77 protein-coding genes and 4 pseudogenes are annotated in these 84,408 nt (G+C 37.5%); 54 read left to right on the top strand and 27 right to left on the bottom strand.

Annotated features, from left to right (window positions below; all coding sequences use genetic code 11):
• Positions 1–370 precede the first annotated feature (370 nt).
• The 6 genes from MKL32_RS08020 to MKL32_RS07995 all read left to right on the top strand — a co-directional run bounded on the left by MKL32_RS08020 (position 371) and on the right by MKL32_RS07995 (position 4,435).
• Entirely contained in the window at positions 371–1,099 is a 729-nt protein-coding gene (locus tag MKL32_RS08020; RefSeq protein ID WP_270900381.1) for a HesA/MoeB/ThiF family protein, read from the top strand.
• Positions 1,100–1,156: 57 nt separating this feature from the next.
• Entirely contained in the window at positions 1,157–2,455 is a 1,299-nt protein-coding gene (locus tag MKL32_RS08015; protein WP_042892714.1) for an ABC1 kinase family protein, read from the top strand.
• Between the two features lie 26 nt (positions 2,456–2,481).
• The gene (gene folB / locus MKL32_RS08010) at positions 2,482–2,862 is read left to right on the top strand and encodes a dihydroneopterin aldolase (protein ID WP_004911755.1); all 381 of its coding nucleotides are present in this window, start codon (positions 2,482–2,484) and stop codon (positions 2,860–2,862) included.
• Entirely contained in the window at positions 2,819–3,253 is a 435-nt protein-coding gene (locus MKL32_RS08005; RefSeq protein WP_004911752.1) for a 2-amino-4-hydroxy-6-hydroxymethyldihydropteridine diphosphokinase, read from the top strand. The genes folB and MKL32_RS08005 overlap by 44 nt, the downstream gene beginning before the upstream one ends.
• A gap of 33 nt (positions 3,254–3,286) precedes the next feature.
• Positions 3,287–3,838, top strand: coding sequence for a DUF2799 domain-containing protein (locus MKL32_RS08000; RefSeq protein WP_130576251.1), 552 nt, complete (start codon positions 3,287–3,289; stop codon positions 3,836–3,838).
• A gap of 138 nt (positions 3,839–3,976) precedes the next feature.
• On the top strand, positions 3,977–4,435 hold the full coding sequence (locus tag MKL32_RS07995) for a hypothetical protein (RefSeq protein ID WP_270900379.1): 459 nt from the start codon (positions 3,977–3,979) through the stop codon (positions 4,433–4,435).
• Between the two features lie 63 nt (positions 4,436–4,498).
• On the opposite strand, the gene coq7 is transcribed toward MKL32_RS07995, so the two are convergent.
• Entirely contained in the window at positions 4,499–5,134 is a 636-nt protein-coding gene (coq7, locus tag MKL32_RS07990; RefSeq protein ID WP_270900378.1) for a 2-polyprenyl-3-methyl-6-methoxy-1,4-benzoquinone monooxygenase, read from the bottom strand.
• 3 nt (positions 5,135–5,137) lie between these two features.
• On the bottom strand, positions 5,138–6,460 hold the full coding sequence (locus MKL32_RS07985; protein ID WP_004953941.1) for an MFS transporter: 1,323 nt from the start codon (positions 6,458–6,460) through the stop codon (positions 5,138–5,140).
• A gap of 162 nt (positions 6,461–6,622) precedes the next feature.
• On the opposite strand from MKL32_RS07985, the gene MKL32_RS07980 reads away from it, so the two are divergent.
• The 9 genes from MKL32_RS07980 (at position 6,623) to MKL32_RS07940 (ending at position 19,472) form a co-directional block, all read left to right on the top strand.
• On the top strand, positions 6,623–9,337 hold the full coding sequence (locus MKL32_RS07980; RefSeq protein WP_004911742.1) for an autotransporter assembly complex protein TamA: 2,715 nt from the start codon (positions 6,623–6,625) through the stop codon (positions 9,335–9,337).
• Positions 9,338–9,383: 46 nt separating this feature from the next.
• The gene (locus MKL32_RS07975) at positions 9,384–13,889 is read left to right on the top strand and encodes a translocation/assembly module TamB domain-containing protein (protein ID WP_270900377.1); all 4,506 of its coding nucleotides are present in this window, start codon (positions 9,384–9,386) and stop codon (positions 13,887–13,889) included.
• A gap of 131 nt (positions 13,890–14,020) precedes the next feature.
• Entirely contained in the window at positions 14,021–14,482 is a 462-nt protein-coding gene (locus MKL32_RS07970; protein ID WP_129262963.1) for a DUF4124 domain-containing protein, read from the top strand.
• 102 nt (positions 14,483–14,584) lie between these two features.
• On the top strand, positions 14,585–14,944 hold the full coding sequence (locus MKL32_RS07965; RefSeq protein ID WP_004911726.1) for a hypothetical protein: 360 nt from the start codon (positions 14,585–14,587) through the stop codon (positions 14,942–14,944).
• Positions 14,945–15,203: 259 nt separating this feature from the next.
• Positions 15,204–17,843: a bifunctional aconitate hydratase 2/2-methylisocitrate dehydratase gene (locus MKL32_RS07960; RefSeq protein ID WP_270900376.1), complete on the top strand. Its 2,640-nt coding sequence runs from the start codon at positions 15,204–15,206 to the stop codon at positions 17,841–17,843.
• 93 nt (positions 17,844–17,936) lie between these two features.
• A complete protein-coding gene (locus MKL32_RS07955; RefSeq protein ID WP_125272727.1) occupies positions 17,937–18,125 on the top strand; it encodes a hypothetical protein in 189 nt (62 codons plus the stop codon).
• Positions 18,122–18,946 carry a hypothetical protein gene (locus MKL32_RS07950; RefSeq protein ID WP_126132495.1) on the top strand — a complete coding sequence of 275 codons (825 nt, stop codon included), beginning with the start codon at positions 18,122–18,124 and terminating at the stop codon, positions 18,944–18,946. Before MKL32_RS07955 ends, MKL32_RS07950 begins: the two co-directional genes overlap by 4 nt.
• 33 nt (positions 18,947–18,979) lie before the next feature.
• Positions 18,980–19,234, top strand: a complete 255-nt coding sequence (locus tag MKL32_RS07945; RefSeq protein WP_125272642.1) for a hypothetical protein — start codon at positions 18,980–18,982, stop codon at positions 19,232–19,234.
• A 10-nt stretch (positions 19,235–19,244) separates the two neighbouring features.
• The gene (locus MKL32_RS07940; RefSeq protein WP_125272643.1) at positions 19,245–19,472 is read left to right on the top strand and encodes a hypothetical protein; all 228 of its coding nucleotides are present in this window, start codon (positions 19,245–19,247) and stop codon (positions 19,470–19,472) included.
• Between the two features lie 83 nt (positions 19,473–19,555).
• Here the strand turns inward: MKL32_RS07940 and MKL32_RS07935 are convergent, their stop codons facing one another.
• Positions 19,556–21,013 (bottom strand): DASS family sodium-coupled anion symporter, encoded by a 1,458-nt coding sequence (locus tag MKL32_RS07935; RefSeq protein ID WP_125272644.1) that lies wholly within the window; start codon positions 21,011–21,013, stop codon positions 19,556–19,558.
• A gap of 253 nt (positions 21,014–21,266) precedes the next feature.
• On the opposite strand from MKL32_RS07935, the gene MKL32_RS07930 reads away from it, so the two are divergent.
• From MKL32_RS07930 to MKL32_RS07920, 3 genes are all read left to right on the top strand, one after another.
• Positions 21,267–22,250, top strand: coding sequence for an ion transporter (locus MKL32_RS07930; protein WP_004911693.1), 984 nt, complete (start codon positions 21,267–21,269; stop codon positions 22,248–22,250).
• Positions 22,251–22,331: 81 nt separating this feature from the next.
• A complete protein-coding gene (locus MKL32_RS07925; RefSeq protein ID WP_042892694.1) occupies positions 22,332–22,952 on the top strand; it encodes a LysE family translocator in 621 nt (206 codons plus the stop codon).
• A 61-nt stretch (positions 22,953–23,013) separates the two neighbouring features.
• Positions 23,014–23,625, top strand: a complete 612-nt coding sequence (locus MKL32_RS07920; RefSeq protein ID WP_125272645.1) for a DUF2238 domain-containing protein — start codon at positions 23,014–23,016, stop codon at positions 23,623–23,625.
• 20 nt (positions 23,626–23,645) lie between these two features.
• On the opposite strand, the pseudogene MKL32_RS07915 reads toward MKL32_RS07920, so the two are convergent.
• Positions 23,646–24,860: pseudogene (locus tag MKL32_RS07915) on the bottom strand (MFS transporter).
• A gap of 246 nt (positions 24,861–25,106) precedes the next feature.
• On the opposite strand from MKL32_RS07915, the gene MKL32_RS07910 reads away from it, so the two are divergent.
• Positions 25,107–26,027, top strand: coding sequence for a LysR family transcriptional regulator (locus tag MKL32_RS07910; protein ID WP_005402501.1), 921 nt, complete (start codon positions 25,107–25,109; stop codon positions 26,025–26,027).
• A 73-nt stretch (positions 26,028–26,100) separates the two neighbouring features.
• On the opposite strand, the gene MKL32_RS07905 is transcribed toward MKL32_RS07910, so the two are convergent.
• Together MKL32_RS07905 and MKL32_RS07900 are read right to left on the bottom strand one after the other, a co-directional pair.
• The gene (locus MKL32_RS07905; RefSeq protein WP_004911679.1) at positions 26,101–26,556 is read right to left on the bottom strand and encodes a DUF441 domain-containing protein; all 456 of its coding nucleotides are present in this window, start codon (positions 26,554–26,556) and stop codon (positions 26,101–26,103) included.
• A 245-nt stretch (positions 26,557–26,801) separates the two neighbouring features.
• On the bottom strand, positions 26,802–27,662 hold the full coding sequence (locus MKL32_RS07900) for a hypothetical protein (RefSeq protein ID WP_004911677.1): 861 nt from the start codon (positions 27,660–27,662) through the stop codon (positions 26,802–26,804).
• Between the two features lie 447 nt (positions 27,663–28,109).
• Here MKL32_RS07900 and MKL32_RS07895 point away from each other — a divergent pair, with 447 nt between their 5' ends.
• Positions 28,110–28,670: a TetR/AcrR family transcriptional regulator gene (locus tag MKL32_RS07895; protein WP_212388804.1), complete on the top strand. Its 561-nt coding sequence runs from the start codon at positions 28,110–28,112 to the stop codon at positions 28,668–28,670.
• 118 nt (positions 28,671–28,788) lie between these two features.
• Here the strand turns inward: MKL32_RS07895 and MKL32_RS07890 are convergent, their stop codons facing one another.
• Positions 28,789–29,568 carry a ferredoxin--NADP reductase gene (locus MKL32_RS07890; RefSeq protein WP_004911671.1) on the bottom strand — a complete coding sequence of 260 codons (780 nt, stop codon included), beginning with the start codon at positions 29,566–29,568 and terminating at the stop codon, positions 28,789–28,791.
• 100 nt (positions 29,569–29,668) lie between these two features.
• On the opposite strand from MKL32_RS07890, the gene tsaA reads away from it, so the two are divergent.
• Positions 29,669–30,391, top strand: a complete 723-nt coding sequence (gene tsaA, locus MKL32_RS07885) for a tRNA (N6-threonylcarbamoyladenosine(37)-N6)-methyltransferase TrmO (protein ID WP_129262951.1) — start codon at positions 29,669–29,671, stop codon at positions 30,389–30,391.
• Positions 30,392–30,415: 24 nt separating this feature from the next.
• Here the strand turns inward: tsaA and MKL32_RS07880 are convergent.
• Positions 30,416–31,681 (bottom strand): annotated as a pseudogene (locus tag MKL32_RS07880) (MgtC/SapB family protein).
• A gap of 233 nt (positions 31,682–31,914) precedes the next feature.
• Between MKL32_RS07880 and MKL32_RS07875 the strand changes: the two are divergent.
• The 4 genes from MKL32_RS07875 (at position 31,915) to MKL32_RS07860 (ending at position 36,231) form a co-directional block, all read left to right on the top strand.
• On the top strand, positions 31,915–33,672 hold the full coding sequence (locus MKL32_RS07875) for a GspE/PulE family protein (protein WP_004962328.1): 1,758 nt from the start codon (positions 31,915–31,917) through the stop codon (positions 33,670–33,672).
• A gap of 85 nt (positions 33,673–33,757) precedes the next feature.
• Positions 33,758–34,123 carry a NirD/YgiW/YdeI family stress tolerance protein gene (locus MKL32_RS07870; RefSeq protein ID WP_125318658.1) on the top strand — a complete coding sequence of 122 codons (366 nt, stop codon included), beginning with the start codon at positions 33,758–33,760 and terminating at the stop codon, positions 34,121–34,123.
• Positions 34,124–34,226: 103 nt separating this feature from the next.
• Positions 34,227–34,886, top strand: coding sequence for a response regulator transcription factor (locus tag MKL32_RS07865; RefSeq protein WP_004953989.1), 660 nt, complete (start codon positions 34,227–34,229; stop codon positions 34,884–34,886).
• A gap of 4 nt (positions 34,887–34,890) precedes the next feature.
• Entirely contained in the window at positions 34,891–36,231 is a 1,341-nt protein-coding gene (locus tag MKL32_RS07860; RefSeq protein WP_125318733.1) for a sensor histidine kinase, read from the top strand.
• A 79-nt stretch (positions 36,232–36,310) separates the two neighbouring features.
• Here the strand turns inward: MKL32_RS07860 and hemP are convergent, their stop codons facing one another.
• Entirely contained in the window at positions 36,311–36,481 is a 171-nt protein-coding gene (gene hemP / locus MKL32_RS07855) for a hemin uptake protein HemP (protein ID WP_004638676.1), read from the bottom strand.
• A 176-nt stretch (positions 36,482–36,657) separates the two neighbouring features.
• Between hemP and MKL32_RS07850 the strand changes: the two genes are divergently transcribed.
• Complete coding sequence (locus MKL32_RS07850) at positions 36,658–37,566, top strand: thiamine phosphate synthase (protein ID WP_171430696.1); 909 nt, start codon at positions 36,658–36,660, stop codon at positions 37,564–37,566.
• 4 nt (positions 37,567–37,570) lie between these two features.
• On the opposite strand, the gene MKL32_RS07845 is transcribed toward MKL32_RS07850, so the two are convergent.
• Together MKL32_RS07845 and mrcB are read right to left on the bottom strand one after the other, a co-directional pair.
• Positions 37,571–38,131, bottom strand: coding sequence for a tetratricopeptide repeat protein (locus MKL32_RS07845; RefSeq protein ID WP_004953994.1), 561 nt, complete (start codon positions 38,129–38,131; stop codon positions 37,571–37,573).
• Positions 38,132–38,151: 20 nt separating this feature from the next.
• Complete coding sequence (gene mrcB, locus MKL32_RS07840) at positions 38,152–40,557, bottom strand: penicillin-binding protein 1B (RefSeq protein ID WP_039047851.1); 2,406 nt, start codon at positions 40,555–40,557, stop codon at positions 38,152–38,154.
• 234 nt (positions 40,558–40,791) lie between these two features.
• Between mrcB and MKL32_RS07835 the strand changes: the two genes are divergently transcribed.
• Positions 40,792–41,700, top strand: a complete 909-nt coding sequence (locus MKL32_RS07835) for an NAD(+) kinase (RefSeq protein ID WP_005402512.1) — start codon at positions 40,792–40,794, stop codon at positions 41,698–41,700.
• Entirely contained in the window at positions 41,697–41,969 is a 273-nt protein-coding gene (locus MKL32_RS07830) for a YeaC family protein (protein WP_004911635.1), read from the top strand. The genes MKL32_RS07835 and MKL32_RS07830 overlap by 4 nt, the downstream gene beginning before the upstream one ends.
• Before the next feature lie 41 nt (positions 41,970–42,010).
• Here MKL32_RS07830 and MKL32_RS07825 read toward each other — a convergent pair whose 3' ends face one another.
• A complete protein-coding gene (locus MKL32_RS07825) occupies positions 42,011–43,009 on the bottom strand; it encodes a glycosyl transferase family protein (protein WP_212388814.1) in 999 nt (332 codons plus the stop codon).
• 243 nt (positions 43,010–43,252) lie between these two features.
• Here MKL32_RS07825 and MKL32_RS07820 point away from each other — a divergent pair, with 243 nt between their 5' ends.
• The gene (locus MKL32_RS07820) at positions 43,253–44,398 is read left to right on the top strand and encodes an acyl-CoA dehydrogenase family protein (RefSeq protein ID WP_212388816.1); all 1,146 of its coding nucleotides are present in this window, start codon (positions 43,253–43,255) and stop codon (positions 44,396–44,398) included.
• 40 nt (positions 44,399–44,438) lie between these two features.
• On the opposite strand, the gene MKL32_RS07815 is transcribed toward MKL32_RS07820, so the two are convergent.
• Positions 44,439–45,065 carry a hypothetical protein gene (locus MKL32_RS07815; protein WP_270900380.1) on the bottom strand — a complete coding sequence of 209 codons (627 nt, stop codon included), beginning with the start codon at positions 45,063–45,065 and terminating at the stop codon, positions 44,439–44,441.
• 301 nt (positions 45,066–45,366) lie between these two features.
• On the opposite strand from MKL32_RS07815, the gene pheA reads away from it, so the two are divergent.
• The 5 genes and pseudogenes from pheA to MKL32_RS07790 all read left to right on the top strand — a co-directional run bounded on the left by pheA (position 45,367) and on the right by MKL32_RS07790 (position 52,781).
• Complete coding sequence (gene pheA, locus MKL32_RS07810; RefSeq protein ID WP_004911627.1) at positions 45,367–46,476, top strand: prephenate dehydratase; 1,110 nt, start codon at positions 45,367–45,369, stop codon at positions 46,474–46,476.
• 107 nt (positions 46,477–46,583) lie between these two features.
• Positions 46,584–48,833: a bifunctional prephenate dehydrogenase/3-phosphoshikimate 1-carboxyvinyltransferase gene (locus MKL32_RS07805; protein ID WP_212388819.1), complete on the top strand. Its 2,250-nt coding sequence runs from the start codon at positions 46,584–46,586 to the stop codon at positions 48,831–48,833.
• 268 nt (positions 48,834–49,101) lie between these two features.
• On the top strand, positions 49,102–49,485 hold the full coding sequence (locus MKL32_RS07800) for a hypothetical protein (protein WP_042890975.1): 384 nt from the start codon (positions 49,102–49,104) through the stop codon (positions 49,483–49,485).
• Positions 49,486–49,725: 240 nt separating this feature from the next.
• Positions 49,726–51,156, top strand: a pseudogene (locus MKL32_RS07795) (formylglycine-generating enzyme family protein).
• A gap of 164 nt (positions 51,157–51,320) precedes the next feature.
• A complete protein-coding gene (locus MKL32_RS07790) occupies positions 51,321–52,781 on the top strand; it encodes an aminoacyl-histidine dipeptidase (protein WP_270900375.1) in 1,461 nt (486 codons plus the stop codon).
• 33 nt (positions 52,782–52,814) lie between these two features.
• On the opposite strand, the gene rtcA is transcribed toward MKL32_RS07790, so the two are convergent.
• The 5 genes and pseudogenes from rtcA to MKL32_RS07765 all read right to left on the bottom strand — a co-directional run bounded on the left by rtcA (position 52,815) and on the right by MKL32_RS07765 (position 57,880).
• Positions 52,815–53,861: an RNA 3'-terminal phosphate cyclase gene (gene rtcA / locus MKL32_RS07785; RefSeq protein ID WP_270900374.1), complete on the bottom strand. Its 1,047-nt coding sequence runs from the start codon at positions 53,859–53,861 to the stop codon at positions 52,815–52,817.
• A 258-nt stretch (positions 53,862–54,119) separates the two neighbouring features.
• Complete coding sequence (locus tag MKL32_RS07780; protein ID WP_004806564.1) at positions 54,120–54,578, bottom strand: DIP1984 family protein; 459 nt, start codon at positions 54,576–54,578, stop codon at positions 54,120–54,122.
• On the bottom strand, positions 54,578–55,282 hold the full coding sequence (locus tag MKL32_RS07775; RefSeq protein ID WP_125272485.1) for a DUF4145 domain-containing protein: 705 nt from the start codon (positions 55,280–55,282) through the stop codon (positions 54,578–54,580). The genes MKL32_RS07780 and MKL32_RS07775 overlap by 1 nt, the downstream gene beginning before the upstream one ends.
• A 69-nt stretch (positions 55,283–55,351) precedes the next feature.
• Positions 55,352–56,620, bottom strand: a complete 1,269-nt coding sequence (locus MKL32_RS07770) for an RtcB family protein (RefSeq protein ID WP_004962276.1) — start codon at positions 56,618–56,620, stop codon at positions 55,352–55,354.
• Between the two features lie 296 nt (positions 56,621–56,916).
• Positions 56,917–57,880 (bottom strand): annotated as a pseudogene (locus tag MKL32_RS07765) (ribonuclease Z).
• A gap of 67 nt (positions 57,881–57,947) precedes the next feature.
• Between MKL32_RS07765 and rtcR the strand changes: the two are divergent.
• The gene (gene rtcR / locus MKL32_RS07760) at positions 57,948–59,549 is read left to right on the top strand and encodes an RNA repair transcriptional activator RtcR (RefSeq protein ID WP_212388825.1); all 1,602 of its coding nucleotides are present in this window, start codon (positions 57,948–57,950) and stop codon (positions 59,547–59,549) included.
• Here the strand turns inward: rtcR and MKL32_RS07755 are convergent, their stop codons facing one another.
• Together MKL32_RS07755 and MKL32_RS07750 are read right to left on the bottom strand one after the other, a co-directional pair.
• The gene (locus MKL32_RS07755) at positions 59,550–60,620 is read right to left on the bottom strand and encodes a DUF2157 domain-containing protein (protein ID WP_151790514.1); all 1,071 of its coding nucleotides are present in this window, start codon (positions 60,618–60,620) and stop codon (positions 59,550–59,552) included.
• A 92-nt stretch (positions 60,621–60,712) separates the two neighbouring features.
• Positions 60,713–61,342: an alpha/beta hydrolase gene (locus MKL32_RS07750; RefSeq protein ID WP_151790513.1), complete on the bottom strand. Its 630-nt coding sequence runs from the start codon at positions 61,340–61,342 to the stop codon at positions 60,713–60,715.
• Between the two features lie 124 nt (positions 61,343–61,466).
• On the opposite strand from MKL32_RS07750, the gene yaaA reads away from it, so the two are divergent.
• From yaaA to MKL32_RS07730, 4 genes are read left to right on the top strand one after another with little or no spacing between them, the layout of a single operon-like run.
• Entirely contained in the window at positions 61,467–62,249 is a 783-nt protein-coding gene (gene yaaA, locus MKL32_RS07745; protein WP_212388827.1) for a peroxide stress protein YaaA, read from the top strand.
• A gap of 21 nt (positions 62,250–62,270) precedes the next feature.
• Positions 62,271–62,534: a hypothetical protein gene (locus tag MKL32_RS07740; protein WP_136700162.1), complete on the top strand. Its 264-nt coding sequence runs from the start codon at positions 62,271–62,273 to the stop codon at positions 62,532–62,534.
• 9 nt (positions 62,535–62,543) lie between these two features.
• Complete coding sequence (locus tag MKL32_RS07735) at positions 62,544–63,164, top strand: HD domain-containing protein (RefSeq protein WP_212388829.1); 621 nt, start codon at positions 62,544–62,546, stop codon at positions 63,162–63,164.
• Between the two features lie 13 nt (positions 63,165–63,177).
• Entirely contained in the window at positions 63,178–63,870 is a 693-nt protein-coding gene (locus MKL32_RS07730) for a hypothetical protein (protein ID WP_212388831.1), read from the top strand.
• Between the two features lie 63 nt (positions 63,871–63,933).
• Here the strand turns inward: MKL32_RS07730 and MKL32_RS07725 are convergent, their stop codons facing one another.
• From MKL32_RS07725 to MKL32_RS07705, 5 genes are all read right to left on the bottom strand, one after another.
• On the bottom strand, positions 63,934–64,719 hold the full coding sequence (locus tag MKL32_RS07725) for a thiazole synthase (protein WP_004639328.1): 786 nt from the start codon (positions 64,717–64,719) through the stop codon (positions 63,934–63,936).
• A gap of 23 nt (positions 64,720–64,742) precedes the next feature.
• Complete coding sequence (gene thiS, locus MKL32_RS07720; protein ID WP_004911577.1) at positions 64,743–64,940, bottom strand: sulfur carrier protein ThiS; 198 nt, start codon at positions 64,938–64,940, stop codon at positions 64,743–64,745.
• A gap of 9 nt (positions 64,941–64,949) precedes the next feature.
• Positions 64,950–65,315, bottom strand: coding sequence for a DUF423 domain-containing protein (locus tag MKL32_RS07715; RefSeq protein ID WP_005402527.1), 366 nt, complete (start codon positions 65,313–65,315; stop codon positions 64,950–64,952).
• Positions 65,316–65,422: 107 nt separating this feature from the next.
• Positions 65,423–66,292, bottom strand: coding sequence for an RNA polymerase sigma factor RpoH (gene rpoH, locus MKL32_RS07710; RefSeq protein WP_004911572.1), 870 nt, complete (start codon positions 66,290–66,292; stop codon positions 65,423–65,425).
• Between the two features lie 131 nt (positions 66,293–66,423).
• Positions 66,424–66,663 (bottom strand): sulfurtransferase TusA family protein, encoded by a 240-nt coding sequence (locus MKL32_RS07705; protein WP_004954060.1) that lies wholly within the window; start codon positions 66,661–66,663, stop codon positions 66,424–66,426.
• Positions 66,664–67,017: 354 nt separating this feature from the next.
• Between MKL32_RS07705 and MKL32_RS07700 the strand changes: the two genes are divergently transcribed.
• From MKL32_RS07700 to fba, 3 genes are all read left to right on the top strand, one after another.
• Positions 67,018–67,230, top strand: coding sequence for a cold-shock protein (locus MKL32_RS07700; RefSeq protein WP_004911569.1), 213 nt, complete (start codon positions 67,018–67,020; stop codon positions 67,228–67,230).
• 99 nt (positions 67,231–67,329) lie between these two features.
• On the top strand, positions 67,330–68,481 hold the full coding sequence (gene rhlB, locus MKL32_RS07695; RefSeq protein WP_004911568.1) for an ATP-dependent RNA helicase RhlB: 1,152 nt from the start codon (positions 67,330–67,332) through the stop codon (positions 68,479–68,481).
• A 207-nt stretch (positions 68,482–68,688) separates the two neighbouring features.
• Positions 68,689–69,726 carry a class II fructose-bisphosphate aldolase gene (gene fba, locus MKL32_RS07690; RefSeq protein WP_004954063.1) on the top strand — a complete coding sequence of 346 codons (1,038 nt, stop codon included), beginning with the start codon at positions 68,689–68,691 and terminating at the stop codon, positions 69,724–69,726.
• A 96-nt stretch (positions 69,727–69,822) separates the two neighbouring features.
• Here fba and MKL32_RS07685 read toward each other — a convergent pair whose 3' ends face one another.
• Together MKL32_RS07685 and MKL32_RS07680 are read right to left on the bottom strand one after the other, a co-directional pair.
• The gene (locus MKL32_RS07685; RefSeq protein WP_151790375.1) at positions 69,823–71,136 is read right to left on the bottom strand and encodes a peptidylprolyl isomerase; all 1,314 of its coding nucleotides are present in this window, start codon (positions 71,134–71,136) and stop codon (positions 69,823–69,825) included.
• Complete coding sequence (locus MKL32_RS07680) at positions 71,136–73,598, bottom strand: LPS-assembly protein LptD (protein ID WP_005402529.1); 2,463 nt, start codon at positions 73,596–73,598, stop codon at positions 71,136–71,138. Before MKL32_RS07680 ends, MKL32_RS07685 begins: the two co-directional genes overlap by 1 nt.
• Positions 73,599–73,716: 118 nt before the next feature.
• Here MKL32_RS07680 and MKL32_RS07675 point away from each other — a divergent pair, with 118 nt between their 5' ends.
• The 12 genes from MKL32_RS07675 to MKL32_RS07620 all read left to right on the top strand — a co-directional run bounded on the left by MKL32_RS07675 (position 73,717) and on the right by MKL32_RS07620 (position 84,373).
• The gene (locus tag MKL32_RS07675; protein WP_004962229.1) at positions 73,717–74,730 is read left to right on the top strand and encodes an aminoglycoside phosphotransferase family protein; all 1,014 of its coding nucleotides are present in this window, start codon (positions 73,717–73,719) and stop codon (positions 74,728–74,730) included.
• The gene (gene murU / locus MKL32_RS07670; RefSeq protein ID WP_005402531.1) at positions 74,730–75,419 is read left to right on the top strand and encodes an N-acetylmuramate alpha-1-phosphate uridylyltransferase MurU; all 690 of its coding nucleotides are present in this window, start codon (positions 74,730–74,732) and stop codon (positions 75,417–75,419) included. The genes MKL32_RS07675 and murU overlap by 1 nt, the downstream gene beginning before the upstream one ends.
• Positions 75,420–75,591: 172 nt before the next feature.
• A complete protein-coding gene (gene rsmG / locus MKL32_RS07665) occupies positions 75,592–76,224 on the top strand; it encodes a 16S rRNA (guanine(527)-N(7))-methyltransferase RsmG (protein ID WP_005402532.1) in 633 nt (210 codons plus the stop codon).
• Between the two features lie 20 nt (positions 76,225–76,244).
• On the top strand, positions 76,245–77,027 hold the full coding sequence (locus tag MKL32_RS07660; protein WP_004911554.1) for a ParA family protein: 783 nt from the start codon (positions 76,245–76,247) through the stop codon (positions 77,025–77,027).
• A complete protein-coding gene (locus MKL32_RS07655; RefSeq protein WP_270900373.1) occupies positions 77,024–77,911 on the top strand; it encodes a ParB/RepB/Spo0J family partition protein in 888 nt (295 codons plus the stop codon). The genes MKL32_RS07660 and MKL32_RS07655 overlap by 4 nt, the downstream gene beginning before the upstream one ends.
• Before the next feature lie 46 nt (positions 77,912–77,957).
• Entirely contained in the window at positions 77,958–78,587 is a 630-nt protein-coding gene (locus MKL32_RS07650) for a MotA/TolQ/ExbB proton channel family protein (protein ID WP_042891015.1), read from the top strand.
• Positions 78,588–78,601: 14 nt separating this feature from the next.
• Positions 78,602–79,030 (top strand): ExbD/TolR family protein, encoded by a 429-nt coding sequence (locus tag MKL32_RS07645; protein ID WP_270900372.1) that lies wholly within the window; start codon positions 78,602–78,604, stop codon positions 79,028–79,030.
• Complete coding sequence (gene msbA / locus MKL32_RS07640) at positions 79,027–80,754, top strand: lipid A export permease/ATP-binding protein MsbA (protein ID WP_042891017.1); 1,728 nt, start codon at positions 79,027–79,029, stop codon at positions 80,752–80,754. The genes MKL32_RS07645 and msbA overlap by 4 nt, the downstream gene beginning before the upstream one ends.
• Before the next feature lie 2 nt (positions 80,755–80,756).
• On the top strand, positions 80,757–81,764 hold the full coding sequence (lpxK, locus tag MKL32_RS07635) for a tetraacyldisaccharide 4'-kinase (protein WP_005402537.1): 1,008 nt from the start codon (positions 80,757–80,759) through the stop codon (positions 81,762–81,764).
• A 9-nt stretch (positions 81,765–81,773) separates the two neighbouring features.
• Positions 81,774–82,535, top strand: a complete 762-nt coding sequence (kdsB, locus tag MKL32_RS07630) for a 3-deoxy-manno-octulosonate cytidylyltransferase (RefSeq protein WP_004962209.1) — start codon at positions 81,774–81,776, stop codon at positions 82,533–82,535.
• 1 nt (position 82,536) lies between these two features.
• A complete protein-coding gene (locus MKL32_RS07625) occupies positions 82,537–83,523 on the top strand; it encodes a DNA polymerase III subunit delta' (protein ID WP_005402538.1) in 987 nt (328 codons plus the stop codon).
• 103 nt (positions 83,524–83,626) lie between these two features.
• Complete coding sequence (locus MKL32_RS07620) at positions 83,627–84,373, top strand: IS5 family transposase (RefSeq protein WP_004912080.1); 747 nt, start codon at positions 83,627–83,629, stop codon at positions 84,371–84,373.
• Positions 84,374–84,408: the final 35 nt, after the last annotated feature.

Genomic DNA, 84,408 nt, shown 5'->3' with positions numbered 1-84,408 from the left:
GGCGTCATTCGCATCTCGATGGGATGAGCCCAGAAGCATTTGAGACAGCTTCAAAATGAGGCGGTCTCATGTCTAGGATACTGGGAGCAGTCCAGTTAAAATTTCAAAATAAAACATAGAGTTATTTCTAAAAAATAAAATAACTAAAGTTTTAATCTTAATTCATAAGTAATTGATTTTATTATGCTGTTAAAGAGTGCCTACAATATTGGTTTAAAACCTAGATATAGTCAAAGTTAAAATGTATGTATGGAAAAAATTATCTTCCATTAGCACATTCATATACTTAAAATCTAAAGTCTTTAGAGCTAGCAAGAGAATCAGTGTGTCAATTCATCCAGAAAACGAATTTGAATTAACTAATGATGAAATGCATCTTTATAGTCGTCAAATCTTACTTGATGGTTGGGATATTGAAGCTCAAGAAAAATTAAAATTAGCAAATGTCCTGATTATTGGAGCTGGTGGAATAGGGTGTACTAGTGCGGAGCTACTCGCACGAGCAGGCGTTGGAAAAATCACGATTGTAGATGCTGATACAATTGAAATGAGTAATTTACAACGTCAAATTGCGTTTACTCCAAATCATATCGGTCGCTACAAAGCCGAAATATTAGCAAAACACTTACAAGTGATTAATCCGCACATACATGTTAGCTATAAAAACATACGATTTGATGAAACGAATGCTGATGATTTAATACAGCATCAAGATGTAGTGTTGGATGGGTGTGATAACTTTACGACACGTTATTTAGCCAATGCGATCTGTAAGAAATATCAAGTCCCTCTAATTAGCGCTTCTGCAATCGGATTTGAAGGACAAATGTTCATGGTGGAGTCAGATTCTGCTTGTTATGAATGTCTATTTCCTAAAGAAGATCACGCAAATGAGGGTATGCGTTGTGCAGAGTCAGGCGTGTTAGGAACAACTCCTGTAATGATAGCGTCATTACAAGCACATCACACATTGCTATTTCTAGGCTTGGGATTAACACCACTGAAGCAAAAGCTATTACTCTGGAATGGTTTAAATTTATCGCAACGTATTCTTAAATTTGAAAAAGATGCAAATTGTCCAGTTTGTCGGGCAACTTAAACAGTAAAGTTTCTGAAATTTGCTAAACTAATGCCATCTATGAGGCAATGAAAGATTATGAAAAGAAATATCTTATTTGATGGATTGCGTTCTGTTGCACGGATAGGTGAAACAGTGATTGTTGCTGCACAGGCAGGTGTGAAATATGCAACTGAGAAGCCAAGCAATGCAAAACTAATGCGTGAGACATTTGAGTCGCTAGGTTCTACATATATTAAATTGGGTCAGTTTATTGCAAGTACACCATCACTATTTCCTCGTGAATATGTCGAGGAATTCCAAGGGTGCTTAGACCAAACACCAACTTTACCGTTTAGCTATATCCAAGAAGTACTTGCACAAGAGTTTGAAGGTAAAAACTTGAATGAAATTTTTAGTTTCATTGATGAAAAACCATTAGCTTCAGCTTCTATTGCTCAGGTGCATGCTGCAAAACTTGTGACAGGTGAAGATGTTGTACTAAAAGTACAAAAACCAGGTGTTGAAACCATTCTTTATACTGACTTAAACGTCGTACATTGGGCGACTAAGCTATTAGAGCGTGCAGTTCCAAAAATTAAATTTGCGTCATTATCTGAAATAGTAGATGAAATCAAAACACGCATGGTACGTGAAGTGGATTTTATTGAAGAAGCACAAAACTTGGATGACTTTGTACAGTATCTCAATGTTTCGGGCAATCAAGCTGCAACAGCGCCAAAAGTTTATCATCAGTTTTCAACGCGCCGTGTTTTAACGATGCAACGTTTATATGGCGTATCTTTGACTGATTTTGATGTGGTAAAAAAATACGCTAAAGATCCAACTCAAGTATTAATTACAGCGATGAATACGTGGTTTGGTAGTTTAATGCTATGTAAGAGTTTCCATGCTGATTTACATGCTGGAAATTTAATGTTGCTTGAAGATGGTCGTGTTGGTTTCATCGATTTTGGGATTGTAGGTCAACTAAAGCCTGAAGTATGGACGGCTTGCATGGCATTTATGGATGCTTTACAGCATACCAATTACGCTGCGATGGCTGAAAATATGCTTAAGATGGGGATGACGCATCATAAGATCGATACTCAAGTCTTAGCTGATGATTTAGAACGTCTATTTAGTGGTGTGCTACTAGCAGACCCTCAAGAAATTTTAAGTTCTAACCCTGCTGATTTGAATGACATCATGATGGATATGATTGGGGTTGGTGAGCGTCATGGCATCAAATTCCCGCGTGACTTCGCTTTGTTATTCAAACAAATGTTATATTTTGATCGTTTTATGCGAGTTTTAGCGCCTTATACTGATATTTATGCTGACCAACGTTTGAAAATGGTTCACAATATTGAACCTGCTTCATTTCTAAAGCATTAATTAAATTATCAGTTTATTGGGTCATTATGGATGCCATTATTATAGAAGGATTAAAAGTTGATACGGTAATAGGGTGTTTCAATTGGGAGCGCCAAATCATTCAACCTTTAATGTTAGATCTAACCATTCATAATGATCTTAATCAGGCTGCACAATCTGATGAGCTAGACGATACATTAAACTATGCACAAATATGTGAACTAGCTGCTCAAGTGATTCAACAAGCAAAACCTAAGTTAATAGAGCATGCAGCACAGTTAGTTCTTGAAAAATTATTTTTAGTATTTCCCTCGATTGAGTCAATTATTATAACAATTCGTAAACCCGCAATTATTGCACAAGCCAATGCAGTAGGAATTCGCCTTGAACGCAACAGAAACGATTTTTGCGCTCGCACTGGCGAGTAATGTTCAACAGCAGCAGAATTTCACTTTTGCATATGCTCAGCTTGCGCAATTAGGAAAAGTGGAATTTTCAGCGATTTATCAAATTCCTTGTAGAGATGCCGTAGGTGCAGACTATTGGAATTCAGCATGCTTATTAAAAAGTGAGCTGACTGTGGATGAAGTCTTGGATATTCTAAAGAATCTTGAAACTCAATCAGGTCGTGTTCGTCCATCTCATTATATTAGCTTGGACATAGACGTTATTGCTTGGGGGAAAGATTTAGAGCATATGCAATTCAATCCTAAAAAATTACCATTAGCAAATGATGTTAAAATTCCATTGCTTGAATTGTGGCAGCATGAAGCATTAAATTATGATGACAAGCTACAATATCCAGTCATCAAAATATAATTTTAAAGATTACGATAATAAAAGGACTCATTTATGAAAGTCATTTTCCTGCTTACAACATTGTCATTTTTGCTTTCTGGCTGCGCAGCAATGAGTGTTGAGCAATGTAAAACTGCAAATTGGTTTAATGTTGGTGAGAAAGACGGTTCGGCAGGTCGTGAATCTAGACTTGATCAATATTATTCTTCGTGCCAAAAAGCAAACATTACTCCTAATCAGAACTTATATGAAAAGGGTTATCAGAAAGGATTAAATTTTTATTGCCGTCCAGAGACAATCTTTGATGAAGCTTTGGAAGGACGTGGTGATTATCGTGTTTGTCCGATTGAAAAACGTGATTCATTACGTACATATTATCAAGTCGCACATGAATACTACCAAGCTAATTCTGAGTTTGAACGTTCACAGACAGATATGAGTTATTATTTAAAAGAATTAGAGCGTAAAGATTTATCAGTAAAAGATCGGGATGATTACAAAAAGCGTTTATATGATTTGCGTTTAAATAGCAGTAGAGTTCAGTATCGTTATCAAGATGCAGTAAGAAATCTCGAGCGATTCAAAGCTGAGCGCGGATTACAGTAATTCATTCAAGAAAACTTGGTATATAAATAGAACCCATTGAATAAATGGGTTTTATTTTTTGATTCAAGAATTGTGATACATACATGTTGAGTTTATCAGTGTTTGAATAACTCTTATAAGCTTTTAAACGGTAATAATATGAGAAATATACTTCTTGTTTTGTCAATTCTTCCGAGTATCTTGATCACCAATCAAGCTTTTGCAATTGATGAAAAATATAGACACCAATTAGAACAATCAGGTTGTACTCAGCTGAGTGAATTGCAAGGTTGTGATATAAGAAAATCTAAGCAAGAGAATATAAAAGCAGGATTTGTAGAAAATAATACACAGGATGCACTGGAAGGTAAAAGAAGTATTGAACCACAGTGGATCGCTGAAAGAACGGATGGGAAGATACTTGCTCGTATCAAAATTGATGATAAAGAGCGAGTATGGGTGAATGATTATCGAGTCATTGCAATTAAGAAAAAAGGTCAATTAACTTTTAGGCAGGGAAAAATTAATTACACGATTTTCACGGATCAGGAAAAAGGATCTGAAAGTTTCTGGTATGATCGTTACTCAAAAGATAAAGGAAAAATTGTTTTGCAATAATTAGTACTATTTTAATGAAGTGTAGGGAGTTACATCATCGCAACTCCCAGTATTACACAAATTTTAAAGGTAATAACTTGTTTTAGTCATCAATTTTGAGATGGCTGTCATCGTGATTTTAACAGGCACAGGAAGTTCTACGCCGCCAGCATTTAATGCTGTTTCGCGATGATGCAATTCATCTTCATTCATTTGTTCTAAAATTTTACGTGAACGTTCATCATGAGCTGGAAGCTGCTGTATATGCTCTTGTAAGTGCTGGCTGACTTGACGTTCTGTTTCAGCAACAAACCCTAAGCTATATTTATCACCTGCAATGCCTGCAATTGCACCCATACCATAAGATAAACCATACCAAATCGGATTTAAAATGCTGGTATGACTGTCTAATTCTTTTAAACGATCTTCACACCATGCTAAGTGGTCTTGTTCTTCTAGTGCTGCTAGTTGCATTTCTTGTTTAACATGTGGAAGCTTTGCTGTCAGTGCTTGTCCATGATAAAGCGCTTGAGCGCAGACTTCTCCGCTATGATTAACACGCATTAATCCCGCAACATGACGAGCATCGCTAACACATAACTGTGAAGGGGTTTCTTCTGCAGGATTGTTGCGTTGTGATGTCGTAGCACCAGGAACTAAGCTGCGTAATGCTTGGTCAAATGAATTGATCATCTTATCGAGACCTGTGTAATGACGCATATATTAATCCTCTAGAGTATGGGGAGCATTCGCTAACAGAGGTTGTAAGCGCTTCAATAACCAAATTGAGAAAAAAGCACTTAAAACGGCTGTGATGATAAATAAGATTTTAATATCAATTTTTAAAATGCTTAAGATTAAAATTGAAAAAATTGCTGAACTGACCATGAAAACAGCATTTAGAATATTGTTTGCAGCAACGACACGAGCACGATGTGAACGTGGTGAATACGCCTGCATCATGGCATATAGAGGAACGATATAAAATCCACCACTAATTCCAAGTAGCGTTACAGCGATCATGACGTGGTAGTAAACCAAACCTTGAGTAAACATATCTTTTAAATTAAGAAGTTCACCAGTGCGTTCAGGTACAAATGCAAGACTTGCAGCTAAGTAAAGTGCAAATACAGTCAAACCAATTGCGCCATAAGGAACCATCTTGATATTGATGTCACTGCCACCGATCTTACGGCACAGTAATGAGCCGACACCGATTCCAACCGAAAAGAAAGTGAGTAATAAGCTTACGACATTTTCAGATGCATGAAGATTTTGTTGAGTGAGTTGGGGGATTTGAGTGAGGTACGTCGCACCATAAAACCAATACCAAGAGTTTCCAAGTAGAATCATGAATACAACAGGAATTTTTTTTACATAACTCAATGTCTGAAAACTGGTTCTAATAAAATTCCAATCAATTTTTAAATCAGGAGATGCAATCTTTTGCGGAAGAATAAAGCGACTGCTTAAATAGCCTAAGCAGGCAATCGTAACAACTGTGACACTAATCCACAATAAATTACCTTCTGAAGATGCAATAACAGCACCACCTAAGATCATGCCAAGTAAAATTGCGATAGAGGTTCCAGATTGAAACAGTGCGTTTCCTGACATTAACTCATTTGGTTTTAATATTTCAGGCAAAATCGCATATTTGATGGGACCGAAACAGGTCGAATGTGTGCCCATTAAAAATAAAGCAAAAAGCAAAAGCCATAAGTTTCCGAGTAAGAAACCTGCTGTACCAATCAACATGATCACGATTTCAAGGATTTTAATAAAACGAATTAGTTGTGAACGTTCGTATTTATCCGCGATTTGTCCTGCTGTAGCAGAGAAGAAGAAATAGGGTAAGATGAATAGCAAGGCAGCTAAATTATTTAAAGTGCTAATCGGTGCGCTTTGTTGTTGGATCCACCCATAAGTTATGACCAAAAGAAGTGCTTGTTTATATACATTATCATTCAGTGCCCCAAAAAATTGAGTGAAAAACATCGGGACAAACCGACGTGATGTCATTAAGTGGTCATCTTGTTTCATCATGTGTTCACTTCATTGTGTTTTATAAAAAAATGTGACTTACTGTAAAAATACTAGAAAATGCATGTATGATACTTTCAATGTTTGATTGGATGAAAATCAAAGATTTGAAGAAATTTTCACCCATCAAAAAAAGATAAATTAAAAATAAGTTTAGAGTTTCACATGCCATCTAAAGATAAGTTTAAACAGTCAACACTGGTTCATTCTATGCATTTAATATTTAAAATGCAGGGATTTCCTAAACTTATTTGTAGTAGTTTTATAATTAGTTCTTTTATATCAGTTGCTTGTGCTCAAGAGCAAATTGCTGATATGTCTAAAATTAATTCAATAGAGACACCATCATCTTCTGATCAAACATTACAAACTCTAGCATCGGCTGATGTGAATGTGTCGGCAAAAGTAGAGCCATCGACTGTAACTGTTTCAGAATTAGATAGTCTCGCTGCATTAAAACAACAAGAACAAACAATCAATCAAATTGAAGAATTAAAACCTATACAGTTCGATGAAAATCTAGAGGATTTGCCAGTAGTCTCAGTTGATCAGAACATGGCAAACGAAATCTATCGTGTTGCAGAAGAAGCTAAAAATGAAGCTAAAAACTATCGAGCAAATGCCACACAAACCACAGTCAATGATGTTTCTCAAGCAGAACTGACAGAAATAACAAAAGCACCTGTAAACATCAATCAATTAATGCAGGAAATTCAGGCTGATAGTAAGATTGTTGTAGAAGCAAATGAAACTGGGAGAACATTAGCTGACTTCCAAGCTAAATCTGAACCAGCACCTGAAAAAGTTGGATTTTTTAAGAAAATTATTAATCGATTCAAACCAGAAAATATTTTAAATACGGACAAAGTTCCTCGTATTAGTGCAGATGTATCCGGTGCGCCACCTGAATTGGCAGCAAATATCAAAGCGAAACTTTCGAGTTTTACGCAAGAATCATTTGATGATTTTGCAGCAGCTTTACCTCAATTACGTGCATTATCAAATCAAGCAGCTCAAGCTGTAGGATATTACAATGCAGAGTTTAAGTTTGAAAAAGTCAGTGAAAGTAAAGTTAAAGTCAATGTTACACCAAATGAACCTGTAATTATCAACAAGCAAAATATAGACTTTACTGGAGCAGGTGAAAATTTACCTCAGTTTCAAGTTATTCGCTTAGTTCCGATCCAAGATGAAAAAGATATTTTTAATCATGGAAAATATGAAGAGACAAAAAGCAAAATTGTTAATACTGCTACAGATAATGGCTTCTTCGATGCATACTGGCGACTCCATGATGTGAAGATTAGTCAACCAAAAAAAATTGCAGATATTAATTTAAAATATGAAACAGGCGAGCGATATAAACTGAAGAAAGTTGAATATCGCATGAGTGATCCAAGTAAGCCTTTACCACTCACTCAAAAAGTTTTAGACAGTTTGGCACCTTGGAAAGAGGGTGATGATTATGCTTTTTGGCGTGTGAATCTATTAGCAAATAACTTAACGAATACACGATATTTTAACTATACCTTGGTTGACACAATTAAGCCTGATCCAATTCAACCACCTTTAGAGCTTCCTCCTGATTTGCAAGCTTTAGTCGATCAGCAACGTATTCAAGAATCTCAGTTATTAAATAGTCAACAAAAAGCAGATTTAGCTAGGCAGAAAGTCACATCCTCTCAAGAGGTTACACAAGATGTAGTTGATGAATCCCAGTTCTCTGGGGGGCAAGCTGCTCAGCCATATGCTTTGGCTAGAGCTATGCCACTTGCTCATGACCATGATGATGAAGAGGAAGAACGTCAAAAATTAGAACAACAAACTCGTATTGAGAAAAAAATTCCTGTAGTCGTGACTTTAAATGCAGATCGATTGAATAGCTTAGAGACAGGTATTGGTTACGGAACTGATACGGGTGCCCGTATTCGTAGTCAATACAGACGTGCAATCGTAAATAAATATGGCCATGCATTTGATGCCAATATTGAACTTTCACAAATTCGTCAATCAATCGATGGTCGTTATAGTATTCCATATAAACATCCACTCAACGATTACATTAACTTAGTTGGTGGTTATGAGCGTGAAGAACGTGATGATATTGGTCCTGATATAAATCTATTGGTTGAATCAGCAGTTATAGGTGGAGAGCGAATCATTAAGAATCCTCTTGGTGATTGGCAACATACGATGGGTTTTCGTTATCGTCTAGATCGATTAACAAAAAAAGGTGATGTCAATGTTGACGAATTACCTGATGCATTTAAAGTTTCAGGTATTGATTCAGAACAAGAGTCATTGTTATTCGGTTATGAGGCATCGAAAACGAATGCAAACTCTCGGTTAAATCCGACAAAAGGATTTAAGCAAACTTATAAAGTCGAATTGGGATCAGAATCCTTATTATCTGATGCTAACATGGCTATTTTAACTGCTGGATGGCGATTTATTTATTCATTAGGTGAAAATGAAGACCATCAGTTTGTAGGTCGTGGCGATGCTAGTTATATTTTTACCGATGATTTCAATAAAGTTCCTTATAATTTAAGATTCTTTACAGGTGGTGATCAATCATTACGTGGTTTTGACTATAAAAGCTTATCACCTGAAGAAGATGGCTATAAAATTGGTGGTCAAGCCCTAGCTGTTGGCTCATTTGAATATAATTATCAATTTAAAGATGGTTGGCGAGCAGCCATATTTTCCGATTTTGGTAATGCTTATGATAAACAATTTAGCAACCCTACAGAATATAGTATAGGTGTTGGTATACGTTGGCGCTCACCAATTGGTCCAATTCGACTGGATGTCGCTTCTGGTATATCCAACGACAATAATCCAATTCGTTTACACTTTTTTATTGGTCCACAACTTTAATAATCTTAAACAAAACCTATTCAAAGGTTAAAAAATCAGGTTGATTATGTCGGAAGTAGAACAGCAATTAACGCCTTCAAATGGACCGAAAAAACAGCGTCATACGATAAGAACTATTGTTTTAGTCCTGTTAATGACGCTTGTAGTACTTATCAGTTCATTACTTGTCATGATGTCTACGGATAAAGGCAGCCGTTTTCTACTTGATCGTGTTTTGCAAAGTCAAAAGATGATTCGTTATGAATATGAAAGTGGTAATTTACTTTCAGGAATCATTTTAAAAAATGTTCTTGTCCAACTGAAAGCTGTAGATGTTTCGCTTGATCGTGCTGATGTATCTTTGGGTTGGCGTGCAGTATTCAAAAAAGAAATACATTTAAGCCATGCTGATGTTCAAAATTTCAAAGTTATTAATAAAAAACCACCATCAGGAAAACCATTTGCATTTGATGCAATCAAGCTTCCTTTTGTATTAAGAGTTGATGAGGCGAATTTAGATCATTTGGTCATTAAGACAACAACATCTGAAGTGAAGTTTAATGATATTTATTTGAAAGATGCCCTATGGTCAGGTACCAAATTAGAGTTTGAAGACTCACATATGGACATGGGATATTTGGCTGTAAAGAATGCGACAGGTCAGATGGATTTTAGTGGTAAATATCCGATTGATGCAAAAGCTGATCTTATTATTCCATCTCTTAAAAGTTTAGATATCAATGTCATAAAGGTAGTTGCTTCAGGTACATTAGATACGCTAAAAGCAGGTGTAGCAACGCAAACACCAGATTTGCTCACAGGCTGGACTGTTTTACATCCAGTACGTGATGGTGTGCCAATGCAGGGCGAGCTTTTATTCAAAAACTATCATTTGCCTTTATTAAAAGAACAAAAATTATTTGCTAAAGATGGTGTTGCACGTTTTAACGGTAACATCAAAAAACTTATTTTAAGTTTAGATACCGATCTTAAAGGTGAGCAAATTCCTGAAGGAAAATATAATGCTTTGATGGAAACGGACCTTAGAAACCAGTTAAATATTCAGGATTTTAACGGTCAGGTGATGAATGGTAGCGTTTCACTAAAAGGGATTGTAAGTTGGAAAGATCATGTTGCATGGGACATTAAAGGTCGACTTGATCGACTTAATCCTAAAAATAAAATCATCCCTCAGGTAGCTCAAGACTTTTTGCCACCAACGTTGGACGCAAATCTGAGTTCAATTGGTTCTATGGAAAAAGGGTTGGCATTGAATGCACAGCTGGCTTTTGATCAATACGAGACTTGGAATGTAAAACTTAATCAAGCAAAAGCGATATCCAATAAACCTCAACCGATGCTACTTGATATTGCTTGGCAAGGAATTGATCGAGCAGTGCCATATATCGGATGGTTAAGTAGTGATAATGGTCAAACCAACATTACACTTAAAGAAGGTCAGCAAGATATCTTTGTTTCGACTACTGTAAAGCCACATGAAAAAACAGTATTGCCAACGGGTAAATATGATGCTCGCTTAGATGTTAAAGGTAGTTTGTTAGATATCGAAAATTTTCGTTATCAGGCAGAAAATGGAAGCTTATCGGGTCTAGCAAAAATTAAACTTCCAACTGAAAAACAGCAACTCTCATGGAGTGCAACGCTTAAAGCAGATAATTTCAATCCGCAAACTGTAGCTACAGCGGCACCAGTAAATTTATTAAATGGACAAATTGTTGCTAAAGGTTTTGCTAAACCAAATCAGCAGATTATTCAATTTGATAATATTGATTTAAATGGTCAGTTAGCCCAATCAAATACATCTGAAAAAATTGCACTTAAAGGGAAAAGTACAGTAGCTTTAATTTTCCATGATCAAAAAAATGGTGGTGGATTTAAGAGTTATGCGGTTCAGTATGATGGTTCATTAAATGCTTTAAATCAGGCAAATGGATTATTAAAAATTGATGTTGCTGGCACACCAGATTACGTCAAAATTAATGAGTTAAAGCATGATGGTGTGGCTGGTAAATTATTTGCAACAGGTTCAGTCAATTTAAAAGATAAATTAGGTTGGAATATCGAAACTTCATTAGTTCGTTTCAAGCCCCAATATTTTGTTTCTAGTGTCAAAGGTGAAATTTCAGGACATGTCAAATCACAGGGAGTGTGGTCTGATGATCTAAAACGAGTTGATATACGTCAACTCAATGCCGCAGGTTTTATTAACAATAAACCTGTTCGAGGACGAGGTAATTTAACACTTTTGCTTGATTCAAATCAAAAAGGGTTCTTACCACAACAGTTTGAAGCAAATGATTTATTTTTTGCATATGCACAAAACCAATTACAAGCAACAGGTAATGCACAAAGCTTAAAAGTTAAATTAAACGCACCAGCTTTGTATGAAATCTATCCGGGATTGCAAGGTCGAGCGTATGGTAATTTAAATATACAATCTCAACCGAAACTGAAAGCAACAGCAAACATCGCTGTAGATAATTTTGCATTTAACAACCTAGTTAGTATTAAGTCATTACGTGTGCAAGGCGAACTACCAACTTCAGAGACGACACCAACGATTTTGACTGCGAAGGTAAATCAAGTACGCAATGGAAATCGTGAAATTGAAAATGCAGTTGTGAATCTCGCTGGTACTCGCAAAGCGCATTTGTTAAAAGTCGAAAGTAAAAATAAGCAGTCTAATTTTTATGTTCAACTCGCAGGTGGCTTTAATCAAAACAACGATTGGTTAGGTCAGTTGCAAAAAGGTAATTTCACTTCGCGTAGAATTAGTCTAGTACAGAATCAAAGTGCGCCGATTATATATACCTCATCTGCTACTGAATTGTTTGTAGGACAGCATTGTTGGTCAAGCTCTCATAGCCAGTTATGTCTTGATCAGGCTGCACGTATAAGTAAAACCAAAGGAAATGTTTCTTTTCTCACTAAAAATCTTGATTTAAATGATTTTGCTGCATTTATGCCAGAAGGTTTAGCTGTTACAGGACAGTTAAATGGTTATGCACGTGCATCATGGGCAAATGGTACGCGACCAAAATTAGATGCGACATTAGTAACCCGTAAAGGTGAAATTGGTCTTGCTGCTGCTGATCCCCAAGATCCTGCAACAACGGTTACTTATGATGAACTTAGTTTGATCGCAAAAAGCGTTGGTGAAGGATTGTTATTCAGAGTGGATATGAAAACACCTGATATTGGAACAGGTTATGCCAATGTGATTATTAATCCATTCCAAACAAATATGCCAATGCGCGGTGAAATTGCTTTTGATGAAGTTCAGCTCAAAGTATTTAAGCCATTTATTAAAGATGTACGTTCTATGGCTGGCACCTTATCACTTGCTGGGAAAGTGGACGGAACTTTAACACAACCACAATTTACAGGTGAAATGCGATTGAAAAATGGTGCTATTAGTATGATTTCATTACCTGTGAATTTAAATAATATTCAGCTTTATTCTTCGATTCGACAAGATTCAGCAAGCATAGATGGTGCATTTAATAGTGGACAAGGTGTAGGTCGTTTAAAAGGTAGCTTTGACTGGAAAAATGATCCTCATTTAGCATTAACACTTAAAGGCGATAATCTATTAGTTCGCCAAGCACCAATGATTACAGCGATTGTTAAACCCGATTTAAGCTTGGATGTTTATCCATTTGCTCAACGTTTAAGTTTGAAAGGTACGATTGATGTTCCTCGTGCTCGTATTTCCATGCCAGAAAGTTCAGCAACGGTGGTGAATGTTTCACCTGATGTACGTGTGGTGCATCAAGGACAAGATCTACTCGCTACTTTAAAAGCAGCGAAACCATGGGATATACGAGCTGATATGACGGTAAATCTAGGTAATCAAGTTATTTTCCAAGGCTTTGAAAGTAATATCCCATTGGTCGGACGTCTACATCTGTCACAACGTGGTTTAGAAACAGCCATGCGAGCAAATGGTGCAATAGGTGTAAGCCAGAAAGTGAAGATCGAAGCTTATGGTCAGAGTCTCGACTTGAATCGTGCAATTGCTCGTTTTAATGGACCTCTAGCAAACCCAACCTTAGATATTGATGCAAATAAACCTGTACAAGGAAGCATGGTCGGCGTGCGTGTTACGGGTACTGCGACCGTCCCTAATGTTCAAGTGTACAATGATGCAGGTCTGTCTGAGCAAGAAGCACTCAATGCATTATTAACAGGACGTATTAATGAAGGTGGTAGCGGTTTAAGTAACACTGAAGGATTCAAATCTGATGTTAATAATACAATCGCTGCCGCTGGAATCAGCATGGGCTTAGGTGGAACTAGAGCTTTAACCAATCAAATTGGGCGAACTTTTGGCTTAAGTGGATTGGCATTAGATGCTCAGGGAACTGGCGATGATACCCAAGTGAGTTTAACGGGTTATATTACGCCAGACTTATTTATTCGCTATGGTATTGGTGTATTTACACCTGTCAATAAATTGACTTTGCGATATCAAATGAATCGTCGACTTTATTTGGAAGCAAGTCAGTCCCTAGAACGAGCTATCGACTTATTCTACAACTGGCGCTTCTAGATAAACATTATAAAACCTGCCTTGTTTAGATAAGGCAGGTTTTTTTATAGTACTTTTACAATATAAATGTGATATTATTATATATAAGTAATTGAAAAATATAGATAAATGACATTTTTTGGAGAAAGGGGATGAAATGTGTCACTTTTAGTCAGCTTTTGGCAATCGTTAGTATTGGTTTGATGAGTAGTTCATTTCAACTTAATGCGAAAGAATACTACAAATGGGTAGATGCGAAGGGTGTAACTACATATTCAGCGACACCGCCACCCACCAAGAAACAAGAGCCTCAACTTGATACATCCAAACAAAATATGATGGTTGGAAACACAGCCAATCATGCTGTACCAACCCAAGTTCAGGCTCAATTGGTTAAAGAAACAAAAACAGCAGCAGTTGCAACAACACCTCAAACTAAAAATGTAGCACTTGCAGCAAAAACAGATGTTTTAATTCCGATCAAGAATTGTAATGGGGTTCGTTGTTGGGACACTAAAGGTAAAGCTTACAATCTAGTACAAGGCAATACATATCTCTCTTCGACTGGTGGCAAATGTCTCAAAACAGCAAACAACATGTCGTGTACAAAATGATATGTAATTTTTTAGCGATAGCTGATGTTTTTAAATGCATCTTTTTTGCAAAATGCTTGAGTTTGAGTATGATGTCTACATCTAATTAGCTGCAGTATGAAGATGAAAAAGGTTGTATTGATTGCACTCGGTTTGATTTTGATGGGTTGTGGTAAGAAAGAGCCTTTAACACCAGAACAACAGTGGCATGGCTATTGCGTAAGTATTGGCAATGCAGCTCGTTCTATTGCACTAGATCGTCAGAATGGAATTGAAGAAAAGCAAGCAAAAGAACATGCGAGCAAGATTGAAGATGAGATGACGAGTAAATTTATTTTCGAAATTATTGAAACGGTTTATAGACTTCCAGTAGATCAGTTAAAGTCTGATCCTGATGCGATCCGTGAGGATTTAAAGAAGAAATTTACGGATCAATGTTTGGTAACACCACATGATAAGTTACCGAACTATAAATCATTTTAATTTGACCATTGAAAAGACAACAAGAGTTGTCTTTTTTTATGTACCTAATTCGTTGTTTTATTAGGCTTTGATCTAAGACCAAAGCGGTATTCAAAAGTGACAAACATTTCGCTATAAAATAATGGGCATCACGTAGAAATACGGTAGTTCCATTAACTTTTAAGTCGAAGTCTAGTAAAATTTTGCTGTCCATATTACTTGTAGAGCTTGAAAAAAGCTGGAACTTACAAGTAATTTTTTAAAAAAGAGGAATAACACTGTGCTAGAAGCTTACCGCCAACACGTTGAAGAACGTGCCGCACTCGGAGTCCCACCGAAGCCGCTTGATGATGCTCAAACTGCTGAACTTGTAACTTTATTAAAAAATCCACCAGCAGGCGAAGAAGCATATTTAATAGATTTGCTTGAAAATCGTGTTCCAGCGGGTGTTGACCAAGCTGCATACGTTAAAGCTGCTTTCTTATCTGCGGTTGCGAAAGGTGAAGCGACTTCTCCACTTGTAACTAAAGAACGCGCAGTTTACTTACTAGGCACGATGCTTGGTGGTTACAACGTAGCTCCTCTTGTTGATCTTTTAGATAATGCTGAGCTTGCTGAATTAGCAGCTGAAGCATTGAAAAAAACACTTCTTGTATTTGATGCATTCCATGATGTAGCAGACAAAGCTAAAGCAGGTAACGTTGCTGCTAAAGCTGTATTGCAATCTTGGGCTGAAGCAGAATGGTTCACAAGCCGTCCTGACGTTCCAGAAGAAATCAAAATCACTGTGTTCAAAGTAACTGGTGAGACGAATACTGATGACTTGTCTCCAGCTCAAGATGCTTGGAGCCGTCCAGATATTCCGTTACACGCTAACGCAATGTTGAAAAACGAACGTGATGGTATCAACCCTGAAAAACCAGGTGAAGTTGGTCCATTAAGCCAAATCAAAGAATTGATCGCGAAAGGCAACCAAGTTGCTTACGTGGGTGACGTTGTTGGTACAGGTTCTTCTCGTAAATCTGCAACGAACTCTGTACTTTGGTTCTTCGGTAACGAACTTCCACACATTCCAAACAAAAAAGATGGTGGTGTGTGCTTAGGTTCTAAGATCGCTCCAATTTTCTTCAATACAATGGAAGATGCAGGTGCATTACCTGTTGAAATCGACGTTGCGAACATGAACATGGGCGACGAAGTTGTATTGAAAATTGATCATGCTGCTGCAAAAGTTACTGCATTCAAAGACGGTGTACAAATTGCAGAAGCTGAGCTTAAAACGCCTGTACTATTAGACGAAGTACGCGCTGGTGGTCGTATTAACCTGATTATTGGTCGTGGTTTAACAGCTAAAGCGCGTGAAGAATTAGGTCTTGAGCCTTCTACTTTATTCCGTACGCCAGTACAACCTGCTGATACTGGTAAAGGTTTTACACAAGCTCAGAAGATGGTAGGTCGCGCATGTGGTCTTCCTGAAGGTCAAGGTATCCGTCCTGGAACTTACTGTGAACCTAAGATGACCACTGTTGGTTCTCAAGATACAACTGGTCCTATGACGCGTGACGAGTTAAAAGACTTGGCGTGCTTGGGCTTCTCAGCTGACTTAGTGATGCAGTCTTTCTGTCACACTGCTGCGTATCCAAAACCAGTTGACGTAACAACTCACCATACATTACCAGACTTCATCATGAACCGTGGCGGTGTATCTTTACGTCCAGGTGATGGTATTATCCACTCTTGGTTAAACCGTATGTTACTTCCAGATACAGTTGGTACTGGTGGTGATTCACATACTCGTTTCCCAATCGGTATTTCATTCCCAGCGGGTTCTGGTCTGGTTGCGTTCGCAGCTGCAACTGGTGTTATGCCACTTGACATGCCTGAGTCTGTACTTGTTAAGTTCAAAGGTAAAATGCAGCCTGGTATTACTTTACGTGACCTTGTACATGCGATTCCTTACTATGCGATCAAAGCTGGTGACTTAACTGTAGAGAAGAAAGGTAAGAAAAACATCTTCTCTGGTCGTATCCTTGAGATCGACTTAACAGAAATGGAAAATGACTTGACTGTTGAGCAAGCATTCGAACTTTCTGATGCATCTGCTGAACGTTCTGCTGCGGGCTGTTCAATCACTCTTTCTGAAGAGAAAGTTGCTGAATACCTACGTTCTAACATCACCATGTTGAAGTGGATGATCGCAGAAGGTTATGGCGATGCTCGTACAATAGCGCGCCGTGCTGAAAACATGCAGAAGTGGTTAGATAACCCAAGCCTGTTAAAAGCTGATGCTGATGCAGAATACTTAAAAGTTTACGAAATCGATCTTGCTGACATCAAAGAACCAATTCTTTGCTGCCCGAACGATCCAGATGACGCTAAACTTCTTTCTGAAGTTCAAGGCGACAAAATTGATGAAGTATTCATCGGTTCTTGTATGACAAACATCGGTCACTTCCGTGCTGCAGGTAAATTGCTTGAGCAAGTACCAGGTGGTTCTTTATCAACTCGTCTTTGGATTGCGCCACCAACGCGTATGGATGAGCATCAGTTGATGGAAGAAGGCTTCTATAACATCTATGGTAAATCAGGCGCACGTACTGAAATGCCAGGTTGTTCACTCTGTATGGGTAACCAAGCACGCGTAGCACCGAACACAACATGTGTATCAACTTCTACTCGTAACTTCCCGAACCGTTTAGGTCAAGGTGCAAACGTTTACTTGGCTTCTGCTGAGCTTGCGTCTGTAGCTGCGGTACTTGGTAAATTACCAAGCCCTGAAGAATATCAACAGTACGCGTCGCAAATCGACAGCGCTTCTGCTGACATCTACAAATACTTAAACTTCGACAAGATGAGCGAATATACAAAAGAAGCTGATCAAGTTGATACTAAGAAAATCCAAGCTGCTCAATTGACCTAATCGATTGTATTTGCTAAAAATAAGGGCTGATTAATCAGCCCTTATTTTTATGTTATACTTAGTGTAGTAATATATTTGATAAAAGGTGATTTTATGTTTTTTGCAAAAGAAAGAAGCATTAGAAAGCAACTTTTAGATAATGCAGAGAAAGATGTTCGCTATGTGGATGATACTGTAAATCCTGAACAGTTAGCTGTGCTTACTATGATAAGAATTCAAAATGAGTTGGCATCTAGGCGTCATCGTAGATCAAGAGAGAATAGGGAATCGACTCCTAAATGAATGGATTATTTTTAATACTAAGTTTAATTGTATTAGGTTATATTTATTACAGTTTTGATTATATTGAAAAACATTCAAAAAGCGATTTAACAGCTCATCAATCTTATTATAAAAGTGCAGTTGTTGGTTTTACTATTTTTATATTATCTTTCGCTATTACCTTGCCTGTATTTTTAAGCTTAAAGTGGATTAAATATAATAAAAAATTAAATTTAATAGAAAATTTAAAAGAATTTCCTGATTTTAATATCGTATGGTTTTGTAATTTTTTTATTTCACTTTTTTTAATTCTTGCTTATATGTTAATAAGATACATATATATATTTTGGGGTGTTGATAAGAAAAGCCAAAGTGAAATGTATTCAATAGCATTAACAAATCCAATTGATAGACTTATAAGTAATTCTGCTTTTTTAAATGATGATAAATTTTATGAAAAGCTTATAATGCTAAGTATGTCCGATAAAAAAGTTTATATCGGTTTTGTTTTTAATGATAAAAATATTTTTGAACGTTTTTTGAATGGACAGAGTGAGTTTGTTTTTTGTCCTATTTATAGTGGCTATCGTCATAAAGATACCCAAGAAGTAATAATTACAACAGATTATAGGGATGAGGATTTAGAAAAAGATCAAGAAGAAAATCTTAAATTTCAAATCATTTTAAGTAGAAAAAATATTTTAAGTGCAACGAGAGTTGATATAGATACGTTGTTAGATTTTACAGATAAAGAAGATTATTCACTTAGCTCTTTAATAGAAGTTCGTAATAAAAAATACCCACTTTTAATTACTATGAAAAATAGAAATTTATATGTGTGATATTTAGTCAATAACCTAGAAGTATTTTCAAAAATGTCAGAAATAGATTTCTTGTTGATTGAATTGAAATTTCAGATGATATGCGAAAAGGATAAAATAAATTTAAGCCAATATCATGATTATAATATGAATTCAGATACATTTTTTATTAATATAAACTTCAAAGAAGTAGAAAGTATTACTTATAATAATAATCCGAATCCTTCATGGCTAAAAGGTGGTAAAGTTGATGCCGAAATGCTAAAAAATATGTTTGAATATAAATTGAAAATTGTTTCTAAAGATTGATATTTAAGCTATGAAAAAGATAAATCAATCCCGCTTCTTATGTATTGGTGGGTTTCTTAATGGTTCTGCTGTTAAAGACCAAGGTGACCGTTTTATCTGTGTTGAAAATGGCAAACAAGTAAGCTACCACAAAAAAGAAATTTTCAACCAAGACTCGTGGCATCAAGATTACTACGTTTGCGAAACGACGACGGATCAACAAGCACGAAATTGGGTTTATGATATCAAGCTCGATTAATTAAGCAGATGTAATTTAGTACTTTTTAAAATAAATATATGAAAAAGCCCCATCCTTAGGGGCTTTTTTAAACTAAAACAATTCTACCAATATCCCAACACTTTCCACCAAATTCCGCCAATCACCACAAAGATAATGATATTGACCACACTCATGACAAAGCCAGCTTTCCACCATTCACCCAATGTGGTGTAACCCGAACCAAATACGACAGGCGATGTACCTGTTGCATAATGGGTTAAGGTCATCATGATGCTAGAAGCCGCTGCCATCATTAAGGCAAACAACATCGGTGGCGCACCTAGTGCAAGTCCTGCCGTATAGAAGGCTGCAAACATGGCAGTGATGTGTGCCGTGGTACTGGCAAACATATAATGGGCATACAAATAGGCGAGCATTAACAATAAACAGGCAGGTATCCAACTTAGTCCCAATGAGCCGATACTACTTTCAAGTAAACCCGAAAACCAAGTGATCAAACCAAGCTTATTTAAATAAGTCGCCATCATCACCAAAGCGGCGAACCACGTAATCGTATCCCATGCGCTTTTTTGCGTCAGAATATCATCCCAAGTCAAAACACCTGTAAGCAGTAATAAAGCTAAACCGATGAAAGCAGTTGCTGTTGGATCAACAGCCCATGAAGCACCAAAAATCATCGCAGGAATACCTGCCCATAACAGCAACAAGATTCCAAAAACACCAAGCATAATAATTTCATCTTTACTCACTGAACCCATTTCTTTGAGTTTAGTTTTCGCAAATTGAGCAGCATTGGGTGTTTCTTTGACCTCAGGTGGATACATCCAATACATAATCAAAGGCATGATAATTAAAGCAATCAGACCCGGAACTAACATTGCGATTGCCCAAGTGCTCCAGCTCAATGAAATTTCACTATTTGTCGCTTTAGCAACAAGATCAACCACCAATGGGTTTGGGGCGGTTGCTGTTATAAACATTGCTGAGGTAATCGGATTGGCTTGATAATTGACGAGAGATAAAAATTTCCCCATACGACCCTCAGTGCCTTTAGCTGGATCAGAGTCATAACTGGTAGAAATTGCACGTACAATCGGATGGATAATTCCTCCACCGCGTGCTGTATTACTTGGCGTTACAGGAGCAAGGATCAATTCAGACAGTACCATACTGTATCCGATACCGATGGTTTTTTTACCCCAAACAGCGATAAATAAATAGCCTAAACGAGCACCTAATCCAGTTTTCTGCAATCCTTTGGAGATCATGATAGAAATACCGATCAGCCAAATGAGCGGATTAGCAAAACTACTTAAAGCGTCTTTTATAGCATTACTGGGATTGTCGCTAGTGACACCTGTAACGGCAACCAAAGTGATAGCAAGTATTGCGATTGCCCCGATCGGCATAGCTTTACCGATAATAGCGGCAATTACACCGATAAACATAGCGAGCAGATGCCATGCCTGAGGGCTAACACCTGACGGCACAGGAATAATGAACCATATGATTAAAGCGATACCAATTGAAATCAAAGTGGGAATAGGTTTAAAGCCCATATAAATTTCTCGTTCTGTTCATGTGTAAGATGGAATTTGTTTTTATAAAAGTGATAGGTTCAAATCATTTTTGAGATATGAACTTGATTAAATGATAATTTATAAGCAAGCAAACTACTGTTGCTGCAAAGTTATTTTTCTATTCTTAGCAAATTGATTTACTGAAATAATTCAGGAAATGCTCAAATATCGTATCCAGTGCTTGATCAACATGATACATTTTTGTCTTGGTTGAGATAACTATAAGTATGGTATGGCAAAGCTTTCAATAAAACGGTTAAGACTTTTTGTTTATAACAATTTACAGAATGATGATCATCAAAGCACCTTTAGTTTGTGCGTAAACTATTTCTTGATTTTTTTAATCGTTGGAAACGTTGCAGCAGTTATTTTAGAGTCAATCACTGAACTGTATTTGGCGTACCAAGTCTATTTTGATGTGTTTGAAAATATATCAATCGCACTATTTTCCATCGAGTATGTACTTAGACTTTGGAGTATTGTTGAAAAGGAACCTAGTCTTCCAGCAAGCCAACAGCGTTTGAAATGGATGCGTAGCGGGGGAGCTATTATTGACTTGGTTGCAATCTTACCTGCTTATCTTAATTTCTTCGTGCCAATTGATTTACGCGTGCTGCGAATCTTACGCTTGTTGAGACTACTTAAATTAACCCGCTATTTTGTGTCATTACAGATTTTACTCAGGGTCATCAAGCGTGAAAAAGGATCATTCCAAGCCGTCATTTTTATCTTAGTGATTCTTATCGTGATGGCTGCCTCTGGTATTTATGTAGTCGAAAACAAAGCACAGCCTGAAGCATTTAGTTCAATTCCTCACGCGATGTGGTGGGCAGTCGTTACGCTTACAACAGTAGGGTATGGTGATGTTACGCCTATCACAAATATGGGTAAGTTTTTAGGTGCAATTATTACGATTTTAGGTGTGGGGATTGCAGCTTTACCTGCGGGTATTTTGGCTTCTGGTTTGGCTAATGAACTCAATCAACGAAATCAGCGTCTGGAACAAGAGTTCCGTGAGCTTGTTCAAGCGCATGGTTTTGAGGTAGTTCACAATACGATCGAATTAGAAAAGTTAAGACAGCGAGTAGGATTACCCAAAGAGCAAATGCATGAAATTATTATCCAACTTTTGCGAGAGCATGTTTTAGAAGAACAAGAGCAACAAAACTCAAAGAAACACTATTGTCCTTATTGCGGCGAAAAGCTACCAGAATAAAAAGTTTTATTGTTTGAAATAAACTGACTTAATTGGCTGTTATAGTAAGTGTAAATTTGAACAATTGTTTTGATTTTGTATATGAGTTTACTGACCTTTTTTTCTTTTGTTGTTTATTCGATTGTCACGTCTATAACACCTGGACCCAATAATATTATGTTGGCAGCATCAGGTTTGAATTTTGGATTTAAGCGAAGTATTCCGCATATTTTAGGCATCGGATTTGGCTTTGGTGTGATGGTTATGCTTGTTGGGTTCGGCATAGGAGCCACACTTGGACAATCTCCTTTGATATATGAAATATTGAAAATAGTTGGGATCGTATATTTACTTTATCTAGCTTATAAAATTTATGGTGCAGGACGAGTAGATGGAGAAGAAAAGCCTGAAAAGCCATTAAGTTTTATGGGGGCTGCCTTATTTCAGTGGGTTAATCCTAAGGCTTGGATTATGGCATTGGGTGCGATTGCAACCTATAGCTCTGTAAATAGCCATTTAGCTGAGTTTGTTTTTATTGGTGCGATTTTCGGATTGGTTAGCATTCCTTGTGTTGGAATCTGGGCCTATATGGGACAACGCTTGCAAAGCATTGTGAATGATCAGAAGAAGGTTCAGTATTTTAATACAGCTATGGCATTATTATTGGTTATCTCTGTGGTATCGCCGATTGTTGAATCATTTAAATTTTTCTTTTCGATCTAAATACAGGTTAATATGGACATGAAGAATGTCCTTATAAAAATTAAAGAATTGAGAGGCGACGATGAATCAAAAATTAGTGTTGTTGTTTGCGATGCTCTTTTTAGTTTTGAGTTTAATTATTTCGGGAATTGATCCTTTTGACCGTGGTACATGGTTCATGGAAGTATTACCTGTATTAATTGTCGTTCCACTATTGATTCACACTTATAAAAGATTTCCTCTGACTAATCTTCTCTATGTATTAATTTTTATTCATTGCATGGTATTGATTGTTGGTGGAACGTATACCTATGCACGTGTGCCATTGGGATTTGAAATGGCAGAATGGTTTGGTTTAGGTCGAAATCCTTACGATAAAATTGGGCATTTTATGCAAGGTTTTGTTCCAGCAATTGCAGCACGTGAAATTTTGCTGAGAAATGACATCTTAAAGCATGGAAAAATGCTGATTTTTATTGTCATTTCTATTGTGCTTGCGATAAGTGCTAGTTATGAGTTAATAGAATGGGCTGCAGCACTTGCGCTTGGTGAAGGTGCAGAAGAGTTTTTAGGAACACAAGGTTATGAGTGGGATACCCAGTCAGATATGTTTTTCGCCTTGATAGGATCGGTCAGTGCTTTGTTCTTATTGTCTAAATGGCATGACCGACAGTTTTATAAGTTAGTACACTAACGAAAAAATTCGTCAGTCTGTCATTGAAGAATAACAGACTGTTTATTTGCTGAATATTTAGCGTAGGCAAGGGCAATTAATAAAATAATCAAACCGCCTAAACTCAGAACAAAGCCAACCCATATTGGTGCTAGCCAGCCCATATTGTGACTCAATACCCATCCACCTAGAAATGCACCTAAGGCATTTGCCAAATTGAATGCTGAATGATTCAAAGATGCTGCTAAAGTTTGTGCATCACCCGCAATATCCATCAAATGTGTTTGTAAGGCACCGCCTAAACCAATTACGGTGAATCCAATTAAAAATAAAGCAAGGATGGCAGTATAAAGATTTGTCATCATAAAGCTTGCAAATACAAAGGCCAATGCTGAACTTATAAGAATACCAATCATGGTTTTGAATAGGCTTTTGTCAGCCAACCAACCAGCTACTAAGCCTCCGATGACCATGCCTGTTCACCATATTGCTAAAGCGATTGGCACAATGCTGATATCTGCATGTGTATATTCAGTCAGTATAGGAGACACATAGCTATATACAGAGAACATGCCACCAAAACCAATTGCTCCAACTGCCAAAGTCAGCCACATATTAATATTTTTTAGCCCAGCTAATTCAGCTTTAATGCTAGCTGTTTTTTGCAAAGGAATATTGGGTACAAATAAACTTACGCCTATCAGTGTAATGAAAGCGATTGTCGCAGAAAATTCAAATCCTGCCTTCCAACCAAACTGTTGTCCTAACCAAGTGGCGCTAGGAACACCGATCACATTCGCAATGGTTAAGCCCATCATAACTTGTGCAATCGCTGTTGCACGACGATGTTTACCTGCTAACTCAGCCGCGACTAATGCTGCTACACCAAAGTATGCGCCGTGAGGAAATCCTGCAATAAATCGAGAAATAAGCATTGCATCTGAAGACGTGGCAAATGCAGTGGCAGCATTTGCGAGACCATAAAACAGCATTAGTGATAATAATAAAGTTTTTCTAGGCACTTTAGCACCTAAGATCGCAATGATAGGAGCACCAACCATAACACCTAATGCATAAGCACTGATGAAATAACCTGCATGTGGGACACTGACATGAAGATCAGTTGCAATTTCTTGAATAAGACCCATTGCGACAAATTCAGTAGTACCAATACAGAAACTACCAATAGCCAAGGAGAAAATTACAAGAAATAAGGAATATTGTTTTGTTTGATTCAATTCTGAGGGAGATAACATAACATGTTAAGGAAAAAGTGACGCTACTATTATATTCAAGATAGTTGCAAAAATGTGAAAAGGAACGTAAATGAACTCAAGGCATTTGTTGATTCAAAGAAATAGTGTCGTGTGTTCACATGAATTTGACACATGATGTATATGATGTAAGTCGTTTTTTAGACATTTGGAATAGCAGAAATATATAGTGAGGTTAACTCATTAATTTTGTGCTAAGATGAAATAAATTCAATAATGGTTGGTGCTGTGTTAGAGCTTAGACATTTAAAAACACTACTCGCTTTAAGAGAGCATGGCTCTTTAGTTGCCGCAGCGGCAGATTTATGTCTCACTCCATCTGCTATTTCTCATCAGTTAAAAGAATTAGACCATTGGTATGGTGTAGAAGTTGTCAATCGACGTAGCCGTCCTGTGAGTTTTTCTAATGTGGGTGAGCGTCTCCTCAAATTGGCTGATGATGTGTTACCACAAGTTCAAATTGCACAGACGGATATCACTCGAATCGTACATGGGCAAACAGGTCGCATAATTTTTTCTTCTGAATGTCATAGCTGTTTCGATTGGCTCATGCCTTTATTAAATCAATATCGTCAACAATATCCTGACGTAGATTTAGACTTTGCTGCAGGTTTTGAGTCAAACCCGCATGAACTTCTTCAAAACGCTGAATTTGACTTACTGATCACGGCAGATCCAATTGCGCTAAAGGGTATAGAATACTTTCCAATCTTTGAGTATGAATCACGTCTAGTTTTATCAAATACACATCATTTGGTGAGAGCAGAACATATTACCGTTCAAGATCTGGCAGAAGAGACTTTGATTACCTATCCAGTCGATAAGCATCGTTTGGATATTATGGCTCATCTGTTTTTACCCGCGAATATTTTGCCAAAACACATTCGGACTACTGATTTGACTCAGATGTTAATTCAACTGGTAGCGAGTGGGCGCGGTATTGCAGCTTTGCCTGATTGGGTTGTGAATGAATATGAGCAAAAAGGATGGGTGGTGAGTCGTCGCTTAGATTGTGTTTCACCAAAAGGTTTGAGAAGAACGCTCTATGCGGGTTATCGTACTGACGAAAAAGAGAAAAGCTATTTTGAAGGCTTTTTAAAGCAATTAGAAAAATTCTCACAAAAGCGTGTGATGTATTACGAACGTTAATTTGATCGTTTTAAAGTCTGTGTTATAGATTTGGTACATTTATAACGGCAGGTTATCTGATTGGTTTGAGATATTAGCTCTTACCAATCAATATCGATAATATGCCTGCTGCAATTAGGGGACCAACAGGTACTCCACGTAATAATGCAACACCCGCGACTGTTCCAATCAATAATCCTGCTACAACGTCTGGTTGGTGACTCATCAATTTCACACCTCGCCCACCTAACCACGCCACGAATATGCCAACAGCAATAGCCAAAAGAGATTTGTAACTTAGGAATGATTTTAAAATACTTTCACCACTGAGTTTTCCACTTGCGATTGGGGAAAGAACACCAATGGTTAATACGATAATTCCGATGTTTAAACCATGTTGCTGAATGTAAGGAAAAAGCTGATTGAGCGGAGTGATTTTCACTATGATTAGTACAGCTGTTGCAATCATAACAGCCGTATTTTGACTGAAAACACCAAATCCTAATAAGATCAGCAAAACTAGAAGATTGAAATCGAAGTGTGCAAACATTGGATTGAAAGGTAATAAAACTTGAATTGTAACGCAATTGGCTACAAGTTTGACAGCTTATGTAAACTTCGCTGTTAAAAGGCAGAATCATTCAGAAACACTAAAAAGATTCGCTTCAAGCTCACTATGATTGGCGAAAGTTTTTAGCAGTTGATCTTATTTACATCAGTATTGATTAATCGAACGAAAATTTTAAGGTCATCTTAATCCTTGATTTGGAGATGACCTTATTATTAAGAAGAAAATTATGCAAGTTTTCTAAACGATTCAAATTGATAAGTTGCAATTTGTTCATCCCAGAATTGTTGCCATAAATCACAATATTCTAAACAAATTTGTCGGATATAAGGATAGTCAGATTCTACACAGGCTTGAGCTAGAACAAACCAGAGATCATCTTCATGGTCATCGTCAGCAGCTTCAGCAGTTTCATCTTGTGAAACACCATGTACATAGTAGTAACCACTATCTACATTAAAGCCTACAGCTTTAGTTGCTTGACGCAAGGCAGGACTAAAAAGAATAACTTCTTCTTCTGCAACAGCCAATAACGCTGTTACGGCTTCATAACGATCGAAAGCATATTCAAGATAGTTCTTCACTTGTTGAGCAATAATCGAGGGCTGATAATTGTTGCGCTCTGCTTGTGTTAATTCGAAATCATCGAGTACATCTTCAAATAAAGGATAATGTGCATAATCAGGATTACCAGCATAGTATCCATTGATATCTAAGGCCGGACGATAGCCATACTCATCTAAGACATTGAGGTTGAGTAAGAAGCGGGCATACATCTTTGAACCTGATTTCAGGCGAGGTTCGAGTTGTTTGGTTTGGAATTGAGCCATCAATAAAGCATCTGTAAATACTTGCACTATGGCATGTCGGTATTCTAGATGAATATGCTTTAAGGTTTCTTTATCAATTGAGCCATCATTTAATAGCTGAATTGCAGGGTGTTTAGACACAGGATGTTGTGAAATCTCTTCGCGCAAAGTTTTGAGAAACTGTACGTTTTTACTCCATAAATCCTCAGAAATACTATTTTTCATTCCGTCTATAGCTTTCTGTCTTGGGTTATCAAAATCTTCAAATTTTTTTGGCATAGTCTTCTACTCAATGAATTAATATTATTGCTTTTTCCAATTATATATTGCCGATTTCTTTTGGTCGCTTATAAATATATCTTTTAGTTCAACCAAAAATCTTTTTATTGGATTAATAAAATATAAGACGATTTTTTTTTGAAAGCAATTGATTCTCGTTTTTGAAAATTAAGAGATGTACTTAAATAGCTAATTTATTATTGTAAAAAAGTGATTTAATGCACACAATAATGACTGTTTTATTTATAAGAAAAATTTTTTTACAAATTATCTTGTGTATTCCTACTTTTTTGCTTAACTTAATCATGAGTTGTTTAAGAAAAGTTTCCATATTTTCGATACTGCTCTTAAAATAATATGAATAAGCATAGTAGCCAGAATTATCCAGCATTTATTATGTCTAAATAATACATTAAGTTTTTTGATAAAATTCTAAAGGATAATAAAATGTCAAAAAAAGAAGATATTATTACAACGGCACTGAATTTATTTAACCGTCATAACTATAGTTCTATAGGAATTGATCGAATTATCAGTGAGTCAGGCGTCGCTAAGATGACTTTCTACAAGTATTTCCCATCTAAAGAGAGTCTAATCGAAGAGTGTTTATCTAGAAGAAATAAAAGCATTCAGCAAGCGATTGAGCAACAATTAAATCAGATTGATGAGGGTGATTATTTAGGAAAAATTAAAGCAGTATATTTTTGGCATGTGTCATGGTTTAACTCGGATGATTTCCATGGTTGTATGTTTCAAAAGGCTTCATTGGAAATTTTACAACAATACCCATCTATTATTGGTCCAATTGTCGACTATAGAAATTGGTTAATGAGTTTAGTTGAAGATCTATTTGAAAAGGCAAAAGTATTTCAACCTCATGTGTTAACTACGATGTATATCAATATTCTTGATGGGATGACGACACTTGCAAAGGTAAATCAAGATCATGTTCAAATTGAAGAGTGTTGGTATTATATTGAGCGATTAATTTCTTTAGAAGCTGCTTAATAAATAGTTTTATTGCTCTAAATAATATTATTAAAGATCACTAAATAAGCTATTAATAAGATTTAATAATAAAAAAGCCGGGGATATCTTCCTCGGCTTTTTTATTAATGCATAGGTATTATTTTTCTACGAAAGCACGTTCGATTACATAATCACCCATTACACCCATACGTGGTGATTCAACGAGACCATGTTCATCTAAAAGTGCAGCTACATCTTTCAAGAAAGCAGGGCTACCACATAACATTGCACGGTCAGTTTCACGATTGAAACGTGGCAAACCAATTTTTTCAAATAATTGACCTGTTTCAATAGCAGTAGTCACACGACCTTGTGTATGGAATGGTTCACGTGTAACTGTAGGGTAATATACGAGTTTATCTTTGATTCCTAGCTCTTCGAAAAATTCATGATTTGGAAGCTCATTAAGAATCAAATCTTGATATGCAAGTTCAGAAATATAACGTGTACCGTGTACAACGATCACTTTTTCAAACTTTTCATAAGTTTCAGGATCACGAATAAGTGAAAGGAAAGGCGCTAAACCAGTACCAGAAGATAAAAGGTATAAATTTTTACCAGGCAATAGATCATCATGTACTAAAGTACCTGTTGGTTTTTTTGAAATAAGGATTTCGTCACCAACCTGAACTTTTTGTAAAATAGAAGTTAAAGGACCATCAGGTACTTTAATCGAGAAGAATTCTAATTCTTCTTCATAATTCGCACTCGCAATCGAATAAGCACGCATTAAAGGCTTACCATTCACTTCAAGTCCGATCATTACAAACTGACCATTTTTAAAACGTAAGCTTGTGTCGCGTGTAGTTTTAAAACTGAAAAGCGTGTCATTCCAGTGGTGAACATGAGTAATGCGTTCAACGTTAAAAGCAGCCATTAAAGGTCTCGATCACAGTTAAAAGAAACAGATTGCTATTCTAATCTAAAATCATTCTCTATAAACTGAATATATTTAATTGTCTTTATAAGAAAAAGTGATGAATCCCGTTGTTACAATTCCGATCATTGGTTATATGCATTCACCTTATTGTGAAAAATTTGGCATTCCACGACAACCAAATTTGGTTCAGGTGGAGTCATATATCGAAATGATCGAGCCTTATAACGATATATTGGCTTTTGAAGGGATAGATGAATTTAGTCATTTATGGCTACTTTGGCAGTTCCATGACAATAAGCATCAAGCAAACAACACTGATGCTGGACATAAATTTCGAGCACAAGTTCGACCACCTAGATTAGGTGGTAATCAAAAAATTGGTGTTTTTGCCACAAGAAGTATGTACAGACCATCTCCGATTGGACTATCTGTAGTGCAATTCTTGCGTATTGAAAAGTTATCAGATCGTGTTCGAATTTATGTTACAGGTGCTGATTTGCTAGATGGTACGCCGATTGTAGACATTAAACCTTATATTCAATATTCGGATTCTATTGCAAATGCATTAAGTGGATATGCTCAAGAAGAGCCTCAGCGTAAGCAAGTTATTTGGAGTGAGATGGCATTGCATCAACGACAACAATTTATCCAAAAAGACCAAATACCTATTCGCATATTTAATGAAATGGAGCAAGTATTGGCTTTAGACCCAAGACCTGCATATCATGAGGATGCTGAACGGATTTATAAAATGAAGTTTTCCCAATTCGATGTAAATTTCAAAGTTATAGCGAATACCATCGAAATTGTGAAACTTTAATGTCAGCTTTTACTATTATATTTATCAGCGGGATACCCAAACTAAAATAACTAAAATAGCCATATGAAGAATCTGTGCTGGAACGAATGCAAGTGCGTATTTATAACCGCCTGTAAGCCCAGCATTAATACTTTTTGACATCGCGTGGGCACATAGACCAACCATCAAAGCAATTAGCAATGGTGTTGCCTGAGCCGTATTTGGATCGCCTTGGACGACTATTGCGGCAATTGCTGCATGAATTTCAAATAAAGAGGCGATGAATGTTCCAATAATAAGTCCGCTATTACCTAACCATAAATTTAAACCATAAACGGCTGCTTGTATTGTGGATAATGCTACTGTAATGACAATCGCATTTTTAAAACTAAACATACGACTTTCATCAGTTTTTTGATTTAGCTCATTTTTAGTAGATTTACGCAACAGATAAATAGACCATGCAAATAGTAATAAGGTTGAAATTAAACTGGGTATTAAAAGCAGCTCTAACCATGCCATGCTGATACTAGCGACGATAATCAGCATTTGAACTAAAGTTGCAACGCAAGACATCAGCGCAGCACCTGCATTGATTTTAGGGTCGGCATGATTATTACGAACTTCCATACCTAAGTTTGCGACAGTTGCAGTACTTGATACAAAGCCTGAAGCTAAGGATGAAAAAACGATCGCATTTCTAGAAGATAACAAGCGTTTAGCAAAATGAGCTAACGCTTGAACCAATAAAATCAAGCTGAGTAACTTGAGAATCGTATAAGGATTTAAAACGGGTCCCCAATACGCTTTATCAGGTGCTAAAGGTAATCCAATAAGAATAAGTGCCAATAATAAAACACCATCCCTTAATTCTGTCTCGCTAATCTATTGATTAGCCAATCCATGTAATGTTTCTTTGGCAAAGAGCAGTATGGTCAAAGTGACAGCAAGGCCTGCCGCTAAATTGATATTCCAAATACATACTGCACCTATAAAATAAGTCATGATAAAGGCAAGTTCTGTTGTAACCCCTGGATCATCTTGTTGATTACGTAGCGATGCGATACTAATGGCACCGACTAGAATTGCCCCCGTGATTCCAATTTCTAAGTTAAATAAAAAACACAACGTACCTAAAAGTGAGGTGATTGCAAAAGTTCGAAAACCTGCAAATGTTTTAGTTTTATGTCTACTTTTACTGCGTTCACGTTCTAAACCAATCAATAATCCACAGCCCAAAGACACTGCAAAAATCATCATAAGTTGGCTGAATGATGTATTTTGTATCGAATAATTCATGAGTTCAGCCATAGTTTATCTCTGTTGTTATATGTTCATCATGCAGCATTGATATGGAAGGATGAAACATTTCAAATATTTAATAGTTTCTAAAACTTATATCACAATTTTACAAAGTTTATAGTCAAATTATTGAACTTATGTCTATGTTTTCAAGGCGTATTTACTGAGTTGGAATCTACAAAATGATCTGACAGATTCTGCTGGTTCTCTGTTATATTATAGAAATTAGTTGGGGTATAACAATGACGTTTAACTTTGAAATCGATATTTTTTGGTGTTTAGAACAATTACAAAAAGACGGAAGAATTAATGAGCGTGATAAATTATTGGTACAAACTACACATCGCCAAAAAGAACAATTGAAATGGCATCCTCTTCAATGGATAGCAAACTTTAATTTAAAAGACCAGCTAAATGCTGGGCAAACCTTAACACTGAATCGCTTATGTCTATGGTTGGCTGAAAAGTCTCAAGTTCCTTTGTTTGTTATTGATCCATTAAAAGCTGATGTAGCAGTTTTAACTGGGGTTATGTCGCAGGAGTTTGCTGTACGGAACCATATTCTTGCCGTTGAAGTACACGCAGATCGTATTCTGATTGGTACGGATCAACCATTTTCTTTGGAGTGGAAAAATAATTTAGAGAGGAGCCTCAGTCCTAAAAAAGTTGAACCCGTTCTCCTCAATCCTGAACAGCTTCGTCGCTATTTGGTTGAGTATTATCAAGTCAGTCGAGCTGTAAATTCCTCTCAAAACTCTAGTCCTTTCGATCGAGATAATAAGGGTGTTGAAGCTCTATTACAGCTTGGTGATACCCAAAATCCTGATGCTAATGATCAGCACATTGTTAAATTGGTGGATTGGGTGTTGCAATTTGCTTTCGAGCAAGGTGCTAGCGATATCCATCTAGAACCTCGCAAGGAAAAGGGAAAGGTACGTTTTCGTATCGATGGTGTATTACATACAATTTATAATATGCCTGCAAATACTCTCACAGCAGTGATTTCACGGATTAAAATTCTTGGTCGAATGAATGTCGCTGAAAAACGTAAACCACAAGATGGTCGTTTGAAAACACGAACACCTAAAGGACAAGAAACAGAGTTACGTTTATCAACTTTGCCTACAGCATTTGGTGAAAAGTTGGTAATGCGTATTTTTGATCCGGAAGTGTTGGTTAGAAGTTTTCAACAACTGGGATTCGAAGGACATTTATTACATAGTTGGCAGCAATTAACGCAACATAGTCATGGGATTATTTTAGTAACAGGTCCAACAGGCTCTGGTAAAACCACAACTCTATATTCCTCATTGAAGCAGTTAGCTACTGAACAAGTGAATGTATGTACGATTGAAGATCCAATCGAAATGTTGGAGCCAAGTTTTAACCAAATGCAGGTTAATCCAACGATTGAATTGGGATTTGCAGATGGTGTACGAGCTTTGATGCGTCAAGACCCCGATATCATCATGGTGGGTGAGATTCGTGATCACGATACTGCAAATATGGCAATTCAAGCCGCACTCACAGGACATTTGGTATTATCAACTTTACATACCAATGATGCACCTTCAAGTTTAACTCGTCTGCATGATTTGGGTGTTCAACCATTTTTAACAGCTGCAACCATTCTTGGTGTGTTGGCGCAACGCTTGGTCCGTCGTTTATGTCCGCAATGTAAACAAGAAACCTCAATGAATGAACAAGAGTGGGAACACCTGACTTTTGATTACATTATGGAAATGCCTGAAACGATGTATAAGGCGGTTGGATGTGAAACCTGTCGTCATACAGGTTACAAAGGTCGTGTAGGAATTTATGAGTTTATGCCAGTGAGTCTCGAACTCAAATCTTTGATTAGTGCACATGGAACTTTGAATGATTTAAAAGTACAGGCAAAAAAAGAGGGTGTTGAACCTTTGAGAATTGCAGGTGCACGTAAAGTGATTGAAGGCGTAACAACTTTGGAAGAAGTTCTCCGTGTCGTACCATTGAGTTAAGCAAAATAGAAATCTTAAGATTCACCTCATCTAGCTTTGTTTAAATAGCTTTATCAAAAGTGAATACATAAACAAGGGTAAATAGATGAATATGTTCTCTAAAATTGCTGTAATTTCAGGCTTAGTTGCTACAACAACATTTGCTTTAGCGGACACGGGCGCAGTTAATCAACAGGCTTTAGCACCAACACAAACGACATCAGTTAAACAAGCTTTGACACTTAAAGATGATTCACTTGTTATGCTTAAAGGTTATATTGTGAAGGCAACCGGTGATGAAAAATACCAGTTTAGTGACCAAACAGGTTCTATGACTGTCGATATTGATGATGATTTATGGAAAGGTAAACCAGTATCTGCTAAAACTCCTGTGACTTTGATCGGTGAGATTGATATCGATTATAAGCCTATGAAGCGTGTTGAAGTTGATGTCGATCAAGTGCAGTTTTAACTGATTAAATTAAACAAGCCATATGAGAAATCATGTGGCTTTTTGCTAGTTTGATCTTTTCAAGGCATCATAGATTGTAGTCATTCATTATGAGAACCTTATTATGCGAATTTTATTAGCAGAAGATGATGCTTCTCAGGCTGAAAGTATTAAAGACTGGCTGGAAATGGATGGTTATAGTGTTGATTGGGTTGAACGAGGCGACCACGCTATCTTGGCAGTAAAACAGCATCACTATGATTGTATTTTGCTGGACAGAGGTTTACCTAATGCATCTGGTGATGACATTCTGAAGCGTATTCGTGAACAACATTTGTTGATTCCAGTGATTTTTATCACTGCAAAGGACCATATTCATGATCGTGTGGAGGGATTAGATTTAGGAGCAAACGACTATTTAGTTAAGCCTTTTAACTTAGAGGAACTTTCTGCAAGAATCCGCGCACAACTAAGACAATCTCAGAAGCAGAAAGGAGCATATCTTTGTTTTGCTGATTTAAAACTCGATCCTAATGCGAAGACCGTTTTGAAAGCAGGTGAAACGGTAAATTTAACTGCTAAAGAGTTTCAAATTTTATATAAGTTAATGCAAAATCCAAATCATATTGTCACCCGTGAGCAACTCGAAGAATCATTATATGCTTGGGGAGAGGAGATTGAGAGTAATGCGATAGAGGTCTTCATATATCAAATTCGAAAAAAAATTGGTAGCCAACTAATCAAAACTATTCGTGGTTTAGGTTACAGAATGAACTTGGGTTGAACCAATGAAAACCGTCTCATTGCAAAATCAATTAATTAAGACCTCTTTAATCAGCTCAGTCATGGTAGGCAGCTTAGCGCTACTCATATTTGTAATTGTCTCTGTTTACCAAACCATGCATGTGCAAGATGAAATCATGGATGAGATATCAGATATGCTGCTTCTTTCTGACCTAACCACCAGCTCAGGGAAGCAAATTGATGAGTTAAGTGAACAATTTGATATTCAATACAGATTGAAAAATTCACAACTTGTTTTAACACAATCAGAAGGTTTTTTATTAGATCAAGAACCTCGCATTTTTCCTAATGATCATCATCAGTACGGATTCTTTTGGCAGAATCATCAATTGTGGCGGAGTTATGTTGCGAAAGATCATCAAGCAAATATGAATGTATTGGTGATACAACCGTTAGAGGAAAGATTCGAGGAGTTATTGCATAGTTTTGCAGCTTACTTTTTGATTCTGCTTATGGTGTGGTCATTACAATGGATGATCTTATATTTTTTAATTAAGCGACAGTTTAAAGTAGTACATCAACTTTCTAAGCAAATTTCAGCAAAAAATGCAGAAGACTTAAGTCCCATTAAGTTTACTGAATTTGAGGTGACGGAATTACAACCAATCCTAGCTCAATTGAATTATTTGCTTAAACGTTTAGATAATTCATTAAAAGCAGAACAACGCTTTACTGCTGATGCTTCCCATGAGCTAAGATCACCGCTCTCTGCGATTCAGTTGCGCCTACAATTATTACAACGAAAATATCCAGAACGTGCAAAAGAGCTAGATAGCATACAATTAGATGTCTCTCGTGGAATTCAAACACTGGAAAATTTACTTTTACTCGCGCGTTTAGATCCTGAACATCCAGAACATTTGCCAAAGACATATTTTGATTTAAATGAAATGGTTAAACTTCTTTTATCTGACTTTTCAACTGTGATCGAAACAAAAAATTTGGAAATTGTTTATAAAAATATCTTAATTGATAAGAAGTTAGATATTTTTGCTAATGAACAATTAATTTATACCTGCCTGCGAAATATTTTAGATAATGCAATTCGATATTCAGAAGTGAATCATCTAATTCATATAAAACTCGATGATGATTCAGATTACATTAATTTAACAATCGAAAATCAAGGTGCTGGACTCGATACAGAAGTGTTAGAACGTTTAGGTGAGCGATTCTTTAGGGTGTTGGGAACCAAAACACAAGGTTCAGGTTTAGGGTTATCAATTTGTAAAAAAATAATAGAACTTCATCGTGGTAGGATCACTTTTGCACAATCATCAATTGGTGGATTAAAGGTACAAATACAATTGCCTAAAACTATTTAACGAACAAAAAGAGCAGTACGCGCTGACATACTGCTATTCCCACGTTTATTGTTCTTATACGTTTATTCTTCTATTAATCTTATTTCGTTAAAATTAATCGATTGTTACGAGTAAGGCGTAGGCGATATTCTTCACCTGCATGCATGATACGGATTTCACGTCCTAAGGCAAACAAGTTGTTTGAATGTAACATTGGCAACGATTGTGCTGAATCTGTACTGCGAGTAAAAAGATTAAAGGGTGCGTTCATTTGTTATGCTCCGTGGTGTGTTTTTTAATGATTTAAATGATAATCATTATCGAATAGACCTGTCAATGCAAATTTCATTATTTTACAAAATGATCAAATTATTTATTCTTTGACATGTGAATTGGGTTACAAACTCATTAGAATGAATTTTAAAATATCAAGGATTTTAGATGGTTATGGCAAAAGCTACTGTTGATGTTGCAATCGCAATTCTCTTACATAAATCTAAAGTGCTAGTTGGATGGCGACAAGCTAACCAACATCAAGGTAATAAGCATGAATTTCCTGGCGGGAAAATTGAGGAAGGTGAAATACCTGAGCAAGCTTGCCGCAGAGAGGTCTATGAGGAGGTAGGAATCGGACTAAAGGAGTGGCATCAGTTCGATGTTATTCGACATGAATATGAAGATATTATTGTTACTTTACATCTATTCCATGCGTATGTTCCTGATGAGCTTTTAAATTTAATCCATCAACCATGGTCTTGGTTTAGTAGAGATCAACTCGCGGACTTAAACTTTCCAAAAGCAAATTCAACGATTATAGAGCGATTGATCTGGTCTCACTTGATCAAAATTAGTGATCAAGTTGATGAATTACCGAAAACTAATTCACAAATGTATTTACGTATAGAAAGTAAAGACATTGAAAAACTTCAACAGCAATTAATTAAATTGTCTGAACAGCAATTATTGAAGCTGATTGTTAATGTGGATGTTTGGCAACAATTAAATACAGTGTTGCAAGAAAAAATTAAAACAGTCCACCTTAAACAATCTCAGTTAATGCAACTGAAAAAGGGTGATTTGGTTGTAGCTAAACGTTATATCGCTGCTTGCCATGATGCTGTTTCAGTACAACATGCGCATCAGATTGGGTGTGATGCGATTTTTTTAAGCCCTGTAAATCCGACAGCAACTCATCCAAATAGCAAAGTACTTGGTTGGGACGGATTTGCAGCATTAGCTCAAAATAGTGATATTCCAGTTTTTGCTCTAGGAGGCGTTGCGCCAGCAGATTTAGAACAAGCCCAAAAACACAATGCTTATGGGCTTGCTGGAATACGACAATTCAGTTCAATTTAACCAATTAAAGAGCTTGAATTGCTCGACGTGCTTCTTGAGCTTTGACAGGATGATTTCGTGCTTCGCTGGCTTTAAGTACGATCATCCAGAGTTGTTTTTTCATTGAGTTGCTTTGTGCATAACTTAACCCACGACGTGCTAAAGCTTCAGCATTTGCATACTGTTTGCGTTGATCTGCAATTAAGGCTAGATAAAGGTAAGTTTCAGACGCTTGAGGTGCAATACGCTGAGCCTGCAAAGCATATCGTTCAGCTTCAGCGAGTTGCTTCTGTTTATATGCCGCTTGAGTCTTCTGCATTAATGTTCTAAATGCAGGTAACTGACTCCCGTCGTTAAATTTCTGCTGTACTTTTTGTTGTGGTACAACAACCTCCACATTTTTACGTTTTATTTCTTTTTGCTCATAAGGTGTAATTTTTACACCCGAAGAAGGTGGTGTAACCTTCTTCTTTTGAGTTGTGGTGGTTGGTGACTGATTCGTCGGTTTTGAAGTGCTCTTTTCAGGTGTTAGGGTACAGCCACCCATAACTAACATAGCAGTAAGTACTGTTACTTTTTTCATCATTTCAAATCATTCCTTTGAGTTTAATTCTCGCCGTTGTAGCTACCGCTAGAAATAATTCTTGTAGAGGAGTGATTTGATAAATCATTGTCCATTTCTGTTTCACTTTCTCGAATGTAGTTACTAATACCATCGCTTTCATTGCCTTGATTGTCTTCAGTCGATGGGTTGTAAGTCGGTTCAACTTCATAGTGCGATAAACCACAAGTAGTAGCTCGACGGGGAACTGTTTGGCGAAGCAAAGGAATATACATTGCACCATCACAACCTTGAGCAGATAAATCACCGCTAGCACTATCAATCCATTGCCATTGAACATTATCTGTTTGACGTAAATTCACGGGTTCTTGGCGAAGTTGCTTCATGACATTCGTCCAAACAGGTAAAGCGCCTGATGAACCTGTTAAACCTGTTATTTTATTGTCGTCTAAACCCAACCAAACTACCGCAACATGATTACCAGAATATCCTGCGAACCAAGAGTCACGCGTATCATTTGTTGTGCCTGACTTACCAGCTAAATTTAGAGACTCAGGTAAACTGCTATATGCTGAACGACCTGTACCTGAACGCATTACTTGTTGTAAACCATAATTCAAAATATATGCCGCAGCAGGGTCAATCGTTTGTTGTACGTTTAGACCATATCGTTCTAATAAACGACCTTTAGCATCAACAACAGTGCGTATTGTGCGAGGTGGATATTTGAAACCACCAGTAGCGAAATTTCCATAAATACTTAATACCTCCATCGGTGACATATTGACTGCACCTAGATAGATTGAAGGATAAGCTGGAATGTCTGAAGTTACTCCAAATTGCTTTAATTTATTACTAAAGGTTGATAAGCCAAACTCATTGGCAAGACGTACTGTAGATAAGTTGTATGAATTTGCTAATGCCTGTTGCATTGGTACTACGCCATGTTCGCCACCACTATAGTTTTTAGGCGTCCAACTTTTATCTCCATCAATAGGGATATTGACAGCAGTATCTTCAATAGGGGTAGCCCATGTGTAGCGACCAGATTCTATTGCATTCAAATAGATAATTGGTTTGAGTAATGAACCAACCTGACGTTTAGCATCAAGTGCGCGGTTAAATCCAGTAAAATCTTGAGTAGAACCAACAGCTGCGATTAACTCACCATTTTCAGGATGGGCAACAAGAACAGCACCTTGAAGGTTCTTTAAACGAGAAGGGTTGCTACCTGCTAAGCGTTCTACAGAGCTTTTAAAAGCACTTTGAACTTGAGTTTGAGCTATTGGATCAAGTGTCGTAAAGATTTTTAAGCCTTGATTGGTAATATCACTTTCTTGATATTCTGTGCGTAGTTGGCGACGAACAATATCAAGAAAATCTGGGAATTTAGCAGGGCCTAAAGTTGGTTTACTGACAACATTTAAAGGACGTGCAATTTCATCTTGATATTCAGCTTCTGTTAAATAGCCCATGACCAACATGTTATTTAATACAATGTCACGACGTTTTTTAGCTGATTCTGGATTGCGCCAAGGATTGTATAATGATGGACCTTGAACCAAGCCTACTAGGAATGCTTGCTGAGAAATATTAAGTTCACGTAATGGTAAACCAAAATAAAATTGTGAAGCTAAACCGTAACCATTAATTGAGTAGTTGCCATTTTGTCCAAGATTAACTTCATTTAGATACGCTTCAAGAATTTCATCTTTGCTGTAATGAAGTTCAATCAATAAAGCCATTAACGCTTCATTTACTTTTCTTTTGAGCGTTTTTTCAGGAGAAAGGTAGAAGTTCTTGACCAATTGTTGTGTTAGCGTTGAACCACCTTGTCGTTTTCCGCCTGTTGCATTACTCACTAATGCACGAGCTGTACCACGAATCGAGACACCATGATGTTGATAAAAATTTCGATCCTCTGTTGAAATGAGTGCTTCGATCAACGGTTTAGGTACTTTATTTAATTTTATGAGTACGCGATCTTCATTATGTTGAGGGTAAATACCACCAATCAATAAAGGCTCTAAACGAGCAACACCCGTATTTGATGGTTTTGTTGATCTAATTTCACTCACTTGACCGTCGATAAATGCAACTTCAAGCACTTGCTCTGGTTCAGTTGTATCACCGTAATCAAAACCACGAGTGTGGACATACATTTGATTACCTTGAATAACATAGCTTCCAGATTTATCGTAATTAGAAGTGTTTTTATAGCCCAAGAGTTTTAACTCTTGAGTAAAATTCTCTTGAGTAATCGGCGCGTTCGCATAGATTTCTAAAGGACGAGCAAATACTTTGGCAGGAATATCCCAACGCTGCCCCTCAAACTTATTGCGGATAATATTATCTAAACGGATCAAATAGATACTAAAAGCAATAAATACACCGATCACTAAAATTGAAAAAATTAGTGCTAGAAAACCGATACCACGTTCACACTTCATAGATTTGCTATAAAACCAAAACAATGAGGGTAATGATGCGATAGCTTATAAGCAATTTGCAATCATAAAACTGTCAATAAATAGCAACATGAAATAAAAACTTTAAGAAAGTGTTGACATTATTCGTATAAAAAAACAACGGATATACATTTTTATACTTTTTAATCAATCATCAACGAAATTTGCACTGTTAATGATATGATAGGCAGGAATCGCGACGGAGCTGAATTATTCGTGCAAATTTCACATAAATCCTTTCGAAATATTGGTCTAATTGGGCGACCAGACAAGTATTCTGTTGTAGAAACGTTATGTTTAATCCATGATCATTTGATCACTTTAGGTTTAAACCCTGTATTCGACCAAGAAACTGCACAACTAGTTCCGTATAGTCATGGACAAACGGTTAGCCGAAATTTACTTGGTGAAGTTGTAGATCTTGTGATTGTTGTAGGAGGGGATGGTTCTTTACTCCATGCAGCACGTGCTTTAGTTCGTTACAACACACCAGTGATTGGGATTAACCGAGGTCGATTAGGATTTTTAACTGACATCAAACCTGCTGAAGCAATTTTTAAACTTGATCAAGTTTTGCAAGGACATTTTCAGTTAGATCGCCGTTTCTTATTAGAAATGGAAGTAAGAACTAACAATGAAACGATTTATGATGCAATTGCATTAAATGATGTAGTTTTGCACTCAGGAAAATCAGTTCATATGATTGATTTTGAGCTGAGCATCGATGGTCAGTATGTTTATCGTCAGCATAGTGATGGTTTAATTGTTTCAACGCCAACAGGTTCAACAGCATATGCTTTATCTGGTGGTGGACCTATTTTACATCCGAGCATGGATGCGATCGCTTTAGTTCCGATGCACCCACATACGCTTTCATCAAGACCAATCGTCGTTGGTGGGCACAGTGAAGTTAAAATTACGATACGAGAAAATCGCGTATTACCGATGGTGAGCGCAGATGGACAACACAGTGTGGCATTAAATGTTGGCGACACAGTGCATATTCGTAAACATCCGTTTAAACTAAGCTTATTACATCCACCTGGTTATGATTTTTATATGGCTTGCCGTACTAAACTGGGTTGGAATCAAGATTTTGAATCTTTTCAACAGGATGAATCATGAATATTGAACAAATGCTCGCTATTTTAAATCCTGAAATTGTTGAGCGTCTTAAAACTGCTGTTGAAATTGGTAAATGGCCAAATGGTATTGCATTGACTAAAGAGCAGCGCGAGATTTGTATGCAAGCTGTATACGCTTGGGAAATGGAAAATTTACCTGAAGAACAGCGTAGCGGTTATATCGATCGTGGTACAAAAGAAGAAGGTGAGGAATGTGATGACGATCATCACAAGAATGAACCTGAATTTAAACCGATTCGTTTTGTTTAATTATAAAAAGCTCAGTATTAACTGAGCTTTTTATTTTATACCTAGTGCACTCGTGTTTCCCAAAGTTCTTTCGCTTTAGTCATCGCTTCACCATAACTATTTACAGCATCCATCGTATATAAAGCAATTCCCATTGTTTCAATCACAGCCATTTCACCATATTCATGTGTTTGCTCACCCAACCAAACTGCTTTAAACACTGCTAAATCAAGTTCTTCTTCAATAGGACTACGATCTGGTGTCAGTTTAGGTAGTTCATGCTCGTACAATTCACCGTTTTTAATCCCACAAATTAAAGTCTTGGCATCAGGATTACGCTCAAATTCACCACCTTCACCTTTTATCACAGCGCTATTTTTATAGCCTAATCGAAAAGCTGTTTGTTGATGTGATGATCTGTAAGCTGGGTGAAAAATTGCCTGTAAAGTTGCCTTTGCATTAAATGGATTAATTAAACGTGCCAGTGTATGAATTGGTGAGCGAAGACCCATTACATTTCTGAGTGATATTAGATCACTTAAAATAGGTGATATTGCTTCAAGTGGTAAGTAAGCAAAATGATGTTGTTCAAGTTGCTGTTTTACTTCTTGTTGATTATGGCAAATTGGGTAGCCTAAATATTCTAATACCTGTTCAGTATAAACACGGTTAATTGTGTGACCTGATGCTCCATGCATTACAATTTTATAACCATGATGAGCTAATGTTAAAGCTGCAAGAATGAACCATGGATAATGCTTACGTTTTCCAGCATATGAAGACCAATCTAGATCAACATCTAAAGATTCAAAGTTGAGTTGATCTCGTGTTGCTTGAACAAAACCTGCAAGTTCATCAACAGATTCCTCTTTGACACGCAAAAGCATTAAAAATGCGCCAAGTTGAACATCTAGCACTTCATCTTTCAAAATCATGCTAAATGCTTGATATGCTTCTTCATAGCTTAAAGAGCGCGATCCTGTTTTACCTTTACCTAAAATACGAACATATTGAGCAAACGGATGTTCTGCGGTTTTATAAATATTTCGTTTGGTATTCATGATAATTCTGATGTGATCGAAAACTAGAAAATAATATGACATAAAGTTGGCTATGTTGAGTAATAAACGCTGAGATAAATTCGGTTTAATTTGTTTTGGCGAAATATTAAACATTACAAGCGAAATTATTGACCGAATCAGTCTAGTGAATTGATGCAAACGGACCATGACATCAACTTGAAAAATCATTAGCATGACTGCGAAACAAACTTTTAAGAACAAAGAAAGCGAAAGGAAATAGCGATGTTAGCTTACGATGCAGATTTGGAACTCTTCCGTGATAATTTCAAACGTTTTATGAGTGAGCATGTTGCTCCACATTACGATCAATGGGAACGTGAAGGCATTATGCCGCGCTCAGTTTGGAATTTACTGGGTGAAAATGGTTTTTTATGTGTAGATGTACCTGAAGAGTACGGTGGCTATGGTGTGCCAACACATTATTCATTGATGTTGGTTGAAGAGTCTGCTCGTGCGGGATATTGTGCTTTATCGACAGCAATTTCATGTCACTCTGAAATTGCTGCTCCTTATATTCAACATATTGGTACAGAAGAGCAAAAACAATATTGGTTACCAAAAATGGTATCAGGCGAGGCGGTTGGTGCAATTGGTATGACCGAGCCAGGTGCGGGTTCTGATTTACAGGCTATGCGTACTAGTGCAATCCTACAAGGTGACCACTACATTTTGAATGGATCAAAAACATTTATTTCAAATGGTCAACACGCGGATGTTGTTGTTCTTGCGGTAAAAACTGATCCACAAGCACGTGCTAAGGGTGTGTCGTTACTACTGGTCGATACTCATCTCGAAGGTTTCAAGAAAGGCACTAACCTCGATAAAATTGGCTTGCACTCGCAAGATACATCTGAATTGTTCTTTGATAATGTAAAAGTACCTAAAGATCAATTGCTTGGAAATGCTGGTTCTGGTTTTGCTTATTTGATGCAAGAATTGCCTCGTGAACGTACAGCAATTGCATCTACAGCTTTAGGGGCAATTCGTGGTGCAATTGATTTAGCCACTTCTTATGTAAAAGAGCGTCAAGCATTTGGTCAGGCAATTTCGCAGTTCCAAAATACGCGTTTTGTATTGGCTCAAGCGAAGATTGATGAGTTGGCAACAGCAGCTTTCTACAATCAGAACGTAGAGCTTTATATGGAAGGTAAGTTAGATGTTGAAACGGCTGCTGCACTGAAGAGTTTCAGTACAGATATGCAAATGAAGGTATCTGATAACTTACTTCAGTTATTTGGTGGTTATGGTTATATGACTGAATATCCAATCTCACGTTTCTTTGTTGATGCTCGTATTCAACGTATTTATGGTGGTACCAACGAGATTATGAAAGAAATCGTAGCTCGTGGATTGATTGGTAAATCATAAGCCGACTTTGATATCCTAAGCCTGCTTTTAGCAGGCTTTTTTATTGTTCTTCTGTTGAATATTGAATCACTGGATAAGTTTTCTGTTTAGGGAGCTTTTGTAAAGCACGATTGATATCAAGCAGAAATTTATCTGCTTCATCTTGGTTTGGCCAATAATTATTATATTGACTTCTTTTTTGAATATTCACACTACATCCTGTAACTTCCATATTCTCTGGATTAAATGACCAATCATTTGGATTTTTCAAAGTAACGTCCAATGCACTATCACAACTTTTCCAGAGCTTTACGAATGAATTTCCTGTTTGAGGTTTCAGCTCTTTAACAGGATAAATAGAATAGCCTTTCATTTCTGAATTAAAAAATAGGATAAATAGATAAGAGGGCATTCCTCCCCAATTGATCGCAGTATTTGGTGGAAGTTCAATGCTTGTTAAATCTTTTTCATTTAATGGATGTTGCTGTTGGTCTTTTTGAAATGAATTTCTTGATTTGTATTTGAGTTTGGTTGCGTTAGGAACAGTTATTCCTCTGATTTGAGTTGTTGTCGTTGTAACATAATATGGTGAAGAATCTTTATTACATCCTGTTGGATTATAGCAGCCTATGCATCCTGCTAGACTTGTGGCGATTACGCTAATCAGTAAAGGTGTTTTTATATTCATTATCATGGATAGCATCAATTTTTATTTATTACAGATTTTATCAAACTTGATTGAATTTTGTCTGTTGTGATTGAATAAAGCGGAATCTGATGCTTGATGAATAATTTTAAAAACCAAGGTCGGGATTGTAATTATTTGCGAAAAAGCATTTATAAAAATACGTAAGGGCTTTGACCTAAGCAAAAAGAGTTAAATCTTCGCGTGTTTAAAGCGTTAAAGTCTTGTTATACTAGCTTCGCATAACAGTTCATAGATGAATTGTAACCCATTTATATAGATGATTTTGCTGAGGCTGCATTCAATGGTAAACGATGGACAAAACACATCGACGTCACTTAATTTAGAACAAATTCGTAATGATATAGATAGTGTTGATCAACAAATCCAAGAATTACTTAACCGTCGAGCTACGCTGGCTGAAGCTGTAGCAAAAGCGAAATTTGCAGCTGAAGAAAACCCATTATTTTATCGTCCTGAACGTGAGGCTCAAGTTCTCCGCAAGGTGATGGAACGTAATCAAGGTCCATTGTCTGATGCGACGATGGCACGTTTATTTCGTGAAATCATGTCCGCTTGTTTAGCACTTGAAGCACCTCAAAGCATTGCATTTCTAGGTCCTGAAGGTACATATACGCATTCAGCTGTGCTAAAACATTTTGGTAAAGATGCAGTTGTGCGCCCATTGCCAACGATTGATGAAGTGTTCCGTGAAGTTGAAGCTGGTGGTGCGCATTATGGTGTTGTTCCAGTTGAGAATTCATCAGAAGGTATCGTAAACCACACTTTAGATTGCTTTAAATCATCTACTTTAAATGTGATTGGTGAAGTAGAACTTCGCATTCATCATCAATTTCTCGTATCTGAAAATACTCGTAAAGACAGCATCAAACAGATTTATGCACATCAACAAACCCTTGCTCAATGTCGCAAATGGTTAGATGCGCATTATCCAGGTGTAGAGCGTGTAGCGCTTAATTCAAATGCGGAAGCTGCTCGCCGTATTCGTAATGAGTGGCATTCTGCCGCTATTGCTTCAGATATTGCTGCAAGTATGTATAACTTAGAGATATTACATAGCAACATTGAAGATAACCCTGAAAATACGACACGTTTCCTTGTGATTGGTCGCGAGAAAATTCCACAAAGTGGTAATGATAAAACGTCTTTACTGATCTCTGCACATGATCGTGCGGGTGCTTTATTGGAAATCCTTGCGCCATTTGCTAAACATAAAATTAGTTTGACTAGTATTGAAACTCGTCCAGCGCTTCCTGAGAAATGGGCTTATGTTTTCTTCATTGATTTGGAAGGGCATATTGATCAAGAAAATGTAGCTGCAGCATTAGATGAAATTCGACCTAATGTAAAAGAATTGCGAGTATTGGGTTCATATCCTATCGCTGTTTTATAGTTCAATTTATTTTAAATCCGTTCCAGTCTCCCTCTTTAAAGGGAGATACTTTCCGATCTTTTTTTAAAGAGAGGTTAGAGAGATTTTCAGATAGGCAAAAATGTTTTATGTCTCAACCATTATTTAAGAAAGTTGCATTTATTGGGCTTGGGCTGATAGGGTCGAGTCTTGCTCGTGTGATTGTGGCAGAACAGCTTGCTGGTCAAATTGTTGCGTCAACACGCTCAAAAAAAACATTAGAAGATGCCAAAACACTAGGGCTTATTCAATACGGTTATGCAACACCTGAAGAAGCTGTTCAAGATGCAGATTTAATTGTTTTAGCCTTACCTGTCAGAGCGACGCAAAAAGTACTTGAACAGATCAAACCTTACCTAACTGAAAATGTCATTATCACAGATGTTGGTAGTACTAAAGGTAATGTGGTTGAAGCTGCTAAAGCGGTCTTTGGTGAAAATTTACCTATAGGTTTTGTACCAGGACATCCAATTGCAGGTGCCGAACATACAGGTGTGCATGCGGGTAAAGTTGATTTATTTGCCAATCATAAAGTGATTTTGACGCCACTACCGACTAGTGCAGATTGGGCTGTTGAGAAGTTGATTCAACTATGGTCTGCTGCAAAAGCAGAAGTTATATGCATGGATGTGAAGAAGCATGATGAAGTGCTTGCACATACAAGCCACTTACCACATTTGATGGCATTTAATTTGGTTGAGCAGCTTGCAAACCGTGAAGATAATTTAGATATTTTTCGCTATGCTGCAGGTGGTTTTCGTGATTTCTCACGTATCGCAGCAAGCGATCCTCAGATGTGGCATGACATTTTCTTTGCCAATAAAACTGCAATCTTGAATGCTGTAGAGGGTTTTGAACAGCAGTTATCAGTTTTGAAAAAACTGATTGAACAAGAAGATTCACAAGCATTGATGGGTTTGCTTGGCCATGCGCAAGCTGCACGCCAGCACTTTAATCATATGTTAGCCAAAAAACCTTTGATGGAGAAAAACAAGGTGACACAGCAATTTACCATTTTGCCCGGAAAGAAAACATTTACAGGTAAATTCACCGTACCAGGTGATAAGTCTGTGTCACATCGCTCAATCATGTTTGGTGCGATTGCAGAAGGCACAACACATGTAACAGGTTTCTTGGAAGGCGAAGATGCTTTAGCAACTCTTCAAGCTTTTCGTGATATGGGAGTGAGCATCGAAGGTCCAAAGAATGGTGAAGTGACGATTCATGGCGTTGGAATGCAAGGTCTAAAAGCCCCTGCTGGTGCTTTATACATGGGTAATTCAGGCACAAGTATGCGCTTGTTGTCTGGAATGCTTTCTGCTCAAAAATTTGATTCTGTCATGACTGGTGATGCATCGTTGTCTAAGCGTCCTATGGAGCGTATTGCAAAACCATTGCGTTTGATGGGAGCGCAAATTCAAACCACAGGTGAGAAAGGTACACCACCAGTTAGCATTACGGGTAGCCAAGTTTTAAAGGGTATTGATTACGACTTACCAATGGCTTCTGCTCAAGTCAAATCAGGTATTTTACTAGCAGGTCTATGGGCTGAAGGTGAAACTTCGGTAACAGAACCAGAGCCAACGCGTGATCATACAGAACGTATGTTGCGTGCTTTTGGTTATGATGTGAAAACCGAAGGCAATAAAATCTCACTTGTGGGTGGTGGTAAGTTAGTCGGTACGGATATTCAAGTTCCTTCTGATATCTCATCGGCTGCCTTCTTCATGGTGGGTGCCGCAATCACAGAAGGTGCTGATGTAGTTCTTGAAGCTGTTGGAATCAATCCTACACGCACTGGTGTGATCGAAATTCTGAAACAGATGGGCGCTGATTTGACGGTAGAAAATGAGCGTATTGCAGGCGGTGAACCTATCGCAGATATTCATATCAAAGGTTCTCGTACACTCAAAGGTATTCACATGCCTGAAGATCAAGTACCTTTAGCAATTGATGAGTTCCCAGCATTATTCATTGCTGCAGCATGTGCGGAAGGTCAAACAGTATTAACTGGCGCTGCTGAATTACGTGTCAAAGAATCTGATCGTATCCAAGTGATGGCAGATGGTTTGAAAATCATGGGCATCGATTGTACGCCAACAGAAGACGGTATCATTATCGAAGGTAAAGGAAAATCAGGTGATTGGTCTGCAATCTTTAATGGTGGCGAGATTGAATCACACCATGACCATCGCATAGCAATGAGTTTCAGTATTGCTGGTTTAAGAACCGCTGGTGCGATTACAATTCATGGTACAGAGACGGTTGCGACTAGTTTCCCAACTTTTACTGAACTAGCAAATGCTGCTGGTTTGGATTTACAAGTTGTGAACCAATAATGTGTAGGATAGCAGCATTTAATTCAATAAATGCTGCTATCTCAAGCTGATTTATAACAATAAAGTTTCAAATCTCTCATCTCGATTGAAAAATAATTAAGTTTTGCTTTGTACATATCTAATCGGGTCGAAATTCCTAAAATTTGAACAAGAAGTAAGACAATCGGCTAATCAATTAAAGACAATTGTATATATAATAATTCATACCGCTGCAGTAGGCTTTACTCTGCGATCCAGAGTTAAAAAACATAAAAATAGAGGGAATACCATGAGAACGTTGCAATTCATAGCAGATTGCCCAAAACATGGATTGATCGATCATCCACCGAATGAATGTTACATTACTCAAGAGTATGTAGCAGCGTTATTGTATAAGCAATTAGAACAATATGGTTTTGATGCTCAACACATTCGACATGAACATCAAAAGATTGAAGTTCGTATAGATAACCATCATTTGCCACTCTCTATTTTATGTTCTCAGCAAGATGTGGAAGGACATATCTTGTGTCAAATTTCAGCCAATCCACAGCAAGAACAAGCATGGTTTGAACGTATAGAGACACAAAGTATCATTCGTCAATTAGCTCAAGCTGTTGAAAATAGTTTAAAAGCTGAACATAGTTTTTCTGATTTTGTTTGGAAATCTTAATTACATATTTTTTAGCTCTATATATCTAAAGTGGATAACAAATCTGTTGATCCATTTTTTTTATTAATATTAATTAGAAATATTTATTTTTATAGTGACATTATTTAATAAAAATTAACAAATGAAAAAAATAATAGTGTTTGAATTTTGATCTACTTTTCTATTAATTTAAAAATGTTTTTTAACAAAGAATTACTCAATCTCCTCCTTTTATTCATAATACTTTTCCAGAGAATTAATATGACCACTATATCTAGTAATTATCTTAAAGGCTTTAGTGTATTGTTCGTTTGTTTACTTGCGGCATGTAATAGCGATGATAAAAATACAACTAACAATGCTTTTAACCAAAAACTAGTCGATGGAACAACTTCGTCACTACAAACACTTAGTCAAAATTTAGTATGGCAAGAAAATCAATGTGATAGTGTTTATTCAAAGGTGATCAATGATGCAGAGATTGCTGGGAAATCAGCTTTAGAATTAAGAACAAAGCTTAATAGTACAAATAACTTAAGTTTGTTATTGGAACAGCAAATTATTCCAAAACTTATCCAGCTTACCGAGGAGTCAACTTCTTTAAGAGCTAGATGTAATGCTCCAGATTATGACGGCACAGGGGTAAGTATTGAAAGACCAGCGATGTTAAGAGAAATGTTAAGCGAATGGAAAGGGACTATAAATTTATTGATTCGTCAAATAAATAATACTCCTAATATGAATCCTAAAATTAAATTAGCAGCATTAACACATACAAATATTAATGAAGCAACACCAGAAAAATCAAAGTTTAAAGATTGTTCGGATAGTTTTTGTCCAGAAATGACGGTTATTCCATCTGGTAGTTTTTTGATGGGTGGAAATCTGCAAGAGCAAGAACAACAAAATGTTCCCGCTCAATCGCGACCCTATGAATTACCTCAACACATGGTGAGAATCTAAAAGCCATTTGCTATGTCTACATATGAAACAACCCTTGCAGAGTTTCAAGCATTTCAAAAGGAGACTGGCTGGCAGGTACAAGGCTGTCGTAATTGGGAAGCACGTGATGGGGTTTTTAATATGTGGTATCGAGATGATTTAAACCCAACTAACGCAGGTATGAACCAAACGCCGCAAGATCCTGTTGTATGTGTACGCCGTGAAGATGGGAGAGCATTTGCAGAGTGGTTATCCAAAAAAACAGGACAAATCTACCGTTTACCGACAGAGGTCGAATGGGAATATGCTGCTCGTGCAGGAACTTCGACTGCATTTTACTGGGGTGATGATTTGAATCGAGATCAAGCTTGTAGGTATGCAAATGTGTTAGATCCAACCACAGTTTCTGCATTGCCACAAACAAGCTCGTGGAACTTATTTAATTGTACTGATCGCTATGCTTATACCTCACCTGTTGGGAAGTTTATACCAAACAATTTTGGTTTATACGATATGACAGCAAATGCACGGGAGTGGGTAGATGATTGTTGGCACCCAAATTATGAGAATGCACCTGTAGCTAATCGTATTTGGGGTGAGGAGAATAACGGACAATGTAATTTCCCTGTGTTACGTGGAGGCGCATGGATATACAACACTTATAATGCTCGAACAGCCTATCGAAATGCTTATGTAACTTCCCAAGCACGTTCGATCATGTGGGGATTCCGCCTAGTTCGTGAAATTTAGTTATCACTTTTAGTTTACTAAGGAATGATTGATCATTTTTATTAAAATCGACGTAAGTTTTAGATTAAGAAATAAACTAAATTTACGTTGATTGAATATTTACTTTTTAATGATTTAAGTATATTTAAATCCATTATATACATTATTTTTGTGAGTATAACTGTATGATACAGTTTGATTTTTCTAAACTATCTCCCCAAGTGGTTTGGCGACATTTTGAGACTTTGTGTACGATTCCACGACCATCAAAACATGAACAACAATTACGACAGCATCTCAAAGATTGGGCGGAACAGCGCAACCTAGAAACCTATGTCGATGACATTGGTAATCTGATTATTCGAAAAGCTGCCACAGCAGGTAAAGAGCAAGTTGCAGGTGTGATTTTACAGGGACACTTAGATATGGTGACTCAGGCAAATCGTGGTACTCAACATGATTTCTTTAAAGATCCTATTCAACCTGTATTAAAAGATGGCTGGCTTATTGCTGAAAACACGACATTGGGCGCAGATAATGGTATCGGAGTAGCACTTGCACTTGCTGTATTAGAATCAAATGATGTTGCGCATGGTCCGATTGAAGTTCTACTCACTATTGATGAAGAAGCAGGAATGAGCGGTGCTCGTTTGCTTGAGTCGGGTGTTTTAACAGGGCAATGGCTATTTAATATTGATACTGAAGAGTGGGGTGAGCTCTATCTTGGCTGTGCAGGCAGTATTGATCTAGAAGTAGGACAGTCACTTCAATATGAATCAGCACCTGAAAATTTGATTTTTGTTGATCTGTTGGTATCTGGATTGAAAGGTGGTCACTCAGGTGTTGATATTCATTTGGGGCGTGGAAATGCCAATGTGATTTTAGCCAATTTCCTGAATGATTATTTATCGCAAACAAATGGACGATTGGTTGAGTTTATCGGTGGAACAGCACGCAATGCTATTCCGCGTGAAGCGGTAGCAACCATTACAATTAAAGCAGAGCAATTAACTGAGTTAGGAAATGCCGTTGCAGCTGTACAAAAAGAATGGCAACAAAAATTACAGGGCATTGATGATCAGTTACAAATCACGGTACAAGAAAATGCTCATCATATAAATGAAGTTATCATCTTGCAACAGCAGAAAGCATGGTTACAAGCACTGGCAACGTGTCCTTATGGTATTGCCCAGTGGAGCCGTGCTTTAACTGATGTGGTTGAGACTTCGAATAATATTGGGGTGGTCAAACTGACTAAAGATGAGGCGAAGACTTTAATTATGGTTCGTTCGATGGTGAACCAAGAAGCACTAACATTTGCCCAGAAAATCCAACTGCACTTTGCCAATTTTGAAATTCAGTCTGAGTTAACGCCGTTAGTTTCGGGTTGGACACCAAATCCAGATTCAGCTGCGTTGAAATGTCTGCAACAAGCTTATCAATCAGCATTTAAGATTGAGCCAAACTTGAAAGTGATTCATGCAGGTTTGGAGTGTGGAATTATTGCTGAACACTATCCAGATTTACAGATGGTATCTTTTGGTCCTGATATTCAAGGTGCACACGCACCAGGTGAAAGAGTTAAAGTAGATACGGTAGAGAAATGCTGGAAATTATTGGTCACGGCTTTGGAATCTGTAAGATAAATTTCATAGAAAAGAAGCTCATTCATGAGCTTCTTAAACTTTGACAATGACCTGAAACAGATTTTTGTCTAGTTCAATAAATTCAATTTCACAATCAATAAATTTTTCAATCATCACGGCTTGTGTGCGGGTATGTTCGCTAATACATTGTGCGGTAAATTCACCACCTTGCACCAATGCCAAAGGTAATAGCAACTGATCCGCTAAATATTCATCGACAGCAGCATTAGACTCCATATATTGCTTCACCTGTTCCGCCAAATGATTGGCAATTTGTTCTGCACTTTTGCGCATTTCACCTAAAGTAGTAAATAGTTGAACGTGATGTTGATGTGCAACTTTGACATACGCTGTATTGCCTTGACTGATGCCATTTAAATGGAATTGCTGCTGAGTATCTAATTTCAATCTTTTATTTAACGTTGCCAGTTCTCGTTGTGCAATTTGTGCTTCTTCGGAAAGGTTGAGTACAGCTGCAAAAGCCTCAGTGCTTTGCAAAGTACCACGATCTAATAAATTTAGTTTGTTTCGATGTTGCCAAGGCTGAATCTTGATTTGAATTTCACCAGCACCAATCGGGAAGAAACCTGCTTTATTTAATTTAAACTCGACCCCTATTCCAAGTTTTTCTAATGCTGGTAAAAAGCAATGCTCGATAAAATCTGCCGTTGGCGCAAGCGGGTTATGTGTACCTCCGGAAATTGTGAGTTCACTGCTTTCATTTTGCAATAACAAAGCAGGTAAAAGAGTTTGCAAAACCAGTGTTGTACTCCCTGCCGAACCAATCTGGAATTGGTATTTTCCACTCTGTACATGCTGTGGAGCAAAGTACAAACGCTGGCTATGCAGTTCAGCACCTTCTACATAAGCTTGGCTGATGTGTTGAGATGCCTGTACACAGACTAAATGCTGACGCATTAAGCCTGGCTTTTTACGCCCAGCACGAATGTTGATTAATTCAAATGCCTGACCTGTAATCATCGAAAGGGCAAGGGCAGTTCTTAAAATTTGTCCACCACCTTCACCTTGTGAGCCATCAATCTGGATGGTTGCTGGCATATTTGGCAAAGCTTTATTCACTTTTATTTTCCTTATTTTGTAATTTAATGAACATACTGTCAGTACATGGTAATGCAAAGTAACGCGTGACTTTGCTTTCGGCAAAGGTTTGCTAGGTACATGATGCTGAGCCTAATCAGTGAAGATTGATGCACGGCTCACATGCTGCCATAGCCGCCTGAATTATTTTCAATCCCTCAGATCGGAGTAATGCAGGATCTTGTACTCGCCCAGTATGTCCAAACTGTGCTTGTGAACTAAATTCACAAAATCTGTTGTCTATTCGACTAAATCAATCTGCCAATTGGCTGCCTGTATCTTGATATTTAAATCACGTAGTTTCGCGCTGATATCATCGGCCTGTTTTTGCAAGCTAGAAACAGGGATAACTTTCTTCCATTTAATCTCACGTGAGCTATAACGATCTGGTTCACGATGGGTATTGGCAATCGCATCAACGAGAATCTTATGCTGTTCAGCATAACTATCACGCAAGCTTAATAGGGATAGCAATATTTTGCCATCCTCCAGCTTTGCTTGTGCATTGGTCAAATGAATACGACAAATCAACTGATTGCTTTCTTGGGTTAAAGCAAATACCTGTTTGATCAGTTCATTTGGATCTTCACTCGGTTCATCACCATCTTGTACCAATACATTGGCGTTGATCCGTTGTTTTAATGAAGCGAGCTTTTTTTGTTGATCGCTTCGAAGTAAAAGTGCTTCTGCGAGTTTCATTATTCATTTACCAATTTTGGAGTGTTTTTTTGTTCAGCTTTTTGCGCATCTAGCCCAATTAAAGCTTCAAGCTGTTTTTGTCGTTCATGTCTTGCGATGTACCATTCTTTCATCAGCATTTCAATTAAACCAATAAGCATTTGAGCTTCATTCGGATCAACATCAATTATTAAATCAATGTCTTTTTCCATGTGGGCACCAATGTTGCCAATTTTTCTAACAGCATCGATTGCTTGCCAAGTAATAGGATCAATTCGATCTTTGATTGCATAAATTTCATCAATTAAACGAGATTTTGTTTCACCCCAAAAGTCACGAATCATGCCCTGTAAACATCTTCGTGATAAAGTTGCTGATGCCTTAGGACTAAGATCGCGAATCAAACAAGCTTCGTTGTAATCATCTAAAACAGCTTTAGGAATATAATCTGGAAACTGTTTTGCAAGTGAACTGGGTTTTAACTGCCACGTAAATAATGGATCACCGTATGAACTACTACTGATGTCAAGATCATATGTATGGTGTAGGCTGCTATTTAATATAAATTGTTTACATTCATTATTTGGGCAAGTAATAGCTGTAAATGTAAAAGCAAGGTCTCCTTCAATGTTTCCTTTATTAAATTTAAAGCGGTTACGATAAATATTTGAATCTGTAATAGTCGCGTTTTGATTGCAGTAAGGGCATGTCCACGAAAAAGCCATTTAGTTTCTCCTAAATTTAATCTTTTTTTAAAGTTGTAATCTAAAATGAACATTTAGATCATACTATTTCTATCCTTTAACACACACTACTTGTCTTAGTGTATAAACCACTTCAACCAAATCTTTTTGTGCATTCATTACATCTTCAATCGGTTTATACGCCGATGGAATTTCATCAATCACAGCCGCATCTTTACGGCATTCCACACCTTCAGTCTGGGTAATCTGATCTTCAACAGTGAATCGACGTTTTGCTTCAGCACGGCTCATCACTCGTCCTGCACCATGTGAACATGAACAAAATGACTCCTGATTTCCAAGACCACGAACAATAAAGGACTTGGCGCCCATTGAACCTGGGATAATTCCATATTGTCCAAGTTTGGCGCTGACAGCACCTTTACGAGTGACCATCACTTCTTCGCCATAATGTTCTTCCTTTTCCACATAATTATGGTGACAGTTCACCGCTTCCAATTTGGCATTAAAAGGTTTTGGAATAATCGTTGCTAAAGCTTTAATCGCTGATTGCATCATGATTTCACGGTTTTTCATGGCAAAGCGTTGTGCCCAACCCACAGCAAACCAGTAATCATCAAAATGTTCAGTTCCTTCAACTAAATATGCCAAATCTTTATTGGGTAAGTTAATAAAGTGCTTCTGCATATCTTTGCGTGCGAGCTCAATAAAATGGTTACCTATGGCATTACCGACACCACGAGAACCTGAGTGCAACATAATCCAGACATGATCATGTTCATCTAAACAGATTTCTACAAAGTGATTTCCTGTACCTAAAGTTCCCAACTGCTTGCGGTTGTTGGTATTTTTTAGGCGAGGGTGTTTAGCACAAATCAACTCAAAGTCTGCAACCAAACCTCCCCAAGCTTGATCTACCATTTCAGGTGGTGTTTCCCAAGAACCTTTATCTCGTCCACGTTTGGTCATTCCATGTGGAATCAAGCGTTCAAGTTCGGTTCGTAAAGCATGTAAATTATCTGGTAAATCCGATGCTGTTAAGCTGGTACGAGTCGCCATCATTCCACACCCAATATCCACACCGACGGCAGCAGGGATAATCGCACCTTTGGTTGGTATTACGCTTCCAATCGTTGCACCTAAACCAAAGTGAACGTCTGGCATCACAGCCATCCATTTATAAATAAAAGGCATTTGAGCCGTTTGTAATAACTGCTGTTTTGAGTTGTCATCAACAATTACGCCATTGGTCCACATTTTTACAGGCATGCCTTTTTCATTCTGTAGAACTTGATAAGTACGTTTTTGTTGTTCTTGTTCAAATTGAGCTTGTTGGTTAATTTGTTCAACGACAGACATTTTCATTTTTCCTTTCAAAGCCTGCCTGCCAAGCGTTTGCAGGCAGGTGATATTCACAATATCCCAGTGATGTTGTGTACTTATGCTATTGCAGTGACTATGCCAACTTTTTAAATTTAATTTAAATCCAATTTAAGTGATTGATAATTAATTAAAATAAATTTTTAATTTTTTTAAAAAATATGTTTGTAGATGATTTTGTCGATATTTGTATATCTAAAAAGATATTTAATTATCTTAAAGGATAGATTGTCTATCCTTGGATGTTATTGATAGATCAAATATAAGGTGATCTATTAAGATTTATCAATTTTTGTAAGTTGACCTATCATATCTAAGCTAAATTGATCGAAATCATCAGCTAAATAAAAGTTGCCTTGATAATATTGGTGGACTTCATCTGCAATTGCTCTTTGTCCAATTTGGTCCTGATGACGTGGACTGAAATGCGTCAGAATGAGATTGCCTAAATTATGTTTTTGTGCAAATTCAGCCACCATTTTGGCGGAACTATGCATTGGGCCTGAACCCACTTTATCTAAAATAGCTTGAGTGTAAGTGCTTTCGTGAATTAGGAGTTGAGCATCTTGGCAAGCTTGTGCCAACAACTCAGGGCTATCATTATCTCCACCGACAATCGCATGTACACATTGCGTTTGGGTTTGAATAAAAATCAGCTGCTTTTAAGGTTTGCTCATTTAACTGGACGTCTAAGCCTTGCTGTAAATCGCCCCAAACTTTGCCTTTTGCTACGCCGAGTTGAATTAAAGCCTGAGTATCTAATTTCTTTTGGGTGTATTGCGCAATAATACTAAATGCAAAACTGGGTACACGATGACTGAGTGGATGGGCTTGAATTGAAAGTTCATCTGTTATCTGTAGTATTTGAACGGCTTCATTCACATTGATAAAATTGAGTGGATAGGGCAAATGTAAATCCGTTAATTGGGCCGTAACTTCAATCCATTGTTGAATTTCTTTTGGGGCAATAATGGTTAAAGGTGCAGTACGGGCATTCATACCTGCACTGGCCAATAAACCAACTAATCCATAACAGTGATCACCATGAACATGGGTAATGCAGATCGCAACTAAGTTCTGTAATGAAAGTTTAGCCTGTTGAATGCGATGCTGTGTGCCTTCACCAGCATCGACCAATATCCAGTCTTTATTCTTGCTGTTGCGGATGGCTAGCGCAGAAACGTTGCGTGTTAGGGTGGGCACACCAGAAGATGTGCCTAAAAAAGTAAAATGAAGCATATTGTTGGATTTTTTCACTTAAATACGTATTGTATATGATAGACATTTATAAAATATTATAGAAATTATGCTGAATGCAAAGAAAACTGTCGTAATTGGCTTTGTGGGTTCTACCTTGGATCAAGGAAAGCGTCCTGACCGATGGCAACGCTGGCGTCCGACGCTAAGCCTTCTGATGCATGAAGATCTTATTGTAGATGAATTGGTGCTATTACATGATCGCCAACATCATAATTTAGTCAAATTTATTGCTGAAGATGCTCAGGATGTGTCGCCATCGACTACGGTGTCGGGTCAGCGCGTGAGTATCCGTGATCCTTGGGATTTTGCTGAGGTTTATGGTGCGCTATATGACTTTGTTAAAAGTTATCCCTTTGATACTGAAAAGAACAACTATCTTTTACATATCACCACAGGTACACACGTTGCACAAATCTGTTGGTATCTACTGGTCGATGCCAATTATTTACCTGCAAAGCTGATTCAAAGTGCACCCAATCAACAGAAAACGCCAGAAGGTGAATATCGCATTATTGATCTAGATTTATCCCGATATGATGTTTTAAAGCAACGCTTTGAAGATGAGCAACAACAAAACTGGCAACAGTTGAAAGCCAATATTTCAACCTATAACCCTGAATTCAATCAACTGATTACAGAAGTTGAGTTGGTAGCAACACGTTCAAGTGCGCCGATTTTGATTATGGGCTCAACAGGTGTGGGTAAATCGCATTTAGCCAAACAAATTTTTCAGTTAAAGAAAGACAACTTTCATTTAAGTGGGCGTTTTGTTGATGTGAACTGTGCGACGCTTCGTGGTGATAGTGCTATGTCGAGTTTATTTGGACATATTAAAGGAGCTTTTACAGGGGCAGCGGCTTCAAGAACAGGCTTATTAAAAAGTGCTGATCAAGGTATTTTATTTCTGGATGAAATTGGCGAGCTTGGGTTAGATGAACAAGCGATGCTCCTCAAGGCACTCGAAGATAAATCTTTTTTTCCAGTCGGAAGTGATAAAGAGGTTCAGGCAGATTTTCAGTTGATTGCAGGGACAAATAAAGACCTGAGAACAGAGGTACAAGAAGGTCGTTTTCGTGAGGATTTATGGGCGAGGTTGAATACATGGACATTCTTTTTACCCAATCTTAAAGATCGAATAGAAGATATTGCCCCGAATATTGAATTTGAGTTGCAACGTTTTGCTGTAAATCATCAGCGTCAATTACGATTTCAACGTGATGCCCTTGATGCATATTTGAAATTTGCCAAGTCTAAACAAGCATCTTGGCAGGGGAATTTTCGAGATTTAACCGCCAGTGTGACGCGGTTAGCGACATTATCCAGTGGTGAGTTGATTCGTTCGGAAACGGTAGAAAAAGAGATTCAGCGTTTAAAGCAGTTATGGTCGATTCAAACCATACAAAACCAATCTAAAGACGTAGATATTTTGCTCAAATATTTAGATCAAACACAATTGAGTGAGATTGATGAGTTTGATCAGATTCAGCTGCGTGGCGTACTCCAAGTTTGTGAAAATGCCAAGTCGATGGCTGATGCTGGACGGCAGCTATTTGCTGCTTCACGCCAGCAACGCAACACCACAAATGATAGCGACCGAGTCAAAAAGTATTTGGCTCGGTTTGGCTTGAGTTGGAGGGATTTTCAGTAATTATTCAACTGGATGGTCTTTCTTTATTTGTGATTGAGCTGGTAGAAACTCTAAATTCCAAACTTTTTCGGCGTGTCGGCCAATCCACCAGAAAGATGTAGCGAGCAAGATAAAGAAAATGGCTTTGTGCATGCCATTCCAAAAGAACTCAAAATACTTGGTGTAGAGATTAATAAATAAGAAGGTGATACCAAAACCGCGTGAGGTAGCATCATCATGTTTTAAACCATAAACAATCGCGATGATGGCAATAAATGCGAAGAGAATACCCCAATGCAACAGCTCATATTGTTTAACGTTATACCAGCTATTCAAATCACCGTAATTACCAAAGATCGAGAGAATCCATAAGGCAATAAATAGATAAAGCAGTCCCATGACATAAGTTGAATGGGCGAAGTATCTAAAATGCGCGTAGCGTTTAAACAGCAAGCTTAAACCAATCAATACGCCGCCAAAAAAGACAAAACGTAAAGGAAAGTTCATGCCTAGGTAATAGGCTCCCCAACCCGACATATAGCCAGTTTCCGTCCCAAACCATGACCCGAGAGAAAGTAAGGAAAATAACCAGATCAGTTTAGAAGGGAACCAAAAGGCAAGTGCTGCATAAATAATGGTGGAGAGCAAGAATAGCAAAGAGAAATGCCCACTGCCTGTATCAATCACTTGACCGAAATAGGCGATGGATGCTGCCGTAGAAAGCACGCCTGCAAAAATAATCGCTTCATTGCTAAATTGATGTAAGGGTTTGGTTTTACGTCGACGATAGGCAAAGCCATAAAAAGCTAGAGCAACAGCAGCAAAAACTAGACAAGGAATAATTTTGGAATCTATAAAGATTCTTTCAATCAACTTCATCAAATAATCATCAAGTGTGATAGCGGCTATTGCGATCACTGTACAAATCATTGATATCCAAAATGAATATTTTGCGAGTCGTTCCCAGTCAAAAGGCCGAATTGAAAAACTCTGATTTAATTCATTGGCAACATCAGGCGTAATCGTGCCTTGTTGGTGCCAATGCTCAATGGTTTGCTTTAAAAAAAGTCCCTGTTTTTTATTTAATTTCATTATTAAAGAACCTAATGTCTGTACATCTATATTGATATAACAGACATTGGATTCAAAAGGCGTATATTTTTTTTAGTAATTTGTTGTTAAGTCTAAAGTTTTAAAAAACGAGTGATAATTTGACGCAACTGTTTTAGATAACCAGTAAAGAAATGATTGGCACCTGGCAGAATCGTGATTGGATGTTTTTGTGGTTTTGCCCATGCGATCATATCAGAGAGCAGGGTGATGTCATCTTGCTCGCCATGTACGAATAAAATATCGCCGTCAATTGCAGGGGTTTTATAATGACGTAAATCCACTACTGAGCCAGTTGGTAGTCCGCAGAGCACTAATTGTTTTGGACGTAACTCTTCACTGAGTTGTGCTTGGCATTTTGCGAGTACATGCGAACCGAAGCTAAAACCGCCTGCATAGAAAGTTAAACCTGCATGTTTAGCACGGGCATATTCAATCACAGCCATAATATCATCAGTTTCGCCATGACCTTGATCATGAATACCTTCACTGCCAGCCAAACCACGGAAGCTAGGGCGATAAACGACACAACCCATTTCATTAAAAATCTGAGCCAGTAAAACAGGGACTTTATGATGTGGTGTACCACCTTGCAAAGGATGTGGATGGCAGACGACAGCAAAACCTGTGATTTCTCCTTGGGGCTGATCAACAAATATTTCGATTTGACCAACAGGACCTTGGATGAATACTTGCTCAGACATAAGATACGCAATGGATAATGGAAGAATCCACTATTTTACCGATAAAACTGAACGAGAACACGAATTGGCATTAAAAATTATCAACTGATATAGTTTCACCAAGATAAATTTATTCTGATTGATTATGCTTGCTTTAATTTCTCCAGCGAAAACACTAGATTATGAAACTGCTTTACCGACTGACACATATACACAGCCTCGTTTATTAGAGCAATCACAACAATTGATAGATGTATGTCGCAAACTTTCGGCAACAGAAATTGCATCGTTAATGACCGTGAGTGAAAAAATCGCCAATTTAAATGTAGAGCGTTTTCGTGATTGGAATGCGGAATTTGATTTTTCTAATGCACGCCAAGCTTTATTTGCATTTAAAGGTGACGTGTATACAGGTCTAGATGCTTATCACTTAAAAGATCAAGATATTGATTTTGCCCAACAGCATTTGCGCATGTTGTCTGGTCTTTATGGTTTGTTACGCCCATTGGATTTGATGATGCCGTATCGTTTAGAAATGGGTACTAAATTAAAGAATAGCCGTGGAAATAATTTATATGAGTTTTGGGGCAGCATTATCACTGATCAAATTAACCAAGATTTAGCTGAAATTGATGCAAAAGTATTGGTAAATTTAGCCTCTGATGAATATTATAAATCTGTGAATGAAAAGAAAATTCAGGCAGAAATTATCAAGCCTGTATTCTTGGATCAGAAGAACGGGAAATATAAAGTCATTAGTTTCTATGCGAAAAAAGCGCGTGGTCTGATGGCGAGATACTTGATTGAAAATAAATTAAGCCAAGTAGAACAATTAAAAGCATTTGATAGTGAAGGGTATTACTTTGATGCTGAAAGTTCATCAAATAAAGAGCTAGTTTTTAAGCGAGATGAACAGCACGCAGCTTAGATTTGCCTTGGGCGGGATGGGATGTTAACCAAAGAACATTTGTTGAAAAATGCTATATCGCTTGATCAAGTTCGAATCAAAGGGCATCTGACAGAACCTCGGAGTTATGGGGTGTATGCACTGCCTTTAGATCGTGATGGTACTCGGCGCTTTCGATTTGGTAATCACCCTGTACGTCAGCAGGAACTAAAACATGAGTTTGGTTCCTGCACTTTGTATCAGCTCTTTCTTGAGCGTAAGGATGCAGAGTCATTAGCAAAGTGGCTTAATAAGGTAATCCAATAAGGATGAGTAATGCAGCAATATTTAACTGTATTAGAAAATTCTTGGTTTGAGCTGCATAGGCATTATCATTTTTCTGAACCGCAGAAATTTTTTAACAAGTTGATTGCTGCTTATAGTGAAAAGCAGCGGGCTTATCATACGCTGATACATTTGTATGAATGTATAGTTCTAGTTGACTCGCTTCGAGCTGATTTAAATGATGCACATGCGGTTGCATTGGCGCTCTGGTTCCATGATGCAGTTTATGATCCCCAAGCAAAAGACAACGAACTAAAAAGTGCTGAGCTATTCGAGCACTATTTGTCTCAAGATTTGTCAGCAGATGATGTTCAGAAGATAAAGCGGTGGATTATTGCGACGCAAAAGCATGAAGCAACGAATGAGCGAGATTTACAGTTTTTACTTGATATTGACTTAGCGATTCTAGCGGCTTCACCAGAGCGTTTCGATGAATATGAGCAGCAGATTCAACAGGAATATACTTGGGTAGATCCAGATGTTTATTCGATTAAAAGAAAACAAGTTCTAGCGCATTTTTATCAGACTGAACCGTTGTATCAAACGGAGTATTTTCAACAGAATTTAGAGCAAAGAGCGAAGCAAAATTTAAATCGAATATTAAACATTTAGAGTTGAGAGAATCATGCACCAGCTAATTCAAACATTGAAAGAGCTAGCGAAACAGCATCCGTTAGAAAAATATTTTATATGGGAGTTGCCAGAAAGTAATCCATTACCAATCCCTGTGCATCTTACCTCTATATTTGAGCAAAATATTTATTTAAAACATAATTTCAATTCTTTATTGAATTCAGATGATTTAGCTGGTCGGTACTGGTTGATTCAAGAGTGGGGAGGTATACGTTCTTTTAAGCAAAATCCTAAAAATGACCTGTTATTGCTTCAATTTGAAAGTGAACTTACAAAAGGTGCTTTAACAAGAACTACTTTTTCAGTGATCTCTTCTTTATCAAAAGTAGCATCATTTATGGATCATCAGGCTTATGCAGTTTATGATTCCAGAGTCATTTATTCTTTAAACTGGTTGTTGTTTAAATATTCAACATTAAAGGAATTTTATCCTCAGCCCGTCGGAAGGAATGCTGATATAACTCAATATGAACTTAATACGATTTTTAATTTGTTTGATGGTCCTGTGAACTATAAAACTCATAACATTGCTTATCATGATTATTGTCAATTAATGAAAAAATTATCGATGGAAGTGTATGTTAAGAGTGAGCCGTATTGGGCTGAAATGCTTTTGTTTATCCTTGCACCAAAATATATTGTGAATGATATAAAAAGCTCATTACAGATAACATTAAAATGCTAGAAAGAAATGAGTGTTTTGGCGATTAAAAAAGGGAGCAAATAGCTCCCTTTGCTTTTTCTTTTCTTACTTAAAGAAATAACCTGTCTCAGGCGAGCTGGCATTCGCCATACGCTTACGCGGCATACGACCCGCCAAGAATGCTTCACGACCTGCTTCAACGGCTTTTTTCATGGCAGAAGCCATTAAAATTGGATTTTGAGCCGCAGCAATCGCCGTGTTCATCAGTACGCCGTCACAGCCAAGTTCCATTGCAATAGCAGCATCACTGGCAGTACCCACACCAGCATCCACCAGCACAGGAACTTTAGCGTTTTCTTTGATGATTGAAATGGTATGTGGATTCAAAATACCAAGACCAGAACCAATTAAACTACCCAAAGGCATGATCGCAACACACCCCATACTTTCAAGTTCTTGTGCAACAATCGGATCATCCGAGGTGTAGACCATGATCTCAAAACCATCATCTATCAGGGTTTGCGCTGCTTTAAGTGTTGCAGTTACATTTGGATATAAGGTTTTTTCATCACCGAGTACTTCTAGCTTTACCAGATTGTGACCATCAAGTAGTTCACGAGCCAGCATACAGGTGCGAATTGCGCTATCTGCATCAAAACAGCCAGCAGTATTCGGCAAAATTGTATATTTTTCAGGTGGAATGACTGAGAGTAAATTTGGTTGATCGGCATGTTGACCAATGTTTACGCGGCGAATTGCAACGGTCACAATTTCAGCGCCACTCGCTTGAATCGCTAAATCAGTTTCATTGAGATCTTTATATTTACCAGTTCCGACCAGTAGACGAGATTGGAAAGTACGTGAACCAATAATTAAAGGGGAATCTTGCATGGGCTTACTCCATTTTTAGCCGATTAACCGCCACCAACAGCTTGAATAATTTCAATACGATCTTCTGGAGCAATTGTTGTTTGCTCAAGTCTACTTTTTGGAATAATCTGTTGGTTCTTCTCTACGGCAAAGCGTTTGCCTTCAAGTGCCAAGCTTTGAATCAATTGCTGTAGATTTTCACATGACGTGTCTGTTGACTCGCCGTTTAAATAGATATGCATGATAAATCCTTATTTCGCATGTTTGATCGCATACCATGCGAGTAATAGCCAACCTGCAATCATAAATGCACCACCAATCGGAGTGATTGCACCTAATATTCGAGGTAAACTAAGCGACATAATGTATAACGAACCGCAGAAAAATATGATGCCAATTTGAATCAAAATAAAAGGAATTTTTATTGGGAATGTTGGTGTGGTTTTTTTGAGTACAGCTAAAATGAGTAAACCTAGAGCATGGTAGAAAAAATATTGCGTTGCAGTGCTCCACCAAGCGAGTTGCTCTACTGTAGCAATAGATTTAAGCCCATGAGCACCAAAAGCACCTAACATAACTGCAAGTGCAAGATTAAGCGCAGAAATTGCTATCCACATAATGAAAATGGAACTGGAAAATTGATGAACAAAGTTAACATATTCGAAGCTTTTAACAAAGCTGGATAAAACAAAAGGGCATTGTCGCCCTTGTGTTTGTTCTGAATTTAACTTGCTGACATCGCAATTTTAATTTTTTCCATTGCATTCTTTTCAAGCTGGCGAATACGTTCAGCAGAAACATTATATTCAGCAGCCAATTCATGCAAAGTTGATTTGTCATCGTCTAACCAACGACGCTGTAAAATATTACGAGAACGATCATCAAGTTGATCCATGGCCTCATGTAATGCAGAAGTACTTTGTTCTTCGTAATCTTCTTCTTCAATTAGGCGTGCAGGGTCGTAACGATTATCTTCTAGATAAAGTGCAGGCGCGGTGTGTGGTGTATCATCGTCATCATCACCTTGCGCTTCAAAAGCAGCATCGTAAGCGGTTAAACGACCTTCCATTTCGAGCACTTGCTCAGGAGTCACATTCAAATCATTTGCAATTGATTGAGCTTCTTCTAAAGTCAAACGTTTACTTGATTTTTTAAGACTACGCAAATTGAAAAATAATTTACGTTGAGCTTTCGTAGTAGCAATTTTAACAATTCGCCAGTTACGAATAACATATTCATGAATTTCGGCTTTAATCCAATGCACAGCAAAAGAAACTAAGCGCACACCCATATTAGGATCGAAGCGCTTAACAGCTTTCATTAATCCGAGGTTACCTTCTTGAATGAGATCACCTTGTGGTAATCCGTAACCTGCATAGCTGCGTGCAATATGTACGACAAAGCGTAAGTGTGACATTACCAAAAGTTTGGCAGCATCAAGGTCTTGGTCATAATAATAACGTTCAGCAAGTTCTTTCTCTTGCTCTGCCGTTAAAATAGGAATTTGATTGACAGTACTGATATATGCACCAAGGTTAACGCCTGGCGCAGACAATGACAGGGGCATCAATTGATTGCTGCTGTCAGTAGTCATGGAGTCTCCTTATAGGATGGTATTAAAGTCAATAATTTCATCTTAATGCGAATGTTCTTCATCACTAAGGAAATTTGAGTATAGAAATGTAAATATTTCAATTTTATCTTTACCGAGAGTTTATCAAAGAATCAAATAGATTCAATTAAATAGTGAAATTCTCGGTCTGAAATTTTCTGTGTTTGACATTGAAGTTGTTGAATTTGGCAATATCGTGTTACATCAATTTCACTATGCGGGTCTGATGATTTTAAAAGATATTGCTTTGATCCTGATGACTTCTTAATAGCGCGTTTCAACATCAAAAGTGGCATAGGGCAAGGTTGTCCTAGCGCATCAATTATTTCGGGCGAGCCTTCAATTTGAGACATAGTAATAAACAAAGCTTAATTGAAAATTATCTTAACAAATTTTCACTATTTTACACGGAAAATTTTTAGCAAAAAAAGCGCTAAATGGTTGAATAAAACAGATAGAGTGCTAGGAAATTACTAAAAATAAATCTATTAATTGGAATAAACCCGTGTTAAGCTCGATGCGTTTTAGAAAGTGTTTAATATAAATTTCTTGTATTAAACCCTATAACAAATGGATGTAACCGGAAATTGTTGATAGTTTTACAGAATGATTACAAGCTTTAAAATTATAAATATTTTAAAACCTTGTTGGCTCTGCTGTTTGCAACACCGGAAGGTCCTTATCTTTCAATATCTGAGGATTGACTTATGACAGCTCGTGAACAAGGCGTAGTAAAGTGGTTTAACGACACTAAAGGCTTTGGTTTTATTCAGCGTAATGGTGGTGATGACGTATTTGTTCATTTCCGCGCAATTGTAGGCGAAGGTCACCGTTCATTACGTGACGGCCAACGCGTAGAATTCAGCGTAGTTCAAGGACAAAAAGGTTTCCAAGCTGAAAACGTTCAGCCTTTAGACTAATTTGTTGCTTTAACGCAATAAAAAACGCTCCAATGTTATTTGGGGCGTTTTTGTTTATAATAGCCACTTTCTTTAGTCATTGATGGTTCGAGAGCATATATGACGTCTGGTTTTGAAACCTTAAATTTACATCCGCAGTTGAAAAAAGCCATTGATGCTTTGGGGTTCACACAAATGACTCCTATTCAACAAAAGGTTTTAAAATATACATTAGCAGGGCATGATGCCATTGGTCGAGCACAGACAGGGACGGGTAAAACAGCTGCCTTTCTAATCAGTGTGATTAATGATTTATTAACCAATCCAGTACAAGAGCAACGTTTTCGTGGTGAACCACGAGCATTAATCTTAGCTCCTACTCGTGAGCTTGCATTACAGATTGAAAGTGATGCCCAGCATTTGACAAAGTTCACTGATCTACATCTTGTCACTCTATTAGGTGGTGTAGACTTTGAAAAACAAAAGAAAATGTTGGATCGCAACTTTGTTGATATTATTGTTGCAACGCCAGGGCGTTTAATTGATTTTGTTGAACAAAAAGAAGTTTGGTTAGATAAAATTGAATTTTTAGTGATTGATGAAGCTGATCGCTTGCTTGATATGGGATTTATCCCATCAGTAAAACGAATTGTTCGTTTTTCTCCATTCAAAGAGCAACGCCAAACTTTAATGTTTTCAGCAACATTTAGCTATGATGTATTGAATTTGGCAAGACAATGGTTATTTGAACCTGTTACGGTAGAAATTGAACCTGAACAGAAAACCAATAATGATGTCGAGCAACGAGTTTACGTTGTAGAAAACAAAGATAAATATAAATTGCTTCAAGAAATTCTTCGTGAAGAACCTATTGATAAAGTAATGATCTTTGCAAACCGTAGAGATCAGGTTCGTCGATTGTATGATCATTTAAAACGTGATGGTTATAAAGTAGGAATGTTGTCTGGTGAGATTGCACAAGACAAACGATTGAAGATGCTTGATCAGTTTAAACAAGGTAAAAACAATATTATGATTGCGACTGATGTTGCTGGTCGTGGTATTCATGTTGATGGTGTATCGCACGTCATTAACTTTACCTTGCCTGAGCAATCAGATGATTATGTTCATCGTATTGGTCGTACTGGACGTGCAGGTGCTCAAGGTGTAAGTATTAGCTTCTTATCAGAAGATGATGCGTTCTATTTGCCTGAGATTGAAAAGGCGATTGGGAAGAAATTACCCCTTACGCGAATCGAGGGATATTGTTGATTTGATTAAAGCAATTTCAAATTAGAATTTGTTTGTTGAATCATTTAAAAAGCTAAATCATGCGACGATTTAGCTTTTTTTATTTTTTAGTATCTTTTGCTACCCAAATGATACAAAAGATTAAGAATTTTTTTGAAATCCTGTGATTAGTTGCTGAATTGAAACAAATCAACATGTAGAATATGGCGCATTACCTGGGAGGATATTATGGCTCTAATCTCAATGCGCCAGCTCTTGGATCACGCTGCAGAACATAACTACGGCGTACCAGCGTTTAACGTAAACAACTTAGAACAAATGCGTGCAATTATGCTCGCAGCTGATGCAACGAATTCACCTGTAATCGTACAAGCTTCTGCTGGTGCGCGTAAATATGCAGGTGCACCTTTCTTACGTCATCTTATTTTAGCTGCGATTGAAGAATGGCCACATATTCCAGTGGTAATGCATCAAGATCACGGTACAAGCCCTGATGTCTGCCAACGCTCTATCCAGTTGGGCTTTAGCTCAGTGATGATGGATGGTTCTTTGGGAGCTGATGGTAAGACACCAACTTCATATGATTACAATGTTGATGTTACTCGTCGTGTTGTAGCTATGGCTCACGCATGTGGCGTTTCTGTTGAAGGTGAGATTGGTTGCTTAGGTAGCCTTGAAACTGGTATGGCTGGTGAAGAAGATGGTGTTGGCGCTGAGGGCGTATTAGACCATTCTCAATTGCTAACTTCTGTAGAAGAAGCAACACAATTCGTTGCTGATACTGATGTTGACGCTTTAGCGATTGCTGTGGGTACTTCTCATGGTGCATACAAGTTTACTCGTCCACCTACAGGCGATATCTTGGCAATTGATCGAATCAAAGAAATTCATGCTGCACTACCAAACACGCATCTTGTAATGCATGGTTCAAGCTCTGTACCACAAGAGTGGTTGGCGATTATTAACCAATATGGTGGTGATATTAAAGAAACTTACGGTGTGCCAGTAGATCAGCTTGTAGAAGCGATCAAACATGGTGTTCGTAAAATTAATATTGATACCGATTTACGTTTGGCATCTACTGGCGCGATGCGTCGTATGATGGCTGAGAAGCCAAGTGAATTTGATCCACGTAAATTCTTTGGTGAAACAGTTGAAGCAATGAAAGACATCTGTATTGCACGATATGAAGCATTTGGTACGGCTGGTAATGCAGATAAGATTCGCCCAATTTCTTTAGAGAAGATGGTTGATCGTTATAAGTGATTAACTTGTAATTTAAAAAATAGCGGCATTTGCCGCTATTTTTATATTTGTATGAAAAAAATGCCAGCATATAGCTGGCATTTTTTGAGGCAGAATTTATTTTTGCTGCGCTTTTGAGTCTAAATTGACATCTTTAATTTCAACGTAGGCATTGGCGCGAAGCTCACGCATCCAAGTATCTACTTCAGTATCAAATTGACGTTCACCGAGAATCTGACGTGCCATACGTTCTTGTACTTCTTTGGTCATGTCTTGTTGGCGAGTATCCATCACTTGCAGGATGTGCCATCCAAATTGTGTTTGGAATGGTTTGCTAATTTGACCTACAGGAGTATTCTTCATTGTCTGTTCAAATTCAGCAACCATAACGCCCGGGCTAACCCAACCCAAGCTACCTCCATCACGAGCTGAACCTGTATCATTTGAATATGTTGCAGCAAGTGTTGCAAAATCTTCGCCAGCTTTAGCACGATTGTATAGACTATCAATCATTTGTTTAGCACGGTCTAAAGATACAACTTCAGAAGGTTGGATTAAAATATGACGTGTTTGGTATTGATCCACTAAAGCTTTTTGATCATTTTGTTTGCGTTCAAGTAATTTAAGAACGTGGATACCATCACGAACATTAATAAGTTCAGTTGTTTGACCTATTTTCAATGGGGTGATTCGCGCTGCGAGTTCAGTTGGAATTTCAGAAAGTGATCTAAATCCCATGTCTGCGCCATCAACTTTCACAGAAGAAGTTGATAATTTAGAGCTGATTGCTTTTGGATCATCACTACTCGTAAGCGCATTTTTTACTTCTAAGGCAACTTTTTGTGCTTCTGCTGCATTATCTCCTGAGATACGCATATGAATCACATGAGCTTGAGTGCCTAATGCGGCTTGACCTTCAGGTGAATTTAGGAAATTTTCAACATCTAAGTCGCTGATTTTAATTCGCGACATTACTTGTTGTTGACGTAAGCGTCCGATTGCTAAATCTTCAGCAATACGGTTTCTTAAGTTTTCATATGTACCTGGCGCAATTGCGTCTAGTTTTTGTTGGAACGCTTCTAAGGTAGTAGCGCCAGATTGATTTGCCACTTTCAAAACAGCAGCATTTAAACTTTTTTCGTCGGCTTTAATACCGTAACGTTTAACTTGTTCTAATTGAGCTTGTCGGATGATCAACTGATCTAAAACTTGCATCTGTAAGTATTGTTGTGGTGGCACAGTTTTATTTTGTGCTTTAAGTTGATGCTCAGTTTCAGCAATTCCTTGTTCTAAATCACTTTTAAGAATGACACTATTATCCACAATTGCGACAACCTCATCCGTAGGTTGAGCAAAGCTATGCATTGATGAAGAAATTAGGGCGGCTAGAACAGTAGCTCTAAAGATATGTTGAATAGAATTTATCTTCATTAACGTTGTGTCCAAGATTGATTAATTTTGTTGAAACCTAAAACTCTGCTTTCTAAAAGTGAGGCAAGCTTATTATTTAAGGCGCCTAAACCTTTAAGTGTAAACTCAGCCATTACAGCACGCTTTCTACGTACATCAGGAGAATTAGGATCATCTAAATCGTTGTAGTACGAGCGTCCATATACAGAGACAGCCCAACAACAAGACTCATAATTGACGCCAAGTAAATACTCGCGCATCAAATTATTGTCTAAGTCATATTGAGCATGCCCCATAATACGCCAATTATCTTTTACAGGTTGTATAAAGGATGCAACAGCTTGATCATAAGAATCTTGACGGTCTGGAATATCTTTACGATAAAAATAGCCTACATTGTAGAGATTACCTTTATCGCCGACGTAATATGCTTGAAAATCACGTTGTGCGTTTTCACCATTAGACATCCATGCAGAATTGGCAGCTAAGGTGAAGTTCTGATTCAATTGACTCGCTAGGCTAATAATCGGACCTGTTCTTTTTTGCGTGTCGAACTCATCAGGCTCTTCGTTCAGGGTTACACGTCTGTCATTAAAATAATAACTTTGACCTAGACTCGCTCTAATACGCTCTAAGCCTTCTGTATCTAGTAAGCTGTATGTAACACCCAAAGATAAGAAATTATTATCCTCTAAGCGGTCGTGCCCATAAAAGCGGTAAGGGTTAAATAATTGATCATAACTAATAGATGCAGTTGTAGAGTCAAAGTTTGGATGATCATCTTGCTTTTTATAAGGTGAGTAAGCATAGAACGCTCTTGGTGAGATGCTTTGAAGATATTTGCCATCTTTCTCAAAAGTTACACCAGTTGCGAACGTAAATTGCGGCACAACGACAGACTTCTCTAAATCATCGGAAGCCGATAAGCCTAAACCTTCTTTAGTATCTTGATCGTAGAATGTATTAATCGTACGTACGGATAATTCAGGAATAGCGTAGAACCATGATGGTGTTATGTAGTTATAACGAACAGCAAATTGGTTATAGATACGAGTACCACTTGACTCTAAAGCTGAGCCATCATTTATAGACTTTTTAAAATAAGCTGTATCATTATTAAACTCGTATTGTAAACCTTGTGGATTACCTGTTACATAATTGAGAAGGAACTGAGGTAAGCGAGCATAGGGTTTGTCTTTATCCTCAATCGTTTCATCTAGGGTTTGGAAATCTTCGACTTTTAACTGAGTTTTTAAGCCAGGAATGCCATTTTTATAATTCAATTCCCATGCACGGCGTAGGTTTAAATCAGTTTTTGAATTTGGGTTTGAGTTAAAATCAGAAAAATAATCTTTATCTGATGCATGGTTAAATTCTAGGTTCGTAGACCATTGATCTGTGATGTTCCAATTGTGTTCAAAATGTAAGTCATCACGATCTTTGTTGTCGTATTCATTGTCATTTGGTAGATAGCCACCCCAAATACGTCCTGAACCAAAATTCTCAGTCATATATCTAAATTCTGCATCCAACTTTGCTCCACGTTTGCTCATAAAGCTTGGTGTGAGTGTTAGATCATAATTAGGTGCAAGATTAAGATAAACAGGAACGGTAAGTTGAGCACCACCATCATTGCTATAACCAAAATTTGGACTTAAAAGACCAGTGGTGCGCCTATCATCAATTGGGAAATTAAAATAAGGAACAGCTAAGACAGGAACATCTTTTACATATAGTTTAGTTCCTCTAGTCACACCACGACCAGTTTCTTGATTCAGTTCAATTTGTTTAGCCTGAATTTTCCAAGCAGGTTTTTGTTCAGGTGGGCAAGCTGTATAACTAGCATCCTTAAGAATAACCAAATTTTCATTTTGACGTTTGATTTGGCTTGCATAACCATGAGCATGTTGTTGTTCAGAAATATAAAAACTGTTATTTAAGTCGCCAGTTTGGGTTTTTAAGTTGTAATTGATTTGATCGCTTTGGGTGAGTAAACCTGATTGAGCGAGTTGAACTCGACCTTTCGCATTTGCATATGTTTGAGATGAATCTAAAGTAACCTCATCTGCGCGAATATTGCGACCTTCTTGGTCGATAATTACGTCACCTCGTAAAACCGAATCACCATTTGGATTGTAGTGACCATAGTCTGCCGTAATAACAGAGGTGGTGCTATTCGCATCTTTGGGTCTACTTTCAGGGTTGATAGGCGTAATCCATGTACCTTGGCAAAAAGATGAGCTTAAATAGCGATTGTCACGCAATTGAGCTTCTGGTGCTGATTTGTCTACATAGTATTGCTGAAAAAAACTTTCGCCAGGGTAGGTTTCTTGGTCTTTCTGAATTTTGGCTTTGAGTTGAGCATTGTCTAGTGTAGAGACATGAGACGTGTTGGTTGCTGCGAAACCTGATTGAATCGAGCCGCCACACAAGAGTGTCAAAATAGCAGTTGCTAAAGGATTAAATTTAAACTGATGTTTCATTGTCTCATTAACCAGTATGCTAATTCACAATTAATTATTGTCGCATCATAGAGAAAAAGTTGATAAGTGGCTACACTTAAGCTTTCAAAATCTCAGCTAGTTTTAGATTTTATTGCAAATGAATACACAACGTGAACAATTGATACAAACTTGGCTTGAAGCCGTTCTCAAATCTGATCAGTTTGAAATCAACTTTCTTGCTGGAGATGCGAGTTTCCGCCGCTATGCACGAGTTGGGTTACAAAACAAAACATATATGCTCATGGATGCGCCTCCTGAAAAAGAAGATTGCGTTCCGTTTGTGACGATTGATGAGTTCTTTGATGCGAATGGGGTGCGAGTTCCTCATATCGTAGCTAAAGATTTGGAGCAAGGATTATTATTGTTGGAAGATTTTGGTGATGTAGTGTTATCAACATTGTTAAATGATAAAACAGTTGATCAATATTATGCCCAGAGCTTTAAACAACTTATTGAATTGCAGCAAATTGACGGGAAATCTCATTTGCCTGCATATTCATATGAGAAATTAATGACTGAGATGCGTTTGTTAACAGAATGGATGCTACCTTCATTAAATATTCAACCAACAGAACAGCAATTAGAAACAATTGAGCACGCTTTCGATTTTCTTGCGATTGAAGCAACTAATCAACCTCAAGTAATCGTTCATCGTGATTTTCACAGTCGTAATCTGATGAAAATTGAAAATGAGCAAGAACTCGGTGTTATTGATTTCCAAGATGCGGTAATTGGTGCTGATACTTATGATTTAATCTCGATTACACGAGATGCCTATGTACAGTGGAATGCCGAGCGCGTTTATGAATGGTTTGAAGTCTTTTATAACTTGTTGCCAGCAAAAGCGAAAGAAAATCGGAGTTTTGAGCAGTTTAAGCGTGATGCTGATCTTATGGCGATTCAGCGTCATCTTAAAATTTTAGGTATTTTTGTTCGTTTATTCGAGCGTGATGGAAAATCAGGTTATCTAAAAGATCTGCCAAGAGTGATGTGGTATCTGCTTGAAGAAAGTCAAGGTTATGATGAATTGAATGACTTTATGCAATTTATGCGTGAAATCGTTATGCCAAAGTTCATTGCAAAATATGGTGATTATGAGGTTGCTGCATAATGAGAGCTATGATTCTTGCCGCAGGTCTTGGAAATCGTATGCGACCGCTAACGTTGCATACACCAAAACCTTTGCTTGAAGTTGGTGGAAAGCCTTTAATTGTTTGGCATATCGAAAAATTGCAAAAGATAGGTGTCTCTGAAATTGTGATCAATACTGCTTGGTTGGGAGACAAACTTGCGGCTGCGCTTGGAGATGGTTCTCAATTTGGTGTAACTATCTTATGGTCGCATGAGGGTGAGGGACTTGAGACGGCAGGTGGTATTATCAATGCATTGCCTTTATTGGGTGATAAGCCTTTCATTCTAGTCAATGGTGATGTCTGGACAACTATGGATTTCTCTTCATTGCTGAATGTTCATTTAGGTGACAAGCAAGCGCATTTAGTATTGGTTGATAATCCTCCTCAGCATTTGAAAGGTGATTTCATTTTATTGAATGATTTGGCTTATACATTTGAGCAGGAGTCATTGGGTGAAGCATTAACCTATAGTGGTATTGCGGTATTATCACCGAATATGTTTAAAGGTCTGGAGAATGGTAAGAGACCATTAGCACCTTTACTTAAACAGGCAATGTCACAAGAATTAGTTTCAGCTGAGAAAATGCAGGGTATTTGGGTTGATGTTGGTACGCCTGAGCGGTTAGAAGAGCTTGATAATAAAATTAAACAAGGTGAATTTGCCTAAGAAGATATTTGTCGTGCTTTGATGTTGTTGAACCAAGGCAGAAAATTTGATGGATTGTGCAGTTTATCATGAACATAGATGATTAACTGCATAATCGTTCAACAAGTCCTACTGTGTCTTGTATCAGAAATCGGTATACTGCACAGCAAATTTATCGAGATGTTACACTGTCATGCATCATTTTTTTCAAGAATTAAAGCAAGGTAGTCAAGCTTTAGGATTAAACCTCAGCGAAGAGGCTTTAACACTCTTATTAAAATATCAAGATGCGCTAGTATTGTGGAATAAGGCATATAACCTAACAGCAATACGCGACCCTAAAGAAATGCTGGTTAAACATTTATTAGATAGTTTAAGTATCTTGAATGATCTACCAAAAGGGCGTTTATTAGATGTAGGTACAGGTGGTGGAATGCCTGGAATGATTATTGCTTTATGTCAACCAGAACGTGATTGTGTTTTGCTTGATTCAAATGGCAAGAAAATTCGTTTTCTAAAACAGTTTATTGCTGATTTAAATCTGAAAAATGTAATTGCAGTGCAAACACGTGTTGAAAATGAAGACAGTATCAATGAACTTGGTCAGTTCGATGTAATTACAAGTCGAGCATTCGCTTCACTAACTGACTTTGTAGATGCTGCACAGCCATATATGCATGAAAAAAGTATTATTGCAGCAATGAAAGGTTTGATTCCAACTGATGAACTTGATCAATTAAAAGGTCAATATCAGTCTCAGATTGTCGAATTGAAAGTACCAAGATTAGATGAACAACGTCATTTGCTTTTGCTTCAACGAATTTAATAAAAATATTAAGGGTAATCATGGCACATATTATTGCAATTGCTAACCAAAAAGGTGGCGTAGGGAAAACAACAACCGCAGTTAATCTTGCTGCTTCTTTGGCGATTTTAAAGAAGCGTGTCTTGTTAGTTGATATGGACTCGCAAGGTAATGCAACAATGGGGTCTGGCGTACAAAAGAATGATCTTTTGTATTCTGTTACTGATGTCTTATTAGGTGAAGTGCCGATCGAAACTGCAATTCAAAAAGCAGAAGTAGGATATAAAGTTTTGGGTGCAAACCGTGAGCTTGCAGGAGTAGAGCTAGCAATCGCTGAGCAAGAAGGTCGTGAATTTATCCTCAAAAAAGCATTAGAAGAGGTAGATTCAGCTTTTGATTACATTATTGTGGATTGTGCTCCAAGTCTAAGCTTGATTACTGTAAATGCACTTGCAGCAGTGAATGGTGTGATCATTCCGATGCAGTGTGAGTACTATGCTTTAGAAGGCCTTGCAGACCTCACGCAAACCATCGACCGTATACAAAAAGCACTCAATCCAAACTTGGAAATCATTGGTGTGTTACGTACCATGTATGATGCAAGAAATGCGTTAACACGTGATGTATCTTCTGAGCTTGAGCAATATTTTGGTAAAAAGCTCTATGATACGGTTATCCCTCGTAATATTCGTTTGGCTGAAGCGCCAGCACATGGTTTACCTGTGATCTATTTTGAAAAGAGTTCTAAAGGTGCCGTTGCATATTTAAATTTGGCAGCGGAAATGCTTAAAAAAAGTAAAGTGAAAAAAGGAAGTGCTGTATGAGCATCAAAAAACGCGGATTGGCTAAAGGTCGTGGTTTAGATGCGTTGCTAGGTTCGATTCAAAAAGAAAAACTGCAACTAGAAGCACAAGCCTTGGATCATGGTCAACTCAAGCAAATTGATGTTAACTCGTTAAAGCGTGGAGAATATCAACCACGTCGTTTTATTCAAGAACAGGATTTACAAGAGCTTGCATCATCGATTGAAAAACATGGTGTAATGCAGCCTATCGTGATTCGTCTTGTGGATGATGAACAACATCCATATGAAATTATTGCGGGTGAGCGACGTTGGCGTGCTGCAATTATGGCGGGATTAACTGAAATTCCTGCAATTGTAAGAGAGTTGAATGATCAGGTCGCGATAGCATTAGCCTTAATTGAAAATATTCAACGCCAGGATTTAAATCCTATTGATCAAGCACTTGCATTGCAACGTTTTCATGATGAATTTGGTTTAAGTCACCAAGAAATTGCAGATACTGTTGGTAAAGCACGTACTACAGTTAGTAATTTGTTGCGCTTATTAAGTTTAGCAGACCCAATTAAAGATTATATGCAACAAGGTCAGATTGATATGGGGCATGCCCGTGCAATTTTGACTTTAAAGACTAAAGAACAAATTGAAGTTGCAAAAATCGTGATTGAAAAAGGTTTGTCAGTGCGTCAAACTGAGCAATTGGTTCGTGAGTGGAGTGAGCCAAAACCAGAAAAGGAGAAAGTGAAAATTTCTCCAGATATTGAACAATTAACTCAAAAGCTATCTGAACGCTTTGGTGCGAATGTCAAAATTGACCATAACCAACAAGGAAAAGGGAAAATGGTCATTCACTATCACTCATTGGATGAGTTGGATGGGATTCTAAATATTTGTTTGCCTAACTAATATTTAGGATTCGTCCTAATTATTTTAAATATTATTGGGGAATAATATGTGGGAACTGGTAAAAGCGGGCGGTTGGTTAATGCTGCCGCTTATTCTCTCATCAATTTTTACGGTTGCAATCACAATTGAACGCTACATTCGTTTGAAACGTTCTCAAGTATTACCTAGAGATTTATTTGTAAATGGTTCTAATGCTGAGACTGTAATTTCAAATTTACAGCAAGAGCAAGCAAAGAAATCACCTTTAGGACGTATTCTACTTGCTGGGTACGAACACAAAGAACAGGGTGAACAATTTGCGCGTGCGCAAATGGAGGCGGCAGCTTCACAAGAAATTTCTTTCTTAGAGAAGAACATCAATTTCTTGGGTACATTGAGCGCAATAGCCCCTTTATTGGGTTTGCTTGGTACGGTTTTAGGTATTATTGAATCTTTCTTGGTGATTGATGTGGGATCAGCAGGAAATGCAAGTATGATGATGCCTGGTATTTCTAAAGCCTTAATCACAACGGCTGTTGGTATGTTAATTGCTATTCCAGCGATGATTGCTTATAGATACTTTCAACGTGTTGTACACGAATATACTGCTGAGTTAGAACAACAATCTACCTTGTTCCATGCTGCACTTTTCTACAAAAAAGTACCACATGTACAAGAACATCGCCTTGCAAGCTAAGCATAGGTGATCTAATGAAATTTAAACGTTCTCAAGTTGAAGATATTCATATCAATTTGACACCAATGATTGACTGTATGTTATTTATTTTGGTGTTTTTATTACTTTCGACGACATTTAGTCAGCAAAGTCGTATAAATCTAACTTTGCCCGATGCTCAAGGTGTACCGCCTAAACAATTCGATCAAAAAATTGAAATCATGGTAGACTCCACAGGCCATTATTCCGTGAATGGTCAAGCATTATCGACAAAAGATACAGCTGATCTCAGTACAGCTATTAAGCAAGTTGCACAAGAACGTCGCGACTTTATCTTTATCATCGCTGCTGATGCTAAAGCCGCCCATCAGGATGTAATACGTGTGATGGATGTTGCAGGTCAGCTTGGATTTGTTAACGTTAACATTAGCACTAAAGTTCCAACTAGAGGTTTCACCGAGTGAATCAAGATTTTAAGGTTTATTTACGCCTTTTAGCTTATCTAAAATCTTATTGGGGTATTGCCTTATTCGTATTACTTGGTTTTGGTATCAATGCGGCTACCGAAGTCTCGGTAGCCAAATTGCTGAAGTTTATTATTGATGCAATTCAAAATGGAAGCAGAGAAAACCTAAATCTGTTTCCTGCATTGATCGTGTTGTTAATGTTCTTTAGAGGTGTTGGATTATTCTTAGGTGGATATTTTACCGCTGTAATCTCAAGACGTTTGGTTTTTAGTATTCGCCAAGAGGTTTATGCGAAGCTGCTTAGATTGCCTGCACAATATTATTTAGATAATACCTCTGGTCATATTAGTGCAAAATTAATGTATAACGTGCAGCAATTAACAGCTGCATCCTCTGATTCTTTACAGACATTAGTCAAAGATGGCCTGATTGTCATAGGTTTATTAAGTTATTTGTTTTATACCAACTGGCGCTTAACGATGTGTATTATCGTTTTTATGCCAGTGATTGGTATTTTAGTTCGTGTAGCAGCAAAGCGCATGAGAAAGCTTTCGATACAAGTACAAAATACCATGGGTGATGTCAATCATGTGGTTCAAGAAACCATCAATGGTAATTCTGTAGTTAAAAGTTTTACTGGTGAAGCTTTTGAGCAACAACGCTTCTATAAGTCATCTGAAGAAAACCTTCGTCGTGGTTTGAAGATGGTGGTTGTTCAGAATATCAATAGTCCAGTGGTGCAACTGATTTTGTCTTGTGCAATGGCAATCATTTTATGGTTAGCTTTGCGCCCGCAGGTTTTTGGTGACACATCCGCTGGCGAATTCGTCTCTTATATCACCGCTGCTGGTTTAATATCTAAGCCCGTAAAAAACTTAACTGACATCAATGAAAAACTTCAGCGCGGTTTAGCTGCAGCACATTCGGTTTTTGAATTATTGGATTTACCTGAAGAAGAAAATAAAGGGCAATTGAAGCCTCAATTGAAAGGTAATATTCGATTTGATCAAGCTTGCTTGGAATATTCTGATGGTACCAAAGCCATTAAAGATTTCTCTTTAAATATTCAAGCTGGTCAAACTATTGCACTCGTGGGGCGGTCAGGGGCTGGTAAAACCTCATTGGTAAACATGTTGCCGCGTTTCCAAGAGTTAAGTAGTGGCGGTATATATTTTGATGATATTCCTGTTCAAGAAATCGAGTTGCTGTGTTTAAGATCGCAAATTGCAATGGTGAACCAACAAGTCGTTCTGTTTAATCGTTCAGTGCGTGACAATATCGCCTACGGACAATTGCAAAATGCTAGTGATGAGCAAGTGATTGCTGCTGCTAAAGCTGCCTATGCACATGATTTCATCATGAGTTTGCCTCAAGGTTATGACACTATACTTGGTGCTCAAGGTCTGAATTTATCTGGTGGACAACGTCAACGTATTGCGATTGCGAGAGCAATTCTGAAAGATTCGCCAATTCTAATTTTAGATGAGGCAACAAGCGCGCTTGATAACGAATCAGAATACTTTATACAACAAGCCTTTGATGAAGCGATGCAAGGTCGTACCACGATTGTAATTGCTCATCGATTATCTACTGTTGAAAATGCCGATTTGATTGTTGTGATGGATAAAGGACAAATTATCGAGCAAGGAACTCACTTAGAATTGATCGCTAAACAAGGAATGTATTATCAGTTGCATCAGCGCAATTTTGAGGAAAATTAATCATGTCACTGGCACAGACGATTCAGACTGCTTGGAATAACCAAGAGAAATGGCTGATCGTTTTAAGACCTTTGTCATGGCTTTATCGCTTTGCATTTTTGATGAATAAAGCGATGTACACATACAGGCTGAAGAAAATCTATACGGCACCAATCCCAGTTATGGTTATTGGAAATATTACAGTTGGCGGAAGTGGAAAAACTCCTTTGCTAATTCAACTAGTAAAATATTTGCAAAGCAAAGGGTTGTCGGTAGGTGTAATTAGTCGTGGTTATGGAGGGGTTGGTCCATTTCCAGCGCTGGTACATAAAGAGTCATCGCCTGAGATTATTGGTGATGAACCCGCTTTAATTGTTCAATCGACTGGTGTTGCAATGGCAGTTGGTCCAAATAGACAATCTTCTATAGAGTTATTATTGCAGAACTATTCATTGGATTTGATTATTAGTGATGATGGTCTTCAGCACTGGGCTTTAGATCGTCAAATTGAATGGATTGTTTTAGATCAAAATCGTGGTTTAGGGAATGAAAAGCTGTTGCCTGAAGGGTATTTGCGAGAGCCAAAATCACGTCTACAAAATAGTAGTGTGATTGTACATAGCAAACAGCCTCAATCATTGCTCAATATGCATTTGCAAGTGGGTAAGCCTTATTTACTCAGATCTGATAATTTATCTAATCAATTTGATTCGAAGCAAAGCTATCATGCTGTGGTTGGTATTGGTTTTCCTCAGCGTTTTTATCAGACTTTGCAAAATTTAGGAATTGAGCAATTTCAAGCGCATGAGTTTCCGGATCATCATGAATATAAACTGAGTGATCTAAGTTTTCAGAATCAGAATGCGATTATCACAACAGAAAAAGATGCTGTTAAATTAAAAGAAATTTTAATTCAACATCCAGAATTCAATATCCCTATTTGGGTTGTACCCGTAGAAGCCGTTTTATCATCCGATTGTTATGACTTGTTGGAGCAACAATTACAACAAGTTGGTATTCATTTGTCTTAGAGATATACCATGAAACACATTGTCATTCCTGCACGTTTTGCAAGTTCGAGATTACCAGCTAAACCATTATTGCTGATACATGGTCGTCCAATGATTTTACGAGTGGTTGATCAGGCAAAAAAAGTTGAGGGCTTTGATGATTTATGTGTTGCGACAGATGATGAGCGAATTGCCGAGATCTGCCGTGCAGAAGGCGTTGATGTGGTATTGACAAGCCCTGATCATCTATCTGGTACGGATCGTTTAAGTGAAGTAGCTCGTTTAAAAGGATGGGCGGAAGATGACATTATTGTGAATGTTCAGGGTGATGAACCTTTATTACCTGCAAAATTAGTTAAACAGGTTTCACAGCTTCTCGTTGATAATCCAAATTGCTCAATGTCTACGTTGTGCGAGCCAATCAGCGTTTTGGATGAATTTCAGCGAGATAGTATCGTCAAAGTTGTCATGTCAAAACATAATGAAGCATTGTATTTTAGCCGCGCAACTATCCCTTATGATCGTGATGGGGCGAAACAAAAACAGCAATCAATGCATAGCAGTGCTTACCGCCATCTAGGTTTGTATGCCTATCGAGTTAAACTATTACAAGAATATGTAACTTGGGATCAAGGTGTGCTTGAAAAATTAGAAAGTCTTGAGCAACTCAGGGTGCTTGAAAACGGTCATCGCATTGCCATAGCTATTGCTGAAGCAAACCTTCCGCCCGGAGTTGATACTCAGGAAGATTTAGATCGATTAAACTCAATGTCTATCAGTTTCTTTGAATAATATGACAAAAGAAGTTCAAATCTATGAACATTATCCTTGGCATCAGCAAACTTGGGATCTTTTAACCTCGCATTTTCCTGATGTTGGGCATGGTTTATTGTTTTATGGAAAGAAAGGATGTGCTAAACAAGAGTTTACCGATAGATTTGTAGCATGGGTGTTATGTTTAAATAAACAATCTGAAAATGCCTGTGGCGAATGTAGTAGCTGTCAATGGTTAAAGTCGGATACACATCCTAACTATGTTCACATCACAACAGATGAAGATAATAAAAAGCAAAATGCAAAAATTAAGATTGAAAAAATTCGAGATCTTTTACCTTTTGTTCAGCAAACTGGTGAAGGCTGGCGTGTTGTAGTCATTGAACCTGCTGAAGCTTTAAATATAGCTTCATCAAATGCTTTATTAAAAACTTTAGAAGAACCTGGTGAGAAAGTTGTTTTGATCTTGGTTGCAGATCATTATTTGAAATTACCTGCAACTATTCGGAGTCGATTGCAACACTTTGCATTAGATCGCTTAAAAGATGAGGATGCTCAGAATTTTTTGAAAGAAAGAATTTCTGATCTGAAACCACTACAACTGTCTTTGCTACTCAATCTTGCTAATGGAATGCCATTAACTGCAATCGAAATACAAAACAGTGAGTGGTTAGATAAACGAGCATCATTTTTAAAAGATTGGTCTAAGCTTTGTTCTGAAAAGAGTATGCCTTTGCATTATGCTAATAAATGGTCGAAAGAGCTAAGTTTTGCAGATTTTATGGTTATGTTTGAATACTTGTTTGCGGATGTTATTCGTCTAAAGCTAAATCAGCAATTAAAAAATCAAGATTTAGTTTTTGATGATTTGGCTCAAATATATAACTTAGAAACTCTGTTCTCAATTTATTCGGATTTCCAGCAGAAAAAACTAATGTTGGAGCAAAATGTTCAGTCGCAATTAGTTATGGATGAGCTATTTATTCAGCTAATGAATGTTAATTAGTGACGATATTTTTTAAATGCTTATAGGGTGTGTTGACACTTTTAGCTTAAAAAAATAGCGAAGTAGTAAAATCAAATCGCCAAACCTAATTTTACTATTCGCTATGCCTCGTACCATGCTGACAGATCAACACTGGCAAAAGTTGAAAACTATTTTGCGTAATTTATCTATTCATCACAACTCAAATTTACGTAATTTTATTGAAGCTATTCTCTATAGAATTAGAACAGGCTGTCCGTGGCGAGATATTCCTTCCTATTTCGGTCAATCAAACTCTATTTTCAAACGTTTTAATCGTTGGTCAAGCAGCGGTAAGTTGCTTAGATTATTCAAATTATTAGCATCATGCCCCGATATGGAGTGGATTTTTATTGATGGCTCTCACGTACGTGCTCATCAACATTCTGCCGGTATAGCGAATCAATCCATTTCTAAAAGTGTAGGAGGAAACTCCTCAAAAATACATTTGATTGTTGATTCACATGGCAATCCTATTGATTTCATGATTACCGATGGCACTACACATGACATCAAAGTTGCACCTGATTTAATAGCAACATTAGATTTAAAAGAGACAGAAGTGGTATGCGCAGATAAAGGCTATGATTCAGAACCACTGCGTGAGCAGATCAGAAAAACAGGAACAAAAGCGAATATACCAAAGAAAATAAATAGCCAATCGAACAATGATCATATGGACTGGTATTTATATAAAATCAGGCATTTAGTTGAAAATATGTTTTGTAGATTAAAACAATTTAGAGGGATAGCTACTCGATATGACAAGCTCAAAAGAAATTATCAAAGTGCTGTTGCCTTAGCCTGTATATTTTTATGGCTACCTTTATAGGTTTAATTATGAACAGTAAATGTCAACAGACCCTA

The sequence above is a fragment of the Acinetobacter sp. AOR34_HL genome (assembly GCF_027854795.1).
Taxonomy (GTDB): domain Bacteria; phylum Pseudomonadota; class Gammaproteobacteria; order Pseudomonadales; family Moraxellaceae; genus Acinetobacter; species Acinetobacter junii.
This window is presented reverse-complemented; position numbering and strand designations above follow the sequence as displayed.

Bases quoted from the DNA above. Each gene is read 5' to 3' on its own strand.
- MKL32_RS08020 (WP_270900381.1), top strand. From the start codon at position 371: ATGCATCTTTATAGTCGTCAAATCTTACTTGATGGTTGGGATATTGAA.
- MKL32_RS08015 (WP_042892714.1), top strand. From the start codon at position 1,157: ATGAAAAGAAATATCTTATTTGATGGATTGCGTTCTGTTGCACGGATA.
- folB (WP_004911755.1), top strand. From the start codon at position 2,482: ATGGATGCCATTATTATAGAAGGATTAAAAGTTGATACGGTAATAGGG.
- MKL32_RS08000 (WP_130576251.1), top strand. From the start codon at position 3,287: ATGAAAGTCATTTTCCTGCTTACAACATTGTCATTTTTGCTTTCTGGC.
- MKL32_RS07995 (WP_270900379.1), top strand. From the start codon at position 3,977: ATGAGAAATATACTTCTTGTTTTGTCAATTCTTCCGAGTATCTTGATC.
- coq7 (WP_270900378.1), bottom strand. From the start codon at position 5,134: ATGCGTCATTACACAGGTCTCGATAAGATGATCAATTCATTTGACCAA.
- MKL32_RS07985 (WP_004953941.1), bottom strand. From the start codon at position 6,460: ATGATGAAACAAGATGACCACTTAATGACATCACGTCGGTTTGTCCCG.
- MKL32_RS07980 (WP_004911742.1), top strand. From the start codon at position 6,623: ATGCCATCTAAAGATAAGTTTAAACAGTCAACACTGGTTCATTCTATG.
- MKL32_RS07975 (WP_270900377.1), top strand. From the start codon at position 9,384: ATGTCGGAAGTAGAACAGCAATTAACGCCTTCAAATGGACCGAAAAAA.
- MKL32_RS07970 (WP_129262963.1), top strand. From the start codon at position 14,021: ATGAAATGTGTCACTTTTAGTCAGCTTTTGGCAATCGTTAGTATTGGT.
- MKL32_RS07965 (WP_004911726.1), top strand. From the start codon at position 14,585: ATGAAAAAGGTTGTATTGATTGCACTCGGTTTGATTTTGATGGGTTGT.
- MKL32_RS07955 (WP_125272727.1), top strand. From the start codon at position 17,937: ATGTTTTTTGCAAAAGAAAGAAGCATTAGAAAGCAACTTTTAGATAAT.
- MKL32_RS07950 (WP_126132495.1), top strand. From the start codon at position 18,122: ATGAATGGATTATTTTTAATACTAAGTTTAATTGTATTAGGTTATATT.
- MKL32_RS07945 (WP_125272642.1), top strand. From the start codon at position 18,980: ATGTCAGAAATAGATTTCTTGTTGATTGAATTGAAATTTCAGATGATA.
- MKL32_RS07940 (WP_125272643.1), top strand. From the start codon at position 19,245: ATGAAAAAGATAAATCAATCCCGCTTCTTATGTATTGGTGGGTTTCTT.
- MKL32_RS07935 (WP_125272644.1), bottom strand. From the start codon at position 21,013: ATGGGCTTTAAACCTATTCCCACTTTGATTTCAATTGGTATCGCTTTA.
- MKL32_RS07930 (WP_004911693.1), top strand. From the start codon at position 21,267: ATGGCAAAGCTTTCAATAAAACGGTTAAGACTTTTTGTTTATAACAAT.
- MKL32_RS07925 (WP_042892694.1), top strand. From the start codon at position 22,332: ATGAGTTTACTGACCTTTTTTTCTTTTGTTGTTTATTCGATTGTCACG.
- MKL32_RS07920 (WP_125272645.1), top strand. From the start codon at position 23,014: ATGAATCAAAAATTAGTGTTGTTGTTTGCGATGCTCTTTTTAGTTTTG.
- MKL32_RS07905 (WP_004911679.1), bottom strand. From the start codon at position 26,556: ATGTTTGCACACTTCGATTTCAATCTTCTAGTTTTGCTGATCTTATTA.
- MKL32_RS07900 (WP_004911677.1), bottom strand. From the start codon at position 27,662: ATGCCAAAAAAATTTGAAGATTTTGATAACCCAAGACAGAAAGCTATA.
- MKL32_RS07895 (WP_212388804.1), top strand. From the start codon at position 28,110: ATGTCAAAAAAAGAAGATATTATTACAACGGCACTGAATTTATTTAAC.
- MKL32_RS07890 (WP_004911671.1), bottom strand. From the start codon at position 29,568: ATGGCTGCTTTTAACGTTGAACGCATTACTCATGTTCACCACTGGAAT.
- tsaA (WP_129262951.1), top strand. From the start codon at position 29,669: ATGAATCCCGTTGTTACAATTCCGATCATTGGTTATATGCATTCACCT.
- MKL32_RS07875 (WP_004962328.1), top strand. From the start codon at position 31,915: ATGACGTTTAACTTTGAAATCGATATTTTTTGGTGTTTAGAACAATTA.
- MKL32_RS07870 (WP_125318658.1), top strand. From the start codon at position 33,758: ATGAATATGTTCTCTAAAATTGCTGTAATTTCAGGCTTAGTTGCTACA.
- MKL32_RS07865 (WP_004953989.1), top strand. From the start codon at position 34,227: ATGCGAATTTTATTAGCAGAAGATGATGCTTCTCAGGCTGAAAGTATT.
- MKL32_RS07860 (WP_125318733.1), top strand. From the start codon at position 34,891: ATGAAAACCGTCTCATTGCAAAATCAATTAATTAAGACCTCTTTAATC.
- hemP (WP_004638676.1), bottom strand. From the start codon at position 36,481: ATGAACGCACCCTTTAATCTTTTTACTCGCAGTACAGATTCAGCACAA.
- MKL32_RS07850 (WP_171430696.1), top strand. From the start codon at position 36,658: ATGGCAAAAGCTACTGTTGATGTTGCAATCGCAATTCTCTTACATAAA.
- MKL32_RS07845 (WP_004953994.1), bottom strand. From the start codon at position 38,131: ATGATGAAAAAAGTAACAGTACTTACTGCTATGTTAGTTATGGGTGGC.
- mrcB (WP_039047851.1), bottom strand. From the start codon at position 40,557: ATGAAGTGTGAACGTGGTATCGGTTTTCTAGCACTAATTTTTTCAATT.
- MKL32_RS07830 (WP_004911635.1), top strand. From the start codon at position 41,697: ATGAATATTGAACAAATGCTCGCTATTTTAAATCCTGAAATTGTTGAG.
- MKL32_RS07825 (WP_212388814.1), bottom strand. From the start codon at position 43,009: ATGAATACCAAACGAAATATTTATAAAACCGCAGAACATCCGTTTGCT.
- MKL32_RS07820 (WP_212388816.1), top strand. From the start codon at position 43,253: ATGTTAGCTTACGATGCAGATTTGGAACTCTTCCGTGATAATTTCAAA.
- MKL32_RS07815 (WP_270900380.1), bottom strand. From the start codon at position 45,065: ATGAATATAAAAACACCTTTACTGATTAGCGTAATCGCCACAAGTCTA.
- pheA (WP_004911627.1), top strand. From the start codon at position 45,367: ATGGTAAACGATGGACAAAACACATCGACGTCACTTAATTTAGAACAA.
- MKL32_RS07805 (WP_212388819.1), top strand. From the start codon at position 46,584: ATGTCTCAACCATTATTTAAGAAAGTTGCATTTATTGGGCTTGGGCTG.
- MKL32_RS07800 (WP_042890975.1), top strand. From the start codon at position 49,102: ATGAGAACGTTGCAATTCATAGCAGATTGCCCAAAACATGGATTGATC.
- MKL32_RS07790 (WP_270900375.1), top strand. From the start codon at position 51,321: ATGATACAGTTTGATTTTTCTAAACTATCTCCCCAAGTGGTTTGGCGA.
- MKL32_RS07780 (WP_004806564.1), bottom strand. From the start codon at position 54,578: ATGAAACTCGCAGAAGCACTTTTACTTCGAAGCGATCAACAAAAAAAG.
- MKL32_RS07775 (WP_125272485.1), bottom strand. From the start codon at position 55,282: ATGGCTTTTTCGTGGACATGCCCTTACTGCAATCAAAACGCGACTATT.
- MKL32_RS07770 (WP_004962276.1), bottom strand. From the start codon at position 56,620: ATGTCTGTCGTTGAACAAATTAACCAACAAGCTCAATTTGAACAAGAA.
- rtcR (WP_212388825.1), top strand. From the start codon at position 57,948: ATGCTGAATGCAAAGAAAACTGTCGTAATTGGCTTTGTGGGTTCTACC.
- MKL32_RS07755 (WP_151790514.1), bottom strand. From the start codon at position 60,620: ATGAAATTAAATAAAAAACAGGGACTTTTTTTAAAGCAAACCATTGAG.
- MKL32_RS07750 (WP_151790513.1), bottom strand. From the start codon at position 61,342: ATGTCTGAGCAAGTATTCATCCAAGGTCCTGTTGGTCAAATCGAAATA.
- yaaA (WP_212388827.1), top strand. From the start codon at position 61,467: ATGCTTGCTTTAATTTCTCCAGCGAAAACACTAGATTATGAAACTGCT.
- MKL32_RS07740 (WP_136700162.1), top strand. From the start codon at position 62,271: ATGTTAACCAAAGAACATTTGTTGAAAAATGCTATATCGCTTGATCAA.
- MKL32_RS07735 (WP_212388829.1), top strand. From the start codon at position 62,544: ATGCAGCAATATTTAACTGTATTAGAAAATTCTTGGTTTGAGCTGCAT.
- MKL32_RS07730 (WP_212388831.1), top strand. From the start codon at position 63,178: ATGCACCAGCTAATTCAAACATTGAAAGAGCTAGCGAAACAGCATCCG.
- MKL32_RS07725 (WP_004639328.1), bottom strand. From the start codon at position 64,719: ATGCAAGATTCCCCTTTAATTATTGGTTCACGTACTTTCCAATCTCGT.
- thiS (WP_004911577.1), bottom strand. From the start codon at position 64,940: ATGCATATCTATTTAAACGGCGAGTCAACAGACACGTCATGTGAAAAT.
- MKL32_RS07715 (WP_005402527.1), bottom strand. From the start codon at position 65,315: ATGTGGATAGCAATTTCTGCGCTTAATCTTGCACTTGCAGTTATGTTA.
- rpoH (WP_004911572.1), bottom strand. From the start codon at position 66,292: ATGACTACTGACAGCAGCAATCAATTGATGCCCCTGTCATTGTCTGCG.
- MKL32_RS07705 (WP_004954060.1), bottom strand. From the start codon at position 66,663: ATGTCTCAAATTGAAGGCTCGCCCGAAATAATTGATGCGCTAGGACAA.
- MKL32_RS07700 (WP_004911569.1), top strand. From the start codon at position 67,018: ATGACAGCTCGTGAACAAGGCGTAGTAAAGTGGTTTAACGACACTAAA.
- rhlB (WP_004911568.1), top strand. From the start codon at position 67,330: ATGACGTCTGGTTTTGAAACCTTAAATTTACATCCGCAGTTGAAAAAA.
- fba (WP_004954063.1), top strand. From the start codon at position 68,689: ATGGCTCTAATCTCAATGCGCCAGCTCTTGGATCACGCTGCAGAACAT.
- MKL32_RS07685 (WP_151790375.1), bottom strand. From the start codon at position 71,136: ATGAAGATAAATTCTATTCAACATATCTTTAGAGCTACTGTTCTAGCC.
- MKL32_RS07680 (WP_005402529.1), bottom strand. From the start codon at position 73,598: ATGAAACATCAGTTTAAATTTAATCCTTTAGCAACTGCTATTTTGACA.
- MKL32_RS07675 (WP_004962229.1), top strand. From the start codon at position 73,717: ATGAATACACAACGTGAACAATTGATACAAACTTGGCTTGAAGCCGTT.
- murU (WP_005402531.1), top strand. From the start codon at position 74,730: ATGAGAGCTATGATTCTTGCCGCAGGTCTTGGAAATCGTATGCGACCG.
- rsmG (WP_005402532.1), top strand. From the start codon at position 75,592: ATGCATCATTTTTTTCAAGAATTAAAGCAAGGTAGTCAAGCTTTAGGA.
- MKL32_RS07660 (WP_004911554.1), top strand. From the start codon at position 76,245: ATGGCACATATTATTGCAATTGCTAACCAAAAAGGTGGCGTAGGGAAA.
- MKL32_RS07655 (WP_270900373.1), top strand. From the start codon at position 77,024: ATGAGCATCAAAAAACGCGGATTGGCTAAAGGTCGTGGTTTAGATGCG.
- MKL32_RS07650 (WP_042891015.1), top strand. From the start codon at position 77,958: ATGTGGGAACTGGTAAAAGCGGGCGGTTGGTTAATGCTGCCGCTTATT.
- MKL32_RS07645 (WP_270900372.1), top strand. From the start codon at position 78,602: ATGAAATTTAAACGTTCTCAAGTTGAAGATATTCATATCAATTTGACA.
- lpxK (WP_005402537.1), top strand. From the start codon at position 80,757: ATGTCACTGGCACAGACGATTCAGACTGCTTGGAATAACCAAGAGAAA.
- kdsB (WP_004962209.1), top strand. From the start codon at position 81,774: ATGAAACACATTGTCATTCCTGCACGTTTTGCAAGTTCGAGATTACCA.
- MKL32_RS07625 (WP_005402538.1), top strand. From the start codon at position 82,537: ATGACAAAAGAAGTTCAAATCTATGAACATTATCCTTGGCATCAGCAA.
- MKL32_RS07620 (WP_004912080.1), top strand. From the start codon at position 83,627: ATGCCTCGTACCATGCTGACAGATCAACACTGGCAAAAGTTGAAAACT.